Origin of the sequence: Glaciihabitans sp. GrIS 2.15 (assembly GCF_035984695.1) — a bacterium.
Taxonomy (GTDB): Bacteria; Actinomycetota; Actinomycetes; order Actinomycetales; family Microbacteriaceae; genus Lacisediminihabitans.
Genome location: NZ_JAXCHU010000004.1, coordinates 113757 through 226984, shown reverse-complemented (window position 1 = coordinate 226984; position 113228 = coordinate 113757). Strand labels below are relative to the sequence as shown.

The window sequence follows — 113228 nt, the reverse complement described above, 5'->3', positions numbered from 1 at the left end:
CTTCCAACGCTCACCGACCGCGCGGATTCACCGCCCGAATCGGTGATGAGAGTGAGGTTCGCCTCCGCGGGATTGCCGTCTCCCGAGGTGAACTGCGAAATCTACACGGATGCCGGGGTGTTCGTTGCGATGGCCGACCTCGGCTGGAGGCGGTACCGGGTCGCGTTCGACTACGAGGGCGACGGCCACCGCACCGATCGCGTGCAGTGGGGAAAGGACCTTAAGCGTGCGCCGCGGCTCGAAGATGCCACCTGGTCGTACGTTCGTGCTGGCGCACCCGACTTGCGGGACTCGCGGGAGATTATCGAAATCCTGAAGTCCAGATTGCGGAGAGGTGGCTGGCGCGGGTGACCGTGGGTCTGGTGAGGTCTGGCAAACGCACTCTCCACAAGTGGATGAGCGACCATTCGCCAGATCTCAACTCGGGTAGCTCACGGAACCACACGGTGACCCCCTATCGCGGGACTGTAAATACCATCAGCGCGCCTATAACGTGGGATTTCCGGGGGGATCGTCCTACTTTCGTTTTGCGCCCTCCGACTGACACACACAGGAAGGGCGCGGAAATGTCTTCAGTCGCTGAGATTCTCATCATCCGGGGCCTCATGCCGATCGAGAGTCTCGACGACATCAGCGGGGACCCCGCCACGGATGAACTCCAGATCATCAACCTGATCGACGCGGGAGTACTCACTGACGTCCAGGTCGCGTCTGCACGTGCCGCCCAGGCCGGTCTGCCTTTTGTGGAACTCATCGACTTTCCCATAGATCGCACCGCGGTTTCTCTCGTCTCCGCTGCGCTCTGTCGCCGACACGATCTGCTTCCGCTCTCGGTCGCGGGCGATACGATCACAGTCGCCATGTCGAACCCGGGTGACGTCTTCGCTCTCGACGACATCCGGGCAGCGACACGAATGCGGGTGAACGCGGTTGTCGCGGAGCGCCAGGATCTGCGTAACGCGATGAACCGCCTGCTTAGAGCGGATGGCGAGCTCAACGACCTGACCACCGCGCTCGAGGAGGAGGGCAAGCCCTCCGCTGATATGGTGCCGGTGGTCTCCGAGGCCTTCGAAGACGATGCGCCGATCGTGCGATTCGTTAACCTGCTGATCAGCCAGGCCATCCAGGACCGGGCTTCCGACATCCACATCGAGCCGGGAGAGCATGAGGTGCGGGTCCGCTACCGCATCGACGGCGTGCTTCACGAGATGCAGCGTGCCCCCAAGCAGATCCAGAACGGCGTGATTTCGCGCCTCAAGATTATGAGCGACATCGACATCGCCGAGCGTCGTAAGCCTCAGGATGGCCGGCTCTCGGTGGTCCATGGAGGCCGCAAAATCGATCTACGAGTCGCCACTCTCCCGACCGTGTGGGGCGAGAAGGTCGTCATGCGAATTCTCGACAATTCGGGCTCGAGCATGAGCCTCGATGACCTCGGACTATTGCAGCGCAACTTCGACGTCTACAAGAAGTCGTACACGAAGCCCTACGGCATGATCCTCGTGACTGGACCGACCGGATCCGGCAAGTCGACCACGCTCTACACCACTCTCAACACCGTTGCGAAGCCCGAGATCAACGTGATCACGGTTGAGGACCCGGTGGAGTACCGCATGGCCGGCATCAACCAGGTGCAGGTGAATCCGAAGGCTGGCCTGACTTTCGCGAGCGCGCTGCGGTCGATCCTGCGATCCGACCCGGATGTTGTGCTGCTCGGTGAGATCCGCGACCACGAGACGGCCCAGATCGCCATCGAGGCCTCCCTCACCGGCCACCTCGTGCTCTCGACCCTCCACACCAACGATGCCCCGAGCGCGATTACCCGTCTCACCGAGATGGAGATCGAGCCATTCCTGGTGGGATCCGCCCTCGACTCGGTGGTTGCCCAGCGACTCGCGCGTCGCCTCTGCGACCGCTGCAAGCAGCCGTACACACCGGTCGCCACCGAAATGGCGGCATTCGGCTTCTTTATCGACCCGGACCTGCCGGTGCCGACTCTTCACCAGCCCATCGGCTGCTCGGTCTGCTCGAATACCGGCTACCGGGGACGCATCGCCATCCACGAGATCATGGCGGTGAGCGAGGAGATCGAACGCATGGCCGTCCGGCGAGCGTCGAGCGCGGAGATCAAGAGTGTTGCGATCGCCGAGGGCATGCTCACGCTGCGCCAGGACGGTTGGGCGAAAGCCCAGCTGGGTCTCACGTCGGTAGAGGAAATCTTGCGCGTAGTCGCGTAGTTGTATCGGCGACGGGGGTCGCCGCATCCATTTGTTCAATGAGGGGAACGATCAATGAACCAACCGTACGAGATTCCGGTGAGCAACATCACACCCATTCTTTCGCCGCGTCGGGCTGCGCAGGCTGCCGCAGAAGCTGCCGGCATGAATGCCGATCCGCTGCACTATGCGCCACCGTCCCTGGGCGGTCCGGAGTACGTCGAGCCGGCGGGCCAACTACCTCCGGAGGAGTTTTTTGCGAGCCAACAGTCGCGGATCACTCCCGACCTCGCTCCGCCGGTGGCGGGAACTTCGCCGTTCGGTGTGGCACCGCCGGCGGCAACCTACTCTCCGAAGATCGACCCGGATGCGTACGACCTCACGATCATCCCGCCCGCCAGTGCCGCGTCGTCCTACGCCGGCTCGGAATCCTACGAGCCGCCCACCACGCGTCCCTCATATGACCTTTTCGAGGCTCCGGCTCCCGTGGTCGCTGCGCCTCACGTCGCGCCGACGGAGACGAGCACTCTGCTCGAGCAGGCGCTCGCCGATATCACCGCTGGATCCAGCTCGAGCTATGACCTTGACGACACCGACGACACGCCATACTTCGAGGAGCCGACGGCGGGTGAGGGCAACATCTCTCCCCGACTGAACGTCGACGCCGATCTCATCGCGGCTCTCACCGACGTGCTCTACTCCGGGGCCTCCGACCTCCACGTCACCGTCAACGCACCGCCGACCATCCGTGTGGATGGCGTGCTCCGGCAGGTAGACGGCACCTCTGTCTGGAATCGTGCGAAGGTCACCTCCGCGCTCCTCAGCATCCTCACCGCCGAGCAGCGGATCGCCTTCGACAAGGAACTCGAGCTGGACCTCGCCTACACCCTCTCGGCCAACGCGCGATTCCGCGTCAACATCTACCAGCAGCGCAACTCGATGGGGGCGGCGTTCCGACTCATTCCCACCGAGATCAAGCAGCTGAAAGACCTCGGTGTGCCCGAGACCATCGGTCGTTTTGCCAAGCTCCCGCGTGGTCTCGTGCTGGTGACCGGGCCCACAGGTTCGGGCAAGTCCACCACCCTGGCGGCGCTCATTGACCTCGTCAACCGCACCCGGGCCGACCACATCGTCACGGTCGAAGACCCGATCGAGTTCATGCACAGGAACCACAAGTCGCTGGTCAACCAGCGCGAGGTCGGCCCCGATACGCATAGTTTCGCGAGCGCCCTCAAGCACGTGCTGCGGCAGGACCCCGACGTGATCCTCATCGGCGAGCTCCGAGACCTCGAGACAATCTCGGTAGCACTCACCGCGGCCGAGACCGGCCACTTGGTCTTTGCGACCCTCCACACGCAGGATGCCGCCCAGACCATCGACCGCATCATCGACGTGTTCCCACCTCACCAGCAGGGGCAGGTGCGTTCGCAGCTTGCGGCCGTGCTGCAAGGGGTTGTGTGCCAGACCCTGGTGAAGAAGGCCAGCGGATCGGGTCGAGTCGTCGCCACCGAGATCCTCATCGCCACCCCGGCCATCAACAACCTCATCCGCGAGGGCAAGACCTATCAGATCGCCTCGGCCATGCAGGCGGGCAGAGATCACGGCATGCACACGATGGACTCGCATCTGGCCGACCTGGCGAACGCCGGCATGATCACGGTCGCAGCCGCGATCGAGAAGGCGCAGGACGTCGAGTCACTCAAGCAACTCATCCACCGCGGTGATAGTGCAACGGATGCCGCCGCACAAGCGATGGCGGCAACCGGAATCGACTTCAAAGACGCCTACTCGAGAAAGATCGGTGAATAATGGCCACTCTCGCCTACGCCTACAAGGGACGGGATGCCCAGGGCAAAGTCGTGAAAGGCAAGCTCGAGGCATCCACAGAATCGAATGCGGCGGTACGTCTCCGCTCGATGGGCGTCTCCCCGACCTCGATCGAGGAGTCCAAAAACGGCACCGGTCTCAATATGGAGATCAAGTTCCTCAGCAAAGGGGTCGGGCTCAAGGACCTCGCCATCATGAGCCGTCAGATGGCGACCATGATTGCGGCGGGACTCTCACTGCTGCGCACGCTTACGATCCTCGCCGACCAGACCGAGAACAAGGCACTCGCCTCGACACTCGGCGAGGTGCGCGCAGACATCGAGGGTGGCTCGTCGCTGTCGGCGAGTTTCGCGAAGTTCCCCCGCGTCTTCCCGCGCCTGATGATCCATCTGGTGCGTGCCGGCGAGACCGGTGGATTCCTCGATGGTGCATTGGAGTCGATCGCCAACAACTTCGAATCCGACGTTAAGCTTCGCGCCACGATCAAATCTGCCCTCACCTACCCGATCGCGGTTCTCATCATGGCCTTCGTGGCGGTCATCGCCATGCTCATCTTCATCGTGCCGGTGTTCCAGGCGATGTTCTCGAGCCTCGGTGGCCAGCTTCCGCTGCCCACCCAGATTCTCGTGACGCTCTCACAGAACATGGTCTGGATCTTCCCGCTCCTCGTTGTGTCGATTGTGGGCTTCAACGTCTGGTGGAAATTCAACAAAGAGAAAGAGAGGGTTCGGAGCATCGTCGACCCGCTCAAGCTCAAGATCCCGGTTTTCGGCGGGTTGTTTGCCAAGGTCGCGGTTGCCCGCTTCACCCGCAATTTCTCAGCCATGATCGCCGCCGGCGTGCCCATCCTGCAGTCCCTCAGCATCGTCGGAGAGACCTCTGGCAACTGGGTGATCGAAGACGGCCTGAAGAAGGTGCAGGAGTCGGTGCGCACCGGCAACTCGATCGCCGCTCCGCTCGCTTCGCAGCCGATTTTCCCTGCGATGGTGGTGCAGATGATCGCGGTCGGAGAGGACTCCGGTGCCCTGGAAATCATGCTGACCAAGGTCGCGGACTTCTACGAGGAGGAGGTGCAGAGCACCGCAGAAGCGTTGACATCGCTCATCGAGCCGCTCATGATCGCCGTGATCGGAACAATTATCGGCGGCATGATCGTGGCGCTGTACATGCCTATTTTCACCATCTTCAATTCGATCAACAAGTAGTCGCGCTCACTCCGAACAGGACACGGTCACATGATCAGCGATATGAGCAGGACACTGACGAGGGCGCGTGAGGCTCGCAGAGATGGCGAAACGGGCTTCTCGCTCGTCGAGCTCATGGTCGTCATCGTCATCATCGGCATTCTCGCTACGATTGCCATCCCCATCTTTATCAATCAACGCCAGAGCGCGTGGAAGGCTTCGGTAGCGACCGACCTGAGGAACGCCGCCGTGGTGGTCGAGACGTGGGGAATGAACCACAGCGGCTCCTTCGCCGCCTTTCCCGTGAGCAATGCCACCAACGGCATCACGGTCACTTCCGGCAACACGATCGTGGTCAGCCCGAGCGCGACCACCTTCACCATCCTGGCCTCAAACGCCAACATGAGTCCCGGGAGCCAGACCTACGACCGGGCCCTTGGTGGACTGGGAAAGTTCACTCCCTAGTGTGGTCACGGCAGGGCAGAATCTCAGCAGCGGCAGCTTCCCCTATCGGATGCTGCCGCTTTCCTGTAGTCGGAATCGCCGGAATACCCCTGTTTTGGGGCCGAGAATCCGGGATATTACCCCTGTTCGCGGGATTCCGCGGCGCTAACGGTGCGGCCAACATGATTTCAGGGGGCATTGCACTTGGGGGCCACCTGTCCATCAACATTCTCAATGAACAGGAATCAATAACATGATCATTCGTATGAACAAGGCCATGACGGCCGGCCGTGAGGCTCGCAAGGACGGGGAGAAGGGCTTCACGCTCATCGAGCTCCTCGTCGTCATCATCATCATCGGCATCCTCGCCGCGATCGCCATCCCGGTATTCCTCAACCAGCGCCAGAGTGCCTGGAAGGCCTCTGTGGCTTCCGACCTCAAGAACGCTGCGGTGGTCGTCGAGACCTACGGCACCTCAAACGGTGGTTCGTTCGCTAACTTCCCGGGGGCGGGAACCGCAGTGGTAAATAGTGGCGGAACCACTACTGGTGGTGTTGCTAACGGTAGCTTGAATTTCAAGGTCAGCACTGGCAACTCGATCACTGTCACACTTGTGGGAACCCCCGTGACGTCGTACACCATCGCCGGTTCAAACTCGAACATCTCGCCTGGTAGCCAGACGTTCGACAGCGCTGCGGGCGGTCTCGGAAAGTTCACTCCGTAACTCACCTCTCGCCGAACGGTGCGGAATGTGGTGCAGACCACGTTCCGCACCGTTCTCGTACCATTTCGCTCCACATACTTCTGCTGACTCACCCGAAGGAGGTGTCATGAACCACATCCGACGTAGTCTCGGCCGCCTCACCGCGGACTCGAGTGGCATGACCCTCGTCGAGGTGATTGTTGCGATCGCCATCATGGGAATTGTCGCCACTGCCGCCATCGGCCTTGCCATCAGTTCCACAATTGGGTCCGTTTCACAACAGCGCCGAGCGATCGCCGTCACTGTCGGAAACGCCGCGATGGAGAGGGTCAGCGGGCTCCCCGCAGCAAGCCTCTTCGGCGGTAGGGCACTTATCGCGGTGAACACCAGCTTCTCGAATAATTCCGGGGTGAGCGGGGTGAGCACGACCTACCAGGACTACGACCGAACTTCGCCGTTGCCTGGCGCCCAGACGGTACCCATCGACGCTCCGGTAACCCAGAACGGCACGCCCTACACGGTCACGACGATCATCGGTACCTGCTTTGAGAAGCTCGGTACAAATAGCGGCCAGACCGCCGGTGGAGACTGCGCAAAAGTCGATTCGGCTACCTACGCTCCCCTCACCCCCGCCGGATACACCCGATTGACCCGGGTCATCGTGGTCGTGGGATGGACTGCCGGGCAGGAATGCGCCGTCATCGGTTCCTGCGTCTACACGATCTCCACCCTGATCGACTCCCACACTGACCTGGAATGGAAGACTAATGGCTGAACGATCGCCATTGGCTGCCTCGAATCACGGCGACGAGGCCGGCTTCAGCTTGGTGGAGCTCATGGTCGCGATGGCAATCTTCGCAATCTTCGTCGCCGTCATCCTCACCTCTATCGTGGCTATTTCGCGAAGCGCGGTGCGCACCCAGCTTGTGGGCGAGTCAACGAACAGCACCCTCGTTGTCTTCGGGAGCCTCGACCGGCAGGTGCGATACTCAGACTCGATCAACTATCCCGGAGTCGGCGCGACGGGCAATCGCTACGTCGAGTTCAGGGTGCCCGCGGCGAGCACCGCCGGTGGGCTCCTGGCCATCTGCTACCAGTGGCGCTTCTCCCTCGCCGACTCTCGACTCGAGTCACGCCGATGGAATGAGAGCGACCCGACGACCGCCACGGCGTGGTCTCCCAAACTGACCAATGTCGCCAATGACGGCGATCCCACGCACCCGTTCCAGTTGGTTGCGGCGAACATCTCGGACAAGCCTCGCCAACAACTCCTGATCACCCTCAACCCGGGCACTGACGCCCAGACCGCGGGAGCAGGGATGTCCACGACTTTCATCGCACGCAACACCTCGATCAAGTCTCAAAGCAATGATCCGCTCACTCCCGTTTGCACGTTCGGAGCATACCGACCATGATTAGCATCTCGTCTGCCCTCCATTCCTTGCGTGCGTCCGCAAATCGTGGCCGCGTGCGTGCGGCTGGGGAAGAGGGAGTGGCTCTCCTCACCGCGATTCTGTTCATGGTCCTGGCAGCGGGTCTCTCGGTGGTCTTGCTCAGTGTGATCCTGTCGCAGGCGACGCCGGTGTTTATCGCACAGAAGAACACCCGCACCATTTACGCCGCCCAGGCGGGAGTGCAGGCCTCGATCGGCGTCGTGCGATCGTTGGCACAGACAGACATCGCCACCGGTAAAACCACGGGCATCCGGGCAAAATTACCGTGTTCGGTCGCCGGTAAGGTCGACGGAAATGACGCTACTTCCACTTACTCCGTCATCATGAAATATTTCATAGTGGATCCGACCGGCAAAGACACCAGCTGGCAGGATGCCAATGACCTGGACTGCAGCGGCACCGTGCTCGCGGGCACAACACAGCCGCTCTACGCTCTCGCGCTTGCCGACGGTGTCGGAGCGGGCGTGCCCGGCAAGACCGATGTCAACTATGGGAACCGCTACATTTCGGCTGTGTACCAGTTCAAGGTGACCAACGTCAACATCTCTGGCGGCCGCATCTGGGACTACGGTCTCGGGTACTGTCTTGAGGCCAACTCGGCGACGGTTGGTTCCCAAGTGGTCTTCAAATCGGCCGCGAACTGCACGTCGGCCAGTGACGTGACGCAGTTGTGGGTCTACGACGTCGACTATGAGATCAAGCTCGCGAGCACCACCGTTGCTCCGCAAACAGCGCTCTGCATCAGCAGCCCCACCGATGCTGGCGCAACCACGGCCGTCGCCGGGGCAGCGACACTCGTGGCGTGCCGTTCCGATGCAACGAGGTGGAATCAGTTGTGGAGCTGGTTTGGCGCGAACACTTGGCAGGGGCAGAAATCCGATAACTCGGATTACTCCAGTTTTTGTTTGAACGGGGGCAGTCCGGCCGCAGGAACTGTTTTGACCGTCACGTCGACCAGCGGATGCGGGTCCGGGTTTTCCCCCTCCACCGCAGTGGGCGCCGGCGCTGCGAGCCATGGGACCAACCAGATGGTCAATTACAAAGAATTTGGCCGCTGTGCTGACGTGACCAATGAAGACATAACGATGACATTTATGATTTCCTACCCGTGTAAGCAGGACCCCTCAGGGGGCTCCAAGTTGAAGTGGAACCACAAATGGTTCTATACCGAGCCGACACTGCCGAGCTCTTCGCTAAACAACCAACAGATCGTTGTCTATAACCTCGGGGACCTCACGCAGAATTACTGCCTCACATCGCCTGCGGCCGGGAGCAAGCTCGTCGCGTACACCACATGCAAGTCCTCCAACACCACTACCCAGCGGTGGACACGCTTTCTCGATACCTTCACCTACTCCACCAGCTACCTCTTCACCGACTACCTCGGTCGGTGCCTCGCAGTCGACTCAACCGACACCTACACGAGCGGCCAGTGGTCGAAGATGATCGTCGCGAGCTGCAATGGTGGTCTCGAGCAAAAGTGGAATGCGCCCGCTTCCTATAGCGACTCCAACGTAAGTAGCTATAAGGAGTACAGCAAGTGATCGCCGTGACCGTTGTGCTCGCGGCCGTGCTCGGGCTGCTGCTCGGGTCCTTCCTCAACGTCGTCGTTTACCGGGTGCCGATTGGTAGGTCGATTGTGTCCCCGCCCAGCGCCTGTCCGAACTGCGACCGGGAGATCGCGCCCTACGACAACATCCCGGTGATGTCCTGGCTGTTGCTTCGCGGCAAGTGCCGCAGTTGCGCAGTTCCGATCTCGGCTCGCTATCCACTGGTGGAGTTGGCCACATCGGCCTCCTTCGCGCTGGTGGCGCTCGGATTCGCCCCCGCTTGTTTCGCGGCCACGACATCCGCTGGTGTTGTCGCGGCGGTCCTGGTCATGGTGGCGTTCCTCTACTTGGCCGCGATCACTATCGCGCTGGCGCTAATCGACCTCGACGTGCACAAGCTGCCCAACGTCATCGTGATCCCGGCCTACGGGGTCAGTGCGGCGCTCTTCGCCGCCGCGAGCATCCTGTCCGGTGATTTCGGGCCCCTGATCGGCTCCGGCATCGCGATGACAGCACTATTTGTGTTCTATCTGATTATGGCAATCGTTTACCCCGGGGGAATGGGACTCGGCGACGTCAAACTGGCCGGCGTTCTCGGCATCTATCTGGGTTGGGCCGGTTGGGGAGCAGTCGCGGTGGGGGCCTTCAGCGCGTTCCTCCTGGCCGGTATCTTCTCGATTATTCTTCTCGCGACCAAGCGCGCAGGGCGCAAGAGTGGCATCCCATTCGGGCCATGGATGTTCGCAGGGGCATGGCTCGGAGTTGTTGTCGGCAACTCAGTCTTCGCGAGTTACCTTTCAGTCTTCGACCTCACGGTCGCCTAACACACGCAATACACAGGGGGAAAAATGGCGAAAACAATTGTTGGGCTTGACATCAGCGCGAATGAAGTTCGCGCTGCCGAGCTCGGAGCGGCATCGAAGTCGCGCCCTGAACTGCTGCGCTACCACTCGCTACCTCTGCCGTCAGGGGCGGTCAGTCGCGGTGAGGTCGCGGAGCCGGCTACCGTAGCGACGGTTCTCAAGCAGCTGTGGTCTGTCGGCGGCTTCGGCACCAAGAACGTCGTGCTCGGGATAGGCAACTCACGGGTTCTCGCGCGTGACCTGAGCGTGCCAAAGGCTCCGCTCAACCGCATCCGCGAATCCCTCCCGTTCCACGTGCAGGAGATGCTGCCCTTCCCCACGGAGGACGCCCTACTCGACTTCTACCCGATCAGCGAGGGAGTGGATGCCAACGGTCCAGTGATCAACGGCCTCTTGGTTGCCGCCCTCAAAGAAGCGGTGCTCGGCAACGTCAAGGCCGTGCAGCTCGCCGGCCTCAACCCGGTCGCCGTCGACCTGATTCCCTTCGCCCTCAGCCGGATCCTGCTGCGCGGATCTCAACTGAGTGGCACCTCGGCGATGATCGACGTCGGCGCGACGACGACGACGGTCGTCGTCTCCTCCGACGGGGTTCCCCGGTTCGTGCGCATTATCCCGACCGGAGGCGACGATCTCACCCACGCGCTTTCCAGTCGGATGGGAGTGTCCATGGAGGTCGCCGAGCGGGCGAAGAGAGCGCTCGGGCTGGCTACGGTGCCCACCACGGCGGAAGAAAATGCGGCTGTGGCCATCATCTTCGAGACCACGGGAGAGCTCATCACGAGCCTGCGCAACACCCTCACCTACTTCGCTTCCACGGGGGCGACCAACACGATCGAACGCGTCGTGCTCTCCGGTGGCGGCTCGGCACTCGGGGGATTCAGCGCAGCGGTTTCGGAGTACACCAGGCTGCCAGTCTCGGCGGGTGACCCCTTCGGCAACATCGCGATCGGGCGCCAGGCAGACAAGGCGATTAAAGAGAAAGGTGTGGATTCGTCCATGACTGTAGCAATTGGTCTCGCTCTAGGGACAGCCGCATGAGCGTCCTCACCCTCGGTCGACCATCGGTCGACGCCTCCTTGATTCTGGGAGGGATGCCACGAGTTCGCCTGCTCCCGCGGGAGGTCGGCGAAGGTCAAAAGACCCGCGCGCTGAGGAGGCGACTGCTGGCCGGACTAGTGGTCATCGTTGTAATGGCGATCCTCGCGACAGTGGGAGCGACATTCGCCCTGTTCGCCGCTAACGCCCAGCTAGCCAACGAACAATCCCGCAGTGCCCTGCTCGCGGCCTCGCGCGCAAAGTACGGGGATGTCACCAAATTGCAGAGCGAGGTGGACCAGATCGTCACCTCACAGCCTCTGGCGGATGCTGGCGAGATTCTGTGGGCACCCTACGTGCAGGAGATACAGTCATCCCTTCCGGCAGGCACGACGATAACGGCGCTGACAGCCGCGACAGCCACCGCAACTTCAGTGACGGCTTCACTCATGCCGACACATATCGCGGATGTCAAAATCACCGCCGACAGCCCGCAACAGCCAATTTCTGACTGGCTCGACAACCTCGCGAAAGTCAAGGGATTTGTCGCAGCAATTCCCGGAAGTGTTACTCGTGTCGAGGATACGGGCCACTACACCGTCGAAGTGGATCTTCTCGTCAATTCCGATGCGCTGTCAGAGCGCTTCGCTCCGGTGAAAGCAGCAAAGAAATGAACCGCGATCGTATTCTTACCCTGGCACTCGTTGGTGCCATTGCTCTGGTCGGCATCCTCGGCTGGATTGTGGGAGTTTCGCCGGTTCTCTCCCAGGTGGCGGCGGCCGACGATGAGCGCAGCAGCGTCACCTCTGCGAACGACCTCAACGCGACCAAGCTGGTAGCGCTCAAGAAGCAGTTCGAAAACATCGGAGAGACTCAGGCGAAGCTGGACAAACTCCGAGTCTCGATCCCGGCGGCTCCAGACATGCCGACTCTCCTGCGCACCATAAAAGAATTTGGAGACGGTCAGGGCATCACGCTGAAGAGTGTTGAAGTGAGCGGGGTCACGGCCTATGTCGCTCCGGTCGCGGCAACGCCGGCGGTGACGCCTGGAGCGACACCAGTGACTTCCCCACCCACCCCGAGTCCCGCCGCGCCCGCTGCCAGCACGACAGCACCGGCTGCGACTCCGGCCAGTCCGTCGAGCGGAATGCACGTGATCCCGATCAAAATCTCCGTTAGCGGAACCTATGAACAGGTGATGGCCTTCGCTGGCGCGATTCAGTCGGGACCGCGGTTATTCTTGGTGACGGCCTTCGGGCTTTCGAGCGTCAAAGGTTTATTCACGGGCGATCTGACGGGTAACGTATACGCATTGCCGGCTCCGCTCACCGCAGTCGTACCGGCCAACACGGCGACCGCAACCACTCCGTAACTCGGCCTTCCTTGCGAGCCCGCTCCCGGCAGTTCCCCGTCATTGCTAGAGTGACCTGAACCGCCGGGATGGCCCGGTAGGCCCATAAGGAGTGGCACCGATGAGCGACAACACGCCCGAAACCGCTGCAGCCCATCCGCCGAAGGTGGCCGACTCGCCCGACGTCGACGGCAAGATCGTGCCGCCGCGAGAGGTCCCCACTGCGGCAACCGACGCCGACCCGGTGTACGACCTCGTCGAGGTAGCCCCGGCCGCGCCATCCGCCGCCGAGCCTGTGGTCGCGACAGCCGACCCGGCTGCCGCAGAAACTAGGGTGATTGAGCGCGAGCCCGAGCCCGCGCCGATCGCCGCGACATCCGCCGCCTCCATGCAGACGATCTATGTGCCGTCGCCGGTTCCGCCGCGCCGCAGGGGCAACCGAGGGTTTGGCGTGCTGATCGCGCTGCTCTCGAGTGCCATCTTCGCCGGACTGTACGCACTGGCCATCGCCACGATCCACTCGGTGGAGATCGGCCTCTTCCAGTTCGACTTTTTCGGGTCGCTCGCTTTTTACACGCCGATCGCCTTCTTCTTCATCGGGTTCGTGCTCGTGGTGCTTGTGGTCAACCGCGCGTCATGGTGGGGGTACGTGGTCGGCAGCATCTTTGTCGCGCTGCTTGTCTACTTCGGCACGGTGGGAGCCGGACTCCTCGCGAACAACGTGTTTGCAGAAACACCGTCGAGCGCTGCTCGACTGTTTGCGCTGGCGCTCACCAACCCGTTCATCATCGCCGCTGGACTACTGGCCCGCGAGGTTTCGATGTGGATGGGAGCGCTCATCAGCGCCCGCGGCCGCAAGGTGAAGGTGCGCAACAGTGAGGCGCGCGAGTCTTTCGATCGGGAGTCTGCCGAGCGAACCGCAGAGTACGAGAAGTCGCGCTTTCGTGCTCCCGACGCCACGGTCTAGCCTGACCGAATGGATGCACGCACACGCTATGTGACGACGATCGCCGTGTTTGCCGTGGTTTTGTTTCTCGCGCTCACGATCGCTGCCAGTGGCATCATCAGCCTTTACGCCGACCGTGACGTGCTCACCGAACGAGACGCTGGGCCACTCATTGCGCCGATCATGTTCGCAACTGCGACCGCGGCGCTCTACACGCTTCTGGTGACCTTCGGGCGCCGTCGCGGATCGATCGTCGTTGGTGCCCTCGTCACGGCCGTGATCACCTATTTCTTTTTCCTCATCAGCGGCTCCACCCTGTACTCGTTGGGCAAAGGTCGTCCCCTGCTCTCGTTGCTCTTCTTCGGATCGAATGCGGTTGGTCCGTTCGCCATCGCCGTCGCCATGACCGCCTTTGTGGTGGCGCTCTCCTTTCTCCTGCTGATCTCCTATCGCGACGGCGGGGGAGCGAGTCAGACTCCGCGATGGTGGTGGGAGAATCGCGACGACCGCGATCGCCGAGAATGAGTTTGTCCCTCTCCTATACTTGCCTGAGCGTCCAGCAGGCCGCCTCGGGGGAGGAAGAACGTGCGTCTCAAGCTGACCCTTCGGCGGGCATCCGGAGTCACTGACGACATTGTCGTCACCGCGGATGCCTCGGCGAGTATCTCCGACGTAGCCGCCACGATCGCACGACTGGATCCGCACGCCGGAGGAGCGAAGCCCGACCCGCAGCGCGTCCTCACCCTGCACGCCACGCTCCCCGGCCAGACCGAGGCGCTCCTCCTGCCACCGGACGCGCCCCTCGGGGAAGCCTGGATCGGAAGTGGTGCGACCGTGAGCATCGCGGATGCCGGCACCTACTTTCAGCCCGCGGTGTCGGGCAAAGCGCCCACCATCGCCACCCTCACGGTGGTATCGGGACCGGATGCCGGGCGCGAATTCCCCCTCACCGCCGGCACCACAGTTCTTGGCCGAGAGGATGCCGCGGACATCACCCTGCACGACCCGCTCGTCTCCAAGCGGCACGTGCGTTTCGAGGTCTCTTCTGTGGTCGAGGTCGTCGACCTCGGCTCGGCGAACGGCGTCGTCGTCGACGGCGGAATCGTCACCCGCCTACGCATCGAGAAGGAGGAGACACTGCTCATCGGCGACTCCGAGGTGCGGGTCACCGTGGCCGACTCCGCCGTGCTCACCGGCGTCGCACCCACGGCCGGTCCGATCTTCTTCAACCGGTCCCCGAAGGTGGAGCGGCGCTATGCCGGCCAGGAGTTCGCCGGTCCCGCGGTGCCCGCCGAGAAGCAGGACCAGCCGTTCCCTCTTCTGGCGATGATCGCTCCGATTCTCATGGGCGGCGCGATGTTCTACATCTCCCGCCAGCCGAGTTCGCTGCTGTTTATCGCCATGTCGCCGATCATGTTGGTCGGTAACTTCTTCACCGGCAAGACCCGGGAGAAGCGACGCCTTAAGAAGGCGATCGGCAAGTTCGACGTGCACCTCGCCTCGCTCACCACGCAGCTCGAGGAAGAACGGGTAAAGGAACTCGAGCTGCGCATTAACGAATCGCCGTCTACCGAGGATTCCTTCGCTCAGGCCATCCGCCGTGGTCCGCTGCTCTGGACCCGGCGCCCGGAGCACTGGTCGTTTCTCAACGTGCGCATCGGTATCGGCACGATGGCCTCCCGCAACATCGTCTCCACCCAGCCCAAGGGCGAGATGCTTCCCGAGTTCCAGAGCCGACTCGACACCGTCGTCGAGGAAAATCGGCTGATCGCGGGCGTGCCGATCATCGACAACCTGTTCGACTCCGGAGCGCTCGGCATCGCCGGCCCCACCTCCGCGACCGTCGGGTCGGTCAACTCGGTGCTGATTCAGATCACCGCACTGCATTCCCCGGCGGAGCTCGTCGTCGCCGCCCTGGTGAGCCCGGCCTGGTCGCGCGAGCTCGAATGGCTCAAGTGGATGCCGCACACTTCTTCTCCGCACAGCCCGCTGGAGGTCAGCCATCTCGCGGACAGTGCGGCGAGCGGATCGCAGCTGCTCTCGGCGATCGAGGGTCTCGTCGCCGACCGGCTGGCCGGCAAGGGAGCCCAGCGCCGTGGGGCGATGGAGCAGGAGGGGGCCGCGCTCGAACGCGGTGCAGAGGTCGGGTCATCCAGCGCCACCGTCGGCACGCAGTCGCCGGTCCCGGCCATCGTGCTGCTCATCTCCGACGATGTCGCGGTCGACCGCGCGCGCCTGGTGCAGCTCGCCGAGCAGGCGGCGGATGCCGGCGTCTATCCGATCTGGGTGGCACCGAGCGTGCCGGCCCTGCCCGCCGTCTGCCGCACCTACCTGCACCTCGAGCCGGAGTCCGCTCTCGGTACCGTCGGGCTCGTGCGACTCGGCGAGACCATCACCGAGGTCGAGACCGAGCAGGTCGATTCCGCTCGGGCTCTCGACTTTGCGAAGCAGCTCGCACCGGTGATCGACGCGGGCGCCCTCGTGGCCGATTCAAGCGACATCCCGCGCTCGGTCTCGATGATCACTCTGCTCGGTCACGAGCTGATCGAGACGAGCGACGCCGTCATCGACCGCTGGCGCCAGAACGCGTCGATGCACGATCGCACGCCCGGGGCAGTCCCGAAGCCCCGCCGGGCCGGCAAGCTGCGGGCGATCATTGGATCCGCCGGGGTCGATCCGCTGCACCTCGACCTGCGCACGCAGGGCCCCCACGCGCTTGTCGGCGGCACGACCGGAGCCGGCAAGAGCGAGTTCCTGCAGGCCTGGGTGCTCGGCATGGCCGCGGAGTACAGCCCGGACCGCGTGACCTTCCTGTTCGTGGACTACAAGGGCGGATCCGCCTTCGCCGACTGCGTATCCCTTCCGCACACCGTCGGCCTCGTCACAGACCTCAGCCCGCACCTGGTGCGTCGCGCGCTCACGTCGTTGCGCGCCGAACTGCACTACCGGGAGCACCTGCTCAACCGCAAGAAGGCCAAGGACCTGCTCGAGCTCGAGAAGCGCGGCGATCCCGACAGCCCGCCGGCGCTGGTGCTCGTCATCGACGAGTTCGCCGCTCTCGTGGGCGACGTGCCCGAATTCGTGGATGGCGTCGTCGACATCGCCCAGCGCGGCCGCTCGCTCGGAATCCATCTCATCATGGCGACGCAGCGGCCGGCCGGTGTCATCAAGGACAACCTGCGCGCAAATACCAACCTGCGCATCGCGCTACGCATGGCGGACGAGTCCGACAGCCAGGATGTGGTGGGCATCAAAGACGCCGCCCACTTCGACCCAGGCATCCCCGGTCGCGGCGTTGCGAAGACCGGTCCGGGCCGCCTTGCCCTGTTCCAGTCCGGTTATGCCGGCGGATGGACGAGCCGCGAACCCGAGAACGCCGACATCGAGGTGGCCGAGCTTCGGTTCGGCGGCGAGAACCGCTGGGAGGACCTCACTGCGAGCACCGTCGACGAGGCCCGGGATCTCGGCCCCACCGACCAGCAGAAGCTCGTGGCATCCATCGTCAAGGCCAACGGCGACGCGCAGATCCCCCCGCCACGTCGTCCGTGGCTCGATGAGCTCGCCAGCTTGTATGATCTCGGCCGCCTGCCGCAGCGCACCGACTCGGAGCTCCTTCTCGGGGTCTCCGACATCGCCGAGCGCCAGCAGCAGCTTCCCACCTACTTCCGGCCGGATGTGGATGGGCACCTCTCGATCTTTGGCACCGGCGGATCCGGCAAGAGCGCCGTGCTTCGCACTCTGGCCGCGGCGGCGGCGATCACCCCGCGCGGTGGCCCGGTGAAGGTCTACGGCATCGACTTCGGCTCCGGCAGCCTCCGGATGCTCGAGACCCTGCCGCACGTCGGCGCGGTGATCGCCGGGGATGACTCCGAGCGCATCATCCGCCTGTTCCGCCAGTTGCAGGCCGAACTCGAGGACCGCGGCCCGCGATTCGCGGCGGCCAACGCGTCGAGCATCGTGGAATACCGCCGGCTCGCGAACCGGCCGCAGGAGCCCCGCATCCTGCTGCTCATCGACGGCTTCCCGAATTTCCGCAACGATTTCGAGATCCCTGCGGGGCGATCGATCTGGTACGACGTGTTCAAGGACATCCTCAGCGACGGCCGCCAACTCGGAATTCACGTGGCACTCACCGCCGACCGGGCTGGCGCCGTTCCGGCATCGATCGCCTCCAGCATCCAGCGCAAGGTCGTGCTGCGACTCGCCGACGACGGCTACGGGATGCTCGATGTGCCGAGTGACATCCTCGGCCCCAAGTCGCCCGCGGGACGCGCGATCGTCGACGGGTTCGAGACGCAGATCGCCATCCTCGGCGGATCCTCGTCGGTCTCGGAGCAAGCCACCGCGACCAAATCACTCGCGGAGGCAATGGTGCGGGCGGGTGTTGCGCCGACCCCTGGCATCGGATCGATGCCCAAGGAATATGCGGAATCGGATCTGCCGGCACGAGTCGCGGGCGAACCGGTGCTCGGGATCAGCGACTTCGATCTCGGCCCGCTCGGCTTCGATCCGGTGGGAACGTTCCTCCTTGCCGGTCCCCCGGCGAGCGGGCGAAGTAACGCCCTGCACGCGCTTGCCAGGTCCGTGCAGCGATTCGATCCGGATGCGCGGCTCTACTATCTCGGCAACTCGCGTTCGCCGCTCTCGCAGGCGATGCCCTGGACAGGGTCGGCTACGACCGTCGAGACGGTGGCCGCTCTCGCGAAGGACCTCGCGGCCGCGGTCTCCGACACCGATACCGAGGGACGCATCGTCGTGATCGTGGAATCGATCGGCGACTTCCTTCAGACCCCCGCCGATTCCGCAATCGTCGAGCTGGCCCGAGCGGCGAAGCGCAGCGACCACCTGCTCATCGCCGAAGCCGAGATGTCGGCCTGGGGATCCTCCTGGCCGCTGCTCGGTGAGATCAAGAATGGACGCAGAGGATTCCTGTTGCAGCCCGAGACCGTCGAGGGCGACATCATCCTCAAGACCCAGCTGCCTCGGATCAACAAGTCCGAGTTCCCTCCAGGCCGCGGAATGTACATCGCCAAGGGCAAGTCCGCGCGGGTGCAGCTGCCGCTGGTCGAGGGGTGAGAATGGTGGAGGGCTGAGGATGATGGGGAGTGCTGCCCATGTCGCACCCGAGGGTTAGTCGATAGTTTTGGAAGTAGCTCGCGGGTACCAGAGGGGTAGGGCGAGCGAATTGCTTTTGAGGGGAAAGATCCGAATGGCCGACCTGCTACTTAACCTGACAGAGTTAGAGCGACTGAAGCATGATCTCAACGCTGTCGTTTCCGATTTCAAGGACGCGGATGACTTTAGCGACGATGTCGCGGACGCGACCGGTAGCGACGCGCTGCATGACCCGGTGCGCGACTTCGCGCATAAGTGGAATGACAAGCGCAAGAAGATGACCGAGAGCATTGAGGCGTTGCAGGCGCAGATCGCCGGGATTGCGGACGGTTTCACCTCGGTGGACACGGGCTTCGCCAAAGGACTTCAGGATTCGGGCACGACAACAGGACCGAGTGCGAAGTGAGCGACAGTGAGTTCAATCCCCTCACCGGTGACCCAGATCTGCTCCAGCGCAAGGCCCGTCACTACGCGAACATCGCAGACGCCATCACGAGGTCGGTGACAACCCTCAAGAAGATCAACGACCTTGGCGAGATGAAGAGCAAGGCAACTACTGCCCTGCAGAACAAGGCAGAGGACGTAGCGAACGATATCGAGAAGGCGCGCGATCGCTATGCCGTCACGGCTAAGGCGTTGCTGACCTATTCGACTTCGCTGCGATCGGCGCAGGATGCGGCCGATGCCGCGATCACCCACATCCACCAGAAGCAGACCGAGTCAGACAACGCCAATCGGGCTTCGAGGGCGGCCGAGCATGACACAGAGTCTGCGGCTGATGCGGATAAGTCCACGGCCCAGACAGCCGCGAACAAGGCATTCGACGCCGCAACCAACGCCAGCGGTGGCCTCAAGGCAGCACATGACGAGTGGCACGCGGCCCTCGCGATGAAGAACGATGCCGCAGCCATTGCCGTGAAGGCGATCGTCGACGTCGTGGATGGGAAGGGCAATCACGGGCTGGAGGACAGCTTCTGGGACGACTGGGGCGACGTGATCAAAAAGATCTGTGAGATCGCCGGATTCCTCTCCATCTTCCTCAGTTGGGTGCCGATTCTCGGCGCGATACTCGTGGGTCTCGCCATCCTCGGCGCGCTCATCACCCTCGTCGAGTCGATAGTCGCGTTCGCCAACGGCGGTAGCTTCACCGACGTGCTCTTCGCTGCGGTCGGCCTCGTTCTCGCAGCGTTTGGAGGCAAGTTCATTGGGTACCTGGCCAAGTTGACCAAGTTCTCGGCGGCATCCAAGGTGATGACAAAGGGAGAGAACTTCCTCAACAGCAAGGCATTCAAGAAGGTCTTTGGCGAATCAAAGGCGGCCCTCAAGAGCGGTGAATTAAAGAGCCTGTTCCACGAAGGCCCCGGATTCAAGACCATGATGAAGGACATTGCCAATCCATTTGATCTCAAGCTCGGGTCAAGCGGAAACTTCGCTGAGAAGTTTGCCGGTGGGTTCAAGAGCGAATGGTCGACTTTCGCGAAGAATCCACTTGGTCTTTCTACCGTCGACATGGGGTCGAAGGTCTTCACCCTCGCCCCGACCAGTGGCGCAAAGATCGCGATGGTCGCGGCGGATGGCAGAACCGTTCTGGGAACCGCTGAAGAGCTCTGGAATAGCCCAGACGACATCTTCTTCGGCGGCGGCCACCACATCACCATTTCGCCGGACAGTTTGCTCCAAAAGGGCGGGAATACCCTGGAAAGTAAGGTGAGGGGATGACCTCTGATCGTGCTCTCGAGATCGTGGCCTTTGATTTCGATGTTCCTGCCGACTATCATCCCGTTCCGCTTGCTGGTGCGGAGGGCCTCGATTCGGTGCGCTGGGCGCGCGGTGTCGTGGACGAGATAGAGCAGGATGTGGATTCCGTCGGGGAGGTCGGCGACATTGTCGAGCAGCTCGCCGAGTTGCGGCGACAGCTGCTCTCCCAGCAGGACTCGTGGCTGAGCGCTGCGGTCTCCATCCGGCCCGAAGATGAGTTATCGATCGGGTGCCTTGTCACCGCTGAGCAGTTTGCAATGGACGACGATGACGGACCAGAGGCCTTCGAGACAATGCTGCGCGAAGGTACACGTGTGCTTGCCCCGGGCAAGCGCACTCGCACGGCAGACCTCTGGCGTTCTCATTCCGACGTCGGGGAGATCGTCGGAATGTTCCATCGCTTCGATGTCACGGACCCTGGAGCCGTGGTGGCTCGCGTCGAGCAGCGCACAATTTTCGGGGTGTTTCCGCCGGGATCCAGTGACATGATTCGTTTCGTTTTCACGGTGTCAGACTTGGCCACTTTCGACGATATGCCTCGAGATACCCAAGCGATCGTCGAACGTCTTACAGTTACAACGGCGGTGCGCGCGTGACCAGAGCCCTCTCCGTACATCCGGCCAAGATCTCAGTAATTCTTCCGGGTACCTGGGCCGACATCCCGTTGGACGACGCGGCGTCCACGGACGCGGCAATCAGCGCCCTCGTCAAGCGCCAGGTCGGTCGAAATGACAGGCTCGCGACTCTTCGGAGAGATGCGAAACAGCGGCTCGCGGAGGTGGCACGGGATGCGCGTGAGGCCAACGCCGTCATGCTCGCACTCTCATTGGACATTCTTCCCGGCGTGCCCTTTCCGGCATCGTTGATGGCCGACTACCGCGAGTGGCCGGCAACGGTCGGAGAAGAGCGGCGTACCGTCGCTGATGGCCTTGCAATGCTGCTTCCGGCAGGCGAACTGCTCGAATTCACCTCCGGAGTGGCGATCCGTTCCTTCGCACGCACCACGATTCGGCCGGGAACGGCAGCCATTCCCGACATCAAGCTTGAGTATTTCCTCACGGTGCCCACGGGTGAGAAGGTGCTTCACATCGTCGCCGATGTGCCGATCGACTGCGATCCTGAGATAATCGCAGCGCTCTTCGATGCGATCGTGGATTCGATCCGATGGTTCCCGGATGCGACCGTTGTACCGGGTGGAACCGTTGACGCGGGGTGATGAGAAGGCGAAGCGAACAGTCGATGCGTGTTCGGAGTACGCCAGACGGCCCCCGGAAGGCGCGACCTCGATCGGGACACCACCGGCAGCGCCGTTCTTCATTACCGGGCGCGCGCTGTTCCTCGCTGAGATGTTTCGTCGTGCGGCGCTGTACTCCCGCATCGAACGGAAGTTTTCGCGCGGCAACACGAGCTTTCGCATCCGACCCGTGTCGCTCGCTGTTCGCGTTCTCTGGATGCTGGTGACGCTTGAGTTCTACACGGTGCTGACTTCACTTGCCGGTGGGGTCGGAGGGATTCTTTCGCTAGCGGCGGTGAGGGGTGGCAACGACACTCTGAGTGTCGAAGCGGTGCGAATAGTCGCCGTGATTTCGATCAGCTGCGGTGTTCTGGCGTGCCTTGCCACCGTCGCGACTCCCCGATCCGGTGCCCGTGATGGTGACGCGGAGTCGGTAGTCTGACGGGCGTCAGGCCCTGTTCGTACTATCCGGAAACGAGAGCACTATGGCCAAGATACAGACGCAGGGGTGGGGCTTCACCTCCCTCAGCTCGAAATCGTGGAAGATCGCCGCTGGTGTGGGAGGAGTTGCCGCCGTCGGCTCCGCAGCGCTTTTTGCTTGGCTCGTTGCGGTCTCGCTGTCCGACAGCGCGCGCTTTGCTACCCTGTCCACGACCAGTGGCACGTATATCAATCGCGGTGGCTCGCATGAGGTCTCGGATGTGGGCGCCATCGTTGGGCCATCGGTGACGATCTTCCTCGTGGGCTGTCTGCTCATTGGTATTGCGGATATTTCGCGCCGTCGCCTCTCGGCGGCTGCCGCATCGGGCGGGGCCGAATCCGCAGTGCGCCCGATATCTTCGCCTTGGAAGTCGTTGTGGATTGCGCTTCTCGGGATTGCCTGGGTGCTGGTGGCCCCCGCCCAGTGGATCGCGGGATTGCTCTCGAGCGCTGCTGGCGCTGCAGCAGCTGCCGGACTGTTTCTCGTTCCGGCCATCATCTCCTCAGCGACGCTGGCCGCGCTGATGGTTGCAGTGTTGCCAACCGCTGACCGTCTGTCGGGGAGGGGTGTGCGGCGACCAGACCTGGCCTGCGCCGCAATCGGGGGAGCGCTCCTTGGCGTCTGCGTCTGGCCGCTCGCGAGCGGGGCGATCGTACTAGCTGTCGCTTTCATAGTTCTCGGGGTCGCGCTGGTCGGCGTCGGTGTCTGGCTCCGTCGTCGTCAGGGCGCCTGATTGAAGGAAACAGGAGTGAACATGCGCAGTAGCCCACGAGCCCGCCAGACCTGCCAGGAGCGACCGGATGTCCGCTAGGGGTGAGCGCGCCGGCCGCGTACTGCTCGGCGTCGGCGTCGTGGTCGCTGTTGCCGCCGTGGCGAGCGTGCTGGTGCTGTTCTGGTACTTCGGCCTGCCTATCGATCATGGATCGCTGTCGAAAGACACAACCATCCGAGGTGGGCTGTTCCTCACCGAGGGCACAGTGAGCGAGGGCGGAGTCGTGCTGGCCGTGCCAGCCGGGCTGCTGCTCGTCGCGAGCTGCCTGCTTTTCCCGGGATACTTCCTCACCCGCGGGCGGATGGGGCTGTCCTCGGGCAGTCGTCTCGGAGGCAGCGTCGTCGCCACTTACCGAGTGCTCGGAACACGGGCGCACCTGGCCTGGATCGTGGTCGCGATAGCGCTGTGGATCGGCCTGCTCGTCGTGCCCCTCGCAAGCGGTGCTGCCGGTGGGTGGCCGTCATCCATCGAGGAGGAGGCTCGGCAGTACATCTACATCCTGTCCGGGATCTACGGCGGTCTCGCCGCTGGTCTCGCCGCCCTCCTCGCGGTCTCCCTCGGCAAGAAGCGGCGCTTCCTGGCCATGGCCGAAGCGGCGGATGCTCGACTCGAGACCGCGGACGCAGCCCAGGCCTTCTGGCGTTGGTACGGCTATCGGTGGCGGATCGACGGCTGGTTGGCAACAGTGGGCGGAATCCTGGTCGGAGTCAGCGTCCTGGCGCTCGCCGTTGGCACCCCCGTCGTCTTCGGGGCGACCCTGGCCATCGGGGTCGGGCTCCTGGCAATCGGCGTCGTCACCGCCCTGCAGTTCTGGCGGGCGGGCGAAGCCATCGGCTCAGCAGAGGGATTCGCGTGACGCCTACTCCGACCAACGCGGCTCAATGGACGCGCGGGACATCTCTGGCCCGACGATCGGAGGTCAACCCTCATGGGTAGTCGCAAGAGCGCTCGCGCGAAGCAGTCGGCCGCGCAGCGGGCTGCACGGCGCGCCCGCACCGAGGCGGCCATCCGAGGTAGGGAGACCACGGCTCGGAGGATGCCGCATCCGCTCCCATTCTTTCTCGTCGGCGGGGTCTTGGTGGTGGTCGCGATCGTCATTCTCGCGATGATGGTCGACTACTCCCTCCGCGGAGGCTATATCGACAAGATGTTCCCAACGGTGTCCGCGAAAGAGTCGCGACTTTCCCTCCCGATCGGGCCCTTGATGTTCGCCGGATGTGCCCTTTTCCTCGGGGAGATGTTTCGGCGCGGTCGCTGGGAGTTCCGGGACATCGAGTTGCGAACCGCTGGCATGACCACCTTAAGGGTCCGGGCGCTTCCCGTGTGGGTTCTCACACTGTGGTCCCTTGTGCCGTTCGCGGCGTGGGCGATCCTGGTCGTGGTGCCGGTGGCGTTCGTTCGTCAGGGCAGCGACCCCTCCGAAGACCTGTGGCGGATCAGCACGGTCTACGGCTTCATCTCGGCCGGATTCTGGGGCATCGTCGTGGTCAGTATCGTGAAGCGAATGTCTTACGCCCGCGCGAAGGCGTCCACCGTCGGCGCGGGAGAACTCCGCTTCTGGCGCATCGCTTCCGTGCAGTGGCGCATCGAATCGTGGTTCGGATTCCTTGCCGGCGGCCTCGCCGGAGTTCTTCCCCTCGCACTCGCGAATGTCAGGGAAACGACCACTCCGGTGGAGCCGGATGCCGTGCCCACGGTCGCCCTCATTGCCACGGCCCTCGCGATCATCGCCGTCGCGCTCGCCGTCGCCTCCCCTCGCTCCGGCTATGCCGAGGGCGTCGCCGAGTCGGTGATCTGAACCGTAGCTAAGCAGAAGAGGCGGTCAGTCACCTCCCGTGTTCAGTCCGCGAAAGTCGCTGACGTCACGTCGCAGTCGCCTGTACGAACCCGGCGCGTTTCATCGCTACATCCCACGCGATGCGCACCACATCCGACGAGTTCGGCACGGCCACGGCCGCGGAAGTCGCGGGAGTAGCCAACCCCCTCTGTCGTCATATTCCTGGTCGGATGTCCGTTGATCGCCATCGCGGTCATGGCCCGCCGACATCCGCTACCGGTGGCGACTGCCATGCTGCTCGCTCTTTCTGCCGGCCCGCCGGCATGGGGAGTCCTACCCATTCCGGCGCCCAAAGCCGCCCGATAGGTTGTACGTAGTTGGTTGGCCAGGGGGTCGGCCCGTCACTATGCGAAGGAGCACTACCTCATGGCGAACATGAATGTCACGTACAGCGAGATGACCGATGCGGCGAACCGTTTGACGACGGGTAAGGACGACATCACCTCGAAGCTTCACGAGTTGCAGAGTCTGGTCAATGGCCTGGTTCAGGGTGGCTTCGTGACGGATGCCGCCTCCGGTGCGTTCCACACCTCGTATGAGCAGTTCACGAAGGGCACGACCGAGGCCGTGAGTGGTCTTGATGGGATGTCCCAGTTCCTCACGAAGGCGGCGTCGGCGTTGGAGAATGTGGACTCCGAGCTCGCCAAGGGCATCGGCGGCTGACCCGTTTCAACCCGTCGCGCAGAGCCGGTCCTTCGGGGCCGGCTCTGCTGCGTTGCGCGCAGCAGGAAAGCGCAGACCCCTGCCGATCGGACGCCGCGCGCTGCAACGTCCACAGTTTAGGTAGGGGCACCCCGCTCCATTTACGAGGTTCCGTCAGTGCCATAGGGTTACTGGTAGCTGGTCGGCCGGTGCGTCTCGGCAGCATCGTGCCCGCACCGGGGCCGTCCGAAGCCGGGAGACCACGATTCGGAAGATGCCGCATCCGCTCCCCTTCTTTCTCGTCGGCGGAGTTCTCGTGGTGGTCGCGATCGCCATTCTCGCGATGACGATCGACTTCTCCCTCCATGGCGGCGACATCGATAAAATATTCCCGAGGATGAAGAAGAAGGTCATCCACGGCGCGATGACCGATGCCGCGTCCGGGCCGTTCCGCTCAGCGTAGGAGCTGTCTACGAAGGGCACCCCACGGATGCCGTGCGAGGACGCGGCGCAACGTCGCGGTTCCTGACGAAGGCGTCGTCGGCTCTCGAGAATCTGGACTCCGAGCTCGCTCGAGGCATCCGTGGCTGATCCGTTGGAAGCCTTTGTGCAGAGCCGGTCCTTCGGGCTCGGCTCTCGCGCAGCGATGCCCCCAGTTCGGGTATGGGTACTCCTATCCATTTACGAGTTTCCGTCAGTGCCATAGGTTTACCGGTAGTTGGTTGGCCAGGGGGTCGGCCCGTCACTACGCGAAGGAGCACCACCTCATGGCGAACATGAATGTCACGTACAGCGAGATGACCGATGCGGCGAACCGTTTGACGACGGGCAAGGACGACATCGTCTCGAAGCTTCACGAGCTGCAGTCCCTGGTCAATGGCCTGGTTCAGGGTGGCTTTGTGACGGATGCTGCATCCGGTGCTTTCCACACCTCGTACGAGCAGTTCACGAAGGGCACGACCGAGGCTGTGAATGGCCTCGATGGTATGTCGCAGTTCCTCACGAAGGCGGCGTCGGCGCTGGAGAACGTGGACTCCGAGCTCGCCAAGGGTATCGGCGGCTAATTCTCCTCACTGATATTTGCTCTGTGGCCCGGTCATCGTCCGGGCCACAGCACGTCTCCTGGGAGGTGGACGATGTACGGCGATATGACACCGCTCAGCCGTGATTCTGAGGCGATGCGCGTGCTGGCAACCGACACTCGCGAGAGGGGCGTGCAACTCGCCGCTGCAGTTGGAACCACCTGGGTGTCCAGCGCCGCAGCAAAGTACTCGCAATCGCTAGTGGATCGCTCACACGATTTCAGCGCGGCAGCCCAGGCTCTCGACGAGGCAGCCGATGCCCTCGATGCCCATGTCAGGTCCGTCGAAGAGCTCAAGCGGGCGATCCTTGCCGCAGAGGCCTTCGTGTCTGATCGGTGGCATGACGCGACCAGGCTGGTCGGCAATGTCGTGGAATCCGTCGAGTCCGGTGTGGCCACTGTCTTCCACTTCTTCGGGGCGGCCGTGCCCGACTACCTGGTGCATCAGGCGCACGACATCGTGCATACGCTGCCGGCGCTTCCCACTCCCGGCTCCAAGGACTGGCTCGATGCGCTCGACACCTTCCACCGGAGGGGCTGGTGAGTCCCGCCGTCACCGGTGTGGCGCCGGCTCGCTTCCTGCTGTCTCTCGACCAGCTTCACGTTCTCGAGGCCGAAGCGGGTATCGCGGTGCCAGCGGAGTTCCATACCGAGTGGGGTGACAGTGCATCCGCCGAGGAGCGCGACGCTCGGGAGGCCAATGCTCTCAACGGCCTCGAGGTGATGGGCTTTCTTTCGCCAAGCACGGGAAGGGGCGCGGGCAGCATTCCGGATCGAGTAAATCCCGCCGTTCGGGCCTACCTGGGCCTCTTCGCCGATCCCGCTCTCGAGATCTCGGTGCGATCGTGGGGCGATGGGCGAAGCTATGTGCAATCCGCTGTTGTGCTGTCGGGGTACGCAACGTCGTTGATCAGGACTCAACGGCTCGACGACCGCGGACAGAATCCCCGCAACGAAGATTCGGTCGAGCTCTCCGCATTCACCTTCTCCGAGCTCATCGATGAAGTCCTGCGCTCCCTTCGCCAGATCGACTCTGCTCGCCCGGCCGCAGCGGTCACGAAGGGCTCGATCAAGCTCCCAATCACCGAGTTGCAGGGGCTGATCAACGCGATCCGGTCCGACCGTCCCGGGGTCGTCGAGGGTGCATTGCGGGAGGTAGATCTCGGTGCGGCTTCTCTTCCCATCGCGCGAGTGGCATCCTTCGGCATCGATGCCGGGTTCACGCTGTTTGCCCGGTCACAGGCTACGGGGGACCACTTCTCGTCACACTGGTTCCGAGCAGACTCCGGATGGTTCGAACTCGCGCTCTCGACCCCTCCCCTCGACTCCGTGAGTTCGTCCATCGAGTTCGTCGATCGCAGCCGGGTGCGACTTTCCACTCGGGGGAGTTAGGCGATCATCGCCTCCATCATCACCGCGATCGGCACACTCGGGGGAGCGCTCCATGGCTAGCGGAATCACGGTCTCTGGCGGGACCGGGGGAATCGGGGCGAATTTAGACGATATGCGCGCCCAGGCGAAAGTGCTCGAGACCATGACGGTGGCGCTGCTGGATCGAGCGAGATCGACCGCGCTTTTCGCTGTCGATCCAGATCTTCTGAGCTCCGCCGTACTGTCTCCGGTCACCGCCGTTGTGGCAGAAGAGAAGATCGTCGCGGCCACAGGCAAGCTCGTGCTATTCGCGACCGAAGCCGGGGTGTCCGCGGTCTTCCTCGAGGGGGCGGTGGTCGCCTACGAATCCGTAGACAAAGCGCTTGCCGAGTTGGCAACGCTGGGAACCAACGCCGTCACCTTCGTCGCGGGGTCACTGATAATCCCCGCCGCAATCGTAGGGGGCACGCTCGTCCTCAGCGATGTGGCAGCGAGCTACATCGCCGGATACAGCGAGGAGCTGGGCGATTCACTCCGCGATGCCGTTGCGAAGGGCGCGAAGAATCCGCTTCTGCTGCTCTCGCCACCAGGATTCGCCAGCCTGGTCGCGAGCTCGTTCAGCGCGAAGGATGCCAATGCCAACGCGAGCGCGATCCTCGGTGCGCAGTTGGCTGCGCTCAAAAGCCTCACGGCCGATCATGCGCAGCAACTCAATGTGCTGCTCGGGCAGAACGCCGGAATCGTCGACTTCATCGCTCGTGGAGCTCCCGGTCTGCTGACCGGCCTTGTTGCGCCGCTGTATGTGATCCTCGGACCGAGCACCAATGCCATCATGACTGCCCTCACCGGAGTGCCGTGGCCGCCGACGACTTACGAGCAAGCTGTGCAGGCGCTGGTCGGAGCCGCCAACAAGAATGGCGCGCTCGAAGACGGCAAGCCGATAAGCGAAGCCGACCTTTTCACGCCACCGCCAATCCTTGGCCAATCCGTCACCGCCCCCCAGAGCATTTCTGGATTGATGAACGGATCGGCTCAGATCGATGCAAATGACCAACTCGACGGCAAAGACAACGATTTCGCCCGCATCCGCATCGTGAAGATCGACGGGGATCCCCCGCACTACATCGTTCAGATTCCCAGTACCCAGAGTTGGGACATGAAAGCAGGGTCGACTCCGAACGATCTGACATCGGACACCGCCGCGATGACGGGCAGGCAGACTGCTCTCGCAAGCGCCGTGGCGGCAGCCATGAAGAAAGAGGGGATCTCTTCGACCGATCCCGTGATGCTTGAGGGGTTCAGCCTCGGTGGAATCACGGCGGGTTCGATGGCGGCGGATCCAAATCTCCACTTCAACATCACGCACGTCGTCACTGCTGGGGCGCCAATAGCGAACTTCGACATTCCCCACAGCGTCCAGGTCATGTCCCTTGAGCACAACGAAGATCCTGTTGCCCGACTCGACGGCACGGCGAATCCCGATCGTTCGAACTGGACCACAGTGCACGCCGACGCGCCATTACTGGCATCGGACAACGGCGTCGCTCCAGGAATCGCAGGGGCACACAACGCCGACCGCTATGCGAAGACCGCAGCATCCGCCTCTGTGGTGGGCAATGCCAGCGTCGACGCTTGGCAGGACAGCGCAAAAGATTTCTTTACCGGCAATGGCACAGTTACCGACTACGGTGCTCAGAGAGGTTAGGGGCAGGGCATGAGAACCATCATTGGTAGGTTGGCGTTGCTCGCAATGGTTCTCGTGGGAGTGTCCGGCTGCAGTCAGGCACCGGGCCCTCGGCCTAGTAGCCCTTCGAGGAGCAGCGCTGATGTCCTCGCCGCCCTCAAAGCGATTCCCGGAGTCGAGGATGCGCAAATCACGGGCGGTCCGGTCGGCCTCCCCGGTCAGGTCGAATACGGGGCTGGCCTGGCGCTCGCAACCGACTACCACAATGACGTTGCGGCGCTCCTTGATTACATCCTGGGGCAACTGTGGTCACAGAGCGCAACGAAACCGACGACAACGATAACAGTATCGATCCAGCTGGGAACAGGGAGTTCGGCCCGCATACTCGAACTCGGCGATGCCGGGTCTGCCCTGGGGCTCACGAACGTGGGAACCCGCACCTTCGCAGTCAGCCCGGCACAGATGAAGCAGCACTTCGGCGCCTGGCCCGGCAAAGTGCCCACGCTGCCGGCTACCCTCGATAGCGGTTCACCAGCCACAAGCGCGACTCCGGCGCCGTAGTTTCGAGCCCGTCGATCATTTGACCGGCACCCCTCCCGGAGGCTAGTATCTACGAGGTGTGCGCTTTGTCGAGCGCTTGATCTGTGCCCGCTTTCCCCAGGGGTTCTGGCCAGGCTCGACTTCAGCCACACAAGCTGGGTTTGCCGGTCTGTGAAAGACCAGCAGCCCCCACGGCATACCACTCAGAATCACGCACTCGTGCGATTCGCGTGTGGTGCAAAACGTTCCGACGGACCTACAGAACGTCGGAACGGATGCTACGCAACATCTGTCACCGTGCAGTAAATACAAGGAGTATGTAGTGCCCACCATTCAGCAGTTGGTCCGCAAGGGCCGCAGCCCCAAGGTCGTCAAGACCAAGGCGCCCGCCCTCAAGGGCAACCCGCAGCAGCGCGGTGTGTGCACCCGCGTGTACACGACCACCCCGAAGAAGCCGAACTCGGCTCTCCGCAAGGTCGCGCGCGTCAAGCTCTCCAACGGCACCGAGGTGACCGCCTATATTCCCGGCGAAGGCCACAACCTGCAGGAGCACTCGATGGTGCTCATCCGTGGCGGACGAGTCAAGGACCTCCCCGGTGTGCGTTACAAGATCGTGCGCGGCGCGCTCGACACCCAGGCCGTTAAGAACCGCAAGCAGGCCCGTAGCCTCTACGGCGCGAAGAAGGACAAGAAGTAATGCCTCGTAAAGGACCAGCACCGAAGCGTCCCGTAGTTGCGGACCCGGTCTACGGAGCCCCCATCGTCAGCCAGCTCGTCAACAAGATTCTTCTTGATGGCAAGAAGGGTCTCGCCGAGCGCATCGTCTATGACGCGCTCGTCGGAGTATCGACCAAGAACGGTGCGGATGCCGTCGTCACGCTGAAGAAGGCGCTCGACAACGTTCGTCCCACCATCGAGGTCAAGAGCCGCCGCGTCGGTGGATCGACCTACCAGGTGCCGGTCGAGGTCAAGCCTCACCGCGCCAACACCCTCGCCCTCCGCTGGCTCACCACCTATGCCAAGGGTCGTCGCGAGAAGACCATGACCGAGCGTCTCACCAACGAGATTCTCGACGCCTCCAACGGCCTCGGTGCCGCAGTGAAGCGTCGTGAGGACACTCACAAGATGGCCGACGCAAACAAGGCCTTCGCGCACTACCGCTGGTAGCCATTCTGCCGATCAAAGTAGGAAGTCCTGCGATCGTGTCGAGACCCCTGGTCACGGCACGGCCGCGGTCCTAACGCCCGGTCGACAGACATTTTCACGTTCACATCTCTTCGTAAGGACACTCCGTGGCACAAGACGTGCTCACCGACCTGAACAAGGTCCGAAACATCGGCATCATGGCTCACATCGATGCTGGCAAGACCACCACCACCGAGCGCATCCTGTACTACACGGGCATCACCCACAAGATCGGTGAGGTGCACGACGGTGCGGCCACGATGGACTGGATGGCGCAGGAGCAGGAGCGTGGAATCACCATCACGTCCGCTGCGACGACTTGTTTCTGGAACAAACACCAGATCAACATCATCGACACCCCCGGCCATGTGGACTTCACCGTCGAGGTGGAGCGTTCGCTTCGCGTTCTCGATGGCGCTGTCGCCGTGTTCGATGGCAAGGAAGGTGTCGAGCCTCAGTCCGAGACCGTCTGGCGCCAGGCCGACAAGTACGACGTTCCGCGCATCTGTTTCGTCAACAAGATGGACAAGCTCGGTGCTGACTTTTATTACACGGTCGACACCATCATCAAGCGCCTCGGCGCCAAGCCTCTCGTCATCCAGCTCCCGATCGGCTTCGAGAGCACCTTCGAAGGCGTCGTCGATCTCGTTGAGATGCGTGCACTGACCTGGCGCGGAGACTCCAAGGGTGATGTCGAGCTCGGGGCCAAGTACGACATCGAAGAGATTCCGGCCGACCTGGTCGAAAAAGCCAACGAGTATCGTGCGGCGCTCCTCGAGGTCGTTGCCGAGACCGATGACACGCTCCTCGAGCGTTTCATGGAGGGCGACACCGACTTCTCGGTGGCAGAGATCAAGGCTGCGATTCGCAAGCTCACGATCTCGAGCCAGATCTATCCGGTGCTCTGTGGTTCCGCGTTCAAGAACCGCGGTGTGCAGCCGATGCTCGATGCGGTCGTCGACTACCTGCCGACTCCGCTGGACGTGCCGGCCATCGAGGCCCACGATCCGCGCGACGAAGAGAAAGTCATTCTTCGCCACCCGGACGCAACGGAGCCCTTCGCCGCCCTGGCTTTCAAGGTCGCGGTGCACCCCTTCTTCGGTCGTCTCACCTACATCCGGGTCTACTCGGGCAGGGCGGATTCCGGTGCCCAGCTGGTCAACGCGACCAAGGGCAAAAAGGAGCGCATCGGCAAAATCTTCCAGATGCACGCCAACAAGGAGAACCCGGTTGACAGCGTCACCGCAGGGCACATCTATGCGGTGATCGGACTCAAGGACACGACTACGGGTGACACCCTCACCGACCCGACGCACCAGGTCGTTCTCGAGTCGATGACGTTCCCCGAGCCGGTCATCGAGGTGGCAATCGAGCCGAAGACGAAGGCCGACCAGGAGAAGTTGGGTCTCGCGATCCAGAAGCTCGCTGAGGAAGACCCGACCTTCCGCACGGAGCAGAACATCGACACCGGCCAGACGGTCATCAAGGGAATGGGTGAGCTTCACCTCGACATCCTGGTTGACCGCATGAAGCGCGAATTCGGCGTTGAGGCCAACGTCGGCAAGCCACAGGTTGCCTACCGCGAGACGATTCGTCGCGTCGTCGAGAAGCACGACTTCACCCATAAGAAGCAGACCGGTGGTTCTGGGCAGTTCGCCAAGATCCAGATCTCGCTTGAGCCCATGGAGGTGACCGCGGAGAAGAGCTACGAGTTCGTCAACAAGGTCACCGGTGGACGGATCCCTCGCGAGTACATTCCGTCGGTTGATCATGGAATCCAGGACGCGCTCCAGGTGGGCGTGCTCGCGGGTTACCCGATGGTCGGAGTGATGGCGATCCTGCTCGATGGCGCCGCGCACGACGTTGACTCTTCGGAAATGGCGTTCAAGATTGCCGGCTCGATGGCATTCAAGGAAGCGGCTCGCAAGGCCGACCCTGTACTGCTCGAGCCACTCATGGCCGTCGAGGTTCGCACCCCGGAGGAGTACATGGGCGACGTCATCGGCGACCTGAACTCGCGCCGTGGACAGATCCAGTCGATGGAGGATGCCACGGGTGTCAAGGTCATCGCCGCGAAGGTGCCGCTGTCGGAGATGTTCGGATATGTCGGAGACCTCCGGTCTAAGACATCCGGCCGCGCGGTGTACTCCATGTCGTTCGACAGCTACTCTGAGGTGCCGCGCGCGGTGGCTGACGAGATCATCCAGAAGAACAAGGGCGAATAGCTTCGGCTCTCTGCCCAAGTAAAATATCTCTATCCAAACCCCGTAGCGCACGCGGTTCGAAACAATTCGAATCGTGGGCGTCTACACCTAAGTCCTGAGGAGGACCAATTGGCGAAGGCAAAGTTCCAGAGGACTAAGCCACACGTCAACGTCGGTACCATCGGTCACGTCGACCACGGTAAGACCACGTTGACGGCTGCAATTACCAAGGTGCTGCACGACAAGTACCCGACGTTGAACGCGTCCTACGCGTTTGACCAGATCGACAACTCCCCCGAGGAGAAGCAGCGTGGAATCACGATCAATATCTCCCACGTTGAATACCAGACCGAGAAGCGCCACTACGCACACGTAGACGCACCCGGCCACGCTGACTACATCAAGAACATGATCACCGGTGCTGCCCAGATGGATGGCGCGATCCTGGTCGTGGCCGCCACTGACGGCCCGATGCCCCAGACGCGCGAGCACGTGCTGCTTGCTCGCCAGGTCGGCGTGCCGTACATCGTCGTCGCGCTGAACAAGACCGACATGGTCGACGACGAAGAGATCCTCGAGCTCGTCGAGATCGAGGTTCGCGAGCTGCTCTCGAGCCAGGAGTTCGATGGCGACACCGCTCCCGTCGTTCGCGTCTCAGCGCTCAAGGCACTCGAGGGAGATCCGGTGTGGGCGGCGACCGTTGCCGACCTCATGGACAAGGTCGACGAGTTCGTCCCAGAGCCCGTGCGCGAGACCGAAAAGCCCTTCCTCATGCCCGTCGAGGATGTCTTCACGATCACCGGTCGTGGAACCGTCATCACCGGCCGCGTTGAGCGTGGAATTCTCCACCCCAACGACGAGGTCGAGATCGTCGGAATCAAGGAGAAGTCCTCCAAGACCATCGTCACCGCCATCGAGATGTTCCGTAAGACCCTCGAAGACGCGCGCGCCGGAGAGAACGTCGGACTCCTTCTTCGTGGAACCAAGCGTGAAGACGTGGAGCGTGGCCAGGTTGTTGTCAAGCCTGGTTCGGTCACGCCTCACACCGAGTTCGAGGCGAACGCCTACATCCTGTCCAAGGATGAGGGTGGCCGTCACAACCCGTTCTACGCGAACTACCGCCCGCAGTTCTACTTCCGCACCACGGACGTCACCGGCGTCATCTCCCTGCCCGAGGGCACCGAGATGGTCATGCCTGGAGACACCACCGAGATGACGGTCAACCTGATCCAGCCGATCGCCATGGAGGAAGGCCTCCGCTTTGCTATCCGCGAGGGTGGCCGCACCGTCGGCGCCGGCACAGTGGTGAAGATCCTCAAGTAGTACCGGTACGGCGCTGATTCAAGCGCAAACGAAGGGCCGCACCCGCAGTGGTGCGGCCCTTCGTCGTTCCCCGCCCGGGCGAGACGAGGCATCGAGATGCCGATCTCTGTTGTTCCAGCGCGCGGGTGGAACAGAAAGTGGTATGTCGGGTCAGATCGCCACACGCGAACACGCATACACGGATCACTCCTCCACGCAAGCCGCTTGCCACCGCAACTCCGCTGCCTAGGGTTGAATCATGCCCCGACTGCGCCGAAGCGACTCCTCTGCTGCCGGATTGCACCGGACGCGGGCCGGTCGCGGGTTCTCCTACACCGACACGGGTGGGCATCCCATCAGCGACCAAGAGCTTCGGGCTCGCATCGAACAGCTCGCCATCCCTCCGGCGTGGACGGACGTCTGGATCGCTCCCCATGCCAACGGACATATCCAGGCGACGGGAATGGATGCTGCCGGTCGCCGGCAATACCTCTATCACCCAAGCTGGCGTGAGCAGAAAGACCGCGTGAAGTTTGATCGGGCGCTCCGCCTCGCCGAGTCGCTGCCCGCCGCGAGACGTCGGGTCACAATGGACCTGCGATTGCCCGAGCCGACGCGCGAGCGTGCCCTTGCGACCGCGTTCCGCATGCTCGACACCGGCTCGCTCCGCGTGGGGTCGGAGCAATACGCCGAGGCGAATGGCAGTCATGGCCTTGCCACGCTGCTCTGCTCGCACGCCACGGTCAGTGGCGACACGGTATCCCTGAATTTTCCGGCGAAGAGCGGCCAGGAGTGGCAGTCCGAGATTACGGATGCCGACCTCGCCGCAGGGGTTCGAGCCCTGAAGCGGCGCGGTCCGAACGCGCAGTTGTTGGCCTGGAAAGACGGATCCAGCTGGCATCCGGTGGTTGCCGCCGATATCAACGACTATGTGAAGGAACGCACGGGTGGGGAATTCACCGCCAAGGACTTTCGCACGCTTCACGGTACTGTCGCAGCGGCGACCAGCTTGGCGAAGCACGGTGCAGAGCAGCGCAAGGCAGCGCGGGATCGCGCGCTGGCACAGGCGATGCGGGACGCCGCCCAGGTGCTCGGTAACACCCCATCCATCGCCAAGAAGAGTTACGTGGATCCGCGGCTCGTCGACCACTATCGGGCGGGAATCACCATTGATCCCGCCCGGGTGAGTGCGGCGGAATCGGAGTTGCGAATACTACTTTTCGAGTGAATATCCCCGCGGACGCGCAGTAGCGGTCGAAGGAGAGTCCATTCCGCTACCGTTAGAGAAATGGCGCGCTCCCCCCTGCTTCCCGTCGGCCACCATTTCGTTACCGGCCTTCTCCTCCTCACCGCATCCACCGGATGCATCGATGCCGTAAGTTATCTCGCGCTGGACAAGGTTTTTACCGGCAACATGACCGGCAACGTTCTCTTTATCGGTTTCAGCCTCGTCGGATCGGGTGTCGCGCCTCTCCTGAACAACATCATCGCGCTTCTCGGATTCGTGTTCGGATCGATCATCGGTGGCCGGATCGTCGGCCAATCAGCGCCGAAGGGGCTTCCACGGCCGAGCCGGGGAGTACTCATTGGGGGAGCGGTCGTCATGGTCGGATTGGCGAGCTATTGGCTCGTTGTTCGCGATCTGGGCCACCCGGCGCTTCTCATCGTGACCGCACTTCTCGCCATTGTCATGGGAGCTCAAGTGTCTGCGGTGAAGCCGATCGGCAACTCAGACGTGACCACGATCGTCGTAACCAACACCCTCGCCAACCTCGCACGCGACAGTCGACTTGCCGGCGGAATCGGCAAGAACTGGTTTCCGCGTCTTGCCGCTGTGATCGCGATGGGTATCGGCGCGGCAATTGGCGCACTCTGCGTGGCCTGGCTGGGCGGGGCGGTTGCCCTGCTTGCGGGAACAGTCATCTTTACGGCCGGAATGATTACCCTGGTGACCGCGGACCGTCGCTCCGTCTGAGCTCAAAATTCTGGCGACGTGCGCGACACGCCGCACAGTGACACGCCCGGGTTGCAGACACTCCAAACCTGTGGCAGACTCCTCTAGTTCAATAAAACCGGCCATGCGCCGGGATCACTGCCAGGCAGTGCACAGATGCGAGACCGTGTGGATACACATGCAGCGTCATCATCTGGGCGGCGGGTAGCAGAACACGACTTATTCGAATCCCTGGGATGCCTGTAGAACGATCCATGCTCCCGGTGAGGGCAACACGCCCGAGCGCGGGGGTCGGTAACAAGCACGTAGTACTTGACACAACAACAGTGGTGCGCAGCAGCTGAGCATTAGGCAGTCGCAGAGCAAACCGAGCATCCAATAGCCGAGCGCCTAGCGCAACGCCACGATGCATTAAAGAGAGTGAGTCACACATGGCGGGACAAAAGATCCGCATCCGACTTAAGTCGTATGACCACGAGGTCATTGACAGCTCGGCGCGCAAGATCGTCGACACGGTGACCCGTGCCGGTGCTACTGTCGTCGGCCCGGTGCCCCTTCCTACCGAAAAGAACGTGATCGTCGTGATTCGTTCTCCTCACAAATACAAGGACAGCCGCGAGCACTTCGAGAAGCGCACCCATAAGCGCCTCATCGACATCATCGACCCGACACCGAAGGCCGTCGACTCGCTCATGCGACTCGACCTCCCGGCGGACGTCAACATCGAGATCAAGCTCTAAGGAACTCTGATGGCTACTACTAAGACAAGTAAGGGGCTACTGGGCAAGAAGCTCGGTATGACCCAGGTCTGGGATGCGAACAACAAGCTCATCCCCGTCACCGTCGTGGAGATCACTCCGAACGTCGTGACGCAACTGCGTTCCGAAGAGGTCGACGGCTACCTGGCCGTGCAGATCGCCTACGGCCAGATCGATCCGCGCAAGGTGAACAAGCCAGCGGGCGGCCACTTCGACAAGGCAGGCGTCACGCCTCGCCGCCACCTCACCGAGGTGCGCACTGCGGATGCCGCCACGTATTCGCTCGGCCAAGAGATCGCGGTCGACATCTTCGAGGCCGGCCAGAAGGTCGACGTCGTGGGTACCTCCAAGGGCAAGGGCTTCGCCGGAGTCATGAAGCGTCACAACTTCAAGGGTGTCTCGTCGTCTCACGGTTCGCACCGCAACCACCGCAAGCCCGGCTCGATCGGTGCGTCCTCCACGCCTTCGCGCGTGTTCAAGGGAATGCGCATGGCCGGCCGCATGGGTGGCGACCGCGTCACCGCGATGAACCTCATCGTGCACTCGGTCGACCTCGAGAAGAACCTGATTTTGGTCAAGGGTGCCGTTCCCGGCGCCAAGGGCCGCATCGTCTTCGTCCGCAACGCAGTGAAGGGAGCGTAATCATGGCAACCGAAGCTGGTACCACCGGTTCGATCAACACCGCCACGCTCGACGTCATCGACTCGAAGGGAAAGAAGGTCGGCTCCGTCGACCTCCCCGCCGAGACCTTCGACGTACAGACCAACGTTCCACTGATCCACCAGGTCGTCGTGGCACAGCGCGCCGCGGCCCGCCAAGGCACGCACAACACTCTTCGTCGTGGCGAGGTGTCCGGTGCCGGGCGCAAACCGTTCAAGCAGAAGGGAACCGGTCGTGCCCGCCAGGGATCGATTCGTGCTCCCCAGATGACCGGTGGTGGAATAGTCCACGGACCGCACCCTCGCGACTATGGCCAGCGCACCCCGAAGAAGATGATCGCGGCGGCATTGCGCGGCGCCCTCTCGGACCGCGCTCGTGGCGGACGCATCCATGTCATTGACTCGCTCTCCGTCGGAGACGTGCCATCGACCAAGACCATCGTCGCCCTGCTGGCGAGCATCACGACCTCGAGCCACGTGCTCATCGTCATTGAACGCACCGACATCGTCAGCCAGAAGAGCGTTCGTAACATCCCCGGTGTGCATGTGCTCACCTGGGACCAGCTCAACGCCTACGACGTCGTCGTCAGCGATGACATCGTGTTCACCAAGAGCGCGTTCGACGGCTTCGTCGCCGGCCCGGTCAAGACCGTCAAGGTCGAGACCACCGAGGACGACGCACCCGTCAGCAAGAAGCGCGTAAGCCCTGAGCGTGCAGCGGCTCGCCGCGAGCTGGCTACCACCGGGAAGGCATCCGCATGAGCACCGCGACCCAGAAAGACCCCCGCGACGTCATCCTGTCGCCGGTCGTCTCCGAGAAGAGCTACAGCCTGATCGATAAGGGCAAGTACACCTTCGTCGTCGACCCTCGTTCGAACAAGACCGAGATCAAGCTGGCGATCGAGAAGATCTTCAGCGTCGAGGTTGCGTCGATCAACACCCTGAACAAAAAGGGTAAGACCCGCCGTACCAAGTTCGGTCTCGGCAAGCGCAAAGACACCAAGCGCGCAATCGTGACCCTCAAGTCCGGTTCCATCGACATCTTCACGGCTGTCGGCTAGACGGCGCCCGACAGAAACCTGAGGAGAGATAACAATGGCTATTCGTAAGTACAAGCCCACGACTCCCGGTCGTCGCGGTTCTTCGGTTGCAGACTTTGCCGAGATCACCCGCTCGACCCCGGAGAAGTCGCTGCTTCGCCCGCTGCCCAAGACCGGCGGACGTAACAACGCCGGTCGCATCACGACGCGTCACATCGGTGGTGGGCATAAGCGCCAGTACCGCGTGATCGACTTCAAGCGCAACGACAAGGACGGCGTCAACGCCCGCGTCGCCGAGATCGAGTACGACCCGAACCGCACGGCGCGCATCGCACTGCTGCACTTTCTGGATGGTTCGAAGCGCTACATCATTGCTCCGAACAAGCTCAATCAGGGTGACATCATCGAGTCGGGTGCTGGCGCGGACATCAAGCCGGGTAACAACCTTCCGCTTCGCAACATCCCGGTCGGAACCGTCATCCACGCGATCGAGTTGAAGCCGGGTGGGGGCGCCAAGATGGCTCGCTCGGCCGGAGCATCGGTTCGCCTCGTCGCCAAGGATGGCCCGTATGCGCAGCTTCGCCTGCCGTCCGGTGAAATCCGCAACGTCGATGCTCGCTGCCGCGCCACGATCGGCGAGGTCGGCAACGCCGAGCAGTCGAACATCAACTGGGGTAAGGCCGGGCGCATGCGCTGGAAAGGCGTTCGCCCGACCGTCCGTGGTGTTGCGATGAACCCGGTGGACCACCCGCACGGTGGTGGTGAGGGCAAGACCTCCGGTGGACGTCACCCGGTCAGCCCGTGGGGCCAAAAAGAGGGCCGCACCCGTCACATCAATAAAGAGAGCGACAAGCTCATCGTTCGCCGCCGCAATGTCGGCAAGAAGCGCAAGTAGGAGTTATAGAGGATGCCACGTAGTCTGAAAAAAGGCCCCTTCGTCGACGACCACCTGTTTCGCAAGGTGGCCAAGGCGAACGAAGCCAGCAGCAAGAGCGTTATCAAGACCTGGTCACGTCGCTCGATGATCATTCCGTCGTTCCTCGGTCACACGATCGCGGTGCACGACGGTCGCAAGCACATCCCGGTGTTCATCACCGAGACGATGGTTGGGCACAAGCTCGGAGAGTTTGCTCCCACCCGCACCTTCCGTGGACACGAGAAGGACGACAAGAAGGGTCGTCGCCGCTAGCGCGGGGACGGGAAGGTACAGAGAAATGGTTGAATCCATCGCTCGCGTGAAGCACATTCGCGTCACCGCCACGAAGGCTCGTCGTGTCGTCAACATGATCCGCGGAAAGCAAGCTTCAGAGGCACTCGCCATCCTGAAGTTTGCTCCACAGGGTGCAAGCATGCCCGTCTACAAGCTCGTGGAGTCGGCAATCGCCAACGCCAGGGTGAAGGCGGAGGCCGCCAACAGTTACCTGGACGTTGAGGATCTCTTTGTCTCGTCGGCATTCGTCGACGAGGGAACCACCCTCAAGCGATTCCAGCCTCGTGCACAGGGACGCGCTTTCCAGATCCTGAAGCGCACCAGCCACATCACGATCGTGCTGGCCACGCCAGACGAGAAGGACGCTGCTGCTGTGACCGGACCGCGTTCATCAACTGCGAAGGCAGGGAAGAAGTAATGGGACAGAAAGTAAACCCGTACGGGTTCCGCCTGGGAATTACCACCGATCACGTGTCGCGCTGGTTCTCAGACAGCACCAAGGTCGGGCAGCGCTACAGCGACTTCGTCGCCGAAGACATCAAGATCCGCAACCTGCTGAAGACGTCGCTCGATCGTGCTGGCGTTGCCCGCATCGAAATCGAGCGCACCCGCGACCGCGTTCGCGTCGACATCCACACCGCCCGTCCGGGCATCGTGATCGGTCGTCGTGGCGCCGAGGCCGAGCGTATTCGCACGGACCTCGAGGAGCTTTCGGGTAAGCAGATCCAGCTCAACATCCTCGAGGTCAAAAACCCCGAGGCCGAGGCCCAGCTCGTGGCACAGGGGATTGCGGAGCAGCTCAGCGCTCGCGTTGCGTTCCGTCGTGCAATGCGCAAGGGCCTGCAGGGTGCCCAGCGCACCCCGACGGTTAAGGGAGTTCGAATCCAGGTGTCTGGTCGTCTCGGTGGTGCAGAAATGAGCCGCTCCGAGTTCTACCGCGAGGGCCGGGTTCCGCTGCACACTCTGCGCGCGAACATCGACTACGGCTTCTACGAGGCGAAGACCACCTTCGGCCGCATCGGCGTGAAGGTCTGGATCTACAAGGGCGACATCACCAACAAGGAGCTCGCTCGCGAGCAGGCAAACGCCAAGTCCACGCGGCCCGAGCGCCGGGACGACCGACGTGATGACCGCCGCGACAGCGGACCGCGTCGCGGAGCTGCCCCGGCAGCCGCGGCCGCTCCGAAGGCAGATGCTGCTCCGGCAGCTGTAGCAGTGGAGGCCTAGAGACATGTTGATTCCCCGCAGGGTTAAACATCGCAAGCAGCACCACCCCGGCCGTAGCGGCCAGGCGACCGGTGGCACGACGGTAACGTTCGGTGAGTACGGCATCCAGGCCATCACCCCGGCCTATGTAACGAACCGCCAGATCGAAGCCGCGCGAATCGCGATGACCCGTCATATCAAGCGTGGTGGGAAGGTGTGGATCAACATCTACCCCGACCGCCCACTCACCAAGAAGCCAGCGGAAACCCGCATGGGTTCCGGCAAGGGTTCACCCGAGTGGTGGATCGCCAACGTCAAACCCGGTCGTGTTCTCTTCGAACTCGGTGGCGTCGACGAGACGGTCGCACGCGAGGCGCTCACCCGCGCTATCCACAAACTGCCACTCAAGGCACGCATCATCAAGCGCGAGGAGGGCGACGCATAATGGCGATCGGTTCAAAAGAGCTCGCCCCAGTCGAGCTCGACACATTTGAAGACGACAGACTCGTCGACGAACTCAAAAAGGCCAAGGAAGAGCTGTTCAACCTGCGCTTCCAGTCGGCCACCGGCCAGTTGGATAGCCACGGTCGCCTCCGCGCTGTCAAGCGCGACATTGCCCGCATGTACACGGTCATCCGTGAGCGCGAGCTGGGCATCCGTGCGACTCCCGTTGCGGTCGAGGTGGCCCCGAAGGCTGCCGGGAAAAAGACCAAGAAGTCCGAGGATGCCGCTCCGGCGGCCGCCGAGTCGGCGGCTGTTGACGCAGCCGTCGAGTCAGCTGAGGGGAAGAAGTAATGGCTACCGAGACCAAGAGCACCGAGGCGCAAGAGACGGCTGCTGAACGTGGTCACCGCAAGACCCGTCGTGGCTATGTCTTGAGCGACAAGATGGAGAAAACCATTGTCGTCGAGGTCGAGGACCGCGTAAAGCACCCCCTCTATGGCAAGGTCATTCGCCGTACCTCCAAGGTCAAGGCGCACGACGAGGCCAATGCGGCTGGAATCGGCGACCTCGTCCTCATCAGCGAGACCCGCCCGCTCAGTGCCACCAAGCACTGGCGCCTGGTCGAGATTCTCGAGAAGGCCAAGTAGGCCTCACGCCTACTTCGGATAAGGACACTTAAATGCTTCAGCAGGAATCCAGGCTCAAGGTCGCCGATAATACCGGCGCCAAGGAGCTGCTCACGATTCGCGTACTCGGTGGCTCCGGCCGTCGCTACGCCGGCCTCGGCGACGTCATCGTCGCCACGGTCAAGGATGCGATCCCCGGCGGCAACGTCAAGAAGGGGGACGTCGTCAGGGCGGTCATCGTGCGCACCAAGAAAGAGACCCGTCGTCCCGACGGGTCGTACATCAAGTTCGACGAGAACGCGGCTGTCATCCTCAAGGCTGACGGCGACCCTCGTGGCACTCGCATCTTCGGACCGGTCGGTCGCGAACTCCGCGACAAGAAGTTCATGAAGATCATTTCGTTGGCACCGGAGGTCTTGTAACCATGGCGAACATCAAAAAGGGCGACCTCGTCCAGCTCATCAGCGGCCGCAGCCAGGCTCGCGGTGGCGACCGTGGCAAGCAGGGTCGTGTGATCGAGGTTCTCGTCGAGCGAAACCGCGTCGTCGTTGAAGGACTCAATTACATCACCAAGCACGTTCGCGTCGGACAGAGCGACCGGGGAACCAAGACCGGTGGTATCGAGACGCGTGAAGCGCCGATCCATGTCTCCAATGTTCAGCTGGTCAATCCCGACACAAAGCAGCCGGCTCGCGTCGGCTTCACGGTGGAGACGAACGCCTCGGGCAAGACCACTCGCACTCGCTTCTTCAAAGACTCACGTCGAATTCCTGTGAAGAAGTCCGCAGCAAAGAAGAGCGACAGCACGAAGGCCGACACGTCCGTCGAGTCTGAGGATTCTGTCGTGCCCGACGCGGTTCCCGAGGCGAAGGCCGCTCCCAAGGCGAAGGCCGCTCCCAAGGCGAAGGCCGCTCCCAAGGCGAAGGCCGCTCCCAAGACCACCAAGGCAACTGAGAAGGACGCCGACTAATGACTGACACCGCAACTGCCGTGCCGACTGTCAAAATGCAGCCGCGCCTGAAGCAGAAGTACCGCACCGAGATCTCTGCCCAGCTGGCGAAGGACTTCGGCTTCACGAACGTGCACCAGGTGCCCGGTCTCGTGAAGATCGTGGTCAACACCGGAGTTGGTGAGGCTGCCCGTGACGGAAAGATCATCGATGGCGCCGTCAAGGACCTCACCGCGATCACCGGCCAGAAGCCACAGGTCACTGCTGCTCGCAAGTCCATCGCGCAGTTCAAGCTCCGCGAGGGCCAGCCGATCGGCGCCCATGTCACGCTCCGCGGTGACCGGGCCTGGGAGTTCCTCGACCGCCTGCTCTCGCTGGCTCTTCCGCGCATCCGCGATTTCCGCGGCCTGTCAGACAAGCAGTTCGATGGCAACGGAAACTACACCTTTGGCCTCACCGAACAGTCGATGTTCCACGAGATCGACCAGGACCGTATCGATCGCGTGCGCGGTTTCGACATCACCGTTGTGACCACCGCGAAGAACGACGACGAAGGCCGCGCGCTGCTGAAAGCACTCGGCTTCCCGTTCCGCAACGCAGAGAACACCCCCCAGTAACACTGACGCAGTACCGATCATCCAGGTCGCCAGTTCCGTAAGAGCTGTCGAAACCGGGTGAGGAAGGCACCACCATCATGACAATGACAGATCCGGTCGCAGACTTGCTGACCAGACTGCGCAACGCGAATTCGGCCTATCACGAGACCGTGTCAATGCCGAATAGCAAGCTCAAGTCCCACATTGCCGAGATCCTCAAGACCGAGGGCTACATCGGTGGATGGAAGGTCGAAGACGCGCGCGTGGGTCAAACCCTGACGCTCGAGCTCAAATACGGCCCCAACCGTGAACGATCGATCGCGGGAATCAAACGCGTTTCGAAGCCAGGCCTCCGCGTTTACGCGAAGTCGACCGAGATTCCTCGTGTTCTCGGTGGCCTTGGCGTCGCCATCCTCTCGACCTCCTCTGGCCTCCTTACGGATCGCCAGGCCTCAAAGAAGGGCGTAGGTGGGGAAGTCCTCGCCTACGTGTACTGATCACTTATGTCACGTATTGGACGCCTTCCCATTGAGATCCCGACCGGGGTCGATGTCACGGTGACCGGCTCTGCCGTCACTGTCAAGGGCCCGAAGGGTGAGCTTGTGCTCACCGTCGCCAGCCCAATTGAGGTCAAGATCGAGGATGGCCAGCTCCTGGTCACCCGACCGGACGACGAGCGCGAATCGCGTTCGCTCCACGGCCTCACCCGTACCCTGATCGCTAACCAGATCATCGGCGTCACGACCGGCTACTCCAAGGGCCTCGAGATCGTCGGTACCGGTTACCGCGTGCAGGCCAAGGGCAGCTCCCTGGAGTTCGCCCTCGGCTTCTCGCACTCGATCACGGTCGAGCCCCCGGCGGGCATCTCCTTTGCCGTCGAAGGCAACAACAAGCTGACGGTGCACGGCATCGATAAGCAGGCCGTCGGAGAAGTTGCCGCCAACATTCGTAAGTTGCGCAAGCCGGAGCCCTACAAGGGCAAGGGTGTTCGCTACGCAGGCGAGGTAGTCCGCCGCAAGGCCGGAAAGAGTGGTAAGTGATCATGGCGCTCGGAATTAGAGGAAAGAGCAAGTCGGCCGCAAAGGGCCGCAGGCACGCACGTCTTCGCAAGAAGATCGTCGGTACCGAAGCGCGACCGCGTCTCGTGGTCACCCGTTCGGCCCGCCACGTCTTCGTGCAGGTCGTCGATGACAGCAAGGGCTTTACCCTCGCGTCGGCATCGACTCTGGAAGCAGACATGCGCGTCTTCGACGGCGACAAGACCGCCAAGGCCCGCAAAGTCGGCGAACTTGTCGCTGAGCGCGCGAAGGCTGCCGGGATCGAAGCCGTCGTATTCGACCGCGGTGGAAGCAAGTACGCGGGACGCGTCGCTGCCATCGCCGAAGGCGCCCGCGAAGGGGGACTCGACCTGTGAGCACTGTGCCAGAAAGCGCGTCTAAAGGCGCCGAAACTAACACCAGCAAGGAGACACCTGTGGCAACCGAAGCCGAACCGACCGTCACGGTCGTGGAGACTGCGGCCGCAACCGAGCCTGCCGCCAATGAGCCTCGTGAGGCCCGTCGCGGTGGACGCGAGCGCAACCCCAACCAGCAGCGCGGGAGCCGTGACTCTGAAAAGAGCCAGTTCCTCGAGCGCGTCGTCACCATCAACCGCGTTTCCAAGGTCGTCAAGGGCGGGCGTCGCTTCAGCTTCACCGCTCTCGTCGTCGTCGGCGACGGCAACGGACTGGTCGGTGTCGGTTACGGCAAGGCCCGCGAGGTGCCGACCGCGATTTCCAAGGGCGTCGAGGAAGCCAAGAAGAATTTCTTCCGCGTTCCCCGCGTCGGCGTCACCATTCCGCACCCCGTGCAGGGTGAAGCTGCTGCTGGCGTCGTGCTCCTTCGTCCGGCATCCGCCGGAACCGGAGTTATCGCCGGTGGACCCGTGCGCGCCGTGCTGGAGTGCGCGGGTATCCATGATGTGTTGAGCAAGTCGCTCGGTTCGTCCAACACGATCAACATCGTGCACGCCACCGTCGCTGCTCTCAAGCAGCTCGAGGATCCGAGTGCGGTGGCCGCACGTCGTGGCCTCCCGCTTGAGGATGTCGCGCCCGCGCGCCTTCTGCGTGCCCAGGCTGACGCAAAGGCAGGTGTCTGATGGCTGCTCGCCTGAAGGTGACCCAGATCAAGTCCAAAATTAGTGAGAAGCAAAACCAGCGCGACACGTTGCGGAGCCTCGGGCTCCATCGCATCGGCGACGTCGTGGTTCGCGAGGACACCTCGCAGAACCGCGGTTATGTTCGCACCGTCGCTCACCTGGTCAAGGTCGAGGAGATTGACTAATGGCTGAAGAAACGAAGGCCGACAAGGCCCCCGCCGCAGCCCCCAAAAAGGCCAGCGTCGCGAAGGCTCCTATGGCAAAGGCACCCGCTGCTGCGGCAAAGAAGGCGTCAGAGCCTGTGGCCGATGCGCGCCCGCAGGTGTTGAAAATGCATCATCTTCGGCCGGCTCCCGGGGCAAAGAAAGACCGCACCCGCGTCGGACGCGGTGAAGGCTCCAAGGGCAAGACCGCGGGCCGTGGCACGAAGGGCACGAAGGCCAGATACCAGGTGCGCGTCGGGCTCGAGGGTGGAAACCTGAACAGCATCATGCGTACGCCGAAGCTGCGCGGGTTCAAGAATCCGTTCCGCGTCGAGTACCAGGTTGTCAACCTCGAGAAGCTGGTTGAACTCTATCCGGCTGGTGGGGACGTCACGATCGGTGACCTCGTCGCGAAAGGTGCCGTGCGCAAGAACGAGAAGGTCAAGGTTCTCGGCGCTGGCGACATTGCGGTTAAGCTGAATGTTGCAGTTGACAAGGTCTCTGGCTCCGCCGAGCAGAAGATCGTGGCAGCGGGCGGTTCCGTAAACGCAGTAGCGTAAGGCTTGCCCGGGTGTAATTTGCCCGAACGGCTTTGCAGAGTCGCTCAGGTGGCCCGAAAGGGCCACCTGCTTCGCCCGACCGTTCTCACCAGGAGGCCTCGTTGTTCAGAGCCGTTGCGCGGATCTTCCGCACCCCCGATCTTCGAAAGAAGATCGGATTCACGCTCGCACTGATTGCGCTGTTCCGCCTGGGGTCATTCATCCCAGCGCCCTTTGTCAATTTCGGTAACGTGCAGACCTGTCTTGCCGCGAACTCCGGCACGTCCGGGCTCTATGAGCTGGTCAACCTCTTCAGCGGTGGCGCGCTTCTCCAGCTGTCGATCTTCGCGCTCGGCATCATGCCCTATATCACCGCGTCGATCATCGTGCAGCTTCTTCGCGTGGTCATCCCACACTTCGACACCCTTTATAAAGAGGGTCAGTCCGGCCAGGCCCGCCTCACCCAGTACACTCGCTATCTCACTATCGCACTCGGTGTCCTGCAGTCCACAACTCTCATCACTGTTGCGCGCAGCGGCGCGCTCTTCCCGACATCGACGGGTACGCCTGAGTGTTCGGCGCTCATCACGAACTCGGCCTGGTACGCAATCCTCCTGATGGTGATCACGATGACCGCCGGCACCGGCCTCATCATGTGGATGGGTGAGCTCATCACCGAGCGCGGCATCGGCAACGGCATGTCGATCCTCATCTTCACCTCAATCGCCGCACGCTTCCCCGGCTCTCTCTGGGCGATCAACCAATCCAAGGGCTTCGAGACCTTTCTGCTCGTCATCCTGATGGGAATCGTGATCATGGGGCTCGTGGTCTACGTCGAGCAATCGCAGAGGCGCATTCCGGTTCAATATGCGAAGCGGATGGTCGGTCGGCGTACCTACGGCGGCAACAACACCTACATCCCGATCAAGGTGAACATGGCCGGCGTCGTGCCCGTCATCTTCGCGTCATCCCTGCTCTATCTGCCGGCGCTTATCGCCCAGTTCAATCAGCCTGCGCGGGGCAAAGCGCCGGCCCCCTGGGTCACCTGGATCACCGACAATCTGCGCACGGGGGACAATCCGCTCTACATGGTGTTGTACTTCCTCCTCATCGTCGGCTTCACCTACTTCTACGTCGCCATCACCTTCAACCCCGAGGAGGTCGCTGACAACATGAAGAAGTACGGCGGTTTCATCCCGGGTATTCGGGCTGGTCGGCCGACGGCCGAGTACCTCGACTATGTGTTGACGCGCGTGACTCTTCCGGGATCGATCTACCTGGGGCTGATCGCTCTCGTACCCCTTATCGCCCTCGGCTTGTTCGGTGCCAACCAGAATTTCCCCTTCGGTGGCGCAAGTATCCTCATCATTGTCGGTGTCGGTCTTGAGACCGTGAAGCAGATCGATTCGCAACTGCAGCAACGCCACTACGAGGGCCTGCTCCGGTGACTCGGCTGCTGATCCTCGGTCCGCCCGGAGCCGGGAAAGGCACTCAGTCTGCTCGTTTGCTCGAGACCTATTCGATCCCCGCAATCGCGACCGGAGACATCTTCCGCCAGAACATCAAGGATGAGACACCGCTCGGTGTCGAGGTGAAGGCCATCGTTGATGCGGGCGACTATGTGCCCGACTCGCTGACCAACGCGCTCGTGAAGAGCCGGCTTGAAGAACAGGATGCCGTCGACGGCTTTCTCCTGGACGGGTACCCGCGCACTCTCGAGCAGGTGTCATACCTCGACGGCCTACTCGAGGCCAAGAGTCGATCGCTCGACGCCGTGATTCAACTCGTCGCGGACCAGGAGGAAGTGGTCGCCCGGCTGCGTAAGCGCGCCATCGCCCAGGGGCGAACGGACGACACCGAAGAAGCGATCCGGCACCGCCAGCAGGTGTACTCCCGCGAGACCACACCGCTGATCGCCGTTTACAGGGATCGCGACTTACTCATCGAGGTCGATGGCCTCGGCGAGATCGACGACGTGAGTTCCCGGATCTCGGAGGCGCTGAGTTCTCGCGGAATCGTGCCAGCAGCGCAGTGAGTTTCCGCAGGAACATCTACAAGTCGCCGGCGGAGTTGCGGCTCATGATCGCGCCCGGCCTGGCGACAGCGGCTTCCCTCGGCGCCGTGAGATCGGGGATCCACGCGGGTGTCACCACGCTCGAGCTCGATGCGATTGCCGAGACGGCGATTCGTGCACTCGGCGGAGTACCGAACTTCATGAAGGAGCCGGGCTACCGGCATACGATCTGCACCTCGGTGAACGACGACGTGGTGCACGGGATCCCCGGCACGCGAAAGCTCGAACCCGGCGACATCGTGTCGATCGACAGTGGCGCCGAAATCGGCGGCTGGAACGGGGATGCGGCGATCACGGTGGTCGTGCCTGATCCCACTCGTCCCGCCCTGGTCGCCGAACGGCAGGAGCTCTCGGATGTCACGGAGCAGTCTCTCTGGCGCGGTATCGCCGCTCTCGCCAACGCCACGCACCTGAACCACATCGGCGGGGAGATCGGGGACTACATCGAATCGCAGGGCCAGTACGGCATTCTCGAGGACTACGTTGGGCACGGCATCGGCCGCTCCATGCACGAGGAGCCACCCGTGTTCAACTACCGGGTGCGCGATCGCGGCCCGCGGGTGCGGCCCGGGCTGGTTGTGGCGATCGAGCCAATGGTGACGCTCGGTGGTATCGACACGTTTACGCGGGAGGATGAGTGGACGGTCGCCACTCTCGACGGCGCGGTGGCCGCACACTGGGAGCATTCGGTAGCGGTGCATGCTGGGGGAATCTGGGTGTTGACGGCGGAGGACGGCGGCGCCGCCGGCCTTGAGCACCTCGGTGTTGTGCCTGTCTCAATTGCGTAACCGAGGTGGTTCGCGCCAAATGGCAGCGCAGTATAAACACAAGTTGGCAAAACGCCCGGGATTGGCATAAGCTTGTCCCTTGGTGTCTGCTGGCGGTTTAACTGCGCCCAGATCACCATAATCCAACCGCACGACCAGCAATCAATACTTTTAGCGACGAAGAGGCTATGGCCAAAAAAGACGGTGTCATCGAAATCGAGGGTGCAGTAGTCGAAGCTCTGCCCAACGCAATGTTCCGCGTTGAGCTGACTAACGGCCACAGAGTACTCGCCCATATTTCGGGGAAGATGCGCCAGCACTACATCCGTATCCTCCCTGAGGACCGCGTGATTGTAGAGCTGAGCCCGTACGACCTGACCCGCGGCCGGATCGTCTACCGCTACAAGTAGCGCCAACCCGGCGCGCGACAGCTGGAAAGTAACGGCTGATTCGTGCACTCGACATGTTCGATCAACACGTGTTCGATAAACGAATTAGTACGAAGACAGCGAGAGAAGAAAAAAATGAAGGTCGCCCCCAGCGTCAAGCCCATGTGTGAGCACTGCCGCGTCATCCGCCGCAATGGCAACGTCATGGTCATCTGCAAGAACAACCCGCGCCACAAGCAGCGTCAGGGCTAAGAGTTTCACCCGTTCCACATAGCAACACCAGATCCGAACCCGTTCACTTCGAACGGGGACGGGGACACCAGTGGTCGGAGGCCACTGCACCGGTGCTGCTACAGACCTCCACTCACAACCAGGAGAAGCCACAATGGCTCGTCTAGCAGGAGTCGACATCCCGCGCGATAAGCGCGTCGAAGTCGCATTGACCTACATTTACGGTGTTGGCCGCACGAGGGCACTCAAGACCCTCGCCGATACCGAAATCAGCGGAGAGATCCGCGTCAAGGATCTAACCGATGACCAGCTCATCGCCCTTCGCGACTATGTCGAGGGCAACTTCAAGGTGGAGGGTGATCTTCGCCGCGAGGTGGCCGCCGACATCCGCCGAAAGGTCGAGATCGGAAGCTACCAGGGAATCCGTCACCGTCGTGGACTCCCGGTCCACGGACAGCGCACCAAGACCAACGCTCGCACCCGCAAGGGCCCGAAGCGCACCGTCGCCGGCAAGAAGAAGGCCCGATAGCGAGTCCCCTCGCATCGCCATATAGGTTTTAGGAGAACACAATGGCAGCACCAAAATCGGCCGCTCGTAAGCCGCGTCGTAAAGAGAAGAAGAACATCGCTGTGGGTCAGGCCCACATCAAATCAACCTTCAACAACACCATCGTCACCATCACCGACCCGACCGGGGCAGTGCTGAGTTGGGCTTCGTCCGGCACGGTCGGCTTCAAAGGCTCGCGTAAGTCGACGCCGTTCGCCGCCCAGCTCTCGGCCGAGTCCGCCGCACGCCAGGCGCAAGAGCACGGTGTCAAGAAGGTTGATGTCTTCGTCAAGGGACCGGGCTCCGGCCGCGAGACCGCTATCCGTTCCCTTCAGGCTGCCGGTCTCGAGGTCGGTTCGATCAACGACGTCACCCCGCAGGCGCACAACGGATGCCGCCCGCCAAAGCGTCGTCGCGTCTAACCACTGCTTCATCGGCGATCGAGTCCGTCGAGACCGTCCCACGACGGATCTCGGCAGGCTCGATTACCGGGGTCTCGGGACGGTCGAAGACGGCCAGCTCGGCAATAGGGGCCACCAGAACACGATTTTCGAATACAACTCAATAGACCGACGGGTCAGCCACCCCGCCGAACGCACAAGTGTCAAATAGTGGACACTTCGCCGAAAGGAATCACCAGTGCTTATTGCACAGCGTCCAACTCTTACCGAAGAGAACATCTCCGAGTTCCGTTCGCGGTTCATCATCGAGCCGCTCGAACCCGGTTTCGGGTACACCCTTGGCAACTCGCTTCGTCGCACGCTGCTCTCCTCGATTCCGGGAGCCGCCGTCACGAGCATCCGCATCGACGGTGTGCTTCACGAGTTTTCGACGATCGCGGGCGTGAAAGAAGACGTCACCGAGATCATCCTGAACATCAAGGGCCTCGTGGTTTCGAGTGAGCACGACGAGCCGATCACCGCTTATCTGCGTAAGCAGGGCGTCGGCCAGGTTACGGCCGCGGACATCTCGGCGCCGGCCGGTGTCGAGATTCACAATCCTGAGCTCGTCATCGCGACGCTCAATGACAAGGCGAAGTTTGAACTCGAGCTGACCATCGAGCGTGGCCGTGGATATGTCTCCGCGACGCAGAACCGCAGCGAGTTCAGCGAAGCTGGCCAGATTCCGATCGACTCGATCTACTCGCCCGTGCTCAAGGTCACCTACCGCGTCGAGGCGACTCGTGCCGGTGAGCGTACCGACTTCGATCGCCTCGTGGTCGATGTCGAGACCAAGAACGCCATCACGCCTCGCGACGCGATCGCTTCGGCCGGTCGCACACTGACCGAGCTGTTCGGCCTCGCCCGCGAACTCAACTCGGCAGCGGAGGGCATCGAAATCGGCCCGGCGCCAGTCGATGCCGTGCTCTCGAGCGAACTGAGCATGCCGATCGAGGATCTCGACCTGTCTGTGCGCAGCTACAACTGCCTGAAGCGTGAAGGAATCAACACCGTCAGCGAACTGGTTGCCCTCTCGGAGACGCAGCTCATGAACATCCGTAACTTCGGACAGAAGTCCGTTGATGAGGTCAAGGACAAGCTCGTGGAGCTCGGACTGAACCTCAAGGACACCGTGCCCGGCTTCGACGGCGCGCACTTCTACAGCGGGTACGACGACGTCGAAGAAGCCAACTAGGCCCTCGGTACCAACTTTTCACACCTGGAGAAATGACTAATGGCTGCACCAACTAAGGGACCCCGCCTCGGCGGTGGACCGGCGCACGAGCGCCTCATGCTTGCGAACCTCGCGGCTGCCCTGTTCACCCACAAGAGCATCAAGACGACCGAGACGAAGGCCAAGCGCATGCGCCCCCTCGTCGAGAGGCTCATTACGTTCGCCAAGCGTGGCGACCTCCACGCACGTCGTCGCGTGCTCGCGACTATCGGCGACAAGACCGTCGTGCACGAGCTGTTCACGGAGATCGCACCGCTGGTCGAGTTTCGTGAGGGAGGCTACACCCGCATCACGAAGCTCGGGTTCCGCAAGGGCGACAACGCCTCGATGGTGCAGATCGAGCTCGTACTCGAGCCGGTGACGCCGAAGCCGAAGTCGGCCAAGAAGTCCGCAAAGGCCGAGGAGCCCGTCGCCGAGGCACCGGTCGAGGATAAGTCGGCCGAGTCCGAGGTCGTCGAGTCCGAAGTCGTCGAGTCGGACGCGCAGGAAGAGGCCGTCAACGCGGAGACCGCCGAGGTCATCGCTGAGGCGCCCGCTGCTGCGGAAGCGCCTGCTGCGGAAGCAGACGCCAAGAAGTAGCTTCAGACCGCCTGATGGCCCCGCCTTTCGGAGGGGCCATCGGGCGTTAACTCGCGCGGATGGCACAGCGCAGGATGACTCCGGCGAGTACCGTGGAACTATGGCTAGCGAGGCGGTAATCCTGTCCGTGCCCGGACCCCACGGGGTGCGGCAGATGCGTGTCTCGAGCCCGACGCGGGTGCTCTGGCCTGACTCGGGCATCACGAAACTTGACCTCGCCCGCTACATGGTGGAGGTCGGTGCCGCCTTCGTGGGGGCGAACGGTGACCGGCCGATTTCTCTCCAGCGTTTCGCTGAGGGTATCGACGGGGAGCAGTTCTTTTCGAAGAACCCACCTAAGGGAGCGCCGGACTTCGTGCGCGCGGTGCCGGTGGTCTATCCGAGTGGCCGATCGCATCCGCAGCTCGTGATCGACGAACCGGCCGCAGCCGTCTGGGCTGTGCAGATGAATACGATCGTCTTTCATCCGTGGCCGTCCCGGGCGGAGAACACCGACAATCCTGATCAGTTGCGCATCGACCTCGACCCGCAGCCCGGTACCGACTTCGATGACGCCATCCCCGCGGCAATTGAGCTGCGTGCTGTGCTCGCTGAAGTGGGCCTCGATGCCTTCGTTAAGACCTCCGGCAACCGAGGCCTGCATGTCTTCGCACCGATCGAGCCGACACGTGAGTTCCTCGACGTGCGGCACGCGGTGATCGCCGCGGCGCGCGAACTCGAGCGACGGATGCCGAGGGAGGTCACAACAGCCTGGTGGAAGGAAGAGCGCGGCGCGCGCATCTTCATTGACTTCAACCAGGCCAACCGGGACCGCACGATGGCTGGCGCCTACAGCCCGCGAGCGATCGCCCACGCTCCGGTTTCGTGCCCGATTGAGTGGAGTGAGCTCGAGACTGTGGATCCACGATTGCTCACTGTGCTGACGGTGCCGGCCCGATTGGCCAGCACGGGAGACCCCTGGCAGCGGATGGGGGAGAAGCCTGGCACAATCGACCAGCTGTGTGGCTGGTGGGAACGGGATCTCGCAAACGGACTCGGCGAGCTGCCCTTCCCGCCGGACTTCCCGAAGATGCCGGGGGAGCCGCCCCGAGTGCAGCCCAGCCGCGCAAAGCATCCGGAGCAGCCGAGTTCCTAATCGATTCCCTTGAACGCTACAGAGGCGTACGCGCGATGCCGAAGTGGTTGGGCCCTCGGGCGGGCGGCTGGTCGGCGAGCCGCTGCAACGCATCCGTCACGGCGCGCACGTAGATGAGGCCACCGGCCGGACCGGGATGGATCTGGTCCCTGGCGAGAAGATCGAGCCGCGTCGAGATGTCTTGCTGCCAGTTGGCGAGTTCGACCGAGCGATATTGCTGAGCGAAGCGGGTAAGGGTGTCGTTGACACCGTCTGTCCAGCCTCGCGGAGCCTGCACACTCACGACAACGATCTCGTGCCGGGGGCCGACGATCGACCGGATCTGGTCGAGGGATTGCCGATCGATTGGCCCGTTGGTGCCGAGGCCGATAAGGAGCACCGGCCGCAGTGTGCCAGAGTCGTGCATCTCCCGCACGATCGCCGGGGCCGAGGACAGCTGTCGGGAGACTACGGCATCGATCTGGATCCCGGGAAAGCCCGCCTGCAGCTCTGGAGCAGAGGCCAGCATGACCGAGTCGCCGATGGCGTCGATCTGGTCTCCCCCTGGCACAGCAGCTGAGCCTGGCACAGTGGCCGGGCCCGGCGACGGCGTACCGGTTGCCGCGGTGGTCGACGGCTTCGGGCCGGACGGCAGCACCGATTCACGACCGTGCGTGATCGCCGCCTGCGCATCGGTCATACCCGGGTCGACCACTATTGCCCGTCCCGTCGCACCGGAGAGCGTCACAATAAGCGCGATCGCTGAACCGATCGCGCCGATGCGCTGTCGGGAGCGCGGTCGACTGCCGATCCATCGACTCACGGTTGCGCGAAATCCGTCACGGCAGATCGGATGCTCGATGAATCGGTAGGAGGCTCCCGCGAAGATGACCGTGATCGTCAGCGCGATACTGCCGAGCATCCACTCGGTCCCGGGCGGCGGGGGCGTCGGCAGGGCGTCGGTTACCAACACGAAAACGGGCCAGTGCCACAGATAAAGGCCGTACGAGCGCGCACCGATCCAGCGGAGTGGGCTCCAATCGAGCACCGCACCCACGCGTGACCCGCTGATGATTGCGCCCGCGATCGCCACCACGCTGAGCATCGCCACGAGCGCGAGGCCACCGCGGTAGACGAAGGGGTTATCCGCCGGAAGTGTGATTACGAGAGCGACGATTCCGAGCACGGCGATCACAGCGATCGCGGGCAGTGAGCGTCGCGCCAATCGACCAGTGCTCGCGGGCCAGTCCCGGTGGAGGATCGCAAGAGCAGCTCCGATCGCGAGCCCAAAACTATGGGTGTCACTGCCGAAATAGACCCGAGAGGGGTCTCCCGATCCGGCGAGAACGGCCATCGCCACGGCCGAGCCTGCTGCGATTGCCAGCACGATGAAAACGCGCGCTTGGCGCAGGCGCACCGCGAGCACAACAAGTATCACGAACGGCCAGGCCAAATAGAACTGCTCCTCGACTGCGAGCGACCAGAGATTGCGGAAAAGCTCCGGAGTTGTTTCGTCGAAGTAGCTCTGGGTGGCGGCGATAGACAGCCAGTTGCTGCTGAAGGTTGCGGCACCGAGTACCTGGCGCCCCAGGTGCACGAGCGGATTGCCGCCGACCACCAGCGCCGCGGAGGCCGACACCACCACCACGAGCACAAGAGCCGGCAGAAGTCGGCGAGCGCGCCGCATCCAGAATCCGCCAATTCGGATGCGACCGCTCGAGTCCTTTTCTCGGATCAGGAGTCCGGTGATCAGGAATCCGCTGATCACGAAAAACACGTCGACACCGAGATAACCGCCGGGAAGGATGCCGGGACCGAGGTGGTAGAGGATCACCGCCCCCACCGCGATGGCGCGAAGGCCGTCCAGCCCGGCAAGGCGGGACGATCGCGGCGCGCTCTCGGCCGGCGTCCGAGCAGGCATCGGAGCGGGAGTGTCACAAACGGTAGGAGTGAAAGTCATAAGGAGACCACTCGAGTTTCGTCGCGACCGAGCGGGAGGTCAACTCCACCGGTGGTCGCGCCACTGGTTATTGGTATGGGTCTTCGCCTCAGGCTGCCCGATCTAGACTCTCCGATGTGGACGTCGAGAATCAGCATGGCGCGAACGTGGATGGGGCATCTCCGGACATGTCGGGACCAGCGCCCGGCACCACCCGCATTCGCCTCGACCTCGCCTACGACGGCGGTAGATTCCTCGGCTGGTCGTCGCAACCGGGGTTGCGCACGGTGCAGGGCGAGCTCGAATCAGCGCTCGCGATCATCTTTGGCAGGCACGGTCCGGTCTCGCCGCTCACCGTCGCGGGTCGCACCGATGCCGGGGTGCACGCCACCGGACAGGTGGCCCATCTCGATGTCACCGCCGCCCAGCTCGGCGTGCTGTCCCGTCCCCGCGGCAAGACCCCTCCGCTCGCTCCTGGCGCACGCTTCGACGGTCCGCGTGCCCTGGGGCGACGACTCAATGGCATCGCCGGACTCAACGCCGATATTTTCGTGTCGCGCGGTTCCTTCGCTCCCGACGGCTTCGACGCCCGGTTCTCCGCGACCTGGCGGCGGTACCAGTATCGAGTGGCGGATGCCTCTGCGCCCCGCAACCCGCTGCTGCGGGGCCACACCCTGTGGTATCCGGCCGTGCTCGATCTCGACCGAATGAACCAGGCCGCTCACGACCTTCTCGGCCTTCACGACTGGGCATCGTTTTGCAAGCCCCGCGAGGGGGCCACCACCGTGCGGAGCCTCGAGCTCTTCCGCTGGACACGCGCCGATGACGGAGTGTTGACCGCAGAGGTTCGCGCCGACGCGTTCTGCCACAGCATGGTGCGCTCGCTCGTCGGGGCGACCATAGCGGTCGGTGAATCCAAGCTCGATACCGATCGTCTCGTCGAGCTTCGCGATGAACTCGACCGACCGAGCGACTTTAAGGTGCTCCCGGCCAAAGGTCTTACGCTTATCGAAGTGGGATACCCCCCGGATGCCGAGATGGCCGCGCGCGCGCAAACGACACGTAATCGGCGGCCGGTGGGTGGCGCATCCGCTTCGGCCGACGAACCAACGCCGGGCAGTTTGACCGAAGCGGCGCGCACAGACTATCATTGACCCCTGGTGCCTGCGACCTGTAACCGGGCATCACGAACTTGAGCCCTCCACCGGCAGCGTTCGCGGCGACATCGTCTCGCGAACATCCATCGGAGTGGGATTCACGAACACCTCATTTCGACACAAGAAAGCAGTATCACTGTGACGCGCACTTTCTCACCCAAGCCCGAAGATGTCCAGCGTGACTGGGTCATCATCGACGCGACCGATATCGTCCTCGGACGACTGGCAACCCATGCGGCGGTCCTGCTGCGCGGCAAGCACAAACCGACTTTCGCCCCCCACATGGACATGGGTGACTTCGTCATCATCATCAATGCGGAGAAGGTCGCTCTCACCGGCTCGAAGCTCGCCCAGAAGCGTGCGTACCGCCACTCCGGGTACCCGGGCGGCCTCAGTTCGATGACGTACATCGAAATGCTGGAGAAGCACCCGACGCGCGCTGTGGAGAAGGCCGTCCGCGGCATGCTGCCGAAGAACTCGATCGGCCGGGCCCAGCTCACCAAGCTCAAGGTCTACGCCGGCGCCGAGCACCCCCACGCTGCCCAGCAGCCCAAGACCTACACCCTCGGCCAGGTCGCGCAGTAGCGCGCGCCAACAAAACTTAAGGATCCCAAGACATCATGGCGAAGATCGAAGATTCACTCGACGAGACAGTTCTCGAAAGCTACTCAACCGAGACCACTCCTGCGGCCGAAACCAAAGCACCCCGTGCCGTGCTCAACGTTCCCGGTGCAGCCGTCGGCCGGCGCAAGCAGGCTATCGCCCGCGTGCGTATTGCGCCCGGATCCGGCACCATCACGGTGAACGGCCGCACCCTCGAGGACTACTTCCCGAACAAGCTTCACCAGCAGCTCATCAACGACCCGTTCAAGATCCTTGATCTTCTCGGCAGCTACGACGTGATCGCTCGCATCACCGGCGGTGGCCCCTCCGGCCAGGCTGGCGCGCTGCGACTCGGTATCTCTCGCTCGCTGAACCAGATCGACGAGGAGAACAACCGCGCAGCCCTCAAGAAGGCCGGATTCCTCAGCCGTGACGCTCGCGTCAAGGAGCGCAAGAAGGCCGGACTCAAGAAGGCGCGCAAGGCTCCCCAGTTCTCCAAGCGCTAACGCGCGCCAGCTGATCGGGTTCTATGCCTCGCCTCTTCGGCACCGATGGCGTTCGGGGCCTCGCGAACGATGTCATCACGGTGGAAGTCGCCGTCGGGCTGGCCCAAGCGGCATCCGTTGTGCTCGGCAAAGGGCGATTTGCTGATGGTCGTCGCGCCTCCGGACGTCGGCCGGTCGGTGTTGTCGCTCGAGATCCTCGCGTCTCGGGTGAGTTCATCGCCGCGGCGGTCATGGCGGGTTTTGCAAGCTCCGGCGTGGATGTCCTCGACGCCGGAATCATTCCGACTCCGGCAGCCGCATTCTTGATCGCGGACGTGAAAGCCGACTTCGGGGTAGTGATCTCGGCATCACACAACGCGGCGCCCGACAACGGCATCAAGTTCTTCGCTGTCGGCGGCACCAAGTTGCCCGACGAGGTCGAAGATCGCATCGAGGCCGCTCTCGGTGAGAAAAAACTCGCTCCGACCGGTGTCGAAGTTGGTCGCATCCGGCGTTTCGCGGACGCCGAGGACCGCTATGTCGTGCATCTCCTCTCGACGCTCCCGCACCGGCTCGAAGGCATCCATGTGGTGCTCGACTGCGCCAATGGCGCGGCCGCCGGGATCTCGCCGGAGGTCTTCACGGATGCTGGTGCCACCGTCACCGTGATCGGCTCAGATCCCGATGGCTACAACATCAATGACGGCGTCGGTTCGACCCACCTCGATGTGCTCGCCGCTGCTGTACTCGAGCACGGTGCCGACGTCGGTATCGCCCACGACGGCGATGCCGACCGTTGCCTCGCGGTGGATCATCTCGGGCGGATCGTGGATGGCGACCAGATCATGGCGATCCTCGCGGTCTCGATGAAGGAACGCGGTCTCCTCACCCGCGACACCCTCGTGGCGACGGTGATGTCGAACCTCGGCCTGAAGGTCGCGATGGCGGAGCATGGCATCACCCTCCTGCAGACCGCAGTGGGTGACCGTTACGTGCTCGAGGCACTCAACGAGAAGAAGTTGAGCCTGGGGGGCGAGCAGTCCGGTCACGTGATCATGAGCCAGTTCGCGACGACGGGCGACGGCATCCTCACCGGGCTTCACGTGCTGGCCGAGATGGCTCGCACCGGCAAGTCGCTCGCTGAACTTGCGGCGGTGATGACGGTCTACCCCCAAGTCATGATCAACGTGCGGGATGTCGACCACCATGCGCTCGCGTCGAATGTTGTAATCGCCGCCGCAGTGATCGCCGCGGAGGAGCGACTCCGAGAGTCCGGCCGGGTTCTGCTGCGCAAATCCGGCACCGAACCGATGGTTCGCGTGATGGTCGAGGCCGAGGACCAGTCCACGGCCGAGGAGATCGCCGAATCGCTCGCCGATGTGGTTCGCGCCCAGCTCACGCGCTGATCTCCGCTCCGGGATTGCCTGGATCAGAGCTTGCGGAGAAGCACGCTGTTGACGGCGTGATCCGATCCCTTTCGTAGCACCAGGTCGGCGCGAGATCGCGTTGGCAACACATTCTGCAGCAGGTTCGGCTCGTTGATGCGTTTCCAGATCTCGTTCGCGCGGGTCGCCGCTTCCTCGTTGCTCAGGCTCGCGAACCGGTGGAAGTACGACTTGGGGTTCATGAAGGCGCCCTGCTGGAGCTTGAGGAATCGCTCCTCGTACCAGCGGGCGATGTCGGCGGTGCGGGCGTCCACGTACACGGTGAAGTCGAAGAGATCGCTGATGGCGAGTCCGTGGCCGGACGAGGGCGGCTGCAAGACGTTGAGACCCTCGACAATCAGGATGTCAGGGCGTCGCACCACGATCTCAGCGTCGTGAATGATGTCGTAGCTGAGGTGTGAGTAGAACGGAGCGCGAACTTCCTCCGCGCCACTCTTCACCTTTGTCACGAATCGGAGCAGAGCTCGTCGGTCGTATGATTCCGGGAACCCCTTGCGCTCCATGAGTCCGCGTCGCTCGAGCTCGGCATTCGGCAACAGGAATCCGTCGGTTGTGACGAGCTCGACGCGAGGAGTGTGTTCCCACCGGGACAGGAGTTCCCGCAGTATTCGGGCACTCGTCGACTTGCCGACCGCGACGGATCCCGCGACGCCGATGACGAAGGGAGTGGCAGGGGAATCATGACCAAGAAAACGGCTCGTGTCGCGGTGGAGCTGTCGCGCGCCCACCGCATACAGGCTGATGAGTTTGCTGAGGGGGAGGTAGACATCCGTCACCTCGCTGAGGTCGAGGCGGTCGCCAAGGCCGCGGAGCCCCACGATCTCGGTCGGGGAGAGGGGATTCTCGGTGGTGGGTGCGAGTGCCGCCCAGTCGGCGCGATCAATCTCGACGAAGGGAGTCAAGTGGGCGGGCGTCGAGTGGGCCGCGGTCGAATGGGCCTTGTCGGACATAAGAATTCAGGCTACCGGAGACGCGAGCGCACGATGTCCGGAGAGGGGTTCGGCGGGCGTGCCGTAAAGTCGGACCCATGTGTGGAATCGTGGGCTACGTCGGCAGTAACCAGAGCATCGAAGTACTCCTGGGAGGGTTGCGTCGACTCGAATACCGTGGCTATGACTCCGCCGGCATCGCGGTGATCGACCCCGAGGGCGTGCTGCACACGCGTAAGCGGGCCGGCAAGCTGCAGGTGCTCATCGACGATCTCGACGGTCTCGAGCTGGCGAATGGCGCGACCGGGATCGGGCACACCCGCTGGGCGACCCACGGTGGTCCCAACGACCAGAACGCGCATCCACACCTGGGGGATGACGGCAAGCTCGCGCTCATCCACAACGGCATCATCGAAAACTTCGCCGAGCTCAAAGCCGAGCTGCTGGCATCCCACCCGGACACCGTCTTCACCAGCGAGACCGACACCGAGGTCGCTGCGCTGCTTCTAGGTCTCGAATACCAGAGGACCGGCGACCTCGCCTTCGCCCTGCGCAACGTCGTCGACCGGCTGCACGGTGCCTTCACCCTTCTCGTGCTGCACAAGGACCAGCCGGGTGTCGTCGTCGGAGCCCGCCGCAACTCTCCGCTCGTTATCGGGCTCGGCGATGGGGAGAACTTTCTGGGTTCGGATGTCGCGGCTTTCGTCGAGCACACTCGCCGCGCCATGGCCATCGGCCAGGACCAGCTCGTGACCATCACGGCCGACAGTGTCACCGTCACCGACTTCCTGGGCAACCCGGTCGAGACCGAGGAGTTCGAGATCGCCTGGGATGCCTCGGCGGCCGAAAAGGGTGGATGGTCGAGCTTCATGGCCAAGGAGATCAGCGAGGAACCCGAGGCGATCGCTAAGACGCTGCTCGGCCGCATCACGGAGGGGGTCGTGCGCTTGCACGAGCTCGACAGCCTCGGCGACGACGCCCTCCGGGACATCGACCGGATCGTGGTCCTCGGCTGCGGCACCGCCAACTACTCCGGCATGCTCGGCAAGTACGCGATCGAGAAGTGGGCCCGCATCCCCGTCGAGGTCGAACTCTCGCATGAGTTCCGCTATCGCGACCCCGTAATCGACGCCCGAACCCTCGTCGTGTCGATCAGCCAGTCCGGGGAGACCATGGACACCCTCATGGCCGTCAAGTACGCGGTGGCGGCCGGCGCGAAGACGCTCTCGATCTGCAACACGCAGGGAGCCACCATCGCCCGTGAATCCGACGCGGTGATCTACACGCACGCCGGGCCAGAGGTGGCCGTGGCATCCACCAAGGCCTTCGTCGCCCAGGTCGCCGCGCTCTACCTGTTTGGCCTCCACCTGGCCAGAGTGCGTCACACGCTCTCCCCAGTGGAGATCGCCGATCTCCTCGGCGAGCTCGAGGCCCTGCCCGACCAGCTCGCGACCGTGCTGGAACAGCACGACGCCATCACACAGCTCGCGGGCTGGATGACGGACACGCGCTCTGTGCTGTTCCTCGGTCGGCATGCCGGATACCCGGTCGCTCTCGAGGGTGCGCTCAAGCTCAAGGAGCTGGCCTACATCCACGCCGAGGGTTTCGCCGCAGGCGAGCTCAAGCACGGTCCGATCGCGCTCATCGAGCCGGGACAGCCGGTCTTCGTGATCGTGCCGAGCCCGCGGGCAAAGGATTCGCTGCATCCAAAGGTCGTCTCCAACATCCAGGAGATCCGTGCTCGTGGTGCCCGCATCCTTGCAATTGCCGAGGAGGGGGATGTCTCGGTGCTGCCCTACGCCGACACCGTGATCCGCATCCCGCTCGCCTCTACACTGTTCGAGCCCCTGCTGGCGGTAGCGCCCCTGCAGATATTTGCCATGGAACTCGCCGCAGCGAAGGGCCTCGACGTCGACCAGCCGCGCAATCTGGCCAAGTCGGTCACGGTCGAGTAGCACGGTCGACTAGCGGTCGGAGAGCTCCGAAATGATCATCGGCATTGGCGTGGATGTCGTCGATCTCGCTCGGTTCGAGCGGGCGACGTCGCGTACACCGGGCGTTCTCACTCGCCTGTTCGCCGACAGCGAACAGTGGGACGGGGACGCAAGAAGATCTCTCAGTTCTCTCGCCGCGCGGTTCGCGGCGAAGGAGGCCGTGATCAAAGCGATCGGCGATTCTACCGGCGTGCGCTGGCACGACATGGCAGTGGTGTCCGATGGTTTGCGCAACCCGTCGATCGAGGTCTACAACGCCCTCGCCGACATCGTCGCCGCGCGGGGGATCACCTCGATCCACCTATCGGTCAGTCACGATGCGGGAATTGCAATCGCCTACGTGATCGCCGAGGGCCATGGCGTGTCCAACACCGGAGAAGTGGAATGACCAGGCCGCTCCGCGAGGCGCGGGTGGATCTCGATGCGGTGGCCCACAACATCCATGCGCTGCGTGGATACATCGGGGATGCCAAGCTCATGATCGTCGTCAAGTCCCGTGCCTACGGGCATGGTGCCGTTCCGATCGCACGCGCCGCCGTCGCCGCGGGCGCGGACTGGCTCGGTGTCGTGGATATCCCGGAGGCGCTCGAGCTGCGCGCCGCCGGGATCAGCGCCCCGATCCTCGCGTGGCTGCACGGTGCCGAGGCAGATTTCGACCTCGCAATTGCCGCCGAAATCGATCTGGGAATTCACTATCGCGAGCAACTTGATCGGGTGGCAGCTGCCCCGGGAGTGGCCTCCGTGCAGCTCAAGGTAGACACCGGGCTCGGTCGCAACGGCGCCGCAGAATCGGACTGGCCTGCCCTCTTCGCCTCCGCGGTCGAGCATGAGCGTGCCGGGCGAGTCCGGGTGCGCGGACTGTGGAGCCATCTTGCTAACGCGGGGCCGGAACACGACCTCGCCCAGGTGGCGGCCTACGAGCGGGCAATCACCGAGGCTCGCGCGGCGGGACTCGACCCCGAGCTATTGCACCTCGCGTCGACGGCCGGAGCGCTTCGCGTGCCGTCAGCGCGGTTCGCCCTGGTGCGAATCGGCATCGGGAGCTACGGACTGTCGCCGTTCGACGATGTGACGTCGGCCGACCTCGGCCTGCGCCCCGCGCTCGAGCTCAGCGCCGGGATCGTCTCCGTGAAACGCGCGACCGCAGGGAGCGGTGTCTCCTACGGCTACGACTATCGCACCGGCGCCGAGACGACTCTCGCTCTCGTACCCCTTGGATACGGCGACGGTATTCCGCGCCAGGCCTCTGGACGCGGTCCGGTGTCGATCAATGGCCAGCGCTATCGGGTGGCCGGGCGGGTGGCCATGGACCAGTTCGTCGTCGACGTCGGCGACGACGACGTTGCCGTGGGCGACCGGGCCATATTGTTCGGTGATCCATCGGCCGGAGCACCCTCGGCGGATGATTGGGCGCGGGCCGCCGACACCATCAACTACGAGATCGTCACGCGACTCGGCGGCAGGATCGAGTGGACCTATGCAGCTCGAGATTGATACCCCGGAACGCATGGCCGAGCTCGGGGCGCGAATCGCCCGGGAGCTGAGGGCGGGCGATCTCGTGGCACTCAATGGCGAGCTGGGAGCGGGTAAGACGACCTTCACCCGCGGACTCGGGGGCCAACTCGGGGTGCGCGGATCGGTGACGAGCCCCACTTTCGTGCTCGCCCGCACCCATCGCCGCATCGGTGGCGGTGCACCGCTTGTGCACGTGGACGCCTACCGACTCGGCAGCTCGGCGGAGCTCGACGATCTCGACATCGACTGGTCGGCGTCGATCGTGGTGGTCGAATGGGCGGCCGGAATGCTCGACGGAGTTGCCGAACACTGGATCGAGATCGATATCCGGCGACCGACGGGCGCGGGCGCCGTAATCGCCGACGGGGAGGAACCGGTTGAGCCGCGATTCGTCTCCATCACCGGCCATGGCTCACGCTGGCGCGACCTTAGGCTGGACTGATGCTGCTCGCCATCGATACCTCCGCCGGCACCAGCGTTGCCGTCGTAGACCGGGACCGCGGTATTCTCTCCGAGATCAACGAATCCGACACCCGACGCCATGCCGAGGTGATCGGCGAGGCGATCCTCTTCGCGATCGAGCGATCCGGCATCTCGATTGACTCTCTCTCCGGGGTCACGGCCGGTATGGGCCCGGGACCGTTCACCGGGCTGCGCGTCGGGATCGCGGCGGCCCAGGCCTTCGCCTTCGGGGCATCCAAGCCACTGGTGCGGGTGGTGAGCCACGATGCTGTTGCCTGGGGGCACTACGCAACAGGCCACGTCGGCCCCGTTCTGGTGGTGACAGATGCCCGCCGGCGTGAGATCTATTTCTCGGCGTACTCCGGAGTGGACCCGGTAGGATTTCCGATTCGCCTGCAGGGGCCGGGCCTGTGCCGTCCCGCTGACCTGTCCGAGCAGGTCGCCGGCTATTCGCGCTACGAGCGGATCGACGCGGCGGAGGTGTCCGCGGCATCCGCCGGCCTGCTCGCCGAGGGGTTGTTCTTTCATCGGCGGGCCTTCGCCGGACCGGAGGCACTTTACCTGCGAGCGCCGGATGTCACGGTATCGGCCGGTCCAAAGCGGGTGAGTTGAGTGAGCTGGCAGCTTCGCACCGCCTCGACCGACGACCTCTTTGGCATCATGAAGATCGAGACCGGCACATTCGGCACCGACGCATGGTCGAGCGAGGCGATGCTCAGCGACCTGCGCAATCCGCAGTGCTATTACCTCGTCGCCGACCGCATCGGAATTCCCGGTGAACTTGACGGCTATGCCGGACTCTTCACTCCGAAGGGAGCGCTCGAGGGAGACATTCAGACCATCGCGGTGGCAGAGAGTGCCCGGCGCGGTGGACTTGGCCGTGCGCTCATGAACGCGCTCATCGGCGAGGCACGCAAACGAGGAGCGCGCGAGCTGTTCCTGGAGGTGCGCGCGGACAACCCGGGACCGAAGCGCCTCTATGAGACCCTGGGCTTTGAGGAGATCGCGGTTCGTGTGGGGTACTACCATCCGGACAACGTAGACGCCATTGTCATGCGGTTGGCAATGCAAGACCCCACGACCAGACCGGCGGTGGGTGGGTGAGCGCGGCGGTGACCGGCCCCCTCGTGCTCGGGATCGAGACCAGCTGCGACGAGACCGGTATCGGTATCGTGCGCGGCACGACACTGCTCGCCAACGTGATCGCATCGTCGATGGAAGAACACGCCAGGTACGGTGGCGTCGTCCCCGAGATTGCCGCCCGCGCGCATTTAGAGGCCCTCACGCCGGCCCTCACTGCTGCGCTCGCCGAGGCCAAGGTGACACTGGCTGAACTCGACGCCATCGCAGTGACGAGCGGACCGGGCCTCGCCGGGGCCCTCATGGTGGGCGTGGGTGCGGCCAAAGCCTTGTCCGTGGCTCTCGATAAGCCGCTGTATGCGATCAACCACCTCGTGGGTCATGTCGGTGCTGACGCGCTGCGCGACGACGGCACCGATATCGAACTGCCTACCATCGCCCTGCTGGTTTCGGGAGGGCATACTTCACTCCTGCTCGTGCGGGATCTGATCTCCGATGTGGAGTTGCTCGGGGAGACCATCGACGATGCGGCCGGCGAGGCCTTCGACAAGGTCGCGCGACTGCTGGGTCTTCCCTATCCCGGTGGACCGCAGATCGACCGGGTCGCCGTGGGCGGCGACCCGAAGGCAATCCGCTTCCCGCGCGGTCTCAGCCAGCCCAACGACCTGGCGAAGCATCGCTACGACTTCTCGTTCTCCGGACTCAAAACGGCGGTTGCGCGCTGGGTGGAGCAGAAACAGGATGCCGGTGAGCCGGTTCCGGTGGCGGATGTCGCGGCCAGCTTCCGCGAAGCGGTCACCGATGTGCTGCTCACGAAGGCCGTCGCGGCATGCAGTGACCTCGGTGTGCCTCGCCTGCTGCTCGGGGGAGGAGTCGTGGCCAACGCCCGTGTGCGCGAAGTTGCGGCCGAGCGCTGTGCAGCCGCCGGGATCGAACTCCGGATCCCCCCGCTCTCGCTCTGCACCGACAACGGGGCGATGATCGCGGCCATCGCAGCGCGGCTGATCGAGGCTGGCCACGGGCCATCCTCGCTCTCCTTCGGAGCCGACTCGACCCTGCCGGTCACGATTATCCAGGCCTGAACCAGCCGCGTGCGTTGTCTGTCTCGTTTGACACGGGGAGGCGACAATGAAATGCTGGGAAACGCCTGATACTGGCACGTTCTTCGAAGGAGCATCCCATGACCAACCCCGACAACGGCGCCGTGCCGCCCGTTCCGCCGCCAGCCGAGTCTGTGACGCCCCCGCGTGCTGCTCCCGCGCCGCCGCCCGCACCCGGCTACACCCCTCCGACGACCGCCTATGCGCCGGCCGGGGGCCTCGCCCCCAAGAAGACCCTCAGCCTCATCGGCATGATCGCCGGAATCGTGGGCGTTGTGGCGTTCGGCTGGTTCATCCCTGCCTCGATCGCCGCCATCGTCCTCGGTTCGATGGGCAAGAAGCGTGAGGGTCTCCCCGCGAAGGGCTTCTGGCTCACCGCGATTATTACGGGTTGGGTGGGGGTCGGGCTTTCTATCCTGATTGTCGGAGGAACTATCCTCATTTTCGCGCTGAGCGCGGCGGCCGGTATGCGAAACTACTAGCCGACTCGCCGTTTCTACGGAACGCTGCCTCCAAAGACCCGCGCCAGAAGGCGCGGGTCTTTTTTGTCACCGGAAGGTGACGCGCTCGCAGAGCAGCGCCGCGTGTCGCCCCGCAACGCGGGTCAGTACGAGCGTCGCCGACTCGGGACCACGCAGCGAGAGCTTCTTGCGGAAGGCCGCAGGGTCGACATCCACCCCGCGCTTCTTGATCTCGAGAGACCCGATGCCGCGGGCCGCCAACTCTCTCTTCACCCGACGCTCGTCGAGCGGAAAAGTCTCGATCACCCGGAAGCAGGCGGCGAACGGCGTCTCGAGAGCCGTATCGGAGGTGAGGTAGGCAATGCCGTCGCTGAGCATGGTTGCGCCGATACGCCGGCCGAGGTCCCCGATCAGGCGGGAGCGGATGACGGCACCATCGGGTTCGTACAGGAAGCCGCCCAGCGTGCCGGTCTCGACATCCGCACTGTCCTCGCTCGAGGAGAGCTCCGCCGTGCCGTGCTCGCCGAGCACGAGAGCGGACCGGCGGATGCCCGGCCGGGCGAGCGCGCCGAACCAGAGCCCGAGCTCGACGACGTCACGATCGACCGATACCCACTGGGCTTCGGCGCCCGCGGGGATGAGGTTGCGGTCGATGCCGGGGCCGAGCTTGATGCCGGTGGGGAGTCGGTCGCCGATATCGAAGGCGGTCTCGAGCGTCGGCGAATAGTCCGCGGGGTCGGAGAGGCGCGAGGTGTTCTGGTGACCCGCCGTTCGGCGGGCGGGATCCAGATAGACCCCGTCGAAACCCTCGAGGTCGAAGGCGGTGACGTCGGCGTGCACGACGATCGCATTCGGCCAGAGGGCGAGGTTGTAGGCGGCGATCGCGGCGGTCACCTCGTCGAGTTCGACGGCCGTCACCTCGAGATCCAAGGATGCGAAGGCGAGCGCGTCGCCGCCGATCCCGCACCCCAGGTCGGCGATGCGGCTGAGCCCGGCCGACTGGAAGCGTCCGGCGTGGAGGGCCGCAACCCGCAGCCGGGTCGCCTGTTCCAGCCCGGCCTCGGTAAAAAGCATCCGCTCGGCGAATGGGCCGAACTTTCCGACCGCTTTCGCCCGGAGCTTCGACTGGCTCAGCACCGCGGCCACGAGTCCGGGGGAGTGACCGGCCCGACGAAGCTCGTTCACGGTCTTGAGCACGTCTGAGCTCGACTGCCACGGAGGCAACGAAGCGAGGAGTCTCAGGCCGTCGCCGGACAGCAGTTCGACGAGCTCGGAGGATTCCATCGCCCCACCGTACCAAGCCGCCGATTGGCACTCACCTTGCAGGAGTGCTAACGCGCGGCTAAGCTACATCTGGCACTCTCCACAGGAGGGTGCTAACCCTCCAGATTTCGAAGTTCTCCAAGAAAGAGGTCAACCGTGGCAGTGTCCATCAAGCCGCTCGAAGATCGCATTGTCATCAAGCAGGTCGAAGCCGAGCAGACCACTGCCTCCGGTCTCGTCATCCCGGACACCGCGAAGGAGAAGCCCCAGGAGGGCGAGGTCGTCGCGGTAGGACCCGGTCGCATCGACGACAACGGTAACCGCATCCCGCTCGACATCGCCGTTGGCGACAAGGTCATCTACTCCAAGTACGGCGGAACCGAGGTGAAGTACGGCGGGGAAGACCTGCTGGTGCTGTCGGCTCGCGATGTTCTCGCGGTCGTCGTTCACTAATCAGTCTCCTGTCGAAGGGCCCGTTCCGATTTCCTCGGAACGGGCCCTTCGTCTTTCGGGGGCGGCTTTGTGCCGTAACATCCCCATGATGTCCAGCTCCAGAAACCCCGAACAGTCGACGGAACGATCGGGTGTCGTGATGGCCGTGGCTGCCTACGCGCTCTGGGGCATCCTTCCGCTCTACTTCCTGCTGCTTCAGCCGTCCGGCGCGTTTGAGATCGTCGCCCTGCGCATCCTCTTCTCGCTGGTGTTCTGCGGAATCATCATCACTGTCACCCGCCAATGGCGCGCGCTGGTCACGCTTCTGCGGCGGCCGCGCATCGTCTTCACGATGGGTCTCGCCGCGGTCTTCATCTACGTCAACTGGCAGGTTTACGTCTTCGCGACCCTGGACGGCAAGGTGATCGAGGCGTCGCTCGGTTATTTCATCAACCCCATCGTCACCGTGCTGCTCGGCGTCATCTTCCTGCACGAGCGGCTGCGGATGGCCCAGTGGATCGCCGTCGGCACGAGCCTCGTGGCGGTTGTGGTGCTTGCCTTCAACTACGGGGCGCTGCCATGGATTTCCCTCGTTCTCGCCTTCTCGTTCGGGTTATACGGCCTGATCAAGAAGCGAGTCGGACCTGAAGTGGGTGCCGTGAGCGGGCTCACCCTCGAGACGGTCTGGTTGACGCCCGTCGCGATCGTGCAGCTGGCTGTAGTCGGCGCGAGCGCCGGGCTCACTTTCGGAACGGTGAGCGTCGCGCACACTGTGCTGTTGATCAGCGCGGGCGTGGTGACCGCCGTTCCGCTGCTTCTCTTCGCGGCCGCTGCGCGGCGACTTCCCCTCGTCTATCTCGGACTCATCCAGTACTTTGCCCCGGTGCTCCAATTCATCGTGGGGGCATTCGTACTCGACGAGACGATGCCCCCGGCCCGCTGGATCGGCTTTGGGCTGGTCTGGGTGGCGCTCGCGATTCTCAGCGTGGATGTCTTGGTCTCCGGGCGTCGCTTCCGTCGCGCCTTACCTCCGGCTCGCTGACCGAACTGTAGGGTTCGAAAATACCCGTTTGACCCGAAGGGCCTCCTATGTCGCGCTCCCGAACGCTTCCGGCTATCGTCTCCGGAGTGGTTTTCAGTCTCGCTCTCGTGTCGTGTTCAGCCACCTCCCCGTTGCCGGTACCACCCGCTCCGTCTTCCGCATCGGCGACGGCGCCCGCTGGCGACGGCGTGCTGCGCATCGGCACCCTCTTCCCCAGCACCGGCGTTCAGTCCTATCTCGGGGGCGGGCAGGCGGCCGGAGTGGCCCTCGCCGTGAAGGAGATCAATGATGCGGGCGGGGTGCTCGGCAAACCGGTCGAAATGCTCGCCCGCGACTCCGGCGACGTCACGACCACGACGATCGAGAGCTCGATCGCCGACCTGGTGAGCGCGAAGGCGGATGTGTTGATCGGGCCGTCCTCGTCAGTGCTCGCCGAACGCGTCATCCCCAAGATCGTTGCGGCGAAGTTACCGATGATCTCCCCCGCTGCCACTTCGCCCCGCCTGAGCTCGGTGGCCTCGCAGGGGTATTTCTTCCGCACCATCGGATCTGCGGCTCTCGAGGGGAGCGCGCTCGCGAAGACCATCGGCGGGGGAAAGGCGCGCATCGCGATCGTCTACTTCGACGACGACATGGGTCGGGCCATCCTCGGTACGATGCGCGCCTCCCTCGCGGCATCCGGCGCCCTGGTTAGCGTGCAGAAGATTGATGGGACCACGAAGGATCCGGCGCCCATCGTCGCCGCGGTGAAGGCGGCAACGCCCGACGACGTCGTGTTCGTGAGCCCGTTCAGCGCGATGGAGCAGAACACGGGGATGATCACTCAGCTCACCGCGGCCGGCTGGGGTGGAGCAAAGCTGTGGCTCACCAGCCAGAACACTGCCGACTACTCGCAAGCCCTCCCCGTCGGAACGCTGACGAACGTCAATGGACTGCTCGAAGGGGTTGGGCCGACGGCCGCCTTCGCCGCGCAGGTCGCCGCCGTTGCCCCGGCGGTCACCGACCTGCTCTTCGCCGAGGAGGCCTACGACGCCACAATTCTTGCCGCTTTGGCCGCGACCGCAGCGAAGGATGCGAACGGTGCCGCGATCGCCGCGCGATTGCGAGAGGTATCGGCCGGGGGCATCCAGTGCACCACCTATCGTGAATGCCTCGACGTCCTGAAGACGTCAACAGACATCAACTACGACGGAATCTCCGGCGCCATCACTTTCGATGTCAACGGGGACACCAGTCCTGCACATTTCGGGCTGTATCGCTACGGCGCGGAAGGACGGTTTGCGCGGGTGGGGGATGTGATCGCCGGCTGACTCGGGAGAGTCCGGCGTCGGCGCGGGGTGACTGGCGGTTCGGTGATCACCGAGAGGCCCGCGAATGTGGGCACCATCTGGGAAACCACAGTTCGATCACATTTTCGGCTCAGCGGCCGATGCTGGCGATTCGTCGCAAAACTAGGGATAGGGTGGCGAATCTATTCGCAAAAAGCCTGTGCGCGACGGCGTGCTCCGGCAGCGTGACAGCATGGAAGGCAAAATCAATCACATGAAGCACACACGAATCATGGTTGGCTTGGCAGTTGCCGCAACCTTCGGAATGGCACTATCGGGCTGTGCAAATCAGGCTGCTCCCACCGGCGGCGGTACCTCAGGTGGGTCGAAGGCTGATCTTCCCGTCGTAACCTCGATCCCGGTGCCCGCGAACGCGGTACTTCCGGCCGGCAACGGTAAAGCGAAGTGTGACCCCGCAACGACGCTGGGATTTGTCGGTGCGGAGACCGGAGCGAATGCGCAGCTCGGGATCAACATCTTCAACGGCATCCAACTCGCCATTGACCAACACAACAAGGCAAATGCCGACTGCCAGGTGAAGTTCACCAAGTTCGACACCGAGGGTTCGCCGGACAAGGCGACCGGCCCGGTGACGCAGGCGGTCAACACGCCGGCAATCGTCGGCGTGATCGGGCTCCCATTCTCGGGGGAATCGAAGGCCACCGGCAATATTTTCGAGCAGAAGGGGCTCGTGCACATCACCCCTTCGGCAACGGCACCCGTTCTCACGACCAACGGGTGGAAGACCTTCTTCCGTGGTCTCGGTAACGACAGCCAGCAAGGACCGGCCGCCGCGAACTTCGTCACCGAGAAGCTCAAGGCCAAGAAGGTCTACCTCGTGCAGGACGACTCGGAGTACGGCATCGGTCTCGGGGGCGCGACCAAGACCGGACTCGGTTCGAGCATTGCCGGCACCGACAAGGTGACCACCGGCCAGAAGGACTTCTCGGCCGTCATCTCAAAGATCATCAACTCAAAGGCTGACGCGGTCTACTACGCCGGGTACTACGCCGAGGGCGCACCGTTTGACCAGCAATTGGTGGCCAAGGGGTTCAAGGGAGCCTTCGTCGGACCGGATGGCGCGAAGGATGACCAGTTCATCAAGCAGGCCGGCGACGCGTCGGCAAACGCGTATTTCACCTGCCCGTGTATTCCCGGCGAGCTGATTCCGGACTTCGCGAAGGCCTACAACACGGCGTTCAACGCGGCTCCCGGCACCTACTCGATCGAGGGTTACGACGTCGCGACGGTGTTGCTTTCCGGTATCGACAAGGGCAAGACGTCGCGCGCCGACCTGTTGAGCTACGTGAAGTCTTACGACGCCGACGCCCTCAGCAAGCACTACAAGTGGGACGACAAGGGCGAGCTCGCAAAGCCCGCTGTCTACGGTTACAAGGTAAACGCTGGAAAGATCGTGTTCATCGGCCAGATCGGCTAGTCGACAGGCAATGATTGACGTGGGGCGGGCGCGTGTGTGCCCGCCCCACACCATTACCTGACTACCCAACGACTACCCCGGCCCGCGACGATGCGGCCCCCTGAGGACGTGCAATGCTCGCGACGCTCATATCTATGGTGCCGATGGACGATAGCTGGATCAACTTCGATGTCCCATCGCTCATTCAAAACTTTTGGAGTGCCACGTTCGATGGCCTCACCTTTGGAGCGATCTACGGACTCGTGGCCCTCGGCTACACACTGGTCTACGGTGTGCTCAACCTCATCAACTTCGCCCATTCCGAGGTCTTTATCATCGGCTGCTACGGCGTAGTTTTCACCCTGACCTCCCTCGGCTTCGGTGGATCGGTGCCCACACTTTCGCCGATCGCGCTCATCGGCGACCTGCTCCTGGCCCTGCTGGTCGGCATGATCGCCTCCGCGGCCACCGCGTATGCACTCGAGCGCCTCGCCTATCGGCCACTGCGCAAGCGCAACCCGCCGCGCCTGGTCTTTTTGATTACCGCGATCGGTGCATCGCTCGCCATCCAGTACACGATCTTTCTGGTGCGTGGAGGCAACCCCGAACCCGCCGTGACGATGTTCCAGCCGCAGCCGGTCTTCGACGTCTTCGGCACGATCGTCGATACCCAGCAGATCACCATCGTTGTCGCCGCGGTGATCCTGATGGTCTTCACCGATCAATTCATCCGTCGCTCCAAGATCGGACGCGGTATCCGTGCGGTCGCGCAGGATCCGGAAACCGCGACCCTGATGGGAGTGGATAAACAGCGCATCATCGTGCTCACGTTCGTCATCGGAGGGCTTCTCGCGGGTGCGGCCGCCCTGTTCTATGTGATGAAGGTGCCGTCCGGAGTTCTCTACTCCGGCGGATTCGTGCTCGGCATCAAGGCGTTCGCCGCGGCGGTGCTCGGGGGGATCGGCAACGTTCGGGGTGCTCTTCTCGGTGGACTGCTGATCGGGCTTATCGGCAACTACGGCCAAATCCTGCTCGGCAATTCGCAATGGACCGATGTCGTCGCGTTCATCGTGCTAGTGCTCGTCCTGCTCGTCAAACCGACGGGCATACTCGGTACCTCACTGGCGAGGAGCAAGGCATGAGCACCACCGACGGACCCACCCTGATGCCCGATTCGGAATCCGCGAAGGACGCTGTCGATCGCGTCACCGCTCGCACGAAGAAACGGCATTTCACCCAGCCGTTCCGCGACAAGTGGAACAACCTTCGCAGACCGCAGCAGTGGGCATTCCTGCTGATTGTTGTGGTTCTGGCCTACGCGCTGCCGATCCTCAATCCGCCGATCATTACGTCCGAGCCGGGAAACGACTGGCCGATCACCTGTTTCCAGATGGCGATCTACGCTCTCGTCGCCGTCGGCCTCAACGTGGTGGTCGGCTATGCCGGCCTTCTCGACCTCGGCTATGTCGCTTTCTTCGCGGTCGGGGCCTACACGGCGGCGATGCTGACGAGCCCGGACTCGCCGTTCCTGCATATCCCGTACCTCTGGACCGTTCCGGTCGCGATGGCGGTGACGATGTTCTTCGGCGTGATCCTCGGGATCCCCACGCTCCGGTTGCGCGGCGACTACCTCGCGATCGTGACCCTCGGTTTTGGAGAGATCGTGCGAATCCTGGCCACCATCATCCCGGCGATGAAGGGTCAGGTTGGATTTCAGAACGTCGGCCGACCGCCGGGGGTGCAGGCGGATGGATCGCCGCTGTTCTCGAACTCGAACGGAACGCCGTGGTACTGGCTGACGCTCACGGTGATCATCGTCGTGTTGCTGCTCGCCGGTAACCTCGAGCGCAGTCGCGTTGGGCGTGCCTGGGTGGCCATCCGCCAGGACGAGGATGCAGCGGAGATCATGGGCGTGCCGGTGTTCAAGTACAAGGTGTGGGCCTTCGCCATCGGCGCCGGTGTCGGCGGTCTATCGGGAGCGCTGTACGCCGGCCAGATCGGCTTTATCAACAACCAGAAGTTCGACGTGGTGACCTCCATCCTGTTTCTTGCGGCGGTCGTTCTCGGCGGTGCCGGCAACAAGGTGGGGGCGATCATCGGCGGAGCAGTGGTGGCCTACATTCCGCTGCGCTTCACCGCGATCGCCGAGTATAAATACCTGATTTTCGGGATCGCGCTCGTGCTGCTGATGATCTTCCGTGCGCAGGGGCTCCTCCCCGCCAGGCAAAAGTTGCTCGCCTACGGCCGCACGACCTATGAACGGGTGAGCGCGTCGACGAGGCCGAGGCCGGTAGCTCAGGGCGGCAGGCCGCCCGACGGCGGTCCGTCCGATGAGGCGCCAAAGCGGGTCTCCGAATGAGCGCCGAGCTTCCCGCCAATAGAGCGGCGGCCGACTCAGCGCTCGGGAAACTCGCCATCACCGTCGAAGCGGCGGAGGGGGCAGCGCCCGAGCGGGAAATCTCGGCCCAGGTCGGCGAAAACATCATGGAGGTCAGGAATCTCACCGTGAAGTTCGGCGGACTCACGGCGCTCGATGACGTGTCGTTCGACATCCGGCGGGGCGAAATTCTCGGCCTGATCGGCCCGAACGGCGCGGGCAAGACCACCTGTTTCAACGCAATGACCGGCGTTTACAAGCCGACCAGCGGCAAAGTTTTTCTCGAGGGTGTGAGCATCGGGGGGCGGCTGCGGCACAAGATCACCCGTCTCGGCCTCGCCCGAACCTTCCAGAACATCCGTCTGTTCGGTGAAATGACGGCGATCGAAAACGTCGTCGTCGGCTTGGACGCCCGGCACAAGACAAGCGTCGTCGGGGCGTTGCTGCGTCTGCCGCGTCACGTGCGCGAAGAGAAATCGTCGATCGGCCGGGCGATGGCGTTGCTCGAGTTCGTGGGAATCGCCGAGGACGCGGCTGTGCTGTCGCGCAACCTCTCCTACGGCCACCAGCGTCGGCTTGAGATCGCGCGCGCGCTTGCGACCGACCCGAAAGTGCTCTGCCTCGATGAACCGGCGGCCGGCTTCAACCCGGCCGAGAAGGAGGGCCTGATGGATCTCATTCGGGCCATCCGGGACGACGGTTACACGATCCTGCTGATCGAGCACGACATGAAACTCGTGATGGGTGTGACCGATCGCATCGTGGTGCTGGAGTTTGGAAGGAAGCTCGCCGACGGGCTGCCCATTGAAATCCGGAACGACCCCCGAGTCGTGGCCGCCTACCTGGGGGAGCCAGAAGATGACGCTGCTTGAGCTGAAAAATGTCAGTGTCAACTATGGTCGCATCGAGGCGATCCACGACATGTCATTCGCGGTGCAGAAGGGCGAGATCGTTAGCCTCATCGGCGCAAACGGGGCCGGCAAGACGACCACGATGAAGACGATCTCCGGCCTCCTCAACCCTGCAACGGGCACGATCGAGTTCGAGGGCGAAGACATCACCAAGATGAAAGCCCATATTCGGGTCGTGCGGGGAATCTCCCAGGCGCCGGAAGGCCGAGGCATCTTCCCCGGGATGACCGTGTTGGAGAATTTAGACATGGGCGCCTTTGGGCGCAAAGATCGCAGCGGAATGGCGGCGGACTTTGATCGCGTGTATTCGCTCTTCCCCCGCCTCGCCGAGAGAAAGACCCAGCAGGGTGGCACGATGTCCGGCGGTGAGCAGCAGATGCTCGCGATCGGTCGTGCGCTGATGGCCGCACCGCGACTCCTCTTGCTTGATGAGCCGTCCATGGGACTCGCTCCCCAATTCATCAAACAGATATTCAGAATCATCAAGGAGATCAACGAGCAGGGCACGACGATCCTGCTGGTGGAACAGAACGCCAATCAGGCCCTCGCGCGAGCCGACCGTGCCTTCGTGCTGGAAACCGGCACGATCACCCACCGGGGCACTGGCAAGGAGCTGCTTTCGAATCCGGCCGTCAAAGAGGCGTATCTGGGCGTTGGGTAGTTCGCTGGCGGAGTAGCGAGAGCCCAGCGCTCGTGCGGCCAGGCGGCACGGGCGCCGGTGCGGTGAATCCCTGAGCGATGGAATCTTTGCCCCGCGAAGGTGGTTAATATGGGGTACCGGAACCCATCGCCGCTGTCCGGCTTCATCTGCTCACCACTCGTTTCGAAAAATGAGGACTTCATGAATCAGCCGGATCCCTTCGGTTTCATCGGGCTCACCTACGACGACGTCATGCTGCTTCCGGGGCACACCGATGTCATCCCGAGCGAGGCGGATACCACCACCCGCCTGAGTCGCCGCATCACGGTGGCTGCTCCCCTTCTCTCTTCGGCGATGGATACCGTCACCGAGTCGCGCATGGCCATCGCTATTGCGCGCCAGGGCGGATTCGGCGTGTTGCATCGCAACCTCTCGCTGGCAGATCAGGCAGACCAGGTCGATCGGGTCAAGCGCAGCGAATCCGGGATGATCACCAACCCGGTCACCACTACCCCGCTGGCCACGGTTGCCGAGGTCGATGCGCTCTGTGGCCAGTTTCGCGTGTCGGGCCTTCCCGTCGTCGAAGGGGACGGAATTCTCGTCGGCATCATCACCAACCGCGACATGAGATTCGTGTCGCCGTTCGAAAAGGCCACGACCCTTGTGCGGGATGTGATGACGCGCACTCCACTCATCACCGCGCCAGAGGGCATCGACCCGGATGAGGCGATTGCGATCTTCGCGCAGCACAAGATCGAGAAGCTGCCTCTCATCGACGCATCCGGACGCCTGCGCGGTCTCATTACGGTGAAGGACTTCGACAAGTCGGAGAAGTATCCCCAGGCCACGAAGGACGAGAACGGCCGACTGCGTGTCGGCGCGGCGATCGGCTTCTTTGGGGATGCTTGGGAGCGAGCGATGCTGCTCATCGATGCGGGGGTCGATGCCCTCGTCGTGGACACCGCCAACGGTGACAGTGCGGGAGTGATTGACATCATCCGCCGACTGAAGAGCGACCCGGCCGCGCGTCACGTCGATATCATCGGCGGAAATGTGGCGACCCGGAGCGGGGCGCAGGCGCTGGTGGATGCCGGCGCGGATGCCATTAAGGTCGGTGTCGGCCCCGGCTCGATTTGCACCACCCGCGTGGTGGCCGGTGTCGGGGTGCCCCAGGTGACCGCGGTCTACGAGGCCTCCCTCGCAGCCAGGGAGACCGGCATCCCCGTGATCGCGGACGGTGGTCTCCAGTATTCGGGCGACATCGCGAAGGCGCTCGTCGCCGGGGCGGACACCGTGATGCTCGGATCGCTCCTGGCCGGCTGCGATGAGAGCCCGGGCGACCTGGTTTTCGTCAATGGCAAGCAGTTCAAGAATTACCGGGGGATGGGCTCTCTCGGCGCGCTGCAGAGTCGCGGAGAGAAGACCTCATACTCGAAAGACCGTTATTTTCAGGCGGACGTACCCTCCGATGACAAGCTCATCCCCGAGGGCATCGAGGGTCAGGTGCCCTATCGTGGGCCACTTTCCGCGGTGGCGTACCAGCTGCTCGGGGGCCTGCGGCAGTCGATGTTCTACACCGGAGCCCGCACCATTCCCGAGCTCAAGGCCACCGGCAAGTTCGTGCGCATCACCGCCGCCGGGCTCAAGGAGTCGCACCCCCACGACATCCAGATGACGGTGGAAGCGCCCAACTACTCCCGCTAGGTGGATGCCCGAGGCTCGTGGCGGGGTCGCTCGTGGCGGTGCCGCTCGTGGCGGGGGATACGCCGCCTCGGGGCGGCCACCCGACCTCACGGATGGGGTCCTAACGCCCTCCGCGAGGTCATTTCCCCTCCTCGACAGGCTGTGGGTGATCGAAGAAACTCCCAGAACGGCGGATTTGAAGCAGGCCAGCCTCCGAATGCTGGCAAGTTCTGCGCATGGACTACGACGCTCTCGGCCACAACGGACTGATTCTCTTCAATCAGGTTCGGCAAGTCCTCGACGATTCTCGCGGGCTTCGGCGCGACGCTGAGCGCGGCATCCTGGTACGGCTTCGACGTGGGGCATTCGTCACTCGTGGCGTCTGGGACGGCGCCGATCTTCGCGAGCGACATCTTCTCCGTGCACGGGCTGCCCTCGCGGTGACCGCTCGGCCAGCGGCTCTGGCTGGTATTTCTGCGGCGGCCCTCTGGGGAATGCCCATCGACGAGGACTGGCCTGCCGACATCACGATTCTCGACGAATGGCGAGGGGGCGGCAGATCCGAACCGGGCGTGAGGAAGACCGCCGCCGGCTTTCGGACAGCTTCCACTCAGGTCGTAGACGGCCTGTGCGTCACGTCGATCGAACGAACCGCGCTGGATGTGGCCCGTACCCACAGTTTCGCGAAGGCGATCGGCACGTTGGACTGGGTCCTGTGGAGAAAGCGGCCGGGCGCGCTGAAGAAAGCCGTACTTATCAATGAGCTGAACCGCCTCAATCCGCGCTTTGGAATGCGTCATCTTGAGCGCTGTGTGGAGTTTTCGACATCCCTGTCGGATTCGTTCGGAGAGTCGACGGCACGTGCGGTCATCCACCTCCTCGGGTTCGAAGCCCCTGAGTTGCAGGTCGAGTTCTTCGATTCCCACGGAAGAATGGAGCCGGATTTCTATTGGCGCTCGGTACGGAAAGCGGCGGAATTCGATGGCAAGAGCAAATACACCCGTGCCGAATACACGCTGGGGAACCCCGGAGAGGTCGTCTGGCGAGAGAAAAAGCGGGAAGACAGGCTGCGCGCGATGGAAGTAGGAATCACTCGCATTCTCACCGAGCATGTGGAGGCCCCGGCGCGGCTGGACCGCATGCTCCGGAATGCAGGCATACCTCGCGGCCGTTTAACATCCTCGCGGAGGGAGTCGTAACTCCCTCCGCGAGTCCGCGCAATCTCCGCGAGAGCGCGTTTCCCCCGCCTCGAGGCGACCGGCCCGAGAATTCACCGCTGCAAGGGACGCCGCGCTGTACGTGCCAACAGGCGCCCAGCCCTCGGCAGCCTCGCGGCGTGCACGGCCGCACGGCCCCACGGCCGCACGGCTGCACGGCCCGGGTGCCCCGAGCGCACACCCCGGGTAGGGTTGGTTTCGTGAGTGACGTAGAAATCGGCCGTGCCAAGCGCGCTCGCCGGGTGTATTCCTTTGACGACATCGCCATCGTGCCGAATCGGCGCACTCGTGACCCGCAGGACGTGTCAACTAACTGGGGAATCGACGCGTACCAGTTCTCGATACCGTTCCTTGCGGCTCCGATGGACTCCGTCGTATCTCCCGCCACGGCGATCCTGATGGGCAAGCTCGGTGGCCTCGGAGTGCTTGATCTCGAGGGTCTCTGGACTCGCTACGAGGATCCCGAGCTACTGTTCGAAGAGATTCGCGCGTTGCCTGCCGCCGGTGCCATCCGCCGTATGCAGGTGATCTACGCCGAGCCGATCAAGCCCGAGCTGGTGATCTCCCGCCTCGCCGAGATCCGCTCATCGGGCGTCACCGTCGCCGCAGCCCTCTCCCCGCAGCGCACACAGGAGCTCCATAAGACCGTTGTCGAGGCCGGGGTCGACCTGTTTGTTATCCGCGGAACGACAGTGAGCGCCGAGCACGTCTCCCAGAACCAGGAGCCGCTCAATCTCAAGAAATTTATCTACGAGCTTGATGTGCCGGTGATCGTCGGCGGTGCGGCCGGGTACACCCCCGCACTACACCTCATGCGCACGGGCGCGGCTGGCGTTCTCGTCGGTTTCGGCGGGGGAGCCGCGTCGAGCACGCGGGCGAGCCTCGGCATCCACGCTCCCATGGCCACCGCTGTGGCGGATGTCGCCGGCGCGCGCCGCGACTACATGGACGAGTCGGGCGGACGATACGTGCACGTGATCGCCGATGGCGGTCTCGGCACCTCCGGCGATATTGCCAAGGCATTCTCAGTCGGGGCGGATGCCGTGATGCTCGGGTCCACTCTCGCGAGGGCGACCGAGGCTCCCGGTGGCGGCTGGCACTGGGGCACCGAAGCGCACCACAGCGAGTTTCCGCGCGGCAACCGGGTCGAGGTGGGCCAGGTCGCACCGCTCGAGCAGATCCTTTTCGGCCCGTCCACAGTCGCGGATGGCACCGTAAACCTGGTCGGCGCACTGCGCCGATCAATGGCCACGACCGGCTACTCCGACCTCAAAGAATTTCAGCGGGTCGAAGTGGTGGTCGCGCCTTACCACAAGTAGGGACCAGAAGTAGTAGCAACGATGCACGACTGACGGAGGTAGAGATGGCCAAGTTCAAGACGGTTACCCGCTCATCGAAACTGGGACCGGAGGAGCGCGCGAACGCTATAGTCGCGCTCACCACGAAAGAACTTGACATCCTCGTCGTGGGAGGCGGGATTGTCGGCACGGGCTGTGCCCTCGACGCCGTGACCCGAGGGTTGAGCGTCGGCATGGTCGAAGCACGGGACTGGGCGAGTGGCACGTCGAGCAGGTCCTCGAAGCTCGTGCACGGCGGCATCCGCTATCTGGAGCAATTGGATTTCCGGCTCGTCCGCGAGGCCCTCATTGAACGAGGACTTCTTCTGCAGCGTCTCGCCCCACACCTGGTCAAGCCGGTGCGATTCCTTTACCCGCTCAAGAAGCGGGTAATCGAGCGGGCCTATATCGGGGCCGGGATGCTGCTCTACGATATTTTCAGCTACAGCGGTGGCCGCCCTCCCGGTGTGCCGCACCACCGCCACCTGTCCAAGACACAGGTCATGCGGTCAATCCCCAGCCTCGCGAACGACGCACTCATCGGCGGTATCACCTACTACGACGCCCAAGTGGATGATGCCCGCTATGTCGCGAGTCTCGCTCGCACGGCATCCTTCTACGGTGCTCATGTCGCCAGCCGCGTTCGCGTCGAGGGCTTCATCAAGGTCGGTGAACGCGTCGTCGGTGTGAACGCCCACGATCTCGAGACCGGGGAAAAGTTCGAGATCCGCGCCAAGCAGGTCGTCAATGCCACCGGCGTGTGGACAGATGACACCCAGTCGATGGTCGGTGAGCGCGGCCAGTTCAAGGTGCGCGCTTCCAAGGGCGTGCACCTTGTCGTGCCGCGTGACCGATTCCAGTCGAGCATGGGCCTGCTGCTGCGCACGGAGAAGAGTGTGCTCTTCGTGATCCCGTGGGGTCGTCACTGGCTGATCGGCACGACCGATACCGACTGGCATCTCGATAAGTCACATCCCGCCGCCACCGCAGCCGACATCGACTACATCCTCGAGCACGTAAACGATGTGCTCGCAGTGAAGCTCACCCGTGACGACGTGGAGGGCGTCTACGCCGGACTTCGCCCTCTTCTTGCCGGGGAATCCGATCAGACCTCGAAGCTTTCGCGCGAGCACATCGTCGCGCACAGCGTTCCCGGTCTCGTGGTCGTCGCCGGCGGCAAGTGGACCACCTATCGCATCATGGCGAAGGATGCGATCGACGCCGCGGCAGCCGCACTCGACGCGAACGTGCCCAAGAGCGTGACCCAGGACATCGCCCTGCTCGGTGCGGAGGGATACCAAGCGGCGTGGAACAAGCGGGCCAAGATCGCCCGGGCTTTCGGCGTTCATAAGGTTCGTATCGAGCACCTCCTCAATCGCTACGGCGTGATGACGGATGAGCTACTCGACCTCATCCGCGAGACTCCCTCGCTCAACACCCCGCTTCCCGGAGCCGACGACTACATTGAGGCCGAGGTGGTGTACGCGGCGACGCATGAGGGCGCCCTGCACCTTGAGGACGTACTCGCTCGCCGCACGCGCATCTCGATCGAGGCGTGGGATCGCGGCGTTTCTGCAGCACCGGTCGCCGCGAAGCTCATGGGCGACGTGCTCGGTTGGGATGCGGGCAAGATTGAGGGCGAGACCAACAATTACCTCAAACGCGTGCAAGCCGAGCGGGACAGCCAGCTCGAACCTGACGACGAGTCGGCCGATCGTGTGCGGCTTGAGGCTCCTGACATCGTCTCCAGCAAGTAGCCGAATCGGCCATGAGCCGATTTCGGCGGGATGACCCTTTTGGATTCGAGTCATTCTGCCGAAATCGGCTCATCGCTGGGGAACCAGGCCATAGGGACGCAGGTAGTCGGCAAGTGCATGTCGGTCACGGACGACTTCGGAAGTGAGACGAGCGAATCCTCCCACTACCCGACGCATTCTGTCCTCCCGTACCTTTTCTTGCCACAGCACCTGCTCGCCTGAAATATTCCTCTGGAATTGACGACGGGCACCGTACTTCGAGCGACCGTCGTACTCACAGACAAGGCCGAGGTGTGGCCAGTAGAAATCCGCGAACCCGATCGAACCGAATTCGTCGAAGATCTCTACCTGCAACTCCGGAGCGGGCAATCCGAGTGCGTGGAATTGAACTCGACAGAATGATTCCCCGGGTGAACCCGAGCTGCCGTCAGCAAATTCAATCGCAAGTCGTGCGCGAGCCGAGCCAGGGTAGGGAAGCAGTGACCCCAGCGCCTGCAGAAGTTGGAACTGGGTTACAGCGGGCACTCCCAATTCGGCGCGGATCCCTGTGGCACGCGGCTCCTGAAGTGCCGCATCAGCCATGGTGACGGCGCGCACGAATGGGGTTGTGCAGGACAGGTCGACAATTGTTCGCGCTAGGGAGGTGACGGTGACATTGCCGATCACGGTCGGATCCTCGTCAAGACCGAGTCCGTGTCGACGGATGCCGCGCCGTGAGGTTCCCCCGGGCGTGCGCACGGTCAGTTCGTGCACCAGTTGTGGCCAGCTCCCGATGCTCGGAAGGCGATAGAGCGCGGCCGCAGAATCATGCGAGAACTGGGTGCCGTTGGACGAGAGCAGCGCGGCGGACCGCACCTGTGTGCGGTACCGGGCATCCGCATCCATGGCCCGCCATTCCCCCGAATTGATATAGACGCCCGTAGCCACTCGCACGAGGTCGCCTCGCTGGGCGGAACGTCGCAGGTCGCGGGCGGACCCGAGCCGTGCTGCTTCACGGGTGAGATAAAGCGGGGGTGCCGTCATAGCAATAGCGTGAATCGCCCTCTGTGTCTCCAAGGTCGCCGGGCGGCACTCGGTGGACAAAGCTCCTTCGCTGCTGCCTGTGAAGGGATGGTCTCGAAGGACCCGAGTGCGGTCGATGAGGCGATTTGGGCTAGATGACTCGGCCCCGTTCGCCTCATTCCGCCGAAATCGGCTCGCGGCAGAGCTCACGGGCGTGGCTTGGCGTGGCGGGCAGCGGCCGGACGGGTGGCGCCGGCGGGAGCGGGCAGCGGGCGGGTGGCGCCGGCGGCAGCGGGCGGGCAGCGGGCGACGACGGGCGGGCGAATCTCCGGGCCGGCAGCAACAGGGGGTCGCTCTGAGGCGCCACGGTAGAGTTGGGGGCAATCAGCGGTCGGTGGAAGGGATCAGCACAGTGGTGGATGTTCGTCGGGTCAAACTCCCCGGAGTGGGTGTTCTCCACACCTTTGTGACCGCGGATGGAGGCAAGGCCGGCGTGATCACCCATCGCTCCGGACACAGCGACCTCATCACGTTCGCCGATGAGGAAGACGGGTCGGATGCCAGCAGGGTTTCGTTGCGCCTCAGCGAAGACGAGGCGCACACGCTCGCCGAACTGCTCGGTGGCACCCGCATTACCGAGGGTCTCGACAAGCTGGATCAAATCCCGGGGCTGTCGATTGACTGGTTCACGGTGGACTACGACGATCACATCGCCGGTCAACAGCTCGGAAATCTCGCTTCCCACGGTGTTGTCGGTCTTACTGTCGTCGCGGTCGTGCGCGGCGAATCAGCCAACCCCGCCCCCGCGGACGATTTCAAGGTTTTCCCGGGCGACACTCTCGTGGTCGCGGGCTCGCCGGAGAAGGTGAACAAGGCCTTTAACTTCTACCGCACCGGTGAGTTGTCCCATAAAGTGGCGGTCGATTCGCCGCCCGGAGGCTAACGGTGCATCCGGGTGAAGAGCTCGCCGTTCTTGGCCTGCTCTTCGTCATCGCCTACGTGCTCGGGCGACTCGGCAAGAAAATCGGCCTTCCGGCCATCCCGGTCTACATGCTCGTTGGGCTGCTCGCCAGCCCGCACTTCCTGCTCTTTCCGCTGAGTTTCAAGTCCGCGGATGTCGAACTCATTGCGATCTTCGGCCTGATCTTCCTGCTCTTCAGCCTTGGTCTCGAGTTTGACCAGGACGAGTTCTACGGCAATGCGCGCGCGCTGTTGCTCTCGGGTGGAACCCGCATCGTCATCAACATGGCTGCCGGGTTCGGTTTCGGCATGTGGGTGGGATGGGGCACGAGGGAGGCCCTGATCATCGCCGGGATGACGGCGACCTCGTCGAGCGCGATTGTCACGAAACTCCTCATCGAGTTCCGGCGTCTCGCCAATCGGGAGACCCCGGTAATCCTCGGCATCATGGTGCTCGAGGACGTGTTCATCGCCATCTACCTCGCCATAATCTCGGTCGTGCTCGGTGGGAAGGTCGGTTTCTGGCCCGTCGTGCTTCAACTGGCAATTTCATTCACCTTCCTCGTCGGGATGTTCGCTCTCGCCCGCTGGGGCGGTCGAGTGGTTTCGCGGCTGGTCCAGACGCGAGACGATGAACTGTTCACCATCCTGTTCTTCGGTCTGGCGGTGGCCTTCGGTGGAATCGGCGAATTGCTCGGAGTGTCGGATGCGATCGGTGCCTTTCTGATCGGACTCGTGCTCGGGGCAACGCGCTTCCGTGCGCGGATCGAGCAGTTCGCACTTCCCCTGCGTGACGTCTTCGGCGCCTTCTTCTTTCTCAACTTCGGGCTTGCGCTCAATCCGTCAACCTTCGGCAGCGTCGCCGTGCCCGTTGCGGTCGCCATCGTACTGACGCTCGTGCTGAACACTCTCGGGGGCCAGCTGATCGCCTGGATTGCACGGTTGACTCCGGCGGAGGGTTTCAACTCAAGTGCCATGCTTCAAAACCGGGGGGAGTTCGCGCTGATCCTCGCGACCCTCGCCACTGGAGCGGGACTCGACGCACGTCTCACTCCGTTCGCCGGACTGTACGTGCTGATCATGGCGATCGTCGGTCCCGTCCTCGCGGCGAGGTCGGAGAAGTTCGGCAATCGCTACCTCCGAAGCAAAAAGAAGAAGGCAGCCGCAAAGCCGATTCCCATCATGGCGGAGGAGAATATTGCTCTGGTCGAGGCCGCGACGGCCGGGTTGGATGCCGGGGAGCCGGATCATGCGGTCACTGCGGCTGATCGTTTGATCGAGCAGGCCATGCTTCAGCCCGATGAGCAGAGTGAACGCCAGAGAGATCCGGAATATTGAGAGTATGACCGAAGTGGTAACGGTGTGGACGGTGGCTCGGCGTCCACGTTGGATCGCGGCACTCGCGCTCGCACTCGTGGTGGCTGCCGGATTCGCCGGCCTCAGCCAGTGGCAACTCGCGCGCGCCGTCGCCACCGGCACGGTCATCGAGCGCAATACCGAGACTTCCGTACCGGTCGAGGATGTCGCAAAGCCGCAGGCGCCCGTGACCAGCCGGGCAAACGCCCAGGTCGTGACCGCGACCGGCCGCTGGAATGCTGGGGATTATTCCCTCGTGAGCAATCGATTGAACCGGGGCGTGATGGGGTATTGGGTTGTCGGACACTTCTCCGCGGGGCTGGACTCCGGAACGACGGCAGGGCTGGCCGTAGCGGTCGGCTGGTCTGTGGATCGGGCCGGTGCGACATCCGCCCTGAAGGCACTCGGGAAAGAGGCGAGTCTCGCGGTCGTGCCGATCGAGGGACGTTACATCCCTGCCGAAGGGCCGCAGGACAGCGACTTCGAGCATGGGAAGCTCTCGACGATGACACCAGGGGCGTTCCTCAACACGTGGAAGACTCCGGATTCCGCGGGGGTCTACGGCGGCTACCTCACGTCGGCCGTGGCGGCGCCCGGTCTCACTCGGATTGATTCGCCGAAGCCCTCGTCCGATGTCGAGGTCAACCTGCTCAACATCTTCTACGCGGTCGAGTGGGTGGTCTTTGCTGGCTTCGCGATATTCCTCTGGTACCGCCTCGTGCGCGATGCCTGGGAGCGCGAGCAAGAGGAGGCCGCGGAGGCCAGTGCTGCGGAAGGCACCGCAGCTGGCGCCCAACCGGCACACGTAAACTAAGGACATGGCGCTTCGACCCCGACTGTCCGACATTCTTAAAATCCGCGGGGCGGTGAAGTGGTACCGGGTGTCTGCGTACGTCACCGGCACCCTACTGCTTCTGCTGGTGCTCGAAATGGTGTTGAAGTACACGCCCATCCAGCGGGAGATCGAGCTCGGTGGTTCACAGGGCGTATTGGCGCTCGTGCCCGACGGCACGGTGCGAGCGGTCAACCTGTCGACGGGCATCCTCATCGCCCATGGCTGGTTGTACGTGGTCTATCTCTTCGCCGACTTCCGCCTGTGGAGTTTCATGCGTTGGCCGTTTCTGCGGTTCATCCAGATCGCCCTCGGTGGCGTCGTACCTTTCTTGTCTTTCATCGTCGAACACTTCATCACGCGTCGCGTGCGCCGTGAGCTCGCCGAGCTCGAACAGGCCGTTCCGGCTTCGGCCACCCCCTCGGAGGTAACGAATCATTAGTACGGCACGCAGTGAGACCGATCATCAGCCCGTACTCGTTATCGATTTCGGTGCGCAGTACGCCCAACTGATCGCTCGGCGGGTGCGCGAAGCCAACGTCTACTCGGAGATCGTGCCGCACACGATCACGGCGGCAGAGGTCGCCGCTCTCAACCCCGCTGGCATTGTTCTCAGCGGAGGTCCGTCGAGCGTGTACGAGCCCGGCTCGCCGACTCTCGATCCGGGCATCCTGAAGCTCGGCATCCCGACCCTCGGTATCTGCTACGGCTTCCAGGTGATGGCCAAGCAGCTGGGGGGCGAGGTCGCCAACACTGGGCTGCGCGAATACGGCTCCACCGCCGTTACCCTTGCCGCCGGAAGGTCGACGCTGCTCGGTGACCAGCCGACCGATCAGACCACCTGGATGAGCCACGGCGACTCGGTGTCGAAGGCGCCGGAGGGCTTCACCGTGCTCGCCTCGAGCGCGTCGACCCCGGTCGCGGCTTTCGCGAGCGATGAGAAGCGGATGTACGGGGTGCAGTGGCATCCGGAAGTCAAGCACTCCGAGTTCGGACAGCGCGTGCTCGAGAACTTCCTGCACGATGCGGCGGGCATCCCGGCCGACTGGAACAGCGGGAGCGTGATCGCCGAACAGGTGGACCGCATCCGTGCGCAGGTCGGGTCGGCGCGGGTGATCTGTGGACTCTCCGGCGGCGTCGACTCCGCCGTCGCCGCAGCGATCGTGCATAGGGCGGTCGGCGACCAGCTGGTCTGCATCTTCGTGGACCACGGCCTGCTGCGCCAGGACGAACGCCGCCAGGTCGAGGAAGATTATGTCGCCTCCACCGGTGTGCGGCTCGTCACCGTCGACGCCGTCGATCAGTTCCTCGACGCCCTTGCTGGCGTGACCGATCCGGAGACCAAGCGCAAGATCATCGGGCGCGAATTCATCCGCTCCTTCGAGGCCGCGGCCGCCGATCTCGTGGCCGAAGCGGCGGGGGATGGCGCGTCGATCGACTTCCTCGTGCAGGGCACGCTCTACCCGGATGTCGTCGAGTCGGGCGGCGGAACGGGAACCGCAAACATCAAGAGCCACCATAACGTGGGCGGACTTCCGGAAGACCTGCAGTTTGCGCTCGTCGAGCCGCTGCGCGCGCTCTTCAAGGACGAGGTGCGGGCGATTGGGCGGGAGCTCGGACTGCCGGAGGTCATCGTGGGCCGCCAGCCGTTCCCGGGGCCGGGCCTCGGCATCCGCATCGTTGGCGAGGTCACGCGCGATCGTCTGGAACTGCTGCGGTCCGCGGATGCGATCGCTCGCGCCGAACTCACCGCAGCCGGTCTCGACCAGGAGATCTGGCAGTGCCCGGTCGTGCTGCTGGCCGATGTGCGATCCGTGGGTGTGCAGGGAGACGGCCGCACCTACGGGCATCCGATCGTGCTGCGCCCGGTGTCATCGGAAGACGCGATGACCGCGGACTGGACTCGACTGCCGTACGACGTGCTCGCGCGCATCTCCACCCGCATCACGAATGAGGTCGCCGGGGTGAACCGCGTGGTGCTCGATGTGACGTCGAAGCCGCCGGGCACTATCGAGTGGGAGTAGAGCGCCGTTCGCGCTCCCGCCCTTTGCGCCTCCGCCTTTCACGCCTCCGTCTTTCACACCTCCGCCGCGACGAGTGACACCCGCGCCCAAAAGTTCGGGCGCGGGTGTCACTCGCGGGCGCGCGCGGGGTAGCGGCGCAGAAGCGCGACCAGGCTAGCGGCGCAGAAGCGCGAGCAGGCGCAGGATCTCGAGGTAGAGCCAGACGACGGTGACCATGATGCCGAAGGCGGCGGTCCAGCCGTAGATACGCGGCGCACCACGCTTTACTCCGGTTTGGATGCTGTCGAAGTCGAGCACGAGCGAGTACGCGGCCATGATGATGACCAGGACCCCCAGCACTACCCCGAACGGCAGGCCACCGAGGAAGGGGATCGGGGTGCTCCGCAGTCCGAAGGCGTCGGAACTAGCACCGGTCGCCATGAGGATGAAGTTGACGAGCGAGAACGCGCCGTAACCCACCATGGCGATCAGGAACACCTTGGTGGCCTTCTTCGATGCGCGGATCTTGCCGCTGGCAAAGAGGGCGAAGGTGACCGCGACGACAATTAGAGTTCCGAGAACTGCCTGCACCGCGATGCCGCTGTACCGCGTCGTCTCAAAGAATTGGGTGATCCCGCCGACAAAGATTCCCTCGACCGCGGCGTAGCTGAGTACGAGCGCAGGAGACGGCTTCTTCTTGAAGATATTCACCAGGGCGAGCACGAAGCCGACGAGTGCCGCCGGAAGTGCGAGCACCGGCAAGAACCAGCCGACCGCGGCACCCACGAGCAGGATCACGAAGGAGGTGACGATCTTCACCATCGTGTCTTCGTAGGTCATGCGATCGGTGTCCGAGGGGGTCGCAGAGGGCACGCTGTAGAGGTCGGTGAGCTGGGCCGCCGTCATACCCTCGGTCGACACAGCGGGAGTCGCGCCAGCCTGCAGTTTCGCGGCGACGTCGCGATTTGACGAGAACGCAGGGGAACGATTGAATGCCGGGTTTGAGGAAGCCATGCCTCAGAGTTTACCGGGCGGGGCATCCGAAATGCTGGGGATTCACCCGCTATGGCTCCGCTCTGGGCGTATCGTGACCCGCTTGACCTGCGACTGCGCCAGCACTCGGGCGATCCACGCGGATGCCACGACCACCAGGAGCGAAACGACGACCACGATCGCACCGTTCCCGTACTGAGGATAAAGCTGGGCCAGGATGAGGCCACTCGCCAGGGGAAGCAGGGTCGCGAGGTAGCTGCGGCCGGGCCGCTGCCGCACAAGCAGCCAGAAGGCGAGGGGAAGAACGAGAAGCGCTGCGGCCACGGAGCCGAGAAGCAGCGCACCGACGAGAAGAGCACTGGGCACCGCAACCGCCGCGCGGCGAGCACCCCGTGCCGGCAGGATCGCCCAGCCCGCGATGTGAGCGACGAATCCGATCACGATCAGGTAGTCCGCATAAGCGGATCCGGCCTGGAGTACGAGTGCGCCGCCCAGGATGAGGGCAATCGCGCCGAGATAGCGGGGCCGATAGCGGCCCCAGCGCAGCGGAAGCAGGGAAGCCGGCTCCCGCCAGCCGATGCGCGTCGCCACGCGCTCAGCCCCGCGGGGAGAAGAGAGCGATCGCCACAATGATGATCAGTACACCGCCGCCCACGGCCATGACGATGCCGAGCACGAGGGCGACATCCACCCGCTTGCGGGGCAGGGGTTCATCATCGGACGGTGCGTCCGGTCGGATCGCCGCTGGTATCGGTTCGGCTTCTGCGACCGAGTCGGCCTGTGCGCCCGACCCCGGCGTCACGGCACCCTCATCGGTCGGCCCCACCGCCTCCCCGCAGGCGATGCAGAACTTCCAGCCCGGATCGAGCGCAGCGTTACAGTTCGTGCATTTCCCCATGGGCACGAGAGTAGCAAGTCCGCGAGTCGCGGCTCCGGCATCCCGTACCGTTGGCACGTGACTTCCTCGCCTCCCCTCGTCATCGGTCATCGCGGGGCGAGCGGCTACCGTCCCGAGCACACCCGGTCGGCCTATCTGCTCGCCTTCGAGCAGGGAGTGGATGCCGTGGAGCCCGACCTCGTTGCCTCAAAGGATCGTGTGCTCGTGATCCGCCACGAGAACGAGATCTCGGGAACGACCGATGTGGGCTCGCTCCCGCAGTTCGCAGACCGTCAAAGAACGAAGGTGATCGATGGGCAGAGCCTCAGCGGCTGGTTCACCGAGGACTTCACCTGGGCGGAGCTCGCCACCCTACGGGCGACCGAGCGGCTTCCCCGGGTGCGTCCCGGCAATACGAAGTTTCCGGCTGAGGGCATCCTGAGACTGGTCGACCTCCTTGAATTGCTCGAAGTGGCCCCTCTGAACGCGCTCGGCGGTCGGATCGGCATGGTTGCCGAGATTAAGCACGCGAGCTATTTCGCATCGATCGGCCTGCCCCTCGACGAACTCTTCGCGGCCGAGCTCAATGCCGCAGGCTGGAGCGGCGACGACCGACTCACGGTCGAATGCTTCGAGGAGACCGCGCTGCAGCAGATCCGCGAGCGGGGGATCCGGGCGCGCTACGTGTTCCTGGTGGACGCCGAGGGCGCCCCGGCCGACCAGGTGGCGAAGTGGGGCACCGCCGCGCGCAGCTACGAGTCCTACCTCACCGTGGAAGGGATGGCGGCCCTCGCCCTGTTCGTGGACGGCATCAGTGTCGACAAGCACATCCTGCAGGCGAGGGATGCCGCGGGCTCAGCGACCGGCGTCGAGCTAGTCGCGCGCGCCCATGCGGCCGGGCTCACCGTCTTTTGCTGGACGCTGCGGGCAGAGAACAGGTTCCTGCCGAAGGCGCTGAGGCTCGGGGCATCCGCGCGCCAGTTCGGCGACTGGATGGCCGAGTTTCTCGAGCTGACGGGCATGGGGATTGACGGGGTGTTCTCCGACCAGCCCGACCTCGCGATCGAGGCAAGAACAGCGTTGCTCGACACCGCAGGGGAGACGAACTAGTCCAACGGGCAGCCGCCACTCAACCGGAGCCGGCTCGCTAACGGCCGCCGACAGGCTCCGTCAGCAACGCCCGGGCCGCGAGCCCGATCACCGCGCTGTAGGTGGGATATGCGAACTTCACGTTCGCGAGGGTGGCGACATCGATGCCGGCGGCCATGGCGGTGGTCACCGACTGCACCACCTCGATCGCGTTCTCTCCGACGGCGTGAGCGCCAAGGATCAACTCGCGTCGACGATCGGCGATGAGCATGAGGAAGCCGCGCTCGCGATCGTCGATCACGGCCCGGTCGAGGGTCGAGTAGTCGACCCGGGCGACGACGCACTGGGGATCGCGCTCGCGGGCCTGTGCTTCGGTGAGCCCGACACCGGCATAGTCCGGATCGGTGAAGCCACCGGCGGGTAGCAGCAGATGGGGAGTGCGGCGGTTCGCATCGAGCACTGCATTCTCTGCGGCCGCCTCCCCTTCGAAGTGCGCGGCCTGCACGAGCATGTCGGTTCCGTTCGCGTCGCCCACAGCGAAGATATGCGGTACGACGGTACGAAAATACTGGTTCACCGGGATCGCCGACCGGGCCGGTGTGATCCCTGCGTTTTCGAGGCCGAGGTCGTCGACGTCCGCTGGCCAGCCGGTCGCCATGATCACGGCATCGAAGGAGCCGGATGCCTCGACACCAGCCTCCCGCCAGCGAAGCGTGATCGACCCGTCGTCGGCGCGCGAGAGGCCGTCGACCCCATCCACGCCGGTGCGCACGGTTACCCCCTGTTGCACGAAGGCCTCGCTCACCGCCTCGCCGATGGCCGCATCCGAGGCCATGAGAAGGCGCGGCGCGACATCCAACACGGTGACTGCGCTGCCGAAGGAGCTGAACACCGTCACGAGCTGCGCGCCGGTGTTGCCGGCGCCGATCACGGCGAGACGAGCGGGTAGCTCTGGCAGGGACAGCACGTCTTCCGGCACGGTCGCGAGCTCGGCCCCCGGGATGGGAAGGCGCCGCGAGTGCCCGCCGACGCAGATGATCACCGAGTCGGCGGTGACAACGCGGCCGCTGTCGAGCACGAGCGTGTTGGCGTCGGAGAAGCGCGCCCGCCCCTCGAGCACCAACTCGATTCCGGCGGCGGTAAAGCGCTCGGCCTCCGCTTTAATCGACCGCACCCGATCGACGGTGCGCGTCACCCTGGCTACGGTCGCCTGCCAGTCAATCGACTGCTCGGTGAGGATGATGCCCCACGACCCCGCCGTGCGCATCTCGCGGGTGATGCGCGCGGTGCGGGCGAGAACACGGGTGGGAACACAGCCGGTATTCACGCAGGTGCCTCCGGTGCGGCTCGCTTCAAGCACGGCAACGCGCGCGCCGAGTTCGGCGGCTCGCAGGGCGGCAGCGGTCCCGGCGGGGCCGGCTCCGATCACGACGAGGTCGAAATCACGATCGGATACAAATTGCGGCACGGTTCTCTCCCGGGTAGGTTCTCAGGCTAGGGGAGCACAGGCGACACTCTGCCTTCGATCAGCACCTATGCAGTGTCTTCCCTGCCTCGCATCCGGTGTCGGAGCCCGGCTCTACACTTGAGTCCGTCATGACCTTCATCCTGGATCCGGCTGAGCCCGCCCGTTCTGAGCCGACTGACTCCCCACTACTTGCGGGACTCAACCCACAGCAGCGCGAAGCGGTCGAATACCGCGGTCACGCGCTGCTGATCGTCGCGGGCGCGGGATCCGGCAAGACGAGCGTGCTCACCCGGCGCGTGGCGAGCCTCATTGAGTCGCAGGATGCCTGGCCGTCGCAGATCCTCGCCATCACCTTCACCAACAAGGCAGCGGCCGAGATGCGCGAGCGGGTAGAGGCCATCCTCGGGCAGGCAGCCCAAGGCATGTGGATCTCGACTTTCCACTCCGCCTGTGTTCGCATTCTTCGCCGGGAAGCCGAGCACTTCGGCTTTGGCAAGAATTTCACGATTTATGACTCGGCAGACTCCCGGGCGCTGATCAAACGGATCATCAAGGACCTGGATGCTGACACCTTCGGCTTCACCGTCTCGAGTGTGGCCGGCAAGATTTCCAAGCTCAAGAACGAGCTGAACGACGTGGAGTCCTACGCGCGCGGTGCGAACTTCAACGATCCGCAGGAGAGGGTCTTCCTCGATATCTTCCGCGAATACACGCGCAGCCTGCAGAGCGCCAATGCCTTCGACTTCGACGACCTCATCGGCCAGACGGTGTATCTGTTCCGGGCCTTCCCGCAGGTCGCGGCGCTCTACCAGCGACGCTTCCGGCACATTCTGGTCGACGAGTACCAAGACACCAACCATGCCCAGTACTCGCTGATCCGGGAGCTGACCCAGCCGCCGCGTACCGACCTGCTGGGAGGGGCGACGGGGTTCGATGGCTCTCTTCTGAGCAACCCGACGAAGCACCTCGAGCCCGCGTCGCTGACGGTAGTCGGCGACTCCGACCAGTCCATCTACGCGTTTCGCGGTGCGGACATCCGCAACATCGTGGAGTTCGAGCGCGACTTCCCGAGCTCCAAGGTTGTGCTGCTCGAGCAGAATTATCGCTCGACGCAAAACATCTTGAGCGCCGCGAATGCCGTGATCTCGAACAACTTCGACCGCAAAGACAAGAAGCTCTTCACGACTGTCGGCGATGGCGACAAGATCGTCGGCTTCACCGGCTATAGCCAGCACGATGAGGCCCAGTTCATCGCGGACGAGATCACCGAGTTGCACTCCACCGGCAATATCGAGTACCGCGACATCGCCGTCTTCTACCGCACCAACGCCCAGACCAGGGCGCTGGAAGAGATCTTTATTCGCTCAGCGCTCCCCTACCGGGTGCTCGGCGGCACGAAGTTCTACGAGCGTGCCGAGATCAAGGATGCCTTCGGCTACCTCATCGCGATCGCGAATCCGGCCGACCCGATGGCGCTGCGCCGCATCCTGAACACCCCGAAGCGCGGCATCGGCGGCGTCACCGAGGCCACCCTGCAGCGCTATGCCGAGACGCACGAGATCACCCTGCGCGAATCGCTTCGGCACGCGGACGAAATGAGTTTCGGCCCCAAGATCACCGGCGCCATTCTGGGACTCGGTGTGATTCTCGACGAGGTCGCGCTCACTTCGGACACGGCCACGGTCGCCGACATCCTCACCGCCCTCATCGCCAAGACCGGACTCGTGGAGGTGCTCCGGGCTTCCCGCGACCCGCAGGATGAGGCCCGCGCCGAGAACATCGAGGAACTCGTGGCGGTGACTAAGGAATTCAACAAGAACAACCCAGAAGGCACCCTGCTCGACTTCCTCACCGAGACCTCACTCGTGGCCGCGGCCGATGACATCGACGACTCGAGCGGCACAGTCTCGCTGATGACCCTGCACACCGCGAAGGGCCTGGAATACGAAGCCGTATTCCTCACCGGCATCGAGGAAGACCTGCTTCCGCATCGGATGTCGGCGAACGAGCCGGGCGGACCGGCCGAGGAACGCCGCCTCTTCTACGTTGGCATCACCCGGGCGCGCCGCAAGCTCTATCTCTCCCTGGCAATGACCCGCGCGCAGTTCGGCGAAGTCTCGGTCGCGATGCCGTCGCGCTACCTGCAGGAGATCCCGCCGGAGCTCATCGACTGGCGGCAGTCGCCCGGAATGGCGACCTCCCGCGGGGGAACCCAACCGCGCGCGCTCAACGCCCGCCGCGGCGGATTCGGAGCGGAGGATGCCCCGGCCCTCGGCACCGGCTACGGATCGTCCAGCGGACCGGGGGCAACGGCTCTGGCCAGGGCGGCCCGCGCCGAGCGCGCGGCCCAGCCGAAGACGCAGTGGGCAAACCGGGTGACGAACGTGGTGCGGGACAACGGCGACCTCACGCTTGCCATCGGCGACCGCATCCGTCATATCGATTTCGGCGACGGTCGAGTGACGGCGGTCACCGGTATCGGGCCAAAGTCGATCGCCGAGGTACAGTTCGACACCGCCGGTCGCAAGCGGCTGCTGATCAAATTGGCTCCCATCGAGAAGCTGTAATTTTCTGCAGCGCTACTCGAACGGTCAGCTCGAAGTCAGCGGCGTGTATGCACCCCACGACCCGTGTGAGTGACCATCCTGTTCGGGGGTTGCTCCGCCACCGAGAAGATTGCGAGCGAGCTGGGCTCCCGCATCCAGTAGCTCGTCGAGGGCCGTCGAGAGGTCCTCGTCGGTGACGACGCGATCCTGCTCTGCCGCAGACAGCACGGCTCGACGCACCAGTTCTTTGGCGAAGGATCCGGTCGTCTCGACCGCGCGGTCGGCAGCGGCATCGATCGCCCGCGGGGAGAAGGGCAGGCCACTGGCATAGTGCCGGAACAGACGCCGGCGGGAGCCCACGTCGGGTAGCGGGATCTCGACCGCCAAGTCGACGCGCCCGGGGCGCTCCGCCAGCGCCCGTTCAAGCACCTGAACGCGGTTCGTCGTCAGGATGAACGTGACGTCGGCATCCCCGTCAAGGCCGTCGAGCGCGTCGAGCACAGCGAAGAGGAGCGGCTGGGGTCCGTGCATTCCACGCTCGGAAGCAACAAGGTCCACATCCTCAAGCACGACGATCGCGGGCTGCATGGCCCGCGCGAGCTCGGCAGCCTGTGTGATGAACTGAATGCTCGATCCGGTGAGAAGCACCGCTGTCGTCCCTGGAGTGCGCGAGAGCAGATGACGCACCGTGAGCGTTTTGCCCGTGCCGGGAGGCCCGTACAGCAATACGCCGCGCTTGAGATGTTGTCCCGCAGCGAGCAGGCGTTCGCGCTGCTCACCGATGCCGACGACATGGCGAACCACGGTCTCGAGCACACCGGGCGGAAGAACCACGTCATCCGCTTCGACCGTGGGTCGGTGGAGGAAGGTGGCGCCGGCGGAGGAGTTGCCGTATTCGTTTCCGGTGAATGACAGCACCTTGCCCCGCAACACGCTCAGACTCAGCACCAGTCGGGAGAACTCATCGAGGAATCTCGACGAGGTCTCGGTGTCGAGGGAAAGGATCTCGAGTTGCGCTCCAACGCGACCGAACTGCGGTTGGGCCGCCCGCTCGAGCACGACGACGGGTCGTCCCTCGAAGAGGATGCGGTGCAGACCAAAGGCGATCACCCGACGCGTTGTCTCCGGGCCATCCGCGATCGAGAGGTAGTCGATCGGTGCGGGGGAGAAGCGACTGTGGGGGCTGAAAAGTAGTTCGGAGAGCGAGAGGTGCTCGCGCTGTTGGCCGCCGCTGACGCCGACGGGCGGCTGTTCGGAGTCACGGCCAAGCTCGGCAAGCGCCAGGTCGGCGTCGACGAGTCGGTGCGCCGGGAGCCCGTGGGTGATTGCCGGCAGGGTGGCGATGTCGGCTCCGAGGAAGTCCTGCACGATCACACCGAGCGGCGTGAGATCGCTCGATTCGACAGCGGCCTGGTTGACGACTTCAGACATGAACCGCTGGAACGTGGAGAGAAACTCGCGTGTGATGTCGTCCATCGTCACAGGCTAGTCGCGTGAACCACGCGATCGTCAGGGAATAGTTCGGGGGGCTCCCCCGTTGCTGAGTCGGTACCTGTTCCCGTTCAGAAAGAAATACTGTGCAACTCTTCGCGCCCGTCAGCCTCGGGGCCCTTGCCCTCACCAACCGCGTCGTCATGGCGCCCCTCACCCGCCTGCGTGCGGGTGAAGCCGGGATCCCGAACGACCTGCTCGTCGAGCACTATCGCCAGCGAGCCACCACCGGCCTCATCGTGACCGAAGGTACCTTCACGAGCCAAGTCAGCCGTGCGTATCCTGGTCAGCCCGGCATCGTGACCGCCGAACAGATCGCCGGCTGGCGCCGGGTCACCGACGCGGTACACGCCGAGGGCGGCGTCATTGTGATGCAGCTCATGCACGGCGGCCGCGTGACGCACCCCGAGATCAACGGGGGACTCACCCCGGTGGCTCCGAGTGCGATCGCCATCGACGGCGAGACGCACACGCCCCTCGGAAAGAAGCGGTTCGCCGAGCCTCGTGCCCTGAAGACCGACGAACTCCCGGGTGTGACAGCGGAGATCGTGCAGGCCGCCCGTAATGCGATCGAGGCCGGATTCGACGGCGTCGAGGTGCACTCCGCCAACGGATACCTGCTGCATGAGTTCCTCTCGCCGGTGTCCAACGTGCGCACCGACTCCTACGGCGGCTCTCCCGCGAATCGTGCCCGCCTCGGGATCGAGACCGTCACGGCCGTGGCAGAGGCGATCGGGGCGGATCGGGTGGGCATCCGTATCTCGCCCTCGCACAACATCCAGGACGTCTTCGAAACGGATGAGACGGAGACCAAGGCAACCTACGACGCGCTGATCGACGGCATTGCCCCGCTCGGCCTCGCCTACCTCAGCGTGCTTCACCGCGACCCGGCGGGTGAGCTCGTGCAGGACCTGCGCGCCCGTTTTGGCGGGCCGCTCATGGCCAACAGCGGATTCGGCCAACTGACCACCCGCGCCGAGGCGATGGAATTCGTGCGCGATGACTTGGCGGATGTTGTGGCCGTCGGCCGCCAGGTAATCGCAAACCCCGACCTCGTGGCCCGCTGGCGCCACGACCGTGAGCTCAACGAGCCGAATCCGAGTACCTTTTATAGCCAAGGCGCCGAGGGTTACATCGACTATCCGGCGCTCGCGAGCTGAGTCCTCAGCCGGGGTAGTCTCCATTACATGAGTGAAAATCTGATAGTGCCCCCGGGAGTCTTCTCGGGCGGCGCCATCGCAGCCCTCGCCGTGGGAGTGATGTCGATCGCGTCGTTCCAGTTTCTGCCTGTGGCAACTCTCCCGTTCGGTGTGGCCGCGCTGGTGCTCGGCCTTGTTTCCCGGCGTGCGCTCAGGGCTGATCCCTCCCTGCGAGGCGCCCGGCTCTCGCTCGCGGGTTTCATCCTCGGCATCGTGGGGATGTTTCTGGGCGGAGCGGTGCCCGTGCTGCTCATGCTCCTCTGGAGGTTCTTCGGCTGGGGCGACTGACCCGGCCGTCAGCGGAGCCGTCCAAGCAGATGGTTCTTCGGCCAGTGCCGAAGTCGCGCGGGAAGATGCGGGTAGAGGTGAGCGGTGACATCCATCATGCGATCGAAGCGACGCTGGCGGCGGTCACTCCACGGCAGCGCGTAGGCCTCGCGCAGCGCGGGCGGCAGCAGGCCGGCGGTGGCGAGTCGGGCGACCGGCATCATCGCGCGCATCCACAATGGACCGGAGGCCGGGTGAAGCACCTGCGCTCCGACCTCGCGCACCCGGTCATCGACTTCGAGCCTAACCAGTTGCGCGCGCCAATAGCGATCGAAGGCCTCCCGGTCGGCCGGCCAGAGGGCGGAAGGCATGCCGAGAGCCGTGCCGACGACCGCGTAGTCCCGGTACACGGCGTCGGCGGATGCCTCGTCGAGAGGCCCGAATATGCGTGCGTGCAGCGTGGCCGCTGTGTCGTAGAGCGTGGCGGCGACCCACAGTTGGAGCACGGCATCCGAGGCGTCGTAGGTCTCCGAACGCACGGGCGCATGGGCATGGTGCACCATCGAGCGCACGGTCGCGACCTGCTCGTGGGTGCCGAAGACGAGGGCGTAGACGTAGCTGAGCGTGTTGCGTAGTCGGCGCAACGGGTCGGCGGCGAAGTCGCTGTGGTCGGCCACGGCGTGACCGACGGCCGGGTTGGCCAGCTGCAGCAGGATGGCACGCCCGCCGCCCGCGAGCAACGCGGCTTCCGCTCCGATATCGCGGAGCCCGAGGACGGTGTGTGCCACGGTCCCATTGTGCAGGGTGCGTGCCGGGCGTGTGCCGGGTGCGTATGCCGAGTGTCGCCGGGCTCTTGCTTGCCGGGTGTCGCCGGGCCTCTTGCATGCCGGGCGCATGCCGGCGTCGCGTGGCCGCACGAGTTCGTGCGCGTGCCGCCGTGCCGCGTCGCTCCCGGTGGCGGGTGGCGGGTGGCCGGTGGCCGGTGGCGGGTGGCCGGTGGCCGGTGGCGGGTGGCCGGTGGCCGGTGGCCCGTGGCCGGTGGCGGAGATTCTGTAGCAAATGCAGGACCGGGTGCGAAAAGTCGACCCCTGTGGTCAACATCCGTCCCTCTAGTAACGCGTAGTCCTGCATTTCGTGCGCGATTTCGTAAGCGGTGGGCGCTCGGGGCGAGTCGGGGGACGGCACCGCCCACGAGGGGGTGGGTTGGATGCGACGGGGCGCGGCGCACCGCGCACACGGGTGCCCGGCCACCCACCCGACCGCCAGCACGCAAGAACCGGCAAAGTTTCCCTGATGCGCACACGGGCTCGGCCGAACCCCGTGAGCGGCCGGGGGTAGAGTTCTTTTTGGCCCAAATATCTTGACGTCAAGCTATCTCGACGTCGAGATACCCGCCGCCCATCAGCCAGACGAACTGCGGATTGGATACATGCAGCGTGGATCTATTTGAGTATCAGGCCCGAGACATCTTCGAATCCTACGGAGTGCCGGTACTCGCCGGCATCATCGCCGATACGCCGAAGGAAGTGCGCGCCGCAGCCGAGAGGCTCGGTGGCACGGTTGTCGTCAAGGCCCAGGTGAAGGCCGGCGGACGTGGCAAGGCCGGCGGCGTGAAAGTTGCTCACAACCCGGATGACGCGGCTGCGGCATCCGAGACCATCTTCGGCCTCGATATCAAGGGTCTCACCGTCAAGCGCGTCATGGTCGCCGCCGGAGCCCGCATCAAGGAGGAGTACTACTTCTCCGTTCTGCTCGACCGGGCGAATCGCAGCTACCTCTCGCTCTCCAGCTACGAGGGCGGAATGGAGATCGAGGAGCTCGCCGTCGAGCGCCCGGAGGCGCTGGCCCGTATTGAGGTCGACCCTCTGGTGGGCATCGATCTGGCCAAGGCCACCGAGATTGCGATCGCTGCGAAGTTCCCGGCCGAAATCGTCGCAAAGGTCGCCCCCGTCTTCGTGAAGCTCTACGCGGTTTACACGGGCGAGGATGCCACGCTCGTCGAGGTCAACCCGCTCGTGCTCACCGAAGAGGGCGACATTGTCGCCCTTGACGGCAAGGTGTCACTCGACGAGAACGCGGCTTTCCGACACCCGAATCACGAGGCGCTCGTCGACTCCGGCGCCGAGGACCCGCTCGAAGCGAAGGCCAAGGCCCTCGGCCTCAACTACGTGAAGCTCGACGGCGAGGTTGGAGTGATCGGCAACGGGGCCGGGCTTGTCATGTCCACCCTCGACGTGGTCAGCTACGCGGGCGAGAACTTCGGCGGCGTGAAGCCGGCCAACTTCCTCGACATCGGCGGCGGGGCATCCGCTGAGGTGATGGCCAACGGCCTCGACGTGATTCTCGGCGACCCGCAGGTAAAGAGCGTGTTCGTCAACGTCTTCGGCGGCATCACCTCCTGCGACGCGGTGGCAAACGGGATTGTCGGAGCGCTAAAGACACTGGGTGACGCGGCATCGAAGCCCCTCGTAGTGCGACTCGACGGCAACAAGGTGGAGGAGGGCCGCGCGATCCTCGCTGACTACGCCCACCCGCTGGTGTCGCTTGCCGACACCATGGACGACGGCGCCTCCAAGGCCGCCGAACTGGCTTCGAAGTAAAGGGACAACAGAGAAATGTCGATCTTCCTCAATAAGGACTCCACGGTCATCGTGCAAGGCATCACCGGCGGTGAGGGCACCAAGCACACCGCCCTCATGCTGAAGGCCGGCACGAAGGTGGTCGGTGGGGTCAACGCCCGCAAGGCCGGAACGACCGTCCAGCACGATGGCGGTGTCAGCCTTCCCGTGTTCGGCACGGTCGCCGAGGCGATCGCTACCACCGGAGCGGATGTCTCCATCGTGTTCGTCCCTCCGGCCTTCGCGAAGGATGCCGTGCTCGAGGCCATCGCGGCCGAGATCCCGCTTGTCGTCGTGATCACCGAGGGCATCCCGATCCAGGACTCGGCCGAATTCTGGGCCACGGCACGGGCCTCGGGTAAGACGCGGATCATCGGTCCGAACTGCCCCGGCATCATCACCCCCGGTGAGTCTCTGGTGGGAATCACTCCGGCGAACATCACCGGTAAAGGTCCGATTGGCCTGGTCTCGAAGTCGGGCACTCTCACCTACCAGATGATGTACGAGCTGCGCGATCTCGGTTTCTCGACGGCGATTGGCATCGGCGGCGACCCGATCATTGGAACGACGCACATCGATGCGCTCGCCGCATTCGAGGCCGACCCCGAGACCCTGGCGATCGTGATGATCGGCGAGATCGGGGGCGACGCCGAAGAGCGCGCGGCCGATTACATCAAGGCGCATGTGACCAAGCCGGTCGTCGGTTACGTCGCCGGCTTCACCGCGCCCGAGGGTAAGACCATGGGTCACGCCGGTGCCATCGTCTCCTCCGGTGCTGGCACCGCCCAGGGGAAGAAGGAGGCCCTGGAGGCCGCCGGGGTCAAGGTCGGAAAGACGCCCAGCGAGACCGCGATGCTCATGCGCGAGGTGCTCGCGAGCCTGTAGCCGGTGCGGGAGCTCGCGCTGTAGCCGCTAGCGCGTGCCCGTGCTGTATTCCGTGCCCGCGCCCGAATCCGTGCCAGGTGCAATCGACTTGGTAGTTGTTGCGACTTGGAGCCTGCCAAAAGTCGCAACAACTACCAAGTCGATTGGGCGAGCCGCGACGAGGGGGCACGGATGGTGCGCCGGGCGGCCGTTCATCGCCGGGCACAAGGCCGCGTTGTGCCCATCCTCGGGCTGCTGGCGCGGAGTTCACAGTCGACAGCAGAAGTTATCCCCACTGGCGGGACGGCAGCCGTCGGTCTACCGTGAGATCAGCACAACTCGAGGAAGAGGGCACACCCATGAAAAAGCTCATCAATGACCCGGAAAACGTCTTAGCTGATTCTCTCGTGGGAGTCGCGGCGGCGCATCCCGAACTGAGGATTGACCATGTCAACCGCATCATCTATCGCGGTACTCCCACGAAGGCGGGCAAAGTCGCCGTGATCTCCGGCGGCGGCGCGGGCCATGAACCCCTCCACGGCGGCTTCGTCGGCTTCGGCATGCTCGATGCCGCGATCGCCGGTGAGGTGTTCACCTCCCCGACGCCCGACCAGGTGCAGGAGGCGACGAAGGTCGCCGACAGCGGCGCCGGCGTGCTCCATATCGTGAAGAACTACACGGGTGACGTGATGAACTTCGAGATGGCGGCGGAACTCGCGGATGCCGAGTCCGGCGTCACCGTCGAGACGGTAGTCGTCAACGATGATGTCGCTGTCGAGGATTCGACCTGGACCGCAGGACGTCGCGGCGTCGGCATCACCGTGTTGCTCGAGAAGATCGTGGGCGCGGCAGCGGAGGAAGGCCGCGACTTGGCGGCGGTGGGAGAGTTGGCCAGGAAGGTGAATGCATCCGGCCGCTCGATGGGCATGGCGCTCACCAGCTGCACGGTGCCTGCGGCGGGCAAACCCACCTTTGATATTCCGGACGACATGATGGAGATGGGCGTCGGCATCCACGGCGAACCCGGTCGCCACCGCGTCCCGGTTGCGCCGGCATCCGAGATCGCCAGGCAGCTCGTCGAGCCGATTCTGCATGACTTCGATTTCACCGGAAGCCCGGCGATCGTGATGCTGAACGGCATGGGTGGTTCGCCGCTCATCGAGCTGTACCTGATGTACGGGGAGGTGGCAAAGATCCTCGAGAAGGCAGGCATCACCGTCGCCCGCTCCCTCGTCGGTAATTACATCACCTCGCTCGACATGGCCGGATGCTCGGTCACGCTCCTGAAGGCAGACGACGATCTCTTGAAACTGTGGGATGCACCGGTGAATACCGCCGGCCTGCGATGGGGAGTCTAGATCCGTGGCGGCTGGCACCGTCTCACTCGAGAGGCTCGTAGCCTGGCTCTCGAGGTTCACCCAACTCGTCACCGAGAATCGCGGCTATCTCACCGAACTCGACTCTGCGATCGGCGATGCCGATCACGGATCGAACATGGCTCGGGGGATGACCGCCGTGATGGAGAAAATCGCGGCGACCCCGTCGACCGCTATCGATGCGCTGTTCAAACAGGTGGGGATGACGCTGGTGTCGTCGGTCGGCGGGGCAAGCGGCCCGCTCTACGGCACGTTTTTTCTCCGCTTCGGCACCACTGCGGGCGCCGTAACGGAACTCGATGGTGCTGCGCTCGCCGCCGCGCTGCGTGCCGGCCTTGGCGGAATCGTCGCACGCGGTAAGGCCGAACTCGGCGACAAGACCATGTTTGACGCGATGTCGCCGGCGATCGATGCGTTCGACAGCGAACTCGCGTCGGGGGCGGAGATAGCGGCCTCCGCCGCGGTCGCGTTTGCTGCGGCCGAGAGAGGCCGGGATGCCACGAAACCTCTCGTCGCCCGTAAAGGGCGTGCGAGCTACCTCGGCGATCGAAGCGCCGGTCACCTCGACCCCGGGGCGACATCCACGGCACTGCTGTTCCAGGCGCTGAGCGAAGGGCTTGCGTGATCGGACTTGTGGTCGTTTCACACAGCCCGGCACTCGCCCACGCGGCCGTCGATCTCGCACTACAGATGGTGCCGGGGGAGAAACCGGCCATCGCGATCGCCGCGGGTGCCGGGGAAGGCCTGATCGGAACGGATGCTGCCGCCGTATCCGCTGCGATCGATGAGGTCGCCTCACCGGACGGGGTGCTCGTGATCATGGATCTCGGGTCGGCCGTGATGAGCGCCGAAATGGCGCTCGATTTTCGGTCATCCCAGGCGGAGGTGAGACTGTCGAGCGCGCCGTTCGTCGAGGGGCTGCTCGCCGCAATTGTCACAGCCGCGGGCGGCGCGAGTCTTGCTGATGTCGATCGGGAGGCGCGGGGGGCTCTCGCGCCAAAGATTCAGATGCTGGGAGGGCCAGAGCCCGCGCCTGCCGATCCGGCCGCGCCCCTCGCGCCCCTCGCGCCGGAAGAGTTGCGCGCCGATCTGGTGATCGTCAATGTCGACGGCCTGCACGCCCGGCCCGCGGCGACTCTTGTGTCGACTCTTGCCGGTTTTGATGCACGACTCACCGTGGTGAACCAGCGCACGCCGCGTGCGCCGGTGGCCGCCAACAGCCTCATCGGGCTGCTCTCACTCGGGGCGAAGTCGGGGGACGTGCTGACGGTGGCCGCCTCTGGTCGGCAAGCCGCAGAAGCGCTTGCGCGGGTGACCGCAATGGTCAACGACGGTTTCGGGGAGCCAAAAGCCGACCGCACCTGAGCCCGGTGATTGCCGCTCACTGTCGCTGTTCGTGTCTCACCGGTTTGAGTCTCGCCGGCGCATCCGATGCCGACGGGAACTCGCAGCGGAACTCGCCTTCGTAACCGAAGAGGAATCCGAAAACCGGATTCACGACCTCGAGCTTCACCCGGTAGAGCTGGGCGGCGTCATCCCAGCTCTCCCGCAGGTCGGCCCGGCCGCTGAACAGCATCGGGAAGCGGAATGCTACGAAACGCCCCTCGTAAAAACGCTGCGCACCCGAGCGAAGGTGAAGGCTCCCGTCGGCCTCGACCGAGAGATCGAGGTCGACGGCGAGGTGCTGGTGGGTCCCGAGGTAGTCGAGCACCGCGCCGTTGCTCAGCACCATCGTCGCATCGAAACGGCTCGGCTTCTCGCGCATGCGGTACTCCCGCACGAAGGTCACGGTCTCTCGGCCGAATGGATCGCGGTAGGGGTAGTTCTCAATGGTGAAGGGCACATCGGTACCGACATCCGGAATGAGGATGTTGCGGATCTTGCCGATCTGCAAGAAGGGCACCGTCCACCAGGGGCCGCGTCGCACGCGGGTCATCACTCCTCGGCCGATGCAGGCGTAGCCGGAGTCGAGCCCCACTCCGAAACGCTTCCGCAGCATGGGCTGCAGTCGAGCGAAATCCTCGCCGAGCGCCTGTTCGAAGATGGATGTCACGGTGCCTCGAGGGCGTCGAGGGTGGCGGGGGCATCATCCATCACGAGTCCATTCGACGGTTTTCGTACGCAGCGGGATGCCCGAGGTCGACCGGGTTTCCAGAAAGCGAGCACTGTCCACGCTTCGGGTTCCACACCGGTCTCGGCCCAGATTCGCAATCGATCGAAGCTCCACGCGGTCATCCAGCCGACCAGCGGGCGGATCATCACACGGTCGAGCAGGCGACCCCAGCGTGGTTCGTAATCGTAGCCAGTGCTGAAAATGGTGCCGCCGTCCGAAGGGACATAGCGCCAATAGCCGCGGCCATCGCCCAGCGGGGAGAGCCGATCGAGCGTGCTGAATTTCAGCGCCGAGGTGCGGGAGCCATCGGGGCGTCGGCGTTCGCCGTTGCTCGTGCCAGTGCCAAGGATCGTATGCAAGGGCATCCGCAGCTCGTAGCGGAATCGGTACCCACCACCGTCGAGCTTTTCTAGCGGGGTGATGCGACTGAACCGCAGATCCCAACGCGGATGCTCCGACGTGTCCTGGGTCATCCGCCACACCGTCTCGAGGTCGGCTCGGATGACGGTACGAACGTAGATGGCGGCGGGGCGCATGCCACCAGCTTCTCCCAAAACGCAGGAGATCCGCCACCGAATGGCTCCCTTCGCGGTATTCGGTGCCATCCGATGGCGAATCTCCTGCGTTTTCGATTCTCGCGAGGGTGGATTTAGTGGGGGATTGCGCGACAACGGATCGGCGATCCGGCGGAAGGCGGCTCCGCGGGTAGGCTCACCCCCGGTATGAATCGTCCGCTCACCGCCCTCTTCTCCGCGCTCGAAGCGGTACTCGTTGCTGCCATCGGAGTCGCGATCCCCCTCGTGCCGCTCACCGTGATGTGGGCATTCCAATACGGACTCCAGGTCGATTTCATCGTGTTCTGGCGCACGGCGGTCGACCTCTGGTTGCTCGGTTCTGGCGTCGACATCCGCCTCACGCTCGATCCGGTGATGGCGGCGGGGCTCGGATTCGCGGGCGCGGGAACGCCCTTCATCGTTACGATCGCTCCGCTCGGCTTCGCGCTGCTGACCGTGCTGCTCGGAGTGCGGGCCGGACGTCGAATCGGCGAGACTCCGCATCGACTGCTCGGGATGGCGGTCTCCCTTGCAGCCTTCGCCACGATTTCGCTTGGGCTGACGCTCAGCGTGCTGCTTGCGGCGGCCCGACCCTCGATCTGGCAGGGGATGTTGCTCCCGACACTCGTCTTTGCGCTCGGTATCGTGATCGGGTCGGAGATCCTCAGGCCCGCCACAACGAACACCGATGTGCTCGGCGAAAGCGCCCGCGGCATCGTGCGGGGTTTGCATCCAGAGGTGCGCACCATCATCGTGGCCGGGCTGCGCGGTGGCGTGGCGTCCGCGAGTGTGGTGGTGGCGGCATCCGCTCTCGCCGTTGCGGCGCTGTTCTTGGCCAATTACGCCGCCATCATCTCGCTCTACGAGAGCGTGCACGCGGGAATTCTCGGGGGAATCGCCCTCACGATCGGTCAGCTTGCGGTGCTGCCGAACCTCGTGATCTGGGGCGCGTCGTGGTTGATCGGGCCGGGCTTCGCGGTGGGCACGGGATCGTCGGTGTCTCCGCTTGGTACGACTCTTGGGCCGATCCCGGCTATCCCGGTGCTCGGCGCTCTTCCCGCGCCTGGCGCACTCGGATGGGGATTCCTTGGCCTGCTGGTGCCCATTCTCGCCGGATTCTTCATCGCCCTCGCGGTGCGACCGCGGCTGGCACGCGACCTCGGGTCTCGGGCATCCGTTCGGTCGTTTCTCGCGGCCGGGCTCGCGAGCGGGGTGGTCGGCGGTGTCCTGCTCGGGATGCTCGCCTGGGCATCCGCCGGCTCGGCCGGTCCGGGACGTCTGGTGGATGTCGGACCGTCCCCGCTGCTCGTGGGAGGCTTCGCCGCTCTCGAGATCGGCGTCGCCGCGGTCATCGGCCTGTTGGCCGGGCGGCCGTCGCGCCGCTGAGCGCGGGCGGCGAAGCACTCCGATAAGCTCTGGTGGTGCTCTCACTAGTAGTGCTGATCTCGGGCGGAGGGTCGAACCTCCGTGCGCTTCTCGAAGCCTCTGAAGACGCCGAGTTCCCGGCCAGGGTGATCGCCGTCGGAGCGGATCGAGATGCCGACGGCTTCGAGCATGCGGAGGCCTACGGCATCCCCACCTTTGCCGCCGCGCTGTCGAACTTCGACGACCGGGAGAGCTGGGGCGATGCCATGCTCGAACAAATCCGCGTCTGGCAACCGGATCTCGTGATCCTCAGCGGGTTCATGAAGTTGCTGCCGCCGCGGGTGATCGCGGCCCTGAGCCCCAATCTCATCAACACGCATCCGGCCTATCTTCCCGAGTTCCCGGGAGCCCATGGGGTGCGGGATGCCCTCGCGGCTGGCGTTACCGAGACCGGCGCGAGCATCATCATCGTCGATAACGGTGTGGATGCCGGACCGATCATCTCGCAACGCCGCGTACCCGTGCTGCCGGGCGACACGGAATCCACCCTCCACGACCGCATCAAGCCGGTCGAACGCGAACTGCTCGTGCAGGCCGTGCTCGACATCGCCAACGGCATCATCGATCTCAAGACCACAGCGGCCGGCGACACGGCAGCCGCCGACCAGAGGAGCGAACGCCCATGAGCGCACCGACCCACGACCCGTCCGAGTATCGAGCGCGGGACACCATCCCGATCACGCGGGCCCTCATCTCTGTGAGCGACAAGACCGGTCTGCTCGAGCTCGTGGCGGCCCTTGCGGCAGCCGGGGTGGAGATCGTGTCCACCGGCACGACCGCGAAGACGATCGCGGATGCCGGCCATCCGGTCACCGAGGTCGCGAGCGTCACCGGATTCCAGGAGACCCTCGACGGGCGCGTGAAGACCCTGCATCCCGCCATCCATGCCGGCATCCTTGCCGACCTCCGGCTCGCGAACCATGAGGCGCAACTTCTGGAGCTCGGAATCCGCCCGTTCGAGCTCGTGGTGGTGAACCTCTACCCCTTCATTGAGACGATCGCCTCCGGGGTGACCGGCGACGACGCGATCGAGCAGATCGACATCGGCGGTCCGGCGATGGTGCGCGCCGCCGCCAAGAATCACGCCAACGTCGCGGTCGTGGTCTCACCCGACAGCTACGCCCAGGTGATCAAGGCCGTGACCCTCGGCGGCACGACTCTCGCCCAGCGCCAGCGACTCGCGGGGGAGGCCTTCGCCCACACCGCCGCGTACGATACCGCCGTCGCCGAGTTCTTCGCCGCCAATGTGGGAATCCGGGCGGAACATCCCCGCGACGAAGCTCACACTTTCAGCGTGACCGCATCCCTCAAGAACGTGCTCCGCTACGGCGAGAACTCGCACCAGGATGCCTCGCTCTACGTCACCGAGCACGGCGCAGGCATCGCTCAGGCGACCCAGCTCGGTGGCAAGGAGATGTCATACAACAATTACGTGGACGCGGATGCCGCGCTCCGCACCGCCTATGACTTCAGCGAGCCAGCCGTCGCGATCATCAAGCACGCCCAGCCCTGCGGCATCGCGGTCGCGCGTGGAGCCGGCGACCCGATCGCGTCCGCTCATCAGCGCGCTCACGACTGCGATCCGGTCTCGGCCTACGGTGGGGTGATCGCCGCCAACCGCCCGGTCACGATCGAGATGGCCCGCACTGTTAAGGATATTTTTACCGAGGTCGTGATCGCGCCCGACTTCGATCCCGAAGCTCTGGAGCTATTGCAGACGAAGAAGAACCTGCGTCTTCTCAAGCTCCCTCCGTTCTACGAGCGCGAGAAACGCGAATTTAAGCAGATCAGCGGTGGATTGCTCGTGCAAAAGCCCGATGTGTTCGACGAGTTCTCCAGTGACGCCTGGACCCTCGTCGCCGGCGAAGAAGCGGATGATTCCACCCGTGCCGACCTCGACTTTGCCTGGCGCGCGGTTCGAGCGGTCAAGTCGAATGCGATCCTGCTGGCGGATGACGGGGCATCCGTCGGTGTCGGCATGGGCCAGGTCAACCGTGTGGACTCGTGCCGACTCGCCGTTTCGCGGGCCGGGGATCGTGCGGCCGGCTCGGTCGCGGCATCCGATGCCTTCTTCCCTTTTGCCGATGGGCTTCAGATACTGCTGGACGCGAAGGTACGGGCGGTGGTTCAGCCCGGCGGGTCGATCCGCGACTCCGATGTGATCGAGGCGGCGAAGACAGCCGGTGTCACGATGTATTTCACGGGCGAGCGGCACTTCTACCACTAGCAATCCCCGCGGCAAACGCCACCGCGGCCGTGAGTGACACTCGTGCCGGAAAATTCGGGCGCGCGTGTCACTCGCCGCCGCGCCGACCGCACAGCGGCCGTGTCGCCGCACCGGGGTGGCACAGCAGATCCCCCACCGAGATCCAATAGGGTCGTGACCCATGACTTCCTCGAACGCCCACGTACCACTCCTGCGCCGATTCACGAGCGCGGTCGTCTCCGCACTTTCGGTATCGCTCATCGCGCTCGCCGCTGTCTCGCTGCTCTTCTTCGGCGGTAATCCGGCGACGCTCGGCCAGCTATTCGATTTCTTCGTTGGCTCCACCCTTGTGGTCTTCGTGTTGCTTGCCGCCTTCGCGCTCATCGGCATCTACCGCTTCTGGTACCTGCGTCTCATCGGCGGCATTGTTGCGGGTGTCGCTGGCGCGCTCGTGGGCTCGGCCGTCACCCTGGTCAGCGGCGGATCGACGCTCGCTGGGGGCGCCGTCGGCCAGTTGGTCTCCACCCTCGGCGGGCCTAACCTGCCGTTCGTGCTTGCGACGATCATCGGCACCGTTACCGCCGGCAACGCCGTCTGGCGACGCCTCGTGGGCGGCGAAGCGGATGCCAGCACCCGTCGCATCGCCATAGTACGGGCACCGGCAGACACGCTGGCCGATGGCGAACTCACTCACCTCGAGCGGGTGCCCGTCGATCTCGAACTCGCCAACGCCCAGTGGGACGAATACGTTGCGCTGCTCTCGAACGCGGGCTGGGACATCGTGGAGGTGCCGGTCGCGACCGGGCAACCCGACTCCGTGTTTGTGGAAGACACCATGGTGGTCTTCGGCGACACCGCGGTGATCGGAAGCCCCGGAGCGGATTCCCGCGCGGGCGAGATCGTGGAAGCGGAGCGCATCGTCACCGAGCTTGGTCTCACGATCCGACGCATCGAGATGCCCGGCACCCTCGACGGCGGGGACGTGCTGAAGGTGGGGCGCACCGTATACGTCGGCCGAGGCGGGCGCACGAATGCGGAGGGCATTCGACAGCTTCGGGCGCTCGTAACGCCGCTCGGCTATACCGTGGTCGCGGTGCCGGTGACGAAAGCCCTGCACCTCAAGAGCGCGGTCACCGCCCTGCCGGATGGCACGGTCATCGGGTATGCCCCGCTCGTGGATGACCCCTCGGTGTTTGGCCGCTATCTCGCGGTGCCAGAGGCAGAGGGCGTGGCTGTGGTGGTGCTCGCGGATGATACGGTGCTGATGTCGTCGGCCGCCCCGGAGTCCTCCGCACTGATCGCCGACCTTGGGTACCGGGTGCTCACCGCAGACATCAGCGAGTTCGAGAAGCTGGAGGGCTGCGTCACGTGCCTGTCGGTTCGTGTGCGCTGAGTTCGCGGGCCACTGAACGGCCAGGCGGGTTGGAGTCCAAGTGCGGGCAGGATCACGCCGCCGACCAGGTCGCCATCAGAGCGCCGCTCGGCGCGTGTGCGCGCCCCGATTGTGCATCGGATTCGTGGCAAACCTTGTGGCTCGGCGATTCATAGGCATATCCTGTAAGGCTGCTCGGTTGGTCCTTAACAGGGTCTAGCCGAAGCCACCTGGTGAAGACACAACTGTTCCGGAGGACACCATGACCATCACATTTTTCGCAACTGCAGGCGCGATGCGTGGTGCCGTCCTCCTGAACGTCCCGTCCATCCAGACCCGGTAGCGACCGGGGCCGCTCACCGCCTGGTGCCGCCCCATCAGCTTCACTGTTCGTCGCCCGGCCCCTGTTTTCGCGGTCGCACGGCAACATCCACATCTCCCACATCTACTTTCTCCGGCTGCCATCAAACGATGCTCGCCGACCAATCTGCAAGGAAACCCTGTGTCTGCAGACAACACATCCCGCTCTCCTTCGACCAAGAAGTCGTCCAGGAAAGCCCCGGAAGCCAAACGCCAGGGCACCTTCGCCTCGATCGTGCGCATCTACCCCTGGGCCAAACCGGCCATGCCGCGCATCTACCTCGGCATGGTGTCAGCGCTCATCGCGGCGCTCGTGGCCCTGCTCATTCCGCAGGTGCTGCGTTCCCTCGTCGATGGTCCGCTGCAGCACGGTGACTCGAGCCAGATTTGGTGGCCCGTCGCCGCCGTGCTCGGGCTCGGTGTTCTCGAAGCGGTGATGATCTGGTTCCGTCGCTGGTTCGTGCTGCAGCCCGGCACCCACGTCGAGGCGGACCTGCGCAACTCGCTGTATGAGCAACTCCAGGACCTGCCGGTGAACTTCCACGACCGCTGGGCGAGCGGCCAGCTGCTCTCCCGCGCCGTGAGCGACCTCAACCTGGTGCGCCGCTGGATCTCCTTCGGCATCGTGCTGCTCGTCGTCAACACGATCACGATCCTCATCGGGTTCGTCTTCCTGCTCTCGATCAGCTGGATCCTCGGCCTGGTCTTCGTGGTCTGTTCGATTCCGCTCTGGATCTACGGCTACCTCTTCGAACAGAAGTACTCCGTGGTCGCGCGCCGAAGCCAGGACCAGGCCGGCGATCTGGCGACCGCCGTCGAGGAGTCGGTGCACGGCATCCGGGTTCTCAAGGCCTTCGGCCGCGGCCAGCACGCGCTCAAGAACTTCGCCTCCCAAGCCGAGGACCTGCGCGGCACCGAGATCGAGAAGGCGAAGGCAATCGCGGGAATCTGGCTCTGGTTGCTGATGGTTCCGGATGTCACATTCGGCCTCTGCCTGCTCGGCGGCGTCTGGCTCGCCGGAGCGGGCGAGATCTCGGTCGGCCAGCTGGTGGCGTTCTTCGCCACTGCCACCGTGCTGCGCTTCCCGGTGGAGTCGATCGGCTTCCTGCTCTCGATGACCTTCGACACGCGCACTGCGGCTGACCGTTTCTTCGAGGTGATGGACGCGAAGAACACCATTGCCGATCCCGAGCATCCGAAGACCGTCGA

Annotated in this window: 121 protein-coding genes and 1 pseudogene (2 of these 122 cut by a window edge); 110 read left to right on the top strand and 12 right to left on the bottom strand. The window is 63.9% G+C overall.

Annotation, left to right across the window (positions count from 1 at the left end):
* The 67 genes and pseudogenes from RCH11_RS07780 to ligD form a co-directional block, all read left to right on the top strand.
* On the top strand, window positions 1–351 hold the final stretch of the coding sequence (locus RCH11_RS07780; RefSeq protein ID WP_327056421.1) for a hypothetical protein. Its footprint begins 570 nt before the window's first position; 351 of the gene's 921 nt are visible here — the last part of the coding sequence; the start codon falls outside the window, past its left edge; the stop codon is at window positions 349–351.
* Window positions 352–566: 215 nt separating this feature from the next.
* Window positions 567–2237 (top strand): GspE/PulE family protein, encoded by a 1671-nt coding sequence (locus RCH11_RS07775; protein WP_327056420.1) that lies wholly within the window; start codon window positions 567–569, stop codon window positions 2235–2237.
* A 78-nt stretch (window positions 2238–2315) separates the two neighbouring features.
* Entirely contained in the window at window positions 2316–4025 is a 1710-nt protein-coding gene (locus RCH11_RS07770) for a type IV pilus twitching motility protein PilT (protein WP_327056419.1), read from the top strand.
* A complete protein-coding gene (locus RCH11_RS07765) occupies window positions 4025–5248 on the top strand; it encodes a type II secretion system F family protein (RefSeq protein WP_327056418.1) in 1224 nt (407 codons plus the stop codon). The genes RCH11_RS07770 and RCH11_RS07765 overlap by 1 nt, the downstream gene beginning before the upstream one ends.
* 42 nt (window positions 5249–5290) lie before the next feature.
* Window positions 5291–5692, top strand: a complete 402-nt coding sequence (locus RCH11_RS07760) for a type IV pilin protein (protein ID WP_327056417.1) — start codon at window positions 5291–5293, stop codon at window positions 5690–5692.
* Between the two features lie 232 nt (window positions 5693–5924).
* On the top strand, window positions 5925–6395 hold the full coding sequence (locus tag RCH11_RS07755) for a prepilin-type N-terminal cleavage/methylation domain-containing protein (RefSeq protein ID WP_327056416.1): 471 nt from the start codon (window positions 5925–5927) through the stop codon (window positions 6393–6395).
* Between the two features lie 106 nt (window positions 6396–6501).
* A complete protein-coding gene (locus RCH11_RS07750; protein ID WP_327056415.1) occupies window positions 6502–7149 on the top strand; it encodes a type II secretion system protein in 648 nt (215 codons plus the stop codon).
* Window positions 7142–7789 carry a prepilin-type N-terminal cleavage/methylation domain-containing protein gene (locus RCH11_RS07745; protein WP_327056414.1) on the top strand — a complete coding sequence of 216 codons (648 nt, stop codon included), beginning with the start codon at window positions 7142–7144 and terminating at the stop codon, window positions 7787–7789. Before RCH11_RS07750 ends, RCH11_RS07745 begins: the two co-directional genes overlap by 8 nt.
* Window positions 7786–9372 carry a hypothetical protein gene (locus RCH11_RS07740; protein WP_327056413.1) on the top strand — a complete coding sequence of 529 codons (1587 nt, stop codon included), beginning with the start codon at window positions 7786–7788 and terminating at the stop codon, window positions 9370–9372. Before RCH11_RS07745 ends, RCH11_RS07740 begins: the two co-directional genes overlap by 4 nt.
* Window positions 9369–10202 (top strand): prepilin peptidase, encoded by an 834-nt coding sequence (locus tag RCH11_RS07735; RefSeq protein ID WP_327056412.1) that lies wholly within the window; start codon window positions 9369–9371, stop codon window positions 10200–10202. The genes RCH11_RS07740 and RCH11_RS07735 overlap by 4 nt, the downstream gene beginning before the upstream one ends.
* A 24-nt stretch (window positions 10203–10226) precedes the next feature.
* Window positions 10227–11279, top strand: a complete 1053-nt coding sequence (gene pilM, locus RCH11_RS07730) for a type IV pilus assembly protein PilM (RefSeq protein ID WP_327056411.1) — start codon at window positions 10227–10229, stop codon at window positions 11277–11279.
* Window positions 11276–11950 (top strand): hypothetical protein, encoded by a 675-nt coding sequence (locus tag RCH11_RS07725; protein WP_327056410.1) that lies wholly within the window; start codon window positions 11276–11278, stop codon window positions 11948–11950. The genes pilM and RCH11_RS07725 overlap by 4 nt, the downstream gene beginning before the upstream one ends.
* Complete coding sequence (locus RCH11_RS07720) at window positions 11947–12648, top strand: hypothetical protein (protein WP_327056409.1); 702 nt, start codon at window positions 11947–11949, stop codon at window positions 12646–12648. The genes RCH11_RS07725 and RCH11_RS07720 overlap by 4 nt, the downstream gene beginning before the upstream one ends.
* Window positions 12649–12748: 100 nt before the next feature.
* The gene (locus tag RCH11_RS07715; protein ID WP_327056408.1) at window positions 12749–13594 is read left to right on the top strand and encodes a hypothetical protein; all 846 of its coding nucleotides are present in this window, start codon (window positions 12749–12751) and stop codon (window positions 13592–13594) included.
* A 9-nt stretch (window positions 13595–13603) separates the two neighbouring features.
* Entirely contained in the window at window positions 13604–14098 is a 495-nt protein-coding gene (locus tag RCH11_RS07710) for a DUF6121 family protein (protein ID WP_327056407.1), read from the top strand.
* Window positions 14099–14158: 60 nt separating this feature from the next.
* Window positions 14159–18649, top strand: coding sequence for an FtsK/SpoIIIE domain-containing protein (locus RCH11_RS07705; RefSeq protein ID WP_327056406.1), 4491 nt, complete (start codon window positions 14159–14161; stop codon window positions 18647–18649).
* Between the two features lie 133 nt (window positions 18650–18782).
* Window positions 18783–19094, top strand: coding sequence for a hypothetical protein (locus tag RCH11_RS07700; protein ID WP_327056405.1), 312 nt, complete (start codon window positions 18783–18785; stop codon window positions 19092–19094).
* Window positions 19091–20407, top strand: a complete 1317-nt coding sequence (locus RCH11_RS07695; RefSeq protein ID WP_327056404.1) for a putative T7SS-secreted protein — start codon at window positions 19091–19093, stop codon at window positions 20405–20407. The genes RCH11_RS07700 and RCH11_RS07695 overlap by 4 nt, the downstream gene beginning before the upstream one ends.
* Window positions 20404–21042 carry a hypothetical protein gene (locus tag RCH11_RS07690; protein WP_327056403.1) on the top strand — a complete coding sequence of 213 codons (639 nt, stop codon included), beginning with the start codon at window positions 20404–20406 and terminating at the stop codon, window positions 21040–21042. The genes RCH11_RS07695 and RCH11_RS07690 overlap by 4 nt, the downstream gene beginning before the upstream one ends.
* A complete protein-coding gene (locus RCH11_RS07685; RefSeq protein WP_327056402.1) occupies window positions 21039–21662 on the top strand; it encodes a hypothetical protein in 624 nt (207 codons plus the stop codon). The genes RCH11_RS07690 and RCH11_RS07685 overlap by 4 nt, the downstream gene beginning before the upstream one ends.
* Window positions 21649–22122: a hypothetical protein gene (locus RCH11_RS07680; RefSeq protein ID WP_327056401.1), complete on the top strand. Its 474-nt coding sequence runs from the start codon at window positions 21649–21651 to the stop codon at window positions 22120–22122. The genes RCH11_RS07685 and RCH11_RS07680 overlap by 14 nt, the downstream gene beginning before the upstream one ends.
* 43 nt (window positions 22123–22165) lie before the next feature.
* Window positions 22166–22894 (top strand): hypothetical protein, encoded by a 729-nt coding sequence (locus RCH11_RS07675; protein ID WP_327056400.1) that lies wholly within the window; start codon window positions 22166–22168, stop codon window positions 22892–22894.
* 67 nt (window positions 22895–22961) lie between these two features.
* Complete coding sequence (locus tag RCH11_RS07670; RefSeq protein ID WP_327056399.1) at window positions 22962–23789, top strand: hypothetical protein; 828 nt, start codon at window positions 22962–22964, stop codon at window positions 23787–23789.
* 72 nt (window positions 23790–23861) lie between these two features.
* Window positions 23862–24731 (top strand): hypothetical protein, encoded by an 870-nt coding sequence (locus RCH11_RS07665; protein ID WP_327056398.1) that lies wholly within the window; start codon window positions 23862–23864, stop codon window positions 24729–24731.
* Between the two features lie 405 nt (window positions 24732–25136).
* On the top strand, window positions 25137–25433 hold the full coding sequence (locus RCH11_RS07660; RefSeq protein WP_327056397.1) for a WXG100 family type VII secretion target: 297 nt from the start codon (window positions 25137–25139) through the stop codon (window positions 25431–25433).
* A gap of 253 nt (window positions 25434–25686) precedes the next feature.
* The gene (locus tag RCH11_RS07655; protein ID WP_327056396.1) at window positions 25687–25875 is read left to right on the top strand and encodes a hypothetical protein; all 189 of its coding nucleotides are present in this window, start codon (window positions 25687–25689) and stop codon (window positions 25873–25875) included.
* A gap of 304 nt (window positions 25876–26179) precedes the next feature.
* On the top strand, window positions 26180–26476 hold the full coding sequence (locus RCH11_RS07650; protein WP_327056395.1) for a WXG100 family type VII secretion target: 297 nt from the start codon (window positions 26180–26182) through the stop codon (window positions 26474–26476).
* 84 nt (window positions 26477–26560) lie between these two features.
* Window positions 26561–27037 carry a hypothetical protein gene (locus tag RCH11_RS07645; protein ID WP_327056394.1) on the top strand — a complete coding sequence of 159 codons (477 nt, stop codon included), beginning with the start codon at window positions 26561–26563 and terminating at the stop codon, window positions 27035–27037.
* A complete protein-coding gene (locus tag RCH11_RS07640) occupies window positions 27034–27885 on the top strand; it encodes a hypothetical protein (protein ID WP_327056393.1) in 852 nt (283 codons plus the stop codon). The genes RCH11_RS07645 and RCH11_RS07640 overlap by 4 nt, the downstream gene beginning before the upstream one ends.
* Window positions 27886–27937: 52 nt before the next feature.
* Complete coding sequence (locus RCH11_RS07635; protein ID WP_327056392.1) at window positions 27938–29569, top strand: hypothetical protein; 1632 nt, start codon at window positions 27938–27940, stop codon at window positions 29567–29569.
* A 9-nt stretch (window positions 29570–29578) separates the two neighbouring features.
* The gene (locus RCH11_RS07630; protein WP_327056391.1) at window positions 29579–30109 is read left to right on the top strand and encodes a hypothetical protein; all 531 of its coding nucleotides are present in this window, start codon (window positions 29579–29581) and stop codon (window positions 30107–30109) included.
* A 301-nt stretch (window positions 30110–30410) separates the two neighbouring features.
* Entirely contained in the window at window positions 30411–30785 is a 375-nt protein-coding gene (rpsL, locus tag RCH11_RS07625) for a 30S ribosomal protein S12 (RefSeq protein WP_130981949.1), read from the top strand.
* Window positions 30785–31255 (top strand): 30S ribosomal protein S7, encoded by a 471-nt coding sequence (rpsG, locus tag RCH11_RS07620; RefSeq protein ID WP_185201722.1) that lies wholly within the window; start codon window positions 30785–30787, stop codon window positions 31253–31255. Before rpsL ends, rpsG begins: the two co-directional genes overlap by 1 nt.
* Window positions 31256–31380: 125 nt before the next feature.
* Window positions 31381–33498: an elongation factor G gene (gene fusA / locus RCH11_RS07615; protein ID WP_327056390.1), complete on the top strand. Its 2118-nt coding sequence runs from the start codon at window positions 31381–31383 to the stop codon at window positions 33496–33498.
* Between the two features lie 108 nt (window positions 33499–33606).
* On the top strand, window positions 33607–34800 hold the full coding sequence (gene tuf / locus RCH11_RS07610) for an elongation factor Tu (RefSeq protein WP_327056389.1): 1194 nt from the start codon (window positions 33607–33609) through the stop codon (window positions 34798–34800).
* A gap of 238 nt (window positions 34801–35038) precedes the next feature.
* Window positions 35039–36007, top strand: coding sequence for a DNA topoisomerase IB (locus tag RCH11_RS07605; protein ID WP_327056388.1), 969 nt, complete (start codon window positions 35039–35041; stop codon window positions 36005–36007).
* Window positions 36008–36067: 60 nt separating this feature from the next.
* The gene (locus RCH11_RS07600) at window positions 36068–36754 is read left to right on the top strand and encodes a YoaK family protein (RefSeq protein WP_327056387.1); all 687 of its coding nucleotides are present in this window, start codon (window positions 36068–36070) and stop codon (window positions 36752–36754) included.
* A 410-nt stretch (window positions 36755–37164) separates the two neighbouring features.
* Complete coding sequence (gene rpsJ, locus RCH11_RS07595) at window positions 37165–37473, top strand: 30S ribosomal protein S10 (protein WP_147783478.1); 309 nt, start codon at window positions 37165–37167, stop codon at window positions 37471–37473.
* 9 nt (window positions 37474–37482) lie between these two features.
* Window positions 37483–38133: a 50S ribosomal protein L3 gene (rplC, locus tag RCH11_RS07590; protein WP_327056386.1), complete on the top strand. Its 651-nt coding sequence runs from the start codon at window positions 37483–37485 to the stop codon at window positions 38131–38133.
* Window positions 38134–38135: 2 nt separating this feature from the next.
* The gene (gene rplD / locus RCH11_RS07585; protein WP_327056385.1) at window positions 38136–38912 is read left to right on the top strand and encodes a 50S ribosomal protein L4; all 777 of its coding nucleotides are present in this window, start codon (window positions 38136–38138) and stop codon (window positions 38910–38912) included.
* Window positions 38909–39211 (top strand): 50S ribosomal protein L23, encoded by a 303-nt coding sequence (rplW, locus tag RCH11_RS07580; RefSeq protein WP_327056384.1) that lies wholly within the window; start codon window positions 38909–38911, stop codon window positions 39209–39211. Before rplD ends, rplW begins: the two co-directional genes overlap by 4 nt.
* 34 nt (window positions 39212–39245) lie before the next feature.
* Entirely contained in the window at window positions 39246–40085 is an 840-nt protein-coding gene (rplB, locus tag RCH11_RS07575) for a 50S ribosomal protein L2 (protein WP_327056383.1), read from the top strand.
* A 12-nt stretch (window positions 40086–40097) separates the two neighbouring features.
* Complete coding sequence (gene rpsS / locus RCH11_RS07570; RefSeq protein ID WP_185201712.1) at window positions 40098–40379, top strand: 30S ribosomal protein S19; 282 nt, start codon at window positions 40098–40100, stop codon at window positions 40377–40379.
* A 25-nt stretch (window positions 40380–40404) separates the two neighbouring features.
* Window positions 40405–40818, top strand: a complete 414-nt coding sequence (gene rplV, locus RCH11_RS07565) for a 50S ribosomal protein L22 (protein ID WP_327056382.1) — start codon at window positions 40405–40407, stop codon at window positions 40816–40818.
* The gene (rpsC, locus tag RCH11_RS07560; RefSeq protein WP_327056381.1) at window positions 40818–41627 is read left to right on the top strand and encodes a 30S ribosomal protein S3; all 810 of its coding nucleotides are present in this window, start codon (window positions 40818–40820) and stop codon (window positions 41625–41627) included. The genes rplV and rpsC overlap by 1 nt, the downstream gene beginning before the upstream one ends.
* Before the next feature lie 4 nt (window positions 41628–41631).
* Window positions 41632–42051: a 50S ribosomal protein L16 gene (gene rplP, locus RCH11_RS07555; protein ID WP_327056380.1), complete on the top strand. Its 420-nt coding sequence runs from the start codon at window positions 41632–41634 to the stop codon at window positions 42049–42051.
* On the top strand, window positions 42051–42401 hold the full coding sequence (rpmC, locus tag RCH11_RS07550) for a 50S ribosomal protein L29 (protein WP_327056379.1): 351 nt from the start codon (window positions 42051–42053) through the stop codon (window positions 42399–42401). The genes rplP and rpmC overlap by 1 nt, the downstream gene beginning before the upstream one ends.
* Window positions 42401–42697: a 30S ribosomal protein S17 gene (rpsQ, locus tag RCH11_RS07545; protein ID WP_327056378.1), complete on the top strand. Its 297-nt coding sequence runs from the start codon at window positions 42401–42403 to the stop codon at window positions 42695–42697. The genes rpmC and rpsQ overlap by 1 nt, the downstream gene beginning before the upstream one ends.
* A gap of 32 nt (window positions 42698–42729) precedes the next feature.
* Entirely contained in the window at window positions 42730–43098 is a 369-nt protein-coding gene (gene rplN / locus RCH11_RS07540; protein WP_327056377.1) for a 50S ribosomal protein L14, read from the top strand.
* 2 nt (window positions 43099–43100) lie between these two features.
* Window positions 43101–43436: pseudogene (gene rplX / locus RCH11_RS07535) on the top strand (50S ribosomal protein L24); the annotation flags it as partial.
* Between the two features lie 209 nt (window positions 43437–43645).
* Complete coding sequence (rplE, locus tag RCH11_RS07530; RefSeq protein ID WP_327056376.1) at window positions 43646–44242, top strand: 50S ribosomal protein L5; 597 nt, start codon at window positions 43646–43648, stop codon at window positions 44240–44242.
* Between the two features lie 77 nt (window positions 44243–44319).
* Window positions 44320–44718, top strand: a complete 399-nt coding sequence (gene rpsH / locus RCH11_RS07525; RefSeq protein ID WP_327056375.1) for a 30S ribosomal protein S8 — start codon at window positions 44320–44322, stop codon at window positions 44716–44718.
* 6 nt (window positions 44719–44724) lie between these two features.
* Entirely contained in the window at window positions 44725–45261 is a 537-nt protein-coding gene (gene rplF / locus RCH11_RS07520) for a 50S ribosomal protein L6 (RefSeq protein WP_327056374.1), read from the top strand.
* Between the two features lie 2 nt (window positions 45262–45263).
* A complete protein-coding gene (gene rplR, locus RCH11_RS07515) occupies window positions 45264–45635 on the top strand; it encodes a 50S ribosomal protein L18 (RefSeq protein WP_327056547.1) in 372 nt (123 codons plus the stop codon).
* 59 nt (window positions 45636–45694) lie between these two features.
* Window positions 45695–46357: a 30S ribosomal protein S5 gene (gene rpsE / locus RCH11_RS07510; protein WP_442789018.1), complete on the top strand. Its 663-nt coding sequence runs from the start codon at window positions 45695–45697 to the stop codon at window positions 46355–46357.
* The gene (rpmD, locus tag RCH11_RS07505; protein ID WP_327056373.1) at window positions 46357–46542 is read left to right on the top strand and encodes a 50S ribosomal protein L30; all 186 of its coding nucleotides are present in this window, start codon (window positions 46357–46359) and stop codon (window positions 46540–46542) included. Before rpsE ends, rpmD begins: the two co-directional genes overlap by 1 nt.
* Window positions 46542–47120 carry a 50S ribosomal protein L15 gene (rplO, locus tag RCH11_RS07500; RefSeq protein WP_327056372.1) on the top strand — a complete coding sequence of 193 codons (579 nt, stop codon included), beginning with the start codon at window positions 46542–46544 and terminating at the stop codon, window positions 47118–47120. The genes rpmD and rplO overlap by 1 nt, the downstream gene beginning before the upstream one ends.
* 101 nt (window positions 47121–47221) lie before the next feature.
* A complete protein-coding gene (gene secY, locus RCH11_RS07495; protein WP_327056371.1) occupies window positions 47222–48547 on the top strand; it encodes a preprotein translocase subunit SecY in 1326 nt (441 codons plus the stop codon).
* Entirely contained in the window at window positions 48544–49134 is a 591-nt protein-coding gene (locus RCH11_RS07490; protein WP_327056370.1) for an adenylate kinase, read from the top strand. Before secY ends, RCH11_RS07490 begins: the two co-directional genes overlap by 4 nt.
* Complete coding sequence (gene map / locus RCH11_RS07485; protein ID WP_327056369.1) at window positions 49131–49961, top strand: type I methionyl aminopeptidase; 831 nt, start codon at window positions 49131–49133, stop codon at window positions 49959–49961. The genes RCH11_RS07490 and map overlap by 4 nt, the downstream gene beginning before the upstream one ends.
* 167 nt (window positions 49962–50128) lie before the next feature.
* Complete coding sequence (gene infA, locus RCH11_RS07480) at window positions 50129–50350, top strand: translation initiation factor IF-1 (protein ID WP_055811571.1); 222 nt, start codon at window positions 50129–50131, stop codon at window positions 50348–50350.
* Window positions 50351–50464: 114 nt separating this feature from the next.
* Window positions 50465–50581 (top strand): 50S ribosomal protein L36, encoded by a 117-nt coding sequence (rpmJ, locus tag RCH11_RS07475; RefSeq protein ID WP_185201699.1) that lies wholly within the window; start codon window positions 50465–50467, stop codon window positions 50579–50581.
* 133 nt (window positions 50582–50714) lie between these two features.
* A complete protein-coding gene (rpsM, locus tag RCH11_RS07470) occupies window positions 50715–51089 on the top strand; it encodes a 30S ribosomal protein S13 (RefSeq protein ID WP_185201698.1) in 375 nt (124 codons plus the stop codon).
* Window positions 51090–51130: 41 nt separating this feature from the next.
* Window positions 51131–51529 carry a 30S ribosomal protein S11 gene (gene rpsK / locus RCH11_RS07465; protein WP_327056367.1) on the top strand — a complete coding sequence of 133 codons (399 nt, stop codon included), beginning with the start codon at window positions 51131–51133 and terminating at the stop codon, window positions 51527–51529.
* Window positions 51530–51746: 217 nt separating this feature from the next.
* Window positions 51747–52742: a DNA-directed RNA polymerase subunit alpha gene (locus tag RCH11_RS07460; RefSeq protein ID WP_327056366.1), complete on the top strand. Its 996-nt coding sequence runs from the start codon at window positions 51747–51749 to the stop codon at window positions 52740–52742.
* Between the two features lie 39 nt (window positions 52743–52781).
* On the top strand, window positions 52782–53360 hold the full coding sequence (gene rplQ, locus RCH11_RS07455; protein WP_327056365.1) for a 50S ribosomal protein L17: 579 nt from the start codon (window positions 52782–52784) through the stop codon (window positions 53358–53360).
* Window positions 53361–53460: 100 nt separating this feature from the next.
* Window positions 53461–54495: a non-homologous end-joining DNA ligase gene (gene ligD / locus RCH11_RS07450; RefSeq protein WP_327056364.1), complete on the top strand. Its 1035-nt coding sequence runs from the start codon at window positions 53461–53463 to the stop codon at window positions 54493–54495.
* 16 nt (window positions 54496–54511) lie between these two features.
* On the opposite strand, the gene RCH11_RS07445 is transcribed toward ligD, so the two are convergent.
* Entirely contained in the window at window positions 54512–56395 is a 1884-nt protein-coding gene (locus RCH11_RS07445) for an acyltransferase family protein (protein WP_327056363.1), read from the bottom strand.
* 206 nt (window positions 56396–56601) lie between these two features.
* On the opposite strand from RCH11_RS07445, the gene RCH11_RS07440 reads away from it, so the two are divergent.
* The 4 genes from RCH11_RS07440 to glmM all read left to right on the top strand — a co-directional run bounded on the left by RCH11_RS07440 (window position 56602) and on the right by glmM (window position 60064).
* Window positions 56602–57567 carry a tRNA pseudouridine synthase A gene (locus RCH11_RS07440; protein WP_327056545.1) on the top strand — a complete coding sequence of 322 codons (966 nt, stop codon included), beginning with the start codon at window positions 56602–56604 and terminating at the stop codon, window positions 57565–57567.
* Window positions 57568–57708: 141 nt separating this feature from the next.
* Window positions 57709–58155 (top strand): 50S ribosomal protein L13, encoded by a 447-nt coding sequence (gene rplM, locus RCH11_RS07435; protein ID WP_327056362.1) that lies wholly within the window; start codon window positions 57709–57711, stop codon window positions 58153–58155.
* A 35-nt stretch (window positions 58156–58190) separates the two neighbouring features.
* Window positions 58191–58679, top strand: a complete 489-nt coding sequence (gene rpsI / locus RCH11_RS07430; RefSeq protein ID WP_327056361.1) for a 30S ribosomal protein S9 — start codon at window positions 58191–58193, stop codon at window positions 58677–58679.
* Window positions 58680–58702: 23 nt separating this feature from the next.
* On the top strand, window positions 58703–60064 hold the full coding sequence (glmM, locus tag RCH11_RS07425) for a phosphoglucosamine mutase (RefSeq protein ID WP_327056360.1): 1362 nt from the start codon (window positions 58703–58705) through the stop codon (window positions 60062–60064).
* A gap of 23 nt (window positions 60065–60087) precedes the next feature.
* Here glmM and coaA read toward each other — a convergent pair whose 3' ends face one another.
* Complete coding sequence (coaA, locus tag RCH11_RS07420; RefSeq protein WP_327056359.1) at window positions 60088–61053, bottom strand: type I pantothenate kinase; 966 nt, start codon at window positions 61051–61053, stop codon at window positions 60088–60090.
* A gap of 77 nt (window positions 61054–61130) precedes the next feature.
* Between coaA and glmS the strand changes: the two genes are divergently transcribed.
* The 8 genes from glmS (at window position 61131) to RCH11_RS07380 (ending at window position 67665) form a co-directional block, all read left to right on the top strand.
* Window positions 61131–62987: a glutamine--fructose-6-phosphate transaminase (isomerizing) gene (gene glmS / locus RCH11_RS07415; RefSeq protein WP_327056358.1), complete on the top strand. Its 1857-nt coding sequence runs from the start codon at window positions 61131–61133 to the stop codon at window positions 62985–62987.
* A 31-nt stretch (window positions 62988–63018) separates the two neighbouring features.
* Window positions 63019–63414, top strand: a complete 396-nt coding sequence (locus RCH11_RS07410; RefSeq protein WP_327056357.1) for a holo-ACP synthase — start codon at window positions 63019–63021, stop codon at window positions 63412–63414.
* Window positions 63411–64520: an alanine racemase gene (gene alr, locus RCH11_RS07405; RefSeq protein WP_327056356.1), complete on the top strand. Its 1110-nt coding sequence runs from the start codon at window positions 63411–63413 to the stop codon at window positions 64518–64520. Before RCH11_RS07410 ends, alr begins: the two co-directional genes overlap by 4 nt.
* Window positions 64504–64983, top strand: coding sequence for a tRNA (adenosine(37)-N6)-threonylcarbamoyltransferase complex ATPase subunit type 1 TsaE (gene tsaE, locus RCH11_RS07400; RefSeq protein WP_327056355.1), 480 nt, complete (start codon window positions 64504–64506; stop codon window positions 64981–64983). The genes alr and tsaE overlap by 17 nt, the downstream gene beginning before the upstream one ends.
* A complete protein-coding gene (gene tsaB / locus RCH11_RS07395; RefSeq protein ID WP_327056354.1) occupies window positions 64983–65615 on the top strand; it encodes a tRNA (adenosine(37)-N6)-threonylcarbamoyltransferase complex dimerization subunit type 1 TsaB in 633 nt (210 codons plus the stop codon). The genes tsaE and tsaB overlap by 1 nt, the downstream gene beginning before the upstream one ends.
* Window positions 65616–66107 carry a ribosomal protein S18-alanine N-acetyltransferase gene (gene rimI, locus RCH11_RS07390; RefSeq protein WP_327056353.1) on the top strand — a complete coding sequence of 164 codons (492 nt, stop codon included), beginning with the start codon at window positions 65616–65618 and terminating at the stop codon, window positions 66105–66107. It begins immediately after the preceding gene.
* Window positions 66104–67165: a tRNA (adenosine(37)-N6)-threonylcarbamoyltransferase complex transferase subunit TsaD gene (tsaD, locus tag RCH11_RS07385; protein WP_327056352.1), complete on the top strand. Its 1062-nt coding sequence runs from the start codon at window positions 66104–66106 to the stop codon at window positions 67163–67165. The genes rimI and tsaD overlap by 4 nt, the downstream gene beginning before the upstream one ends.
* Window positions 67166–67263: 98 nt before the next feature.
* Window positions 67264–67665: a DUF4190 domain-containing protein gene (locus tag RCH11_RS07380; protein WP_327056351.1), complete on the top strand. Its 402-nt coding sequence runs from the start codon at window positions 67264–67266 to the stop codon at window positions 67663–67665.
* Between the two features lie 66 nt (window positions 67666–67731).
* Here the strand turns inward: RCH11_RS07380 and RCH11_RS07375 are convergent, their stop codons facing one another.
* Window positions 67732–68928, bottom strand: a complete 1197-nt coding sequence (locus RCH11_RS07375) for a class I SAM-dependent methyltransferase (RefSeq protein WP_327056350.1) — start codon at window positions 68926–68928, stop codon at window positions 67732–67734.
* A gap of 135 nt (window positions 68929–69063) precedes the next feature.
* Between RCH11_RS07375 and groES the strand changes: the two genes are divergently transcribed.
* From groES to RCH11_RS07315, 12 genes are all read left to right on the top strand, one after another.
* Window positions 69064–69360 carry a co-chaperone GroES gene (gene groES, locus RCH11_RS07370; RefSeq protein WP_327056349.1) on the top strand — a complete coding sequence of 99 codons (297 nt, stop codon included), beginning with the start codon at window positions 69064–69066 and terminating at the stop codon, window positions 69358–69360.
* Between the two features lie 85 nt (window positions 69361–69445).
* Entirely contained in the window at window positions 69446–70381 is a 936-nt protein-coding gene (gene rarD, locus RCH11_RS07365) for an EamA family transporter RarD (protein ID WP_327056348.1), read from the top strand.
* A 47-nt stretch (window positions 70382–70428) separates the two neighbouring features.
* Entirely contained in the window at window positions 70429–71691 is a 1263-nt protein-coding gene (locus RCH11_RS07360) for an ABC transporter substrate-binding protein (RefSeq protein ID WP_327056347.1), read from the top strand.
* A 232-nt stretch (window positions 71692–71923) separates the two neighbouring features.
* Entirely contained in the window at window positions 71924–73147 is a 1224-nt protein-coding gene (locus tag RCH11_RS07355; protein ID WP_327056346.1) for a branched-chain amino acid ABC transporter substrate-binding protein, read from the top strand.
* A 113-nt stretch (window positions 73148–73260) separates the two neighbouring features.
* Window positions 73261–74268 (top strand): branched-chain amino acid ABC transporter permease, encoded by a 1008-nt coding sequence (locus RCH11_RS07350; protein ID WP_327056345.1) that lies wholly within the window; start codon window positions 73261–73263, stop codon window positions 74266–74268.
* Window positions 74265–75485 (top strand): branched-chain amino acid ABC transporter permease, encoded by a 1221-nt coding sequence (locus RCH11_RS07345; RefSeq protein WP_327056344.1) that lies wholly within the window; start codon window positions 74265–74267, stop codon window positions 75483–75485. The genes RCH11_RS07350 and RCH11_RS07345 overlap by 4 nt, the downstream gene beginning before the upstream one ends.
* Before the next feature lie 125 nt (window positions 75486–75610).
* Window positions 75611–76375 carry an ABC transporter ATP-binding protein gene (locus RCH11_RS07340; RefSeq protein ID WP_327056544.1) on the top strand — a complete coding sequence of 255 codons (765 nt, stop codon included), beginning with the start codon at window positions 75611–75613 and terminating at the stop codon, window positions 76373–76375.
* Window positions 76362–77075, top strand: a complete 714-nt coding sequence (locus RCH11_RS07335; protein ID WP_327056343.1) for an ABC transporter ATP-binding protein — start codon at window positions 76362–76364, stop codon at window positions 77073–77075. Before RCH11_RS07340 ends, RCH11_RS07335 begins: the two co-directional genes overlap by 14 nt.
* 180 nt (window positions 77076–77255) lie before the next feature.
* Window positions 77256–78758: an IMP dehydrogenase gene (guaB, locus tag RCH11_RS07330; RefSeq protein WP_327056342.1), complete on the top strand. Its 1503-nt coding sequence runs from the start codon at window positions 77256–77258 to the stop codon at window positions 78756–78758.
* A gap of 215 nt (window positions 78759–78973) precedes the next feature.
* A complete protein-coding gene (locus tag RCH11_RS07325) occupies window positions 78974–79936 on the top strand; it encodes a hypothetical protein (RefSeq protein ID WP_327056341.1) in 963 nt (320 codons plus the stop codon).
* Between the two features lie 218 nt (window positions 79937–80154).
* Window positions 80155–81273, top strand: coding sequence for a GuaB3 family IMP dehydrogenase-related protein (locus RCH11_RS07320; protein ID WP_327056340.1), 1119 nt, complete (start codon window positions 80155–80157; stop codon window positions 81271–81273).
* Window positions 81274–81317: 44 nt separating this feature from the next.
* Complete coding sequence (locus RCH11_RS07315; protein ID WP_327056339.1) at window positions 81318–83048, top strand: glycerol-3-phosphate dehydrogenase/oxidase; 1731 nt, start codon at window positions 81318–81320, stop codon at window positions 83046–83048.
* A gap of 69 nt (window positions 83049–83117) precedes the next feature.
* On the opposite strand, the gene RCH11_RS07310 is transcribed toward RCH11_RS07315, so the two are convergent.
* A complete protein-coding gene (locus RCH11_RS07310; protein WP_327056338.1) occupies window positions 83118–84071 on the bottom strand; it encodes a hypothetical protein in 954 nt (317 codons plus the stop codon).
* Between the two features lie 424 nt (window positions 84072–84495).
* On the opposite strand from RCH11_RS07310, the gene RCH11_RS07305 reads away from it, so the two are divergent.
* The 5 genes from RCH11_RS07305 to guaA are packed head-to-tail and all read left to right on the top strand — an operon-like array spanning window position 84496 to window position 89222.
* Window positions 84496–84993: a cation:proton antiporter regulatory subunit gene (locus tag RCH11_RS07305; RefSeq protein WP_327056337.1), complete on the top strand. Its 498-nt coding sequence runs from the start codon at window positions 84496–84498 to the stop codon at window positions 84991–84993.
* 2 nt (window positions 84994–84995) lie between these two features.
* Complete coding sequence (locus tag RCH11_RS07300; protein WP_327056336.1) at window positions 84996–86348, top strand: cation:proton antiporter; 1353 nt, start codon at window positions 84996–84998, stop codon at window positions 86346–86348.
* A gap of 4 nt (window positions 86349–86352) precedes the next feature.
* Window positions 86353–87180 carry an SURF1 family cytochrome oxidase biogenesis protein gene (locus tag RCH11_RS07295; RefSeq protein WP_327056335.1) on the top strand — a complete coding sequence of 276 codons (828 nt, stop codon included), beginning with the start codon at window positions 86353–86355 and terminating at the stop codon, window positions 87178–87180.
* 4 nt (window positions 87181–87184) lie between these two features.
* Window positions 87185–87640 (top strand): DUF3817 domain-containing protein, encoded by a 456-nt coding sequence (locus RCH11_RS07290; RefSeq protein ID WP_327056334.1) that lies wholly within the window; start codon window positions 87185–87187, stop codon window positions 87638–87640.
* A complete protein-coding gene (gene guaA, locus RCH11_RS07285; RefSeq protein WP_327056543.1) occupies window positions 87636–89222 on the top strand; it encodes a glutamine-hydrolyzing GMP synthase in 1587 nt (528 codons plus the stop codon). Before RCH11_RS07290 ends, guaA begins: the two co-directional genes overlap by 5 nt.
* Before the next feature lie 153 nt (window positions 89223–89375).
* Here the strand turns inward: guaA and RCH11_RS07280 are convergent, their stop codons facing one another.
* From RCH11_RS07280 to RCH11_RS07270, 3 genes are read right to left on the bottom strand one after another with little or no spacing between them, the layout of a single operon-like run.
* Complete coding sequence (locus tag RCH11_RS07280) at window positions 89376–90215, bottom strand: Bax inhibitor-1/YccA family protein (protein WP_327056333.1); 840 nt, start codon at window positions 90213–90215, stop codon at window positions 89376–89378.
* A 42-nt stretch (window positions 90216–90257) separates the two neighbouring features.
* Entirely contained in the window at window positions 90258–90785 is a 528-nt protein-coding gene (locus tag RCH11_RS07275) for a hypothetical protein (RefSeq protein WP_327056332.1), read from the bottom strand.
* A gap of 4 nt (window positions 90786–90789) precedes the next feature.
* On the bottom strand, window positions 90790–91149 hold the full coding sequence (locus RCH11_RS07270; protein WP_327056331.1) for a zinc ribbon domain-containing protein: 360 nt from the start codon (window positions 91147–91149) through the stop codon (window positions 90790–90792).
* Between RCH11_RS07270 and RCH11_RS07265 the strand changes: the two genes are divergently transcribed.
* Complete coding sequence (locus RCH11_RS07265; protein WP_327056330.1) at window positions 91150–92181, top strand: glycerophosphodiester phosphodiesterase family protein; 1032 nt, start codon at window positions 91150–91152, stop codon at window positions 92179–92181.
* A 37-nt stretch (window positions 92182–92218) separates the two neighbouring features.
* Here the strand turns inward: RCH11_RS07265 and RCH11_RS07260 are convergent, their stop codons facing one another.
* Window positions 92219–93628, bottom strand: coding sequence for a dihydrolipoyl dehydrogenase family protein (locus RCH11_RS07260; RefSeq protein ID WP_327056329.1), 1410 nt, complete (start codon window positions 93626–93628; stop codon window positions 92219–92221).
* Window positions 93629–93756: 128 nt separating this feature from the next.
* On the opposite strand from RCH11_RS07260, the gene RCH11_RS07255 reads away from it, so the two are divergent.
* Window positions 93757–96195, top strand: a complete 2439-nt coding sequence (locus RCH11_RS07255) for an ATP-dependent helicase (RefSeq protein WP_327056328.1) — start codon at window positions 93757–93759, stop codon at window positions 96193–96195.
* 24 nt (window positions 96196–96219) lie between these two features.
* On the opposite strand, the gene RCH11_RS07250 is transcribed toward RCH11_RS07255, so the two are convergent.
* Window positions 96220–97650 carry an AAA family ATPase gene (locus tag RCH11_RS07250; RefSeq protein WP_327056327.1) on the bottom strand — a complete coding sequence of 477 codons (1431 nt, stop codon included), beginning with the start codon at window positions 97648–97650 and terminating at the stop codon, window positions 96220–96222.
* A 101-nt stretch (window positions 97651–97751) separates the two neighbouring features.
* Here RCH11_RS07250 and RCH11_RS07245 point away from each other — a divergent pair, with 101 nt between their 5' ends.
* Window positions 97752–98825 (top strand): alkene reductase, encoded by a 1074-nt coding sequence (locus RCH11_RS07245; RefSeq protein WP_327056326.1) that lies wholly within the window; start codon window positions 97752–97754, stop codon window positions 98823–98825.
* Between the two features lie 27 nt (window positions 98826–98852).
* The gene (locus RCH11_RS07240) at window positions 98853–99152 is read left to right on the top strand and encodes a hypothetical protein (protein ID WP_327056325.1); all 300 of its coding nucleotides are present in this window, start codon (window positions 98853–98855) and stop codon (window positions 99150–99152) included.
* An 8-nt stretch (window positions 99153–99160) separates the two neighbouring features.
* Here the strand turns inward: RCH11_RS07240 and RCH11_RS07235 are convergent, their stop codons facing one another.
* Window positions 99161–99919 carry an oxygenase MpaB family protein gene (locus tag RCH11_RS07235; RefSeq protein WP_327056324.1) on the bottom strand — a complete coding sequence of 253 codons (759 nt, stop codon included), beginning with the start codon at window positions 99917–99919 and terminating at the stop codon, window positions 99161–99163.
* Between the two features lie 648 nt (window positions 99920–100567).
* Here RCH11_RS07235 and sucC point away from each other — a divergent pair.
* The 5 genes from sucC to dhaM all read left to right on the top strand — a co-directional run bounded on the left by sucC (window position 100568) and on the right by dhaM (window position 105354).
* Window positions 100568–101731 carry an ADP-forming succinate--CoA ligase subunit beta gene (sucC, locus tag RCH11_RS07230; protein ID WP_327056323.1) on the top strand — a complete coding sequence of 388 codons (1164 nt, stop codon included), beginning with the start codon at window positions 100568–100570 and terminating at the stop codon, window positions 101729–101731.
* 15 nt (window positions 101732–101746) lie between these two features.
* Window positions 101747–102634: a succinate--CoA ligase subunit alpha gene (sucD, locus tag RCH11_RS07225; protein WP_327056322.1), complete on the top strand. Its 888-nt coding sequence runs from the start codon at window positions 101747–101749 to the stop codon at window positions 102632–102634.
* Window positions 102635–102972: 338 nt separating this feature from the next.
* Complete coding sequence (gene dhaK, locus RCH11_RS07220) at window positions 102973–103971, top strand: dihydroxyacetone kinase subunit DhaK (RefSeq protein WP_327056321.1); 999 nt, start codon at window positions 102973–102975, stop codon at window positions 103969–103971.
* A 4-nt stretch (window positions 103972–103975) separates the two neighbouring features.
* Window positions 103976–104614 carry a dihydroxyacetone kinase subunit DhaL gene (gene dhaL / locus RCH11_RS07215; RefSeq protein ID WP_327056320.1) on the top strand — a complete coding sequence of 213 codons (639 nt, stop codon included), beginning with the start codon at window positions 103976–103978 and terminating at the stop codon, window positions 104612–104614.
* On the top strand, window positions 104611–105354 hold the full coding sequence (gene dhaM / locus RCH11_RS07210; RefSeq protein ID WP_327056319.1) for a dihydroxyacetone kinase phosphoryl donor subunit DhaM: 744 nt from the start codon (window positions 104611–104613) through the stop codon (window positions 105352–105354). Before dhaL ends, dhaM begins: the two co-directional genes overlap by 4 nt.
* 16 nt (window positions 105355–105370) lie before the next feature.
* On the opposite strand, the gene RCH11_RS07205 is transcribed toward dhaM, so the two are convergent.
* Both RCH11_RS07205 and RCH11_RS07200 read right to left on the bottom strand, forming a co-directional pair.
* Window positions 105371–106042: a DUF4166 domain-containing protein gene (locus tag RCH11_RS07205; protein WP_327056318.1), complete on the bottom strand. Its 672-nt coding sequence runs from the start codon at window positions 106040–106042 to the stop codon at window positions 105371–105373.
* The gene (locus RCH11_RS07200) at window positions 106039–106638 is read right to left on the bottom strand and encodes an SRPBCC family protein (RefSeq protein ID WP_327056317.1); all 600 of its coding nucleotides are present in this window, start codon (window positions 106636–106638) and stop codon (window positions 106039–106041) included. Before RCH11_RS07200 ends, RCH11_RS07205 begins: the two co-directional genes overlap by 4 nt.
* 186 nt (window positions 106639–106824) lie before the next feature.
* Between RCH11_RS07200 and RCH11_RS07195 the strand changes: the two genes are divergently transcribed.
* The 5 genes from RCH11_RS07195 to RCH11_RS07175 form a co-directional block, all read left to right on the top strand.
* Window positions 106825–108042 (top strand): cell division protein PerM, encoded by a 1218-nt coding sequence (locus RCH11_RS07195; RefSeq protein ID WP_327056316.1) that lies wholly within the window; start codon window positions 106825–106827, stop codon window positions 108040–108042.
* 35 nt (window positions 108043–108077) lie between these two features.
* Entirely contained in the window at window positions 108078–108707 is a 630-nt protein-coding gene (gene purN / locus RCH11_RS07190; protein ID WP_327056315.1) for a phosphoribosylglycinamide formyltransferase, read from the top strand.
* Window positions 108704–110308, top strand: coding sequence for a bifunctional phosphoribosylaminoimidazolecarboxamide formyltransferase/IMP cyclohydrolase (gene purH / locus RCH11_RS07185; RefSeq protein WP_327056314.1), 1605 nt, complete (start codon window positions 108704–108706; stop codon window positions 110306–110308). The genes purN and purH overlap by 4 nt, the downstream gene beginning before the upstream one ends.
* A gap of 160 nt (window positions 110309–110468) precedes the next feature.
* Entirely contained in the window at window positions 110469–111680 is a 1212-nt protein-coding gene (ddaH, locus tag RCH11_RS07180) for a dimethylargininase (protein ID WP_327056313.1), read from the top strand.
* A 604-nt stretch (window positions 111681–112284) separates the two neighbouring features.
* On the top strand, window positions 112285–113228 hold the 5' portion of the coding sequence (locus RCH11_RS07175) for an ABC transporter ATP-binding protein (RefSeq protein ID WP_327056542.1). It continues 775 nt past the right edge of the window; the window shows 944 of its 1719 coding nt (coding positions 1–944); its start codon is at window positions 112285–112287; its stop codon lies off the right edge, out of view.

Coding starts and splice junctions, on each gene's coding strand:
- RCH11_RS07775 (WP_327056420.1), top strand. CDS start 567: ATGTCTTCAGTCGCTGAGATTCTCATCATCCGGGGCCTCATGCCGATC.
- RCH11_RS07765 (WP_327056418.1), top strand. CDS start 4,025: ATGGCCACTCTCGCCTACGCCTACAAGGGACGGGATGCCCAGGGCAAA.
- RCH11_RS07760 (WP_327056417.1), top strand. CDS start 5,291: ATGAGCAGGACACTGACGAGGGCGCGTGAGGCTCGCAGAGATGGCGAA.
- RCH11_RS07755 (WP_327056416.1), top strand. CDS start 5,925: ATGATCATTCGTATGAACAAGGCCATGACGGCCGGCCGTGAGGCTCGC.
- RCH11_RS07750 (WP_327056415.1), top strand. CDS start 6,502: ATGAACCACATCCGACGTAGTCTCGGCCGCCTCACCGCGGACTCGAGT.
- RCH11_RS07745 (WP_327056414.1), top strand. CDS start 7,142: ATGGCTGAACGATCGCCATTGGCTGCCTCGAATCACGGCGACGAGGCC.
- RCH11_RS07740 (WP_327056413.1), top strand. CDS start 7,786: ATGATTAGCATCTCGTCTGCCCTCCATTCCTTGCGTGCGTCCGCAAAT.
- pilM (WP_327056411.1), top strand. CDS start 10,227: ATGGCGAAAACAATTGTTGGGCTTGACATCAGCGCGAATGAAGTTCGC.
- RCH11_RS07725 (WP_327056410.1), top strand. CDS start 11,276: ATGAGCGTCCTCACCCTCGGTCGACCATCGGTCGACGCCTCCTTGATT.
- RCH11_RS07720 (WP_327056409.1), top strand. CDS start 11,947: ATGAACCGCGATCGTATTCTTACCCTGGCACTCGTTGGTGCCATTGCT.
- RCH11_RS07715 (WP_327056408.1), top strand. CDS start 12,749: ATGAGCGACAACACGCCCGAAACCGCTGCAGCCCATCCGCCGAAGGTG.
- RCH11_RS07710 (WP_327056407.1), top strand. CDS start 13,604: ATGGATGCACGCACACGCTATGTGACGACGATCGCCGTGTTTGCCGTG.
- RCH11_RS07700 (WP_327056405.1), top strand. CDS start 18,783: ATGGCCGACCTGCTACTTAACCTGACAGAGTTAGAGCGACTGAAGCAT.
- RCH11_RS07690 (WP_327056403.1), top strand. CDS start 20,404: ATGACCTCTGATCGTGCTCTCGAGATCGTGGCCTTTGATTTCGATGTT.
- RCH11_RS07675 (WP_327056400.1), top strand. CDS start 22,166: ATGGCCAAGATACAGACGCAGGGGTGGGGCTTCACCTCCCTCAGCTCG.
- RCH11_RS07670 (WP_327056399.1), top strand. CDS start 22,962: ATGTCCGCTAGGGGTGAGCGCGCCGGCCGCGTACTGCTCGGCGTCGGC.
- RCH11_RS07665 (WP_327056398.1), top strand. CDS start 23,862: ATGGGTAGTCGCAAGAGCGCTCGCGCGAAGCAGTCGGCCGCGCAGCGG.
- RCH11_RS07660 (WP_327056397.1), top strand. CDS start 25,137: ATGGCGAACATGAATGTCACGTACAGCGAGATGACCGATGCGGCGAAC.
- RCH11_RS07655 (WP_327056396.1), top strand. CDS start 25,687: ATGCCGCATCCGCTCCCCTTCTTTCTCGTCGGCGGAGTTCTCGTGGTG.
- RCH11_RS07650 (WP_327056395.1), top strand. CDS start 26,180: ATGGCGAACATGAATGTCACGTACAGCGAGATGACCGATGCGGCGAAC.
- RCH11_RS07645 (WP_327056394.1), top strand. CDS start 26,561: ATGACACCGCTCAGCCGTGATTCTGAGGCGATGCGCGTGCTGGCAACC.
- RCH11_RS07635 (WP_327056392.1), top strand. CDS start 27,938: ATGGCTAGCGGAATCACGGTCTCTGGCGGGACCGGGGGAATCGGGGCG.
- RCH11_RS07630 (WP_327056391.1), top strand. CDS start 29,579: ATGAGAACCATCATTGGTAGGTTGGCGTTGCTCGCAATGGTTCTCGTG.
- rpsG (WP_185201722.1), top strand. CDS start 30,785: ATGCCTCGTAAAGGACCAGCACCGAAGCGTCCCGTAGTTGCGGACCCG.
- RCH11_RS07605 (WP_327056388.1), top strand. CDS start 35,039: ATGCCCCGACTGCGCCGAAGCGACTCCTCTGCTGCCGGATTGCACCGG.
- RCH11_RS07600 (WP_327056387.1), top strand. CDS start 36,068: ATGGCGCGCTCCCCCCTGCTTCCCGTCGGCCACCATTTCGTTACCGGC.
- rpsJ (WP_147783478.1), top strand. CDS start 37,165: ATGGCGGGACAAAAGATCCGCATCCGACTTAAGTCGTATGACCACGAG.
- rplC (WP_327056386.1), top strand. CDS start 37,483: ATGGCTACTACTAAGACAAGTAAGGGGCTACTGGGCAAGAAGCTCGGT.
- rplD (WP_327056385.1), top strand. CDS start 38,136: ATGGCAACCGAAGCTGGTACCACCGGTTCGATCAACACCGCCACGCTC.
- rplW (WP_327056384.1), top strand. CDS start 38,909: ATGAGCACCGCGACCCAGAAAGACCCCCGCGACGTCATCCTGTCGCCG.
- rplB (WP_327056383.1), top strand. CDS start 39,246: ATGGCTATTCGTAAGTACAAGCCCACGACTCCCGGTCGTCGCGGTTCT.
- rpsS (WP_185201712.1), top strand. CDS start 40,098: ATGCCACGTAGTCTGAAAAAAGGCCCCTTCGTCGACGACCACCTGTTT.
- rplV (WP_327056382.1), top strand. CDS start 40,405: ATGGTTGAATCCATCGCTCGCGTGAAGCACATTCGCGTCACCGCCACG.
- rpsC (WP_327056381.1), top strand. CDS start 40,818: ATGGGACAGAAAGTAAACCCGTACGGGTTCCGCCTGGGAATTACCACC.
- rplP (WP_327056380.1), top strand. CDS start 41,632: ATGTTGATTCCCCGCAGGGTTAAACATCGCAAGCAGCACCACCCCGGC.
- rpmC (WP_327056379.1), top strand. CDS start 42,051: ATGGCGATCGGTTCAAAAGAGCTCGCCCCAGTCGAGCTCGACACATTT.
- rpsQ (WP_327056378.1), top strand. CDS start 42,401: ATGGCTACCGAGACCAAGAGCACCGAGGCGCAAGAGACGGCTGCTGAA.
- rplN (WP_327056377.1), top strand. CDS start 42,730: ATGCTTCAGCAGGAATCCAGGCTCAAGGTCGCCGATAATACCGGCGCC.
- rplE (WP_327056376.1), top strand. CDS start 43,646: ATGACTGACACCGCAACTGCCGTGCCGACTGTCAAAATGCAGCCGCGC.
- rpsH (WP_327056375.1), top strand. CDS start 44,320: ATGACAATGACAGATCCGGTCGCAGACTTGCTGACCAGACTGCGCAAC.
- rplF (WP_327056374.1), top strand. CDS start 44,725: ATGTCACGTATTGGACGCCTTCCCATTGAGATCCCGACCGGGGTCGAT.
- rplR (WP_327056547.1), top strand. CDS start 45,264: ATGGCGCTCGGAATTAGAGGAAAGAGCAAGTCGGCCGCAAAGGGCCGC.
- rpmD (WP_327056373.1), top strand. CDS start 46,357: ATGGCTGCTCGCCTGAAGGTGACCCAGATCAAGTCCAAAATTAGTGAG.
- rplO (WP_327056372.1), top strand. CDS start 46,542: ATGGCTGAAGAAACGAAGGCCGACAAGGCCCCCGCCGCAGCCCCCAAA.
- infA (WP_055811571.1), top strand. CDS start 50,129: ATGGCCAAAAAAGACGGTGTCATCGAAATCGAGGGTGCAGTAGTCGAA.
- rpmJ (WP_185201699.1), top strand. CDS start 50,465: ATGAAGGTCGCCCCCAGCGTCAAGCCCATGTGTGAGCACTGCCGCGTC.
- rpsM (WP_185201698.1), top strand. CDS start 50,715: ATGGCTCGTCTAGCAGGAGTCGACATCCCGCGCGATAAGCGCGTCGAA.
- rpsK (WP_327056367.1), top strand. CDS start 51,131: ATGGCAGCACCAAAATCGGCCGCTCGTAAGCCGCGTCGTAAAGAGAAG.
- rplQ (WP_327056365.1), top strand. CDS start 52,782: ATGGCTGCACCAACTAAGGGACCCCGCCTCGGCGGTGGACCGGCGCAC.
- ligD (WP_327056364.1), top strand. CDS start 53,461: ATGGCTAGCGAGGCGGTAATCCTGTCCGTGCCCGGACCCCACGGGGTG.
- RCH11_RS07445 (WP_327056363.1), bottom strand. CDS start 56,395: ATGCCTGCTCGGACGCCGGCCGAGAGCGCGCCGCGATCGTCCCGCCTT.
- RCH11_RS07440 (WP_327056545.1), top strand. CDS start 56,602: ATGTCGGGACCAGCGCCCGGCACCACCCGCATTCGCCTCGACCTCGCC.
- rpsI (WP_327056361.1), top strand. CDS start 58,191: ATGGCGAAGATCGAAGATTCACTCGACGAGACAGTTCTCGAAAGCTAC.
- glmM (WP_327056360.1), top strand. CDS start 58,703: ATGCCTCGCCTCTTCGGCACCGATGGCGTTCGGGGCCTCGCGAACGAT.
- coaA (WP_327056359.1), bottom strand. CDS start 61,053: ATGTCCGACAAGGCCCATTCGACCGCGGCCCACTCGACGCCCGCCCAC.
- glmS (WP_327056358.1), top strand. CDS start 61,131: ATGTGTGGAATCGTGGGCTACGTCGGCAGTAACCAGAGCATCGAAGTA.
- RCH11_RS07410 (WP_327056357.1), top strand. CDS start 63,019: ATGATCATCGGCATTGGCGTGGATGTCGTCGATCTCGCTCGGTTCGAG.
- alr (WP_327056356.1), top strand. CDS start 63,411: ATGACCAGGCCGCTCCGCGAGGCGCGGGTGGATCTCGATGCGGTGGCC.
- tsaE (WP_327056355.1), top strand. CDS start 64,504: ATGCAGCTCGAGATTGATACCCCGGAACGCATGGCCGAGCTCGGGGCG.
- tsaB (WP_327056354.1), top strand. CDS start 64,983: ATGCTGCTCGCCATCGATACCTCCGCCGGCACCAGCGTTGCCGTCGTA.
- RCH11_RS07380 (WP_327056351.1), top strand. CDS start 67,264: ATGACCAACCCCGACAACGGCGCCGTGCCGCCCGTTCCGCCGCCAGCC.
- RCH11_RS07375 (WP_327056350.1), bottom strand. CDS start 68,928: ATGGAATCCTCCGAGCTCGTCGAACTGCTGTCCGGCGACGGCCTGAGA.
- rarD (WP_327056348.1), top strand. CDS start 69,446: ATGATGTCCAGCTCCAGAAACCCCGAACAGTCGACGGAACGATCGGGT.
- RCH11_RS07360 (WP_327056347.1), top strand. CDS start 70,429: ATGTCGCGCTCCCGAACGCTTCCGGCTATCGTCTCCGGAGTGGTTTTC.
- RCH11_RS07355 (WP_327056346.1), top strand. CDS start 71,924: ATGAAGCACACACGAATCATGGTTGGCTTGGCAGTTGCCGCAACCTTC.
- RCH11_RS07350 (WP_327056345.1), top strand. CDS start 73,261: ATGCTCGCGACGCTCATATCTATGGTGCCGATGGACGATAGCTGGATC.
- RCH11_RS07345 (WP_327056344.1), top strand. CDS start 74,265: ATGAGCACCACCGACGGACCCACCCTGATGCCCGATTCGGAATCCGCG.
- RCH11_RS07340 (WP_327056544.1), top strand. CDS start 75,611: ATGGAGGTCAGGAATCTCACCGTGAAGTTCGGCGGACTCACGGCGCTC.
- RCH11_RS07335 (WP_327056343.1), top strand. CDS start 76,362: ATGACGCTGCTTGAGCTGAAAAATGTCAGTGTCAACTATGGTCGCATC.
- guaB (WP_327056342.1), top strand. CDS start 77,256: ATGAATCAGCCGGATCCCTTCGGTTTCATCGGGCTCACCTACGACGAC.
- RCH11_RS07325 (WP_327056341.1), top strand. CDS start 78,974: ATGGACTACGACGCTCTCGGCCACAACGGACTGATTCTCTTCAATCAG.
- RCH11_RS07315 (WP_327056339.1), top strand. CDS start 81,318: ATGGCCAAGTTCAAGACGGTTACCCGCTCATCGAAACTGGGACCGGAG.
- RCH11_RS07310 (WP_327056338.1), bottom strand. CDS start 84,071: ATGACGGCACCCCCGCTTTATCTCACCCGTGAAGCAGCACGGCTCGGG.
- RCH11_RS07295 (WP_327056335.1), top strand. CDS start 86,353: ATGACCGAAGTGGTAACGGTGTGGACGGTGGCTCGGCGTCCACGTTGG.
- RCH11_RS07290 (WP_327056334.1), top strand. CDS start 87,185: ATGGCGCTTCGACCCCGACTGTCCGACATTCTTAAAATCCGCGGGGCG.
- RCH11_RS07280 (WP_327056333.1), bottom strand. CDS start 90,215: ATGGCTTCCTCAAACCCGGCATTCAATCGTTCCCCTGCGTTCTCGTCA.
- RCH11_RS07255 (WP_327056328.1), top strand. CDS start 93,757: ATGACCTTCATCCTGGATCCGGCTGAGCCCGCCCGTTCTGAGCCGACT.
- RCH11_RS07250 (WP_327056327.1), bottom strand. CDS start 97,650: ATGGACGACATCACACGCGAGTTTCTCTCCACGTTCCAGCGGTTCATG.
- RCH11_RS07240 (WP_327056325.1), top strand. CDS start 98,853: ATGAGTGAAAATCTGATAGTGCCCCCGGGAGTCTTCTCGGGCGGCGCC.
- sucD (WP_327056322.1), top strand. CDS start 101,747: ATGTCGATCTTCCTCAATAAGGACTCCACGGTCATCGTGCAAGGCATC.
- dhaK (WP_327056321.1), top strand. CDS start 102,973: ATGAAAAAGCTCATCAATGACCCGGAAAACGTCTTAGCTGATTCTCTC.
- RCH11_RS07200 (WP_327056317.1), bottom strand. CDS start 106,638: ATGCGCCCCGCCGCCATCTACGTTCGTACCGTCATCCGAGCCGACCTC.
- RCH11_RS07195 (WP_327056316.1), top strand. CDS start 106,825: ATGAATCGTCCGCTCACCGCCCTCTTCTCCGCGCTCGAAGCGGTACTC.
- purH (WP_327056314.1), top strand. CDS start 108,704: ATGAGCGCACCGACCCACGACCCGTCCGAGTATCGAGCGCGGGACACC.
- ddaH (WP_327056313.1), top strand. CDS start 110,469: ATGACTTCCTCGAACGCCCACGTACCACTCCTGCGCCGATTCACGAGC.